Below are 115,343 nucleotides of genomic sequence, written 5' to 3'. Positions count from 1 at the left end.
CACACCGGCGTGAGCCGCCATGCCGGAGGCCAGTACCGCGACCGTGGTGCAGACCAGCACTACGGACTGGAAGAAGGTGCCGCCAACGTAGAGGGCGATCTCCGGCAGTACTGCATCCGGATGCTGGAAGCGGGCGAGGCTCGGGAAGTAGAGCTGCAGGCAGTAAGAGACCACCACGAAGATGATGCCGCCGATAAGGGCAGTCAGCACGATCGCTTTGGGGATCACCTTGCCAGCGTTTGGGGTCTCTTCGGAGAGGGAGCTCAGACCGTCAAAGCCCAGGAACGAGAAGCAGAGGATGGTGGCACCGGTAAAGAGCGGTACCAGCTGTGCTGACTCGAAGTGGAACGGACGGCTGCTCATCAGGGTGCCAGCCCCTTCACCGTGGTAGATGCCCCACGCCATCAGGCCGATAAAGAGGGTGATGATGGCCAGCTGGATCACCACGATCAGACCGTTGAAGTTGGCCACCAGATTGATGCCGCGCAGGTTCAGGAAGGTCATCACGGTCACCAGACCGAAGATGAACACCCAGGGCTCGACGCCCGGGAACATGGCGGTCAGGTAGATCTTGGCCAGCAGAATGTTGATCATCGGCATGAACATGTAGTCGAGCAGGGATGACCAGCCGACCATGAAACCGACGTAGGGGTTGAACACCTTCTGGGCATAGGTATAGGCAGAGCCCGCAGAGGGGAACTTGCGTACCAGATGACCGTAGCTGAAAGCGGTGAGCAGGATGCCACCCAGAGCCAGCAGATAGGCGGTGGCGACCCGGCCATCGGTGATGTCACCGACGATGGCGAAGGTGTCGAAGACAGCCATGGGGGTCAGATAGGCCAGACCCATCACAATCACTTGTGTCAGGGTAAGGGTCTTGAGCAGCTTGGCGTTTTGCGATGCCATTACGCTTTCTCCTCAATCAGTGCCGCAGCACGTGCTTGCAACGAGCGCAGGGATACGATGGATTCGCAAGCCTGTACATCAAGGGCGCCGGGGAGGCGCATACCGGGCTGTACCGGCAGGAAAGCATTAAAACGCCCCATTGTTATCCTCTCAACGTCGGGAGATTGTTTGGCAATCTCGGATATCACTTCCGGAAATGTTCCGGCCTCTTGTGGTGGGTTTGTACTGCACTTCAAAATAGAAAAACCGATGTCGCAGTGAACATCGGTCCTTTATTGGCGGCGTATTGTGCATTCGGTCCGCCCCCTTGACAAGCAAAAAAGGACCGATTAACGCATTTTTTTGCATACGCGCGAGACAGGTAAGTGGTCACTCTCCCCCTGCCGCTCTCCCCAAGCCACTCCCCCTTTTACGAGGGGAAAGAGAACCCTTCCATGGCGTATGAAAAAACGGCAAATCGGGGCTGCAGGGTGCATAGCGCCTCAACATTGATCCTGATCATATTTGGCGGCGTTCCCCCGGGCTCGAGTCCAGCGAACTTATCGGCTGGTGGGGGATGGGAGGGGGTGAAGTGGAAAAAGATCTATTGCATATTCATTCACATTAATGATTGAGAATAGGGGGCAATACGGCTCGGGTCATGGCACGGCGAGCGGCCCGGCTGGGTAGTTATTTGAAATCAGTCACACTTCCTGCAGAAACCGCGTTTCTGGCAACCAGCTCGCCGCAAAAACAACAAGGAGCCCGCAGGCTCCTTGTTTTGTATGGCGGTATGGTTGAGCCGCGATTACTGGGCGATCTCCACCTTGTCAGCAGGTTGTAGCGGGATGCGGAACACGGTGAGGCGCAGGAACAGGTAGATGGCACCCAGCGCCGCCCAGATCAGCCCCAGCTCGAAGGAGGCGGGTTCCAGATTGAGCCACAACACCCCGATGCAGGCGGCGCCACAGAGCGGCAGCAGCAGGTACATCAGGTGATCCTTGAGACACTTGTTGCGGCCTAGCTTCACATAGAAGTGGGCAATCACCGCCAGATTGACGAAGGTGAAGGCCACCAGGGCGCCAAAGTTGATCAGTGCCAGTGCCATCTCGAGATCGAACGATACTGCGGAGAGGGCCAGCAGACCGACCAGCAGCACATTGCATGCCGGGGTCTGCCACTTCGGATGCACATAGGAGAAGAAGCGACTCGGCAGAGCGCGATCACGACCCATTACATAAAGCAGGCGCGACACCCCGGCGTGAGAGGCGAGTCCCGAGGCCAGCACCGCCACCGTAGTGCAGACCAGTACCACCGCCTGGAACAGTTTGCCACCGACATAGAGAGCGATCTCCGGCAGGACTGCATCCGGTTGCTTGAAGCGGGAGATGTCCGGGAAGTAGAGCTGCAGGAAGTAGGACGTGCTGACAAACAGCACACCGCCGATCAGCGCCGTCAGCACGATGGCGCGGGGGATCACCCGATCCGCGTCCGGTGTCTCTTCCGACAGGGTGCTGATGGCATCAAAGCCGAGGAACGACAGACAGAGGATGGAGGCACCCATCAACAACGGCGAGATGTTGATCTGCTCGGAGAAGAAGGGACGGCTGCTGGCCACGGTCCCCAACCCTTCACCGTTGTGGACGCCCCAGGCGATCAGGCCGATGAAGACAGCGATAATACTGAACTGCATGATGACGATCAGGCTGTTGAAGTTGGCCACCAGCTTGATACCGCGCAGGTTGAGTATGGTCATCACCGCGGCCAGTCCGAAGATATAGGTCCAGGGCTCCACCTCGGGGAAGAGAGCCTGCAGATAGATCTTGGCCAGCAGCATGTTGATCATCGGCATGAACATATAGTCGAGCAGGGAGGTCCAGCCCACCATAAAGCCGACATAGGGGTGAAACACCTTCTGGGCATAGGTATAGGCGGAGCCTGCCGACGGGAACTTGCGTACCAGATGGCCGTAGCTCAGGGCTGTGAACAACATGCCGATGAGGGCAAAGAGGTAGGCGGTCGGCACATGGCCTTCGGTAATTTCGGTGACGATGCCGAAGGTATCGAATACCGCCATGGGAGTGAGGTAGGCAAGACCCATGACCACGACCTGCCACAGTTTCAGGGTCTTTTTCAGACCAACCGGTTGGGCGTTCATCATGCCTGTTCCTCACGCGGTGCCAGGGCGGCACACTCCATCAACGAAACCGGGAGAGAGGCCCGGAAATCAAGGGCGCCGGGGTGGCGCGCGCCGGTCAGAGCCGGCAGGAAAGCATAGAGATGCCCCATGTTGTTCCTCACAGAATGTGGTGTCGGGAGATTGCTGCCAATCTCGCTATCTTTTCCGGGGGTTATCCGGCCTCGTTTATGGGTTTGTTCGCTGCACAAAAAAGGACCGGTGAGATGTGGTGATACCGGTCCTTGCAGTGGCGGCGCATTGTGCATTTGCAGGGCCCCCTTGACAAGTAAAAAAGGGGGGCGAAACTGCATTTTTTTGCACAGGTTAGCGATTGCTTTCCTGCTGGTCAGTCCAGCACGGCCTCCAGCGATTTTTCAAGGAGTCGCAACCCTTCGTCAATCACTGCCGCAGGGGCGGTCAGGGGGGCTAGAAAACGGATGACATTTGCGCGCACCCCGCATGAGAGCAGGATCAGACCGCGCTTGCCCGCCTCGGTCACCAGACGTTTGGTGAGGTCGGGATCGGGCCGGCTGGCATCACGTTGTTTCACCAGTTCCATGGCCACCATGGCTCCGGGTCCACGAATTTGACCTATGCAGTCAAAACGCTCGGCTATGCGTTCCAGTCCCGCCTTGATCTGCTCACCTTGCGCCTGGGCCTTCTGGTTGAGCTGCTCCTCTTCGATCACCTGCAACACCGCCAGCGCGGCGGCGCAGGCAATGGGGGAACCGGCATAGGTGCCACCCAGGCCCCCCGGCTTGGCGGCATTCATGATCTCTGCCTTGCCGACTACTGCAGAGAGCGGGAAGCCCCCCGCCAGACTCTTGGCCAGGGTCATGATGTCCGGCTCGATGCCGGCATACTCGGTGGCGAAGGTCTTGCCGGTGCGGCAGAAGCCGCTCTGGATCTCGTCACAGATGAGCAGAATGCCGTGCTGATCGCAGATGCTGCGCAGCTTTTGCATAAAGCTCGCGGAGGCAGGATAGAAGCCCCCTTCTCCCTGTACCGGCTCGATGATGATGGCGGCAACGCGGGAGGGTTCGATGTCGGCGCTGAAGCAGAGATCGAGGGCGTGCAGGGCATCCTCTTCACTTACCCCCAGATAGTCGGCGGGGAAGGGGATGTGGTAGACCTCACCCGGGAAGGGGCCAAAGCCGGTCTTGTAGGGGACCACCTTGCCGGTGAGCGCCATCCCCATCATGGTGCGGCCGTGAAAGCCCCCCTTGAAAGCGATGGTGCCGCTGCGACCGGTATGGGCGCGGGCGATCTTGATGGCGTTCTCGACTGCCTCGGCACCGGTGGAGAGAAACAGGGTGCGTTTCGGGGTCGGGCCGGGCACCAGGGCGTTGAGCTTTTCGGCAAGCTCGATATAGCCCGGGTAAGGGGTGACCTGAAAGCAGGTGTGGCTGAATTTTTCCAGCTGCTCGCGCACCGCCGCCACCACCTTCGGGTGGTTGTGGCCGGTGTTGAGCACGGCGATGCCGGAGGCAAAGTCGATGTAGCGGTTGCCCTCCACATCCCACAGCTCGGCATTTTGCGCACGGTCGATAAAGACCGGCAGCAGGGTGCCGACGCCGTTGACCACGGCCGCTTCACGGCGTGCTTGCCACGCCTTGTTTGATTCTGACTGACTCATCTTTCCTCCCTGAGGGGCCGCAGCCCCGGATATTCCCTGAAAATGTGGTGGGCGATCTGGCGCCCATTACCGCCGAACAGCCCATCGGGCCAGATCGGCGGCCTGTCGTCTCTGTTTTACTGCCCTAGCGAATGGCGCCAAAGCAGAGATATTTGGTCTCCAGATACTCCTCCAGCCCCTCGGCGGCCCCTTCCCGGCCCAGACCTGACTCCTTGATGCCGCCGAAGGGAGCCAGCTCAGTTGAAATGATCCCCTCGTTGATGCCGACCATGCCGTATTCAAGCTGCTCGGCGACGCGCCAGACACGGGCGATATCGCGGCCATAGAAGTAGGCGGCGAGCCCATAAGGGGTATCGTTAGCCAGCGCGATGGCTTCAGCTTCCGTCTCGAAGCGCACCAGCGGGGCGACCGGGCCGAAGATCTCCTCCTGCAGGATGGGGTTGGTTTTATCCACCTTGCCCAAAATGGTGGGTTGGTAGAAGAGGGGGCCGGCGGGGTGGGCTTCGCCCCCCAGCAGTACTTCGGCACCGGCGGCGACTGATTGCTGCACCAACTCGGCTACCTTGCTGGCGGCGGCGGGGTTGATGAGCGGGCCGATCTGGGTGCCTTCCGCCATGCCATCTCCCACCTTGAAGGCTCTGACGGCAGCGGTCAGCTTCTCGGCGAAGGCGTCATAGATACTGGCCTGCACCAGAATGCGGTTGGCGCAGACGCAGGTTTGCCCGGCGTTGCGGTATTTGGAGGCGAGTGCCCCGGCCACGGCGGCGTCGAGGTCGGCGTCGTCAAAGACGATAAAGGGGGCGTTACCGCCCAGCTCCAGCGACAGCTTCTTCATGGTGTCGGCGCACTGGCGCATCAGCAGCTTGCCGATGCGGGTGGAGCCGGTGAAGGAGAGCTTGCGCACCACCGGATTGCTGCACAGCTCGTTGCCCACAGCGCTCGCCTGATGGCTGGTGACGATATTGATGACACCGGCGGGGATGCCCGCCTGCTCGGCCAACACCGCCAGCGCCAGCGCGCAGAGCGGCGTTTCTGCGGCGGGTTTGATGACGATGGTGCAACCCGCTGCCAGCGCAGGGCCCGCCTTGCGGGTGATCATGGCAATGGGGAAGTTCCACGGAGTGATGGCGGCGACTACCCCGACCGGCTGCTTGATGGTGGCCAGCCGGCGATCGCCGCTAAAACCCGGGATGGTGCGGCCATAGGCGCGCTTGCCCTCCTCGGCGAACCACTGGATAAAGCTGGCGCCATAGGCCACCTCGCCCTTGGCTTCTGCCAGCGGCTTGCCCTGCTCGCAGGTCATGATGCGCGCCAGCTCGTCGCTATGGGTTGTGATGGCGGCAAACCAGGCGTAGAGCTTGTTGCTGCGCTCCTTGGCGGTCAGCGCAGCCCAGGCGGGTTGCGCCGCGTGGGCGGCCGCGATGGCGCGGCGGGTATCCTCGGCATCCATGTCGGGCACCTGGGTAATGACGGCCCCGCTGGCAGGATTGGTCACCTCGAAGGTGCGGCCGCTGGCGGCCTCGCACCAGTGACCAGCTATATAGGCACGGGATTTGATCAAGCTTTGATTGGAACTGGTAGCGGACATGGCAAGCCTCGATGATGAAACCTGGCAGCAAGGTGGCGATGATGCGGCTCATCCTGTACTGCTGCCGTATAAAATAATAAGCACAGAGAGACCATAAATTGAGCGCAAATGTTTTTCAAGTGTTAAATATATTTGAATTGTTGGTGTGTCGCATGCTAGAAATTGGGCTGTGTAGCGCAGTTTAACCAGATGAACAGGGTGTCGCATGATAAGTGGTGTGCAAAATAATGAACGCCAGGCTGTGTAAGATAGCAAACAGTGATGCCATGGCTGGTCCGCTATTTTAACCAGTGGCAACAGGGAGGTGGCCAATGTACCAACGTGACAAGGGAATCGATGGCGGAGGCCTGCCATGAGCGGCGCGCCAACCCAGAGCAGCAGTACCCGCTCCGGTCAGGGGGCTGCACGGCAGGCGAGCATGGGGGAGCGGCTGGCAGCGGTGCGTCATCAACTGGGGCTCTCCCAGCGGAGGGCGGCCGAGCTGAGCGGCCTGACCCACGGTGCTATCTGCATGATCGAGCAGGATAAGGTGAGCCCCTCGGTCGCCTCGCTGCAAAAGCTGCTCACCGTATATGGCTTGCCACTGTCACGCTTTTTTGCCGAAGAGGAGCTGAGTCGCCCGCCGCAGGTGGTGATCAAGGGTGATCAGTTGATCGAGCTGGGCAGTCAGGGGGTCTCGATGAAGCTGGTGCACAACGGCAACAACCGCCGCCAGCTCGGCTTTATGCTGGAGACCTACCCCCCGGGCACCGACACCGGTGGTCAGGTGACCCACCAAGGAGAAGAGGTGGGCACTGTGCTGGAGGGTTCGGTGATCCTGACCGTGGCAGGAGAGAGTTATCAGCTGGAGGCGGGTGACAGCTATGTGATCGACACTGGCGAACCCCACAGCTTCAGCAATCCGTCGGGGGAGACCTGTCGCATCGTCAGTGCCCATACCCCGGCCAGTTTTTAATCTTGGAATAGGGTTTGCCAACCAAACCGGTAAGGAAACAGGATCATGACCGAACATGTAAACAGTTACTACGCAGCCAGCGCCAATAAACACGCGCCCTACCCGACACTGACCGAGCAGCTGGAGTGCGATGTCTGCGTCATCGGGGCGGGGTATACCGGCCTCTCCAGTGCCCTGCATCTGGTGGAGAAGGGCTACAAGGTGGTGGTACTGGAGGCAGCCCGGGTCGGTTTTGGCGCCAGCGGCCGCAACGGCGGCCAAATAGTCAACTCCTACAGCCGCGACATTGACACCATAGAAGCGAACTGCCCGCCGGATCAGGCCAGGCTGCTCGGTTCCATGCTGTTTGAGGGGGGGCAGATCATCCGCGAGCGGATCAAACGCTACAACATCCAGTGCGATCTGCAGGAGGGGGGCGTCTTTGCCGCCGAGACCGAAAAACAGTTCCACGAGCTCAAGGCGCAGCAGGCGCGCTGGCAGAAGTGGGGCAACGACAAGCTGGAGCTGCTCGATGCCAGAGGCGTGCGCGAAGTGGTGGCGAGCGATCGCTACGTCGGCGCCCTGCTCGACAAGAGCGGCGGCCATATTCACCCCCTCAATCTGGCTCTCGGCGAGGCTGAAGCGATCCGCATGCAGGGTGGGCAGATCTTCGAGCAGTCTGCCGTTACCAGCATCACCCCGGGCCAGCCTGCTCTGGTCAAGACCGCCAAAGGAGCGGTGAAGGCGCGCTACATAGTGGTGGCCGGTAACGCCTACCTCGGCAATCTGGTGCCCGAGCTCGCCGGCAAGAGCATGCCTTGCGGCACCCAGGTGATCGCCACCGAGGTGCTGGGGGAGGAGCGGGCCCGCGAGCTGCTGCCGCAGAATTACTGCCTGGAGGATTGCAACTACCTGCTCGACTACTACCGCACCAGCGCCGATCACCGGCTGATCTATGGCGGCGGCGTGGTCTATGGCGCACGGGATCCGGCAGATATCGAGCGGCTGATCATCCCCAAGATGCTCAAGACCTTCCCCCAGCTTAAAGACGTCAAGGTGGAGTACACCTGGACTGGCAACTTCCTGCTCACCCTGTCGAGGCTGCCACAGTTTGGTCGCATCGGCCCCAATATCTACTACATGCAGGGCTACAGCGGCCACGGTGTCACCTGCACCCATCTGGCGGGCAAGCTGCTCTCCGAGGTGCTGAGCGGTCAGGCGGAGCGTTTCGATGCCTTTGCCAAGCTGCCGCACTACCCCTTCCCGGGCGGTCGGCTGTTCCGTATTCCCTTCACCGCCGCGGGTGCCGCCTGGTATACCTTGCGCGATCGGCTGGGGGTATAAGGGCTGCCCAGCGAGAAATATGGTCTGGTGCTGGCGACGATGCCAGCACAAATGCCGAAAAACAGAAGGCCACCGCGAGGGTGGCCTTCTGTTTTACCCGAAGCGGGTGGCTGCGATTAGCTGTAATAGGCTTCGACGGTGCCCTTGAGCTTGATCAGAATGGGCTGACCACGGCGATCCAGCGCCTTGGGGGAGGGGATCTTCACCCAGCCTTCACTGATGCAGTACTCCTCGACATCGGTGCGCTCTTTGCCGTTCAGGCGAATACCGATCGGGTGCTCGAAGCAGGCTGCCACATAGTGAGGGCTGCGGGGATTGCAGGAGAGGTGATCCGGCAGAGCCGGTTTGGTACTGGTATCGCTCATCGATATAACCCGAAATGAATAAAAAGTGGGTCATTGTAGAGAATGCCGCCATGGCATTCAAGGCGACCACAATACCGGCCAAGGCGGGCGGCCATCTATGTTGGTGACTTGATTATCCCCGTTGCCAATCCATCCCCTGCTCGGGGCGACCGCTATGCCCGATCCGGATTGCGTTATCGGGCATAGCGTCTATTACAGGCTGACTTCTATTTGCGGGTCAGCTTGTCGAGGTAGCCCATGGCGAAGGCCGAGAGGACAAAGGTGATGTGGATCAGCAGGTACCACTTGATCTTGTCGTTGGGGAGGTTTTCGGCATTCATAAACACCTTGAGCAGGTGAATGGAGGAGATGGCGACAATGGAGGCGGCGACCTTGTTTTTCAGGGAGCCGGCATCGAGCTTGCCGAGCCACACCAGTTTGTCGCTCTCATCCCCTACATCGAGGCGCGAGACGAAGTTCTCATAGCCGGAAAACATCACCATCACGATAAGTCCCCCCACCAGGGTGATATCGATCAGCGACAGTGTGACCAGCACCAGATCCACCTCTTTCATCTCCAGTATGTTGGGCAGGATATGGAGGATCTCCTGAAAGAATTTCACCCCCAGTGCCAGCAGTATGAGGCTGAGCCCAAGATAGATGGGGGCCATGATCCAGCGGGATGCGTACATCAATCTTTCAAACATGTTTTCCATAGTGCGATTAAAGATCCATCAAATGGTTAACAAACGAGTCGGCCATAGCTTAACCGAGATGCCTCACATCTCAAGCATCTCGATAGCATATTGCTGAATTGGGTGGTGCCAGGCAGGATTTTTTAACCCCGGGGAGGGCGATGGAGCGGTTGGCAGGGCTCGTGGCCTTGCCCATCCGGTGTCAGGGAAGATCCAGGGTAAAGCGGGCACCGCCGAGGGGAGATTCATCGACCCGGATCTGGCCGCCGTAGCTGTGAACGATCTCGGTCACGACAGCCAGACCGATGCCCTGGCCGGGCGAGCTGTCAGCGCGCACGCCACGCTGAAAGATCTGCTCCGATTTGGCCGGATCGATGCCCGGGCCATCATCTTCTACCTCGATGCGTAACCGATCGAGATGGCGGCGTACTGTCACCTTCACTTCGCTGATGGCAAATTTGCAGGCGTTGTCGAGCAGGTTGCCCATCAGTTCCATCAGATCGCCCTGTTCGCCGTGGAAGAGGGCATCATCATCGAACTGGAAGTGGCTCTGCAGCTTCTTGTGGCGATAGACCTTGGCCAGACTGGCCAGCAGCTTCTCGATGAGCGGTACCGGCTCGGTGCCCTTGCTGGCGAGGCGCTGGCGACCGGTGACGGCTCGTCTGAGTTGGTACTGGATCATCTGATCCATGGTGAGGATCTGTTCATTGATGTTGTCGTGGATCTCCCTCCCCAGCTTCATTTCGCGGGTGGTGATCTGGATCAGCGCCAGCCGTGTTTTCAGGCTGTGAGCGAGATCGTTGAGGGCATGCTGGTAGCGCTGGGTCTGCTGGCGTTCGTTCTCCAGCAACTGGTTGATGGAGTCGGTCAGCGGGGCCAACTCCCGTTCAAAATCATGGGCGATAGCATCCCGCTTGCCTGCCCGGATGTCGTCGAGCTGATTGGCGATAGTGCGCAGGGAGCGGAGGCTCCAGAAGGTGGTGAGCAGCAGCAGCCCGGCCAGCAGCAGATAGGCGAGCAACGCCTGTTTGGCCGTCTGGTAGAGGTAGGCGCGGGACTCTTCGTGATAGCGTTTGGCCGAGTCAATCATCACCACGTAGTAGGCTGTGGTGCCGCTGCCGGGATTGCGGGTAAAACGCAGGCTGTAGACGAAGTAGCTCTCGCCGTTCTTGATGGTGTGCTTCTTGAAGAAGTAGTCGAGATCCATTCCTCCCAGATACTTCATCAGGTCCCGACAGATGGTCTGTTTGGCCTTGATCACCTCTGGCATATGGAGGCTCGACCAAATCAGCTCGCCATCGGCACGACAGATCAGCGTATCGAGATTGCTGTTACTGACCTGGCGGGAAATGCGTCCGATCTCGGTGGCTTCGCTGTTGACTGGCTTGGTAGAGGAGAACATCTTGGCCAGGTTCTCCTGCATGCCGGCGCTCGCCTTCTGGCTCTGCTCCTCCATGTGGCCGAGGTAGAGAGCATAGACGGCGAACCCCATGCTCAGTGCGATGACCAGCAGCGAACTGAGCAGCAGTTTGATGTGCAGAGAGCTGCGGAGCATCCTGATGGGACGTGGCAGATGAAACTGCATCAGCTACAGGAGAGGTTGAAGATGTAGCCCTGACGACGGATGGTCGAGATGGGTTGAATCGTCCCTTCCGGATCCAGCTTTTTGCGCAGGCGGCTCACCATCACCTCTATGGTGTTGGGATCCCCCTCTCCATCGCCGTAGAGCTGGTCGAGTAACTGCTGCTTGGAGACCACCTGACGGGCGTTGCGCATCAGGTACTCCAGAATCAGGTATTCAAAGCTGGTGAGCACTGCCACTTCACCGTCGATGGTCAGCTCCTTGCGGGAGAGATCCAGCTCGTAATCACCGGCCTTCACTCTGGGGGAGATAAAGCCGGCGCTGCGGCGCATCAAGGCATTGAGGCGGGCCAGCAACTCATCTTTCTGGAACGGTTTGACCAGATAGTCATCAGCCCCCGCCTCCAGTCCTTCGACCTTGTCCTGCCAGTTGCCACGGGCGGTCAGCACAATGATGGGGAAGGGGATCTGCCGTTCGCGCAGTTGGCGGATCAACTGCAAGCCATCCATATCGGGCAGACCGAGATCGATGATCGCCACATCAATGGGGTAGTCGGCGGCATAGTGCAACGCAATTCCGGCCTGATCGGTGCTGTATACCTGATTGTTGGCTTCGGTCAGCAGAGAGGAGAGGTGGTGATTGAGCAGCTTGTCGTCTTCGACCAACAGAATTTTCATGATGTGAACGGTCATAGGGGTCCAGACTGTCAATTAGAAAGTGTATGTCGCTTTGAGTCAATTCGAATCCTATCGTGCAGCTCCTGTATCGGGACTGAATCATAAGGCGTTCTGCTTGTAGAGACCTGTCAGAGGCCTGAGCAGTGGGCCGCTTCAGAGACACCGGTCTTGTCGCGTTCAAAAAACAGAAGGGGCAATGTGTGCCCCTTCTGTTTTTGTTCTGCTGCTTGTTAGCTGCGGCGCGGCGGCAGCATATTGGTGAGGGTGTTGTCTTTGAGAATATGGTGGTGATAGAGGGCGGCCACCGTGTGCAGGCCGATCAGGGCGTAACCGATATTACCCAGCGTCTCATGTACCTCCTTGATCAGCCCCTTGAGATCCGGACTGGGGGAGAGCAGGGCAGGCAGCTCAAGCCCGAAGAAGGGGATGGGCTTGCCCGCGGCGCTCAGCAGCAGCCAGCCAAACAGCGGGGTGAGAATCAGAAAACCGTAGAGGGCGAGGTGGGCCAGTTTTGCCAGCGTATGCATGATCGGGGAGAGCTCGGGCACGATACGCGGTGTCGGGCTCATCCAGCGCAGGGCCAGTCTGACAAACACCAGGGCGAAGATAAGCAGCCCCAGCATAAAGTGCCACTCCTTCATCAGATCCCGACCCGGGTCCCCTTTGGGGAAGATATCGCGAAATTCGATCAGGGCGTAGACGGCAATCATGGCCCACAGGGTTAGCCAGTGCAGCCCGATATTCAGGGTGCCATAACGTTGTTCACTGTTCATCAGCATAGGTTTGTTCCTTCGAAGTGCTGTCACATCCGTGTGGTATCCCCGCACTCAAGCGTGTCGGGGCGAGGCCAGATCCTTTGGCGGCAACTGCCGGGCAGTCATGCTTGCCATACATCGATAGCCTGCTTCTGGCATCAGTCAGAGAGGAGATGCCCTCTACTGTCTGCATGGTATCACTGGCAACCGGGTGGATAGTCTGATCAATGCCACACAATTTACAGGCTCATTAAGCCCCTTGTGACGTGAAGAAGGCGTGAAATAGCATCCGTGATGTCGGCCTGCCAAGGTTCAGGCAGGCTCGATGGCCAGCACCACGCAATCCGGTTCGTTGATGCGAAAACGGACGTTGCAGTCAAACAGCCGCACCCCGTACTCCTTCTCATCGGGTTTGCCCTTCTTGTAGGCGGGGCGCGGATCTTGCGCCAGCACTTCGCTCACCAGCTGGCGCAGCTCGGGATGGGCCTTGAGCCAGGGTTGCAGTTGCTGCTCGGCCTCGGCACTGAAGCTCACCGCCAGTGGCGGGGTGGGGGCGTCGGGGGCAAAGCCGCCACGGGCACCCGGCAGGCTGTCGGCATAGGGGATGTAGGGTTTGATATCAACGATGGGGGTGCCATCGAGCAGATCCACCGCCCCCAGCTCCAGCCACAGTTTGCCCCGCTCGCGGCCGACCCCTTGCAGTTCGACCACCGAGAGGCCGAGTGGATTGGGGCGGAAGGTGGAGCGAGTGGCAAAGACGCCGACCCGTTCGTTGCCGCCAAGGCGCGGCGGGCGCACCGTCGGGTGCCAGCCCTGCGCCATGGTCTGGTGAAAGACGAAGCTTAGCCACAGATGGGAGAACTGCTCGATGCCGCGCAGCACATCCGGCTGATCGTAAGGGGGGAGCAGCTCGAGGCGGGCGCGGGCCGATTTGACCAGTCCGGGCTGGCGGGGGATGGCGAACTTCTCCTTGTAGGGAGAGCGGATGATCCCGAGGGTGTCGATTTCGAACTTCATGGCGGATCCTGACTGAAAACCCCGGCAATTTAGCACAGGCGGCCCCAAAACGCAGGCTTGGCCTCGCTACGCCCTTTTCTGCGGCGCTGCCGTGATCCCTGTCCCATCCCGGCCAGTCGGGGGCTGTGCCCGCGCGCCGAGTTGCGTAGGGTGGAGGCATTGGCGTGTCAGGATGAAATATGCGCACTCGCGTCCAAGGGGGAGGGAGAGGGATGAAACTGCTGATTATCGGTGGCACCGGTTTTTTGGGGCGCCACCTCACCGCGCTGGCGCTGAATTGGGGCCATGAAGTGACGCTGTTCAACCGTGGCCTGCACCAGCATCCGGACTGGCGCGATCTGGTGCAGCTCACCGGCGACAGGGACAAGAGCCTGAGCGCCCTGCAAGGGGCCGGGTTGCAGTGGGATCTCGTCATCGATACCTGCTGCTATCGCCCCGAGCAGGCGGCGAGCCTCTCGACGGCCTTGCTCGGGCGCTGCGCGCGGCTGATCTTTATCTCCACCATCAGCGTCTATCGCGATTTCTCAATCCCCGGAATGGATGAGTCGGCGCCGCTGCATGCTATCCCCGAAGGGGAAATGCCCACTGACTATGGCCCGCTCAAAGTGTTGTGCGAGCAGGAGTATCGCGCCCGCTGGGGCGAGCGGCTTTGCATCCTGCGCCCGGGCGTGCTGTGCGGCCCCCATGATCCCACCGGTCGCATGGCCTGGTGGATTAAGCGGGTGCAGCAGGGCGGGCCCTGGTTGCTGCCGGGCAGTGGCGAGGATCGCTTGCAGTATCTCGATGTGCGCGATTGCGCCGAGTTTGTGTTGCGCGCGGCCGAGCAGCAGTTGGGGGGCACATTCAACTTGCTCAAGCCCGGCATTACCCTCTGCGACTGGCTGGAGCGGCTGAGCGCCCGGTTGCAGCCCGCTCGCCCCATCCAGCCCGAGTGGTTGCCTTGGTCGACCCTGATGGCGGCCGGAATCGAGCCCTGGAAGAGCTATCCCACCCTGCTGCCCTGCGCGCAGGTGGAGTTTACCGGTTACGGCTCTATAAGCGCCGAGGCGGCCATCGTGAAGGGATTGAACTTCCGGCCGCTGGAGGAGACCGCCGCCGACCTTGCCCACTGGCTGGCCATCGAGCCTGTCGCCGGGGTGGCGGAACATGCCATGACTCAGGCCGAGGAGACTTCGCTGCGGCAGCAGTTGCTGGAGCCCAGTCTGCAATAAGAGAGGGGGCATCGAGCCGCTGCTACCGAGCGTGGCGCGGCAGGTGTGAATACAACGAGAGAGGGCATCCCGCGGGATGCCCTCTCTGTCTATCCATGCCTGATGGTTGCCGAATACAGGCTGACGCGATTCTCCATCACATCGCTGTCGCTCACCGAGTTAGCGAATGGCGGCCCCCGCGGCTACCAGCAGCTCTTTCAAAATGGTGCGATGGCAGCGGGACTCCTGTTCGCAGTAACAGCCCACCGATAGGTTGGTGGTGTGGGAGAGGGCGGCCAGCAGCGCCAGATCATGCCTGGCGGCAGGTTGCGCCATCTCGGCCTTGTACTGTTTGCCAAACGCCGCCCACTGGGCGGGTGTCTCGGCTGCCTGCCCCAGCTTCATGGTCTCGCTGCTGGGGGCCAGGTTGGGAAACCAGACATCGTACCAATGCTGGCTGGCAAATTCGCTCTTGGGTACGCCGCGGGGCGGGCGGCGCACCGTGCCGATCCGCAGCCCCTCATCGGGCTGGCGCGGGCTGCCAAGGCGAACGATAGCGAGGGCCATGACAGCGGGTTACTTCTCTTCGGCCACTTTCAGCGCCTGCCCGTAGCAGATCACCTGTTTCAGGCAGCCCGGGGTGTCGCTGAACTCGGCGCATTTGTCGATGGTGACGCCGTTGCCACCCATGTCGGCTGCGCGGCGGCGGGCCAGGGTGCGCGCTTCACCGGCGTTGGGCACCGGCTGGTTGGCATCGGCCTGGCAGGATTCACCCTCGATGGTGCCAAGGTAGAGGTAGTTGAGGTCAGCCAGCTCATCCTGTTCATAGATGCGCACGCTACCGGGTTTGAAGTATTCGTCGAAGTTCTCTTTATCCAGATTGCTGTTGAAGGCGTAGTTGGCACAGCCGGAGGCAATCAGGGGCATCATCAGGATCAGGCGTTTCATCGTCTCGTATCTTGTGTCGGTGATGAGGACAGTAGAAATGCGCAGGCGCTCCATGTCGGCATCTTGTTGAATAATGAGGGGGACATTATAGGGGCCAGCCGCCTGCGGCGACCAGCCCCGTTTTGCGCCCGGTTGTCAGGGTGTGACCCCCATCAGCCTGATATCAAACCGGAGCCAGCCGCTGATAGAGGCTGCGGTAGTAATCATCCGCCAGCAGCTCGTTGTGAGGGGCGCAGAGGCGGATCTGCCCCTCTTCCATCAGGGCAATCCGGTCCATCTGCTCCATCCCCAGCAGGCGGTGGGAGATAAGCAGCAAGGTGCGATCTGCCCCAAGCTTGAACAGCAGATCCATGATCTCCCGCTCGGTCTGGCTATCGAGCCCTTCGGTCGGTTCGTCCAGCAGCCAGAGCGGCGCATCGTGCAGCAGGGCGCGGGCGATGCCGATACGGCGACGCTCGCCACCGGAGAGGGGGCGGCCGCCGTCACCGAGCCAGGCGTCGAGGCCCGCCTCATCTTCCAGCAGATTGGCCAGTCCGACCTGAGTCAGTACCGCAATCAGCTGCTCGTCAGTGGCGGTCGGGGCGGCCAGTTTGAGGTTGCCCCGCAGGGTATCGGCAAACAGATGCACCCGCTGGCTCACCACCGAGATGGAGGCGCGCAGCGCCCCTTCGCTATAGTCTGTGAGCGGCTTGCCACCCAGCAGGATCTTGCCAGCCTGCGGGCTCCACTCCCGGGTCAGCAGCCCCATCAGGGTCGATTTGCCGCAGCCGGTCTGGCCCAGCAGCGCCAGCTTCTCACCGGCGTGCAGTTGCAGGGTGCAGCCGCGCAGCACCGGTTGGGGGTTGCCAGGGTAGCCAAAATAGAGGTCATTGATCTGCAGGGCGCCAGCGGTGGCATGGGTCTGTTCGTCGCCCCACACAGGGGCTTTTGCTTCTTGCAGGATCTCGTTCAAACGACGTGCCGAGGTGAGGCTGGTGGAGAGGTGCTGGAAAGCCCCCGCCAGTGGCATCAGTGCCTCGAAGCTTGCCAGGGTGGCAAAGACCATCAGTGCGGTTATGGGGTCGGGCGCCGCACCCGCTACCCCATGACCGGCCAGCCAGAGCATCAGAGTCAGGGTCCAGCCGCTCAGCAGTTGCACCGAGAAGTTGGCCAGCCCGCTTACCTTGGCCATCCGGGCCTGCGCGACGAGCAGCGCCTGTTCGGCTTGTTGCAGCTCAACCAGCGCCTTGGGGGCGGCGGCAAACATCTGCAGTTCGGCCTGACCATCCAGATAGTCCACCATCCGGGTACGCAGGGTCGATTTTTCGGCAATCAGCGCCTGACCGGGGCGACGGCCGAGGAAGTAGAACACCAGCGGCAGGGCGATCATGCCAAACAGCAGAATGGCACCCAGGGTGAGGGCGAGGCGACTGTCAAAAAACGACAGGAAGAAGACCAGTCCGGCGGTGCTGAGCAGGGCCGCGCCTATGGGGGTGATCAGCCGCAGATAGACGTGATCCATTGCATCGATGTCGGCCACCAGTCGGTTGAGCAGATCCGCCTGACGGAAACCGGCCAAGGTACCGGTGGAGAGCGGCGAGAGTTTCTGCCAGAACCAGACCCGCAGTCTGGTCAGTACCCGGAAGGTGGCGTCGTGGCTCACGACCCGCTCACCCCAGCGACCGGCGGTGCGGACGATGGAGAAGAAGCGCACCCCGCCCGCAGGGGTCATGTAGTTAAAGGCATGGGTCGTCGCAACTGTCATCCCCGCCACGGCGGCGGCGGAGAGGAACCAGCCGGAGAGGGAGAGCAGCCCCATGCCGGCGGCCAGGGTCACCAGCGCCAGCAGCAAACCAATGGTGAGGCTGAGCCAGTGTTGGCGATAGAGGCGCAGAAACGGCAACAGATCACTCATCGAGAGAACCTCCGGAACGTTGGGAGAGCAGGCGGGCAAAAAGCCCCTGCCCAGAACTAAGTTGCTGGAAGCTGCCTTGCTCCACCAGCTGGCCGCGGGCCAGCACCATTATCTTGTCCATCTTGGTGAGCTGGTCGAGGCGGTGGGTGATCATCAGCAGGGTCTGGCCAGCCATCGCCTGCTCGAGGGTGGTCATGATGGCGCGTTCGGAGTGGCGATCCAGACTGGCGGTCGGCTCATCGAGCACCATCAGCTGGGTCGATTTGAGCAGGGTGCGCGCCAGGGCGAGACGCTGGGCCTGACCGACCGAGAGGCCGCCGGCCTGATCGCCGACCGGATAGTCGAGCCCCTTCTCCATGGCAAATTCCCACGCCTGCGCCCGTTTCAGGGCATCTTCCAGCTCGGCATCGCTGGCCGTTGGTTTGGCCAGCAGCAGGTTGTCGCGCAAGGAGGCGTGGAACAGCTGCGGGTTTTGCGAGAGCCAGCCCAGTTGCAGGCGCCACTGGCTCATGTCGAGGGTGGCAAGCTCCTGCCCGTTGACCTTGAGCTCACCACGATAGGGGGCAAAGCCGAGCAGGGCATTGACCAGCGAGCTCTTGCCTGCGCCGCTGACGCCGATGAGGGCGGTGCGCGAACCGGCTTCCAGGGTGAAATCGATAGGGCCGACCAGCACCTTGCCTTCGGCGCTCAGCACTTCAAGGGCTTTGGCTTCTACCTTGACCGGGCTGTCGGCATGGAACGGCGCCGTGCCTGCGGCCGGTTCGCTCACCTCGGCTTCGAGGAATTCAAGCAGCTGCTCGGCAGCGCCGATGGCCTGCGCCTTGGCGTGGTAGTGGGCACCCAGTTCCCGCAGCGGGGCGTAGAACTCGGGGGCGAGAAACAGCACGAACAGGCCGGTAAAGAGGGTGACTTTGACCCCATAGCTACCAAAGTTCAGATGGTCGATATAAGAGAAGCCGAAGTAGACGGCGACCAGCGCCACTGAAATAGCGGCGAAGAACTCCAGCACGGCGGTGCTCAAAAACGCCAGGCGCAGCACTTCCATGGTGCGCTCGCGAAAATCTTCCGAGGCGTCGCGAATGGCTTCACCTTCCGCCTGGGTACGCATAAAGAGTTGCAGCGTGCGCAGCCCCTTCAGCCGATCGAGGAAGTGACCGGAGAGACGAGCCAGCGCCTGAAAATTGCGGCGGTTGGCATCGGCGGCGCCCACACCTACCAGGATCATAAAGATGGGGATGAGGGGCGCAGTGCCCAGCAGGATCAGACCCGCCGCCCAGTTGACCGGGAACACGGCCACCAGAATGACCACCGGAATAAAGACGGCGATGGCCATCTGCGGCAGATAGCGGGAGAAGAAATCCTGCATGTTTTCAATCTGTTCCAGCAACAGGCTGGCCCAGCTACCGGCCGGGCGGCGCTGGATATAGGCAGGGCCGAGACGACTCAAGCGTGTGAGCACCAGTTGGCGGATGGTCTGGCGCACTGCGCTGCCCGCCTTGAAACTGGCCACTTCGCGGCCATAGGCCAGCGCCGCTTTGCCAAGCGTCACCAGCAGCAGGGTAATAAAGAGCGTGATGGATTGCTCAGGCGTTGAGTCTTCGATGATAAAGCCGTGCAACAGGGTCGCCAGCAGCCAGGCTTGCGCCACCATCAGAATGCCCTGGCCAAGGCCAAAAGCGATGGATATCGTGATCCAGCGGCGACCGTGACTCGATTGCTTGCGCAACCAGCCATAGAGACGTTTTTGCGTTTTTTTATCCATTACCACCATCCTCGCGTCGAGTGGCGCAAGACTATCCTTGCCGTTTGGCCTTGGCAACCTTGTAAATTATCTGTGTTGAAAATGTTTGATTGAAAAAGCAACCGTCTGTTCAATCCTTGTCCGAACAGATTGATTTATTGAAAAAAGTGGCAAAGGCGCCATTGCGCTCGGCGGCAAAATGCATATAGTAGGAGCCCTGACGCGGGTGTAGTTCAATGGTAGAACGGTAGCTTCCCAAGCTGCATACGTGGGTTCGATTCCCATCACCCGCTCCAAATTTCAGATGCCAGGCGGGCATCGTATAATGGCTATTACCTCAGCCTTCCAAGCTGATGATGCGGGTTCGATTCCCGCTGCCCGCTCCAGCTTCAAAGCGAAAAGCCCACTCCTGCGAGTGGGCTTTTCGTTTTTCATCTATCCTGTGCGCCGTTCGACGTCACGCTCACGGTTTCTCAGCTTTTAAGGCAAACCGCAGAGACAGAAAAGGCGCCCAAGGCGCCTTTTCAGATCAACAGCGTCGCGGGAGCTTATTCCTGCTCGAGCTCACCACAGAAACGGTAGCCTTCACCGTGGATGGTGGCGATGATCTCCGGAGTATCGTTGACGCTTTCGAAGTGTTTGCGAATGCGACGGATGGTCACATCGACGGTACGGTCGTGGGGCTTGAGCTCGCGGCCTGTCATCTTCTTCAGCAGCTCGGCACGGGTCTGGATCTGGCCCGGGTTTTCGCAGAAGTGCAGCATGGCGCGGAACTCGGAGCGCGGCAGCTTGAACATGTCGCCAGTCGGGCTGACCAGTGCGCGGCTGTTGATATCCAGCGCCCAGCCGTTGAACAGGTAGCGCTCAACCAGCTTCTTCTCTTCGCCACCGGCAGCCACGTTCATGGTGCGGCTCAGCAGGTTGCGGGCACGGATGGTCAGCTCGCGCGGGTTGAACGGCTTGGTGATGTAATCATCGGCGCCGATCTCCAGACCCAGGATCTTGTCCACTTCGTTGTCACGGCCGGTCAGGAACATCAGGGCGATGTTGTCGTTCTCACGCAGCTCACGGGCCAGCAGCAGGCCGTTCTTGCCCGGCAGGTTGATGTCCATGATCACCAGATTGATGGTGTGGGAAGTGAGGGCCTGATGCATCTCGTCGCCGTTGTTGGCTTCGAGCACGATGTAGCCTTCGGCTTCAAAAATGCTTTTCAGGGTATTGCGTGTGACCAGCTCGTCTTCGACGATCAGAATGTGTGGTGTTTGCATGAGTATTCCCAGATTCTTATCAGTTAATTATCTTAAATTTAACACTCTTTGGCGTTTCAAACCGATTTCCTGACTGATCCTGAAAATTTATTACGTCATCCTGGGTATGAGAGTCAGGTCGGAATATCGCGAATTAGGCATCAGTACCGGCAAGTATCCCTGTGCCACTTATAGGTTCCCGACAAGTCTGGTCGAGCAGAGCCTGGAAAGGTCGTCCATTACGAAAGTGGCCGCATTTTATCAGTTAACAGGAGCATAACAACACTCTTTGCCGTCAGATAGCAACTTTTTAACTCTGTTTTGATATAGGTCAAACCCTGGTACAGCTGCATCATACTTGGCCTGAACCGGGTTTTCGCCCCTACAAAATGTAATGGAATGTAACATGTGATTGACATGAATTTGTGGGAAAACTACAAGAAAATCTGCTTTATCGCGCCATTTGAGCCACCAGACTGGTCTGCCTTTGCCATCATCACAGCCTGGAATCCGGCCAGCCAGTGGGTCACAGAACGACGCAATATGCGGCGGGAACGGGCGATGTGGCGCCATCTGACAATGGATTTGCAGGTGCCCGTGGTGGGGCCGTTTTGGGGATCTGACCCGGACGAACGCTGGCAGGAGTCATCGCTGGCGGTGGCGCTATCTCTGCCACAAGCCCGTCAGCTGGCTGCTCGTTTTGGCCAGAACGCCATCTACTGGGTGGAGGATGGCCAGCTCTGGCTGACACCAGTATTGACGGATAAATCAGCAGTTTGTCTGGGCAATATTGAATCCTTCTGGATTGCCAGAAAACTTGCCTGATGAAAGAATGAACATCTTCATGCATCTGAAAGGAATCAAATCATGTTGGATCTCCTGCCCGACCTCTGCGATCAACACGGCGACTTGCTGCAAGTAGCCGACCCGGTGTTTCAGGATTTTGGCGGCAAGGCCCTCTTTTATGGTCGCGCCGTAACGCTCTCCTGTTATGAAGACAACAGTCTGGTGCGGGATCTGGTGACCCGCCCCGGTCACGGCAAGGTGATGGTGATCGACGGCGGCGGCTCGCTGCGCCGTGCGCTGCTTGGCGATCAACTGGCGATCAAGGCGGTGGAGCAGGGGTGGGAGGGTATCCTTATCCACGGCGCGGCGCGGGATGTGGGCACCCTGGCGACACTGGCGCTCGGGGTCAAGGCGCTGGCGGCCTGTCCGGTCAAGACCGAGAAGCGAGGATTGGGAGAGCTGGGGGCCGTGGTCAGCTTTGCCGGGGTGACCATCCACGAAGGGGATTACGTCTATGCGGATCGCAACGGCGTGGTGGTGAGTGCCACGCCGCTGATCTGATTCAGAAGTTGAAGCCGACCCCCAGACTCAGTGCCTGATCGGCAGTGATGGCGCTGACGCCGTAGTTGGCGGTGAGGGAGAGTCTGGGGGTCAGCAGCAGGCTGGAGTTGAGCTCCAGCAGGGTGCTGGCCTTGTTGAGATCGAGATGCTTGATCTGGCTGCCGATATTGAATGCCGGAGAGAGCTGGTAGCGTACCCCCGAACTCATATTGAAACCGGATGTGCGATTCTGATCCGCCACCGCCGGGCCCGCTTCCATAAAGAGGGTAACATCATCCACCACCGGATATTGATAGCCGCTATTGACCAGCCAGAGATCAAAACTGTCGCTGTGATGGCTATGGCCATTGAGCAGCACACCCGAGTAACTTTTGACATAGAGAGACGGGTTGGATTGCGGCTGAACCACTGCCCAGTCAGCGGCCTGTGCGGCCATGCTGGCGCAGGTTGCAAGCAGTGTGATGATGAGTGATTTGACCATTCGTTTCCCCTCCCTGGGTCCGGAACTGAGCCTAAGCATGGCACATGCCAGCTGGTAGTAAAGTGAAGGGAGATCACAATAAAATCCTTTGGCATGGGCGCCAGCCATGATAAACAGGCTGCCGTATTGATGGCTCTAATCATTAAGAGGTGAATCCATGAACAAGAAACTGACTCTGCTGGCCGCGCTGGCACTGGGAGGCTGCGCAATGGCAACAGGTTCCAGCATGGCTCAACTGCAAGCATCCAGCTGGCAGCTGCAAGGCGCCACCGGCGATACCTTCACCCTGCAAGTGGTCGACGGCAAGGTGGCGGGCAAGGGTGGCTGCAACCGCTATTTTGGCGGTATCACCAAGCAGGGTGACGGTGTCTTGACGCTGGGCGCCATGGGCTCCACTCGCATGATGTGCATCGGCGACGCCATGAACAAAGAGACCGAGTTCCTGCAAAAGCTGGGGAAGGTGGCAACCTACTCCATCAACGGCAACCAGCTGACTCTGAGCGATGCCAACAAGGCGGCCCTGCTCACCTTTAACGCAGTGCCTGCTGCCAAATAAGGCACGCGTTCGTCTGATTGCCCCGACAGCGCTGACTGTGCTGGCGGGTCAAACGCTCTGATACGCCCTCCCTCTGGAGGGCGTCTGTTTATCTGCGACGAGCCCTGTGTGCTCGTCCGCAACGGTTGTTCACTCGTCGATTCCCCTTTTTGCTCGGTTTGATGTCAGAACCTCGTATCTTCGCTTCGGTACGTATCTTGATCATTTCAATAATTCTTGTATAGTTGAAATGAAAGGTCACACCAAGGGGAGTGAAGATGAACAAAGAGATGGCCTCCAAGGTCTTTGAATCGCTGGCATCCGGCATCCGGCTCGATGTATGGCGGCTGCTGGTGAAGGCCGGGCTGGAGGGGCGGGTCGCCGGTGAACTGGCCAGCGAGCTCGATATTGCCCCCAATACCCTCTCGTTTCACCTCAAGGCGATGCTCAACACCGGTCTGCTGTCGGTGGAGCAGGAGGGGCGCTTTCTGCGCTACCGCGCCAATATTCCCCTGATGCTGGATGTGATCGCCTACCTCACCGAGGAGTGCTGTGCCGGTCATCCCGAGGCGTGCGGCGTGATGCGTGCCGAGTCAGCCTGCTCCCCCCATGTTCTGCCTGCGCAGCCCTGCTGCAACAAGGAGTAATGCCATGTCCTCCATTCAGATTTTTGATCCCGCCCTCTGCTGCTCCAGCGGTGTCTGCGGTACCGAGGTTGATCAGGCACTGGTCACCTTCGCAGCCGACCTTGCCTGGGCCAAGGAGCAGGGAGTAGCCATCGAGCGTTTCAATCTGGCCCAGCAGCCGATGCAATTTGCCGAGACACCTGCCGTCAGCGCTTTTCTGACCCACGCCGGGGAGGAGGGGTTGCCGCTGGTGCTGGTGGAGGGGCAGGTGGTGTTGACCGGTCGTTATCCGAGCCGCAGTGAGCTGGCCCGTTATGCCGGGCTGCCTGCGCCGCAAGCGGCCATCAAGGGGATCGTCAAGGGCGGCTGCTGCTCCGGCAGCGGTTGCTGCTGAGTCGTGACGCACCATTCGGGAGAGGCTATGTACCATTTTCTGACCAATCCACCGCCGTTTCTCTTTTTCACCGGCAAGGGCGGGGTGGGCAAGACCTCGCTGGCTTGCGCCAGTGCGGTAGCGCTGTGTGATATTGGCAAGCGGGTGCTGCTGGTGAGCACAGATCCTGCCTCCAACGTGGGGCAGGTGTTTGCCACCGAGATCGGTAATCGCGTCACCGCCATCGCCGCTGTGCCTGGTTTGTCGGCGCTGGAGATTGATCCCCCCGCGGCGGCCAAAGCCTATCGGGAGCGGATCGTCGGGCCGGTGCGCGGCAAGTTGCCCGAGAGCGTGGTGCGCAGCATCGAGGAGCAGCTCTCCGGCGCCTGCACCACCGAGATCGCCGCCTTTGACGAGTTCACCGCGCTGCTGACCGACCCGGCGCTGCTGGCCGAGTATGACCATATCGTCTTTGATACGGCCCCAACCGGCCACACCATCCGGCTGCTGCAACTGCCGGGAGCCTGGAGCGAATTTCTGGAGCAGGGCAAGGGGGATGCCTCCTGCCTTGGCCCGCTGGCGGGGCTGGAGAAACAGCGCAGCCAGTATGGCGAGGCGGTCGCCGCCCTGGCTGATGCTGCCCGCACCCGTCTGGTGCTGGTGGCGCGCGCCCAGCAATCCACTCTGCGGGAAGTGGCTCGCACCCACGAGGAGCTGGCCGCCATCGATTTGTTGAATCAGCAACTGGTGATCAATGGCCTCTTCCCCGAAGGCGCTATTGCCGGAGACCCGCTGGCAATGGCGCTCTGGCAGCGCGAGCAACGGGCTCTCGCCCAGATGCCGCAGGGAATAAAGGGGCTGGCGCAGGATCATATCCCGCTGCTGGCCACCAATCTGGTGGGGGTCGACAGTTTGCGTATGTTGCTGCAATCAGAGGGAACAGCCGCTCAATCCCCGACAGAACAGCCCACTGTCAAGCAAGCCCAGCCCGAGTTGAGTTCGCTGGTGGACGAGCTGGCCGCCGACGGTCATGGCCTCATCATGCTGATGGGCAAGGGCGGGGTGGGCAAAACCACCCTGGCGGCCGCCGTGGCGGTGGAGCTGGCGAGCCACGGTTTGCCGGTGCACCTCACCACCTCGGATCCCGCCGCGCATCTGAGCGAGACGCTGGCAGCTAGTTTGCCCCATCTGGAGGTTAGTCGCATCGACCCCCACGCCGAGACCGAGCGTTACCGCGCCCAGGTGCTGGCCACCAAGGGGGCTGCGCTGGACGAGCAGGGGAGGGCACTGCTGGAGGAGGACTTGCGCTCCCCCTGTACCGAGGAGATCGCCGTGTTTCAGGCCTTCTCGCGCATCATTCGCGAGGCGGGCAAGCGCTTCGTGGTGATGGATACTGCCCCCACCGGCCACACCCTGCTGCTGCTCGACGCTACCGGCGCCTACCACAGGGAGATCGCTCGCCAGATGGGAAACAAGGGGCTGCACTTCACCACCCCCATGATGCAGTTGCAGGATCCCAAGCAGACCAAGGTGTTGATTGTGACGCTGCCCGAGCCGACGCCAGTGCAGGAGGCGGCGAATCTGCAGGCCGATCTGCGCCGGGCTGGCATCGAGCCCTGGGGCTGGCTCATCAACCACAGCTTGCAGCAAGCTGCGGTCAGCTCACCGCTGCTGCAACTGCGGGCCGAGCGCCAGTTGCCCCATATCGAGGCGGTCGAGCAGCAACATGCCAGCCGCTACGCCGTGGTGCCGCTGCTCGCCGAGGAGCCGGTGGGGCCCGATGCCCTGCGCCGTCTCTGCCAGCACCATTGAGTCGCCGCCCCGGCCTGCTGCCGGGGCGGCTTGAATATGCCGTTACTTGTTATAACCCTTTGTTTTGAACCAATAGAAGATGCGGTCTTGCGCCGCATCGGGAGCTGTGATGTCTGCAACATGTGATGCCAAGGCCGTGCCTGCCATCGGCTTTTTTGAACGTTATCTGACCGCCTGGGTCGCCCTCTGCATTCTGGTGGGGATTGGGCTTGGGCAGGGGTTGCCGGATCTCTTCAAGGCGATCGGCGCCATGGAGGTGGCCAAGGTCAACCTGCCTGTGGGGCTGCTGATCTGGGTGATGATCATCCCCATGCTGCTCAAGATCGACTTCGGCGCCCTGCATCAGGTGAAGGGACACCTCAAGGGGATTGGCGTCACCCTCTTTATCAACTGGCTGGTCAAGCCCTTCTCCATGGCCTTCCTCGGCTGGCTCTTTATCCGCGTGCTGTTTGCTGACTGGCTGCCAGCGGATCAGCTCGACAGTTACGTAGCGGGGCTGATCCTGCTGGCGGCGGCCCCCTGCACCGCCATGGTGTTTGTCTGGAGTCGCCTCACCAACGGCGATCCCTACTTCACCCTGTCGCAGGTGGCGGTGAACGACCTCATCATGGTGTTTGCCTTCGCCCCGCTGGTGGCGCTGCTGCTCGGGGTCTCCAGCATCATAGTGCCGTGGGATACCCTGCTCACCTCTGTGGTGCTCTATATCGTCATTCCGGTCATCATCGCCCAACTGCTGCGCAAGGCCTTGCTGAAAAAGGGTGAGGCCCACTTTGACGGCGTCATGACCCGCATCCAGCCCTGGTCGGTGGCGGCCTTGCTGCTCACTCTGGTGCTGCTGTTTGCCTTTCAGGGCAACGCCATCATTGAGCAGCCGCTGGTTATCGCCCTGTTGGCGGTGCCGATCCTGATCCAGGTGCTGTTCAACTCTGGCTTGGCTTACTGGCTCAACCGCAAGGTGGGGGAGAAGCACTCGGTTGCCTGTCCTTCCGCCCTGATCGGCGCCTCCAACTTCTTCGAGCTGGCGGTGGCCGCCGCCATCAGCCTGTTCGGCTTTCACTCCGGCGCGGCGCTCGCCACCGTGGTTGGCGTGTTGATCGAGGTACCGGTCATGCTGCTGGTGGTGCGGGTGGTTAACGCCAGCAAACCCTGGTACGAAGCGGGGCTGGGCCGTTAACTGATGGCCGCTAACAGCTGGCCGCGAACTGATGCTATCCATTTTCTATTCACTTGATTAATGAGAGACACGCAAATGAGTGCAATCACTATCTATCACAACCCGGAATGTGGTACCTCCCGCAACACCCTGGAGCTGATCCGCAACAGCGGCGTGGAACCCACAGTCATCCACTATCTGGAGACGCCCCCCTCCCGTGACCAGCTGGTGGCGCTGATCGCCGCCATGGGTATGCCGGTGCGCGATCTGCTGCGCAAGAACGTGCCCCCCTACGAGGCGCTCGGGCTGGCGGAAGATCGCTTTAGCGATGATGAACTGATCTATGCCATGCTGGCTCACCCCATCCTCATCAACCGCCCCATCGTGGTCACGCCCCTCGGCACCAAGCTGTGCCGTCCGTCGGAACTGGTGCTCGATATATTGCCCGATCAGCAAAAAGGGGCCTTCGCCAAGGAGGATGGCGAGCAGGTGGTGGATGCGAGCGGCAAGCGCCTCAAGTAATCATCTGAGTACTCAAGTACGGATTGAAACAGGGCCAGCATCACGCTGGCCCTGTTTCGTTGTGTGAACAAGTTGAAAAAGTTACCCCAGCCAATCGTTTTACCGCTTTTTCTGTGACGATGATCACTGTACCATCGCCGCCCGACCTGCCACCCGGCCGCATCTCCCCCTGCGACGGCGCTGGCGTCACCCGATACATGCTGTCACCCGGAACGTGAATGACCCCAGGATGGGACCCGCCACTAACCTGTAGGTTTGTGGTCTGCGTGTCGCGTGGGTCGGCACCTCTCCCGCCGGATCGCCCGCGACGCCTGTCTGCAGACTTGCCATATGAAACTCCTCTCTTCATAGGTGCAAGATGACACTGTTATTGAGTCTGGTCGGTATGCTGGCCCTGATGTTTATCGCCTGGCTGGCCAGTGAAAACCGCCGAGCCATCCGCTGGCGAACCGTGCTGGGTGCGCTCGCCCTGCAAACCGGTTTTGCTGCGCTGGTGCTCTATTTCCCCCCCGGACAAATCATGCTCGGTGCCATGAGCAATGGCGTCTCCGCCCTGCTCGGCTTTGCCGACAGCGGCATCCGTTTCGTGTTTGGCGATCTCGCCAGCAACGGTTTTATCTTCGCCGTGCGGGTGCTGCCGCTGGTGATCTTTATCAGCGCGCTGATCGCCGTGCTCTACCACTTCGGCATCATGCAGTGGGTGATCCGGGTATTGGGCGGCGCCATCCATCGCCTGCTCGGCACCAGCCGCGCCGAGTCACTGGTGGCCACCGGCAATATCTTCCTGTCGCAAGGGGAGTCGCCGCTGCTTATTCGCCCCTTCCTTGCCGGCATGACCCGCTCTGAACTCTTTGCGGTGATGACCTGCGGCATGGCCTCGGTGGCGGGCTCGGTGCTGGGCGGTTACGCCGGTCTGGGGGTGGATCTTAAATACCTCATCGCCGCCTCCTTTATGGCGGCGCCCGGTGGCCTGCTGATGGCCAAACTGCTGGTGCCGGAGCAGCAGCAGGTGAGCGATCAGACCGAGATCACCCTCGACAAGAGCGACTACAGCAACGCCATCGACGCGCTGGCGGGCGGCGCCATGGGCGGCATGAAGATCGCCGTGGCCATCGGCACCATCCTGCTCGCCTTTGTCAGCGTCATCACCATGATCAACGCCGGTCTCACCACGGTCGGCGAGTGGTTCGGCTGGGCCGATCTCTCCCTGCAACAGCTGCTGGGTTATCTGTTTGCCCCGGTGGCCTGGCTGATCGGCGTGCCCGCCAGCGAGATGATGGCGGCCGGTTCCCTCATCGGCCAGAAGGTGATCATGAACGAGTTCGTCGCCTATCTGGACTTTGCCAATATCAAGGAAGGCCTCAGCGCCCATACCCAGATCATCATCACCTTCGCGCTGTGCGGTTTTGCCAACCTGGGCTCCATTGCGGTGCAGCTTGGCTCCATCGGCACCATGGCGCCGGAGCGCCGTCACGATGTGGCCAATATGGGCTTCAAGGCTGTGTTGGCCGCGACCCTGGCGAACCTGATGAGCGCCACCCTGGCCGGGATCTTTGTCTCGCTGGCCTGATAGCGTGAGGCAATAGCCGGCTAGCCGGCGGCTCAAACAAAAGACCCCCTCTTACCGCTGGGCAATAGGGGGTCTTTTTATTGGTTTCGCCGGTTGGGCAACTGCGCTGCCTGCCTTTGAAAATGGTAGTAGCACTGCTTAACGCCATTTCGGCGCAGTGCCAGATAATCCGGTTCGGCGATGAGATCTGCTCCAGCATGGGACTACGCCAAACCGGGTTACTGCGTATGCCTTTATCACCTTTTTGGCGGGGGACGTGGGCCTCGTTGCGTTTCGCGTAACGGGGCGGCAGCCGCTGCTACAGCGTGTCACCGTGCAGAATGAATAGTTTTTTAGATTGAATGTTGCATATTCAATCGATTATTTAGTTGGGCGTTTGGGGGATGAGTGGTGTCTGAATAGGGGAGCAGGTTGGCCAATGCGCCGTCAGCCAGTCTTTAAGCGGTCATACAAAGGAGACACTCTGATGGAAACACTTGACCTTAACATCGACACCATGCGCGAAGAGTTCCAGCTTCAGGAGCGCAAAAAAGCCCAAGAGAAGTGGCAAGCCCGAGTCGATGAGCTGCAACAGTTGCGGGGTGGGGAGAGACAACCGGAGGAGCAGGAAGAGTAGTGCTCGTTCCCGGGCGAAAGTTGAGGTAGCGAACCCTTTGTATCGGCTACCCGTTATCTACCACCGATAAAAAAACCACCGACCTTTTGCAGGCCGGTGGTTTTTTTATGGATTGCGGCCGATTGGATGGCCTGACTTCCGGGCCGAGCAATGGGGTCACATCCAGGGGCGTAGGGACGCGCCTACTTCGAATCGGTGACGGGCTCTTCGGAGAGCAACTCGTTAACGAGTCCTGCAGCCAGATGAATATTCGACTCCATCTTGTCACCGCCCACCGCGTTCGCTTTCCACGATTCGGGGGCTTCGGGGTGTGGCCCGGAAACGGCCACCTTGCCTGTGCCGTATGAGCTGATCAGCGCGGCAATATGATGGTTTTGAAAATGGGCGATGACCTTGACCTGCTCGGGGCTTGGCACCGGCGTAAATTGCGGGCCGGCCTGGTAATACATCTGGCGCGCTTCACCAAGCCAGGTGATCGGGAAGATCCTGGCGCTAAAGTCGCCGTCATAATCATCGGATGTGGCAGGGACGAGGCCCAGCGCCGGCACAAAGCCCTCATCTTCAGGCCAGCCGGTGGATGCCACAAATGCCCCCCCACAGATCCCGAGGTAGCGGCCACCATTCTGCAAATAGGTTTTTAACGCCGAACGCGCTTCTGCTGTGAAGGCATTGAGGAGCGGCTCAACATCGTCCTCAGTGCCGCCAACGATAAACACCCTGGCATTATCGAGCTCTGCAGGCAGCGCCTCGATATTGGAGAGATACCTGACCGGCAAGCCCAGCTGCCTGACCACATCCGCAATCGCTCTGGTGCTATCCCCATCAGAAACAGGCCCGTTATAGATCAGCGCGTACGGCTCTTGCTGCGGCTGCGCAGAGGCGGCCTCTGCCATGCATCCTGTCATTAACCAAAGGCTGATAACGCTCGCAATCCGCACGACGCTTTTTGGTACATTCATCGTTGCCACTATCCCTGTGATGTGAACCGAAGAGACTACTTATCACGATCCCGTTCTGCATGTCAGCCGCTGTTAAATGAACATTTCAAGTTAACGCGCCAACGCTGATTGGCGTTGCATTTAGCTAACAGCGAACCAATACAGTGGGTTCACTTCACCTTCACTTCACCGAGCGGGGGTAGGGTAGGCTCACGTTTCAGTTGGAGCTTTATCCTATGCCCACCATAGTCACTCACGCCGCTGTCCCTCTCTGTCTTGGACTGGGGCTTGGCAGCCGGATGATTCCGCCGCGCCTGCTGCTGGCCGGGGTTGCCATCGCCATGTTGCCCGATGCCGATGTGCTCGCCTTCAAACTGGGGGTCGCCTACGGCCATGTCTTTGGCCACCGCGGTTTTACCCACTCCCTGCTGTTCGCCTTTGCCCTGCCTACCCTGGCCATGCTGTTTCACCGCCAATTTCGGGCCAGCGCCGCCACCGTCTGGTCGTTTCTGTTGATCTCTCTGCTCTCCCACAGCCTGCTCGATTCCCTCACCACCGGCGGCAAGGGGGTTGGCTGGCTCTGGCCGTGGCGTGACGAGCGCTTCTTCGCTCCCTGGCAGGTGATCCGGGTTGCCCCCTTCAAGCTAGAGGCCTATCTCACCGCCCGAGGTGAGGCGGTGATCCTCTCCGAGCTCTACTGGGTCTGGCTGCCGGGGGTTGTAGTGATGCTGGTATTGATGGGATGGCGGGTGTGGGGCAAGGGGCGGTAGGGGTGGAATTGGAAGAGGGGATATATTCTACTTTAGTAAATATCGAGAATATTTAAATATTGGCCCCCCATCCTTTATGTTCTGGCGATAAAAATTTGTTCAGAAAGATGGGGGTTCTGATTACCCACCTCTATTAGATCACCTAACGCACACAGCAATGGCTGGTAGGGATTACATTTTTTTGCTGTCCGATTGCCTGTGCTTATTAGATTTTTGATGTGAATAAAACATCGATAAACGCCCCATATTTTTTGTCAACTTCTTGAATGTATTCTTCCCCGCTATGAGGTTCTAGGAGATTAATTTTGGCTTGTTCTTGCCAGCGAGTTACGAGAGCGGTAAATATCTCATTTATTTTGTGCGCTTGACGCCATAAATTTACTGTAAACCGCTTTGCAACGTCTCTACCTTCTTCTGTATCTAAATCCCACCCATGTATTTGTCCATGATTATGTATGAAGTCATTTCTATTTTTTAGATAGTCAGAAAGTAGATTCTCGAGGGGTGGAAATAAAGTAGCTCTTTCTTTGACTTTTCCAATGAAGTAGCCAAGGGCTTTTTTTCGTTCCTTTGCCTCGATAGAATTTAGTTTATCTAATGTTAATGGGGCGTCATCTTGTAATACGAAAGTAGTAACAAATTTAATGTTTCTTTCCACAGACTGAATGTAGGTGAGTGCGAACCCTATAAGAGAGTATATATCTTCACAGTTTGGTGATTTCATATTAAAACCTAATGATTAAGTTAAGGAACGAATTTTCGCGTATCCCAGCGAGAGATGTTAGCAATTTAAAAATATTTTTATACCTATTATGCAGGAGAGTTGAGAGCTTTGTTTAGTTTAATTCGCTCGTGAATGAAGCTCGCAATTACTGATGCTCCAATACCTAAAATAAAGCCAAAGAAGTAATCTAGGGGCTTAACCCACCATGGAGGGCTTGAGGCGCCAATTGCGGCTCTAAAGGCTGCTTGCTGATCATTTGTCAGTTGTTTTAGTTCTTGGGATTTTTCATACTCTCTCTTAATATTTTCAGATTCACGCTGGGTTTTTTGCATATCTGATTTTATTTCAGTCAGATATTTTTCAAGATTCTTTATACTCTCAAGGGCATTTGCTACGTTGTCTATACGAGTATCTAAATTTTTACCTTCCTCTACAAAGTAGGGAATTGTATTTGAAGTGAGAGCTATTAGTACTGCGATAATTGACAAGATGCTGTAAGCAAGACTTTTCATTTTAGTTCTTCTTGCTCTTATTATGTCTTCAGCGGCTTTTTGATTGCTCGTTTTTGTTAGGGCTTCAAATGTTATATCTTGGTATATTTTTGTTATGGTATATCCTGAACTTTTAATGAGTTTTTCTAAAAGCTGTTGTTCTTCCTTATTTAGTTTTGCAGAGGTTATAAGTATGAAGCCATCAAAGTTAGATTTAATTCGATCTGCATTTTCGGCTATTCTATACAGGTCTTGCTTTGAGAGTTTTCTTCTGTGCTTGGCTTCAATTGCAATTTTTTGAGTTTTTTCTTGGTCTTTAGTTGTAGCGCTGAAGTCGTAACCAGCGTCAGATCTTCTAGATGTAAGGTTCTCCAGTGTTGTGAAATCGCCTTGCTCTTGAAGAAAGTTGAATGCTAATTCTTCAAATTTTTGTGCGGAGATGTCGTAGATATCTATTTTTGTCATATTGGTGGATGCTTAATTGGTTTTTGATTTAAGTATAATTTTTTTATCTCGTGATTTTGGGCGAGAAATCGTAGGTTGGTGCTGAACGAAGTGAAGCCCAACGTTTACCGCGAAATATATCTGTAAATCTATTTTGTGGATCTGCCACATCCATATTTATCCCGCTCTGGATAGAGGGTGGAGTAATAATGCTCGCCTGTTGGGCTTTGCTACACGCTGCGTCAACCTAAAAAAACCACGCTACCGCCCCTGAGTGACAGCCCCCAGTCCGCTGCTTTTAACCTGCGAGATAGCAACAATCGCAACCATGGTGCGCTCCCGAGAGAGGGATTGTCGTTTGGCTATCTTAAGGGGGAGGGTGGCGCGTTGAGAAGCGTGTTTTGGCGGGAATCTGTGTTGGATCAGCAAATTAGTCATTAGCAGTGTTAAATGTGAGCAAATTTGGTTGCCGTAGCTTCCCCTCACCCTAGCCCTCTCCCAAGGGGAGAGGGGACAAAGATGCTGGGAGCGGCAACAAGCAGGAAATAGAAAGGGAGCCTATCAGGCTCCCTTTTCGCAGACATGGCCAATGGCATGTGACCCATGCCGCCCCTTATCGATTGGTCGCCGCCTTCATCCCTTCCACAAACTCTTTCAGACGAGTGAGCATATGTTTCGGGTTCTGGTGGTGGGTCTCGATGATCTTTACCACGGCGGAGCCGGAGATGGCGCCGGCAGCGCCGGCGGCGATGGCTTCACGTACCTGGGCCGGTTCGCTGATGCCAAAGCCGAGCAGGGCGGGGGGGGCATTGAACTCGCGCAGGGTATTGATCAGCCCCTCCACCGGCATACCGGCCTTGGTCTCGGCACCGGTGACGCCAGCGCGGCTCACCAGATAGGTGTAACCATTGCCAAGCTCAGCCACCTGTTTCAGGGTCTCGGCGTCGCCATTGGGCGGGGCGATAAAGATGCTGTCGATGCCGAACTTGTCAGCCGCCGCCTTGTAGGGGGCGCACATCTGCACCGGCACGTCGGCGACCAGCACCGAATCGACGCCTGCCTGCTGGCACTTCTCGTAGAAACCGTCGATTTTGCGCACATAGACCAGGTTGGCGTAGACCAGCAGGCCAATGGGCAGCTGCGGGTACTTGGCGCGGATGCGGCCGAGCAGCTCGAAGCAGTCATCCGGGGTGGTGTGGCTGGCAAAGGCGCGCAGGGCGGCGCCCTGAATGGTGGGGCCATCCGCGACCGGATCGGAGAAGGGAATGCCGAGCTCGAGGGCATCGGCGCCCCCTGCGACCAGCGCATCGACGATTGCCAGCGAGAGTTCAGGGGTGGGGTCACCCAGCATCACGAACGGCACAAAGGCGCCCTGATTGGCCGCGTCCAGACGGGAGAAGAGTTGTGCGTAACGGTTCATGACAAGGTTCCTTCTTTCTCGAAAATGTCGGCAACGGTGAAGATATCTTTGTCGCCACGGCCGGAGAGGTTGACGATGAGCACCTGCTCTTTTTCCGGTTCACTGCGGGCCATTTTGAGGGCGTGGGCCAGCGCGTGGGAGGACTCCAGCGCCGGTATGATGCCTTCGGATTTGGCCAGCTCCTGGAAGGCGTCCAGCGCCTCCTTGTCGGTCACCGAGGGGTACTCGGCGCGGCCGATGGCGGCCAGGTGGGCGTGCTGCGGGCCGACGGAGGGGAAATCCAGCCCCGCCGAAACGGAGTAGGACTCCTGAATTTGCCCCTGATTGTCCTGCATCAGATAGGAGTGCATGCCAAAGAAGACTCCCTTGCTGCCGTGACCCAGCGGCGCACCGTGCTCGCCACTCTCGATACCGTGACCGCCCGGCTCGACGCCGATAAGGCGCACTGAAGGTTCATCGATAAAGTCGGCAAACATGCCGATGGCGTTCGAGCCGCCACCGACGCAGGCGATCACCGCATCGGGCAGTCGCTCCTCCTTCTCGAAGCACTGGGCCTTGGCCTCTTCGCCGATCATCTTCTGGAACTCCCGCACGATGGTGGGGAAGGGGTGTGGGCCCGCGGCGGTGCCGAGCAGGTAGTGGGCCGACTCGTAGTTGGCAGCCCAGTCGCGCAGCGCCTCGTTGCAGGCATCTTTCAGGGTGCTGGAGCCTGAGTGCACCGGAATGACGGTGGCACCCATCAGCTTCATGCGAAATACGTTGGGCTTCTGGCGTTCGCAATCCTTGGCACCCATATAGACCCGGCACTTGAGGCCGAGCAGAGCGCAGGCCAGCGCAGTGGCCACGCCATGCTGACCGGCGCCGGTCTCGGCGATGATCTCGCTCTTGCCCATCCGCTTGGCCAGCAGCGCCTGACCCAGCACCTGGTTGGTCTTGTGGGCGCCGCCGTGCAGCAGATCTTCACGCTTCAGATAGAGGCGGGTCTTGGTGCCTTTGGTCAGATTGCGAGTCAGGGTGAGCGGGGTCGGGCGACCGGCATACTCGGTCAGCAGGGACTGAAACTCGGCGATAAAGGCCGGATCATCCTTGGCATCGACAAAGGCTTTCTCCAGCTGGAGCAGGGCCGGGATAAGGATTTGGGGTACATACATACCGCCAAATTCACCGAAAAACGGGTTGAGCAGGGTCATGGCTTCTTCCTTGTATTAGCTAAATCGAAACATCAAAAAGGGTTGCGTTACAGGTTGCGCAGTGCGCCGAAGGCGGCTGCAATCTTGTGCGCATCCTTCTGGCCCGGGGCACTCTCCACCCCGGAGTTGAAATCAAGGCCGAGGCAGCCCACTTGTGCCGCTTGCAGGGCGTTGTCGGGATTAAGGCCCCCCGCCAGCATCAGCTTGGCTTTATCGAGCGTGGCCAGCAGGGCCCAGTCGAACGCCTGACCGGTGCCACCGCTCTGGCTGCCGACTTTCGTATCCAGCAGCAGGCGATCGGCCGGGTAGTCGAGGGCGGGCAGCGGCTCGCCGCTTGTGATGCCAATTGCTTTCCAGATCTGGCAGCCAGCGGGCAGCAGCGGCCGCAGTTCCTCGATATAGGCGGCATCTTCATCCCCATGCAGTTGCACGGCGGCGAGCCCCAGCGCATCCACCGTCTTGGCGATGGTGGCGGGCTGGGCGTTGCGAAATACCCCGACATAGGCGAGCGGCGCGCCCGCCATCACGGCGCGGGCGGCGGGGATGTCCACATAGCGCGGACTCTTTGCCACAAAGATAAGGCCGCCAAATACCGCACCCGCCTGATGGGCGGCGGCGGCATCCTCGGCGCGGGTCAGGCCGCACACCTTGTTCTGACCCAGTACCAGCTTGCGCACAGCCGCTTCCAGATCCGGCTCGGCCATCAATGACGAGCCCACCAGAAAGCCTTTGGCGTGGTGGCGCAGATCCGCCACCTGAGCGCGGTGGTTGATGCCGGACTCGCTGATCACTACCCGATCGCTTGGAATGTCTTTGGCCAGCTGTTTGGTGCGGTTGAGATCGACGCTCAAGTCGCGCAGATCCCGGTTGTTGATACCAATCACCGGTGCGCCAAGGGCGATGGCACGGGTCAGCTCTTCTTCGTTGCTCACCTCGGTGAGCACGCCCAGACCCAGCTCCTTGGCCACCGCGAACAGGGCGCGATAGCCCTCGTCGGTAAGCACCGAGAGCATCAAAAGGATGGCGTCCGCCTGATAGTGGCGGGCCAGATAGACCTGATAGGGGTCAATCATGAAATCCTTGCAGAGCACCGGCTGGATGACGCGGCTGCGCACCCGCGGCAAAAAGGCGAAATCCCCCTGAAAGAACTTCTCGTCGGTCAGCACCGAGATGGCGGTGGCGTATTTGCCATAGATGTCGGCGATCGCCTCCGGGCTGAAGTCGTCGCGGATCAAGCCCTTGGAGGGGGAGGCCTTCTTGCACTCCAGAATAAAGCGGGTGGAGCCCGCCTTGAGGGCGCCTACGAAATCCCGATCGCTTGGGGTCAGCGCGCTCTGGAAGCTCTCCAGCGGCTGGGCCAGCTTGCGGGCTGCGACCCACTCCTGTTTGGCCGCCACGATCTTGCCGAGAATGGTCTGGCTGATGGAGGCCATGTTCAGAAAAGCATGGGGGGCAATAAGGTCTGACATCTCGTTATCCTTGCGAAACTGGCTCTTGCCCTGTGGGCGTTCTGAATGACTGCTGTGCAACGTGGTGGCTGACATCATGCCTCCTGATGGCCCGCTTCCTGATGGCTCAGAGTAGCCAGCTGAGCGGCCAGATCCGCTGCCTTGCCACTGGCCAGCACTGCCAGCACCTCGGCGGCCGCGCTCTTGAGATCGGTCGCCTTGCCCGCCATCAGCAGCAGCGGTGCCACGTTGGCGGCGATGGCGGCGTTGTGGGCCGGGGTGCCACGCCCTTCCAGAATGGCGGCGGTGATGGCGCGGTTCTCTTCCGGTTCCCCGCCCTGAATGGCGCTGACCGGATAGGTCTCCAGGCCAAAGTCAGCCGGGGTGATCATAAATTCGCGGATCTCGCCGTCACGGATCTGGGCCACCTGGGTCGGGCCGTGGATGGCAATTTCATCCAGCCCGGCACCGTGCACCACCATACCGGTTTTCAGCCCCAGTGCCAGCAGGGTTTCTGCGATGGGGCGTACCAGCTCGGGGGCATAGACCCCCATCAGCTGATAGGTGGGGCGAGCGGGGTTGATAAGCGGCCCCAGCACATTGAACAGGGTGCGGGTCTTGAGGGCTTGGCGTACCGGCATGGCATGGCGCACCCCGGCGTGGTACTGGGGGGCGAACAGGAAGCAGATGCCGAGCTCGTCCAGACAGCGGCGCGCCTGTGACGGGCTCATGTCGAGCTTGATGCCCATCTTGTCGAGCAGATCGCTCGAGCCCGACTTGCTCGAGACCGAGCGGTTGCCGTGCTTGGCCACTTTCAGGCCGCAGGCGGCGGCGACCAGCGCCGAGGTGGTGGAGACGTTGATGGTGTTGAGGCCATCGCCACCGGTGCCGACGATGTCACAAAACTCGTAATCCGGACGCGGGAAGTCGCGCGCTTCCGCCAAGAGCGCCTCGGCGGCGCCGGCGATCTCCTCCGGTGTTTCCCCCTTGATCTTGAGGGCGGTCAATAAACTGGCGAGAACGATGGGATCCACTTCGCCACGTACCACCTGGCCGAAGGCGTCACGGGTACTTTCACGGCTCAGAGACTGACCCTGATAGAGGGTGTTGAGATGATGATGCATGTTGGTCTCCTTACCTTAACGCACGCTGCTTTCTGGACGGGTGATATGGGCGAGCGCCTGGGTCAGCAGGCGGGCCCCTTCCGAAGTCATGATGGATTCCGGGTGGAACTGGAAGCCCAGCACCCGCTCATCCTGCTGCTCGATGGCCATGGGCATGCCCTGATAGTGGGCAATCACCGTCAGCTCTTCCGGTACATAGGTGGCGACCAGTGAGTGGTAGCGGGCCACCGGCAGCGGGCTCGGCAGACCGGCGAAGGCACCATGGCCGTTGTGCTCAATCAGGGACCGCTTGCCGTGGACAATCTCGCCTGCCGCACCGACGGTGCCGCCGTAGGCTTCGCACAGGGCCTGATGGCCGAGACAGATACCGAGGATGGGCACCTGACCACGGGCCAGCTTGATGAGGTCAATCAGGCAACCCGCCTCGTGGGGGGCGCCCGGGCCCGGCGAGAGCACCAGCACGGCGTCCCCTTCGCAGGCGGCGATCTCGCTCATGATGCGGCTCGCCGGCAGGCTGTTGCGGTAGATCCGCACCGGATAACCGAGGGAGCGGAACTGATCGACGAGGTTGTAGGTAAATGAATCGAAGTTGTCGAGCAGGAAGATATTAGTCATGGCTCACGTCCTTATGTTGCTCCTGCTGGGCGCTCAGGGCTTGCAGGGAGGTGCCATGGCTGGCGGCGATGGCGGCCAGCACGGCGGCCGCCTTGGCGCGGGTTTCGTCCGCTTCGGCTTGGGGTTTGGAGTCATAGACCACCCCGGCACCGGCCTGCACATGGGCCACGCCATCTTTCACGAAAGCAGAGCGAATGACGATGCAGGTATCCATCTCACCAGCGCCGTTGATGTAGCCGACCGCGCCGCCGTAGCTGCCGCGGCGCTTGCCTTCCACCATGCGAATAAGCTCGCTGGCGCGGATCTTCGGCGCGCCTGTGAGGGTGCCCATGTTCATGCAGGCCTGATAGGCGTGCAGGGCGTCAAGATCAGAGCGCAAGGTGCCGACAACCTTTGAGACCAGGTGCATCACGTGGCTGTAGCGATCCACTTTCAGCAGCTCCTTGACGTAACGGGTACCCGGTTCCGAGATGCGGGCGATGTCGTTGCGGCCCAGATCCACCAGCATCAGGTGCTCGGCCACCTCTTTCTCGTCCTGACGCAGCTCCAGCTCGATGCGGCCGTCGAGATCCCGGTTGATGCTGCCATCCGGGTTGAAACCGCGGCGGCGGGTACCGGCGATGGGGTACATCTCCACATCGCGGCTGGCGGCGCAGAATTTCACCGCGCTCTCGGGGGAGGCGCCAAACAGGGTGAAGCCCTCATCCTGCACGTAGAACATGTAGGGGCTGGGGTTGGTCTGCTTGAGGCGGCGATAGGCGGCCAGGGGGCTTGGGCAGGGCAGGGAGAAGCAGCGGGACGGCACCACCTGGAAGATGTCGCCACGGCGGATAAAGCCCTTGAGTTTCTCCACCTCGGCGCAGAACTGTTTGTCGCTCTTGTCCACGCTCATGCCACCGGTCAGGGGCTGGGTGGTCAGCTCGGCGCTTAGAGGTTGCTGGCAAATCTGTTTGAAGTCGGTGAGCCGTTCGGTCAGGCGGGTGTATCTGTCTTCCACCTGGCTTTCGTCGCTGTCGCCGCCAAAGATGCAGGCCAGCAGTTGAGTGGTGCGTTCGATATGATCGATGGTGATCAGGGTTTCGGCCACATAGAAGCAGTAGTCGGGGCAGTCGTTGCTCCCCTGTGGCACTTCGGGCAGATCTTCAAAAGAGGCGATCAGGTCGTAGGCAAAGCTGCCCGCCATAAACAGTGCCTCTTTGCCGAGCTGGCAATCAAGCTCCCGCTGCAGGGTGCGCAGCACGTCCAGCACGCTGCTCCCCTTGAGGCGGCTGTCTTCATCCTGCTCCCGATCGGAGGCCGGGAAGTCGAGTTGTAGCTCGCCATCTACCAGCGAACGAGCCACCACCGCAGGCAGCCGCTCGGCCAGCAGGCTCTGCAACTGGGCGCCGTTGTCGTTCAGGCTGCGAACCCGCACGGTGCGGCCACGGCACTCGATGCGCAGGCAGGCATCCACCAGCAGCAGGCTCTGTTTGCCTGCCTTGGAGTCGATCTCCACCGATTCCAGCAGCAGGTTGTTGGGGCGGCCCTGACAGAGGCGGGTATAGAGCGCCAGCGGATCGGCCACATAGGGGGCGTTGAGCTTGAGGGTATCGAATTCACCCAGAGGAAGGCGATGTGTGGCTGTCATAGTGCGTTCCCTTGCGTGTGATGCGTGTTACCGATGTTCATGACATTGAATTCCTTGAAAATTTAATTGGTCCGGGGTGGCTGGTTCAGGGGCGCCATCGCCAGGTTAGCTTGCTTGTCTGAATTCTCGGTTTCATCACAGGTCCATTTGCCGGATAATAAAAAAGCCCGCTGGGGTCAGCGGGCTTTTTCTTTGGGTTCTTAATTTGCTGTCAGATTACAGGTACAGCAACGACCACACGCCCGCATGTCAGGGAGTGTGCCACCACCAGATGGTCAGGATGGAAGTCGTTTGCATGATAAAGTCCTGTAAAAAGATGTTTGCAATGAAGTGCCTACAGAAAACGATAAAGCCGCGGCCAAGTCAAGTCGCTTTTTAGCCTTCTTTCACCGATTTGCCATGAATGGTGACCTGACCACGAGAGCGGAATAACCTGATGAGATTCGATCTTCACTGCCATACCACTGCCTCCGACGGGGTGCTGAGCCCAGCCGAACTGGTGCGCCGCGCCGCCGAAAAACAGGTCGAGGTGTTAGCAGTTACTGACCACGACACCCTTGCCGGGCTTGATGAGGTGCGCCGCACCATCGACGCCGAGCAACTGCCGCTGCGACTGGTGAGCGGGGTCGAGATCTCCACCGGCTGGGAGCATCACGAGATCCATATCGTGGCGCTAGGGGTGGATGAAAAAAATCCGCAGCTGTTGGATTTTCTGGCCGGTCAGCTGGCCCGTCGCGAAGCGCGTGCGCTGGAAATCGGGCGTCGTCTGGAGAAGTGCCTCATCCCCGGCACCTATGAAGAGGCCAAGGCGCTCGCCGGTGACGCCGCCGTGACCCGCGCCCACTTTGCCCGGGTGCTGGTGGCGCGCGGAGTGGCCGACAATATGCAGAAGGTATTCAAAAAGTACCTGAGCCGTGGCAATAAAGGGTATGCCCCGGCCGAGTGGCCCGAGATGAGTGAAGCCATCGCCGCCATTCACGCCGCCGGTGGGCTGGCGGTGCTGGCCCACCCCAGCCGTTACGATCTCACCGCCAAGTGGATCAAGCGGCTGTTGGTGGCCTTCAAGGCGGCCGGTGGGGATGCCATGGAGGTGTCATTGCCCCAGCAGAGCCCGCAGGAGCGGGCCAATCTGGGCCAGTGGGCCAAGGATCACGACCTCTATATCTCGGTGGGATCGGATTTTCACTTCCCCTCCAACTGGACCGAGCTGGGCCGCCACCTCTGGCTGCCCAAAGAGGGGATGCCCGTCTGGTTGGCCTATCCCGGTCACTTTGGGCTCACCACTGAGCAACATGCAGAGCTGCTGGCGAGCCGGTAACGGCGCCAGCGAAATAGGGAACAAGCCGGGCAAGAGGGGATTCCCATAGTGTGGCTTGCCTATCCCGGTCACTTTGGGCTCACCACCGAGCAACACGCCGAGCAGCTGGCGAGTCGGCAACGGCGCCAGCGAAGCAGCCACAAACAGGTTAAGGTAGTGTCATGGGTCTTTGGCCCGTGACCATACGAGCGGGCAGGTATTGCTGCCCCCATTGCGAGAACAAGCTATGAGTCAGCATTTTTACGTACATCCGGAAAACCCCCAGGCCCGACTGATCGGTCAGGCGGTACAGATCATCCAGAACGGCGGCGTTATCGTCTATCCGACCGACTCAGGCTATGCGCTGGGTTGCCAGATGGGTGACAAGGGCGCGCTGGAGCGCATCTGCCGCATCCGTCGCCTCGACGCCAACCACGACTTCACCCTGGTGTGCCGCGATCTCTCCGAGATCTCCACCTACGCCAAGGTCGACAACAGCGCGTTTCGCCTGATCAAGAACAACACCCCGGGCGCCTACACCTTCATCTTCAAGGCGACCAAAGAGGTGCCGCGCCGCCTGATGAACGAGAAGAAGAAAAGCATCGGCATCCGGGTGCCGGACAACAAGATTGCCCAGGCGCTCTTGGAAGCACTCGGCGAGCCGCTGCTCTCCACCACATTGATCCTGCCGTACTCCGAGATGGCCGAGTTCGATCCGGAAGAGATCTTCGACAAGCTGGGCAAGCAGATCGATCTGGTGGTCAACGGCGGTTATCTGGGCGAGCAGCCCACCACAGTGGTCGATTTCTCTGACGACGAGCCGGTATTGCGTCGTCGCGGTGCCGGAGACCCGACTCCGTTTGAGTGATGTCGCTGAACCGGTGACAGTCCCTTCCGCCGAGACGGGATCTGGCGCCGCGCTACCCATCGCGAAAGTCCTGGGGCAGCCCTATCACGAGCTGCCCCAGGATCTGTTCATCCCGCCCGATGCGCTGGAGGTGTTCCTCGATACCTTCGAGGGGCCGCTGGATCTGCTGCTCTATCTGATCCGGCGTCAGCAGCTCGATATTCTCAACCTGCCGATCCTGCAGATCACCGCCCAGTACATGGAGTACGTGGAGCTGATGCAGGGACTCAACCTTGAGCTGGCGGCCGAATATCTGCTGATGGCGGCCTGGCTGGCGGAGATAAAATCCCGCCTGCTGCTGCCCAAGGCGCCGGAGCTGGAGGATGAAGAGGAGGGGGAAGACCCGCGGGTGACCCTGATCCGCCGCCTGCAGGAGTACGAGCGTTACAAGGTAGGTGCAGAGAGGGTCAATGAGCTGCCACGGGTGGAGCGGGAGATTTATATCGCCACCGCCTTGCCCCCCGATTTTGGCGATCTCAAGCCGCTGGCGCCCGATGTTTCGCTGGTTGAGCTCGCCCTTTACATGCAAAGTGTGGTAAAACGCGCGACTCATTTCGAACATCACCAGATCCGCCGCGAACAGATCCCGACCCGGGTGCGCATGGCGGAGATCCTTGCCATGCTCACGTTGGGGCAGACCCTGCGCCTTGAGCAGGTGCTGCGCGCCGAAGAGGGGCGCATGGGGGTACTGGTGACGTTTCTGGCCCTGCTGGAGCTGTGCAAGGAGCAACTGATCTGGATCCTGCAGGCAGAACCCCTTGGCCCAATCCATTTCGCATTGGCCGAGCAGAGCGAGGAGGGCAACCGTGGCGCTGCCCACTGAACGACTCAAGACCCTGATCGAAGCAGCGCTGTTTGTGGCCGGTCGCCCGCTCAATGTCAGCGAACTGAAAAGCAGCGTGCTGGCGGATTATCCGGTGACCAGTCGCTATGTTCAGCTGCTGTTGGCCGAGATCAGGCAAGATTACAGTACGCGGGGCGTCGAGCTCAAAGAGGTCGCCTCCGGCTGGCGCTTTCAGGCGCGTCAGGAGTATGCCGAGGAGCTCTCGCGGCTCTGGAGCGAGCGGGCGCCCCGTTATTCGCGCGCCGTGATGGAGACGCTGACCCTGATCGCCTATCGCCAGCCCATCACCCGGGCCGAGATCGAAGCGATCCGCGGGGTGGCGGTGTCGAGCCAGATAGTGAATACCCTGAAAGAGCGTGGCTGGGTGCGCAGCATCGGCCACAAAGAGGTGGCGGGTCGCCCCGAGCTGCTCGCCACCACCAGAGAGTTTCTGGATTACTTTAATCTGCAGAGTCTGGAGCAGCTCCCCGAGCTGGATCCTGAGCTGCAACCCCTGTTGCCCTCTGCGGTGGACGGGGAGAACGATGCCCGGTGAATGGCGCCCAAGCGTGCCGATGTCACCGAGATATACATTTTTCAACTGTGGCGAGTGCTCCTACCGGCGTTTGTTACAGTTAACCCCGTTGCCCCTTTTACCAGTGGGCAGCGATCAACAATCAGGTAACCCCGATGAGTGAAAAACTGCAAAAAGTGTTGGCCCGCGCGGGTCACGGCTCCCGTCGTGAGATGGAGGCCCTGATCACCGCAGGTCGGGTCAGTGTGGATGGCAAGGTCGCCACGCTGGGGGATCGCGTCGAAGTGAACGCCGTGATCCGGGTGGATGGTCACCAGGTCAAGACCCGTGCCGCAGAGGAAGTGATCTGCCGCGTACTGGCTTACCACAAGCCGGAAGGGGAGATGTGTACCCGTCACGATCCGGAAGGTCGTCCCACCGTGTTTGATCGTCTGCCCAAGATGGAAGGTGCCCGCTGGATCGCGGTCGGCCGCCTCGACGTCAACACCTCCGGTCTGCTGCTGTTCACCACCGACGGTGAGCTGGCCAACCGTCTGATGCACCCGAGCCACGAAGTGGAGCGGGAATACGCGGTGCGTGTCTTTGGCGAGATCACCGAAGCCATGCTGCAGCGTCTGCGCAAGGGCGTGCAGCTGGAAGATGGCACCGCCAAGTTCAACAAGATCAAACCGGCTGGCGGTGAGGGTCTGAACCAGTGGTTCAACGTCACCCTGACTGAAGGTCGCAACCGTGAAGTGCGCCGCCTGTGGGAATCCCAGGAAGTGCAGGTGAGCCGCCTGATGCGGATCCGTTACGGCGACGTCAAGCTGGACCGCGGCATCCCGCGCGGCGGCTGGCAAGAGCTGAAACTGCCGGAAGTGAACTACCTGCGCGGTCTGGTCAACCTGCCGCCGGAGACCGAATCCAAGGTCGATCTGCAGCAAGATGGCAAAACCAGCCGCCACAAGCAGGCCGCCCAGATCCGTCGCGCCGTGCAGCGTCACAAAGAGATGCAGGGCAAAGAGCCCCGCGCTCGCGCCACCACCGCCCGTCGCAAGCCGCAAGCCTCTACCCGCAACTCCGGTACCGGCAGCAAGTAAGCCGACAACCCGTTGCGTACTGCACGCTGTTCAAGTGCGCAGTCGGCCAAGCAAAGGCCCGCACCAGATGGTGCGGGCCTTTTTTGTCAGCGCGTTGCCTGGCGGCAATATTATTGGACCTGTGCCACTGCTTCACGAGTGAGTCGGCCGATCTCTTCCCACTGTTTCTCTGCGATCAGTTTCTTGTCGACCATCCAGGAACCACCACACGCAATGACCCGCGGGATCGCCAGATATTCATTGATATTGTGAGTCGAGATCCCGCCGGTGGGCATCAGCGTGATCTGGGTATAAGGTGCCAGCAGCGCCTTGATCATCGCGCTACCACCTGATGCTTCGGCCGGGAAGAACTTCAGCGTCGTCAGCCCCATCTCCAGCGCCGCTTCAATGGTGCTGGGATTATTGACTCCAGGGATGATCGGGATGTTCAGCTCCTGACAGGCCTTGACGGTGTTCGGGTTAAAGCCGGGGGAGACGATAAAGGTGGCCCCTGCCTCTTTGGCTGCGATCACCTGCTCGCGGTTGAGCACGGTGCCTGCGCCAATCAGCATCTCTGGATATGCCTTGCGCAGCAACCGGATAGCTTCGACCGCGGCAGCGGAGCGGAAGGTGATCTCGGCAACCGGCAGACCGTTATTGGCCAGCGCCGCCCCCAGTGGAATGATATCTTCAGCCTGCTCGATGGCGATCACCGGGATCACTTTCAGGGCTTGCAGTTGTTCAGTAATGGATGACATTTGGTTGACCTCGTTTAGTGTGATGCCGGTTTGATGAAGCTGTCGGTGACACTGCGGGTGGCACTTTCCGGAATAATTGCCCCCTTGTGCTGAATGACGATCCCCGCCAGTCGGTGGCCCATGCGGGCGCACTCGTCGATCGCCCGTCCTTGCAGGTAGCCAGCCAGAAAACCGGCATTGAAGGAGTCACCGGCCGAGGTGGTATCCACCACCTTGCTGACCGCTTGGGTAGGGATAGTGATGGCAGGTTCCCCGGTTTGCAGGGCCTGGTAACAGCAGCCAGCCGCCCCCTGTTTGACCACCGCCTGCTGCACCCCGGCCGCCTTGAGGCGCTGCAGGGTCCGGGTCACATCCTCGTCCCCCCACAGGGCCTGCTCATCGTCGTCGGTGACCAGGGCCAGCGCGGTGATGGCCAGCAGTTGCTGGTAACAGGCCCGGGCGTCGGCCGGACTCTGCCACAGGGCGGGGCGATAGTTGCTGTCAAAGATGATCGCCACGTCCGCCCGGTGCAGTTCAGCCAGCCACAGCAGCAGCGCCTGCCGATCTGCCGCGGGCAGGATCGCCAGCGAAATACCGCTGAGATAGAGCGCATCCACGTCGCTGACGGCCTGCTTGAGCTGTGGCAACTGCGGATGCTGCATCAGGTAACGGGCAGCCGAATCGTTGCGCCAGTAGAGGAAGGTGCGCTCGCCGTGCTCATCAAGCTGGATAAGATAGAGGCCGGGATGGCGCTGTTGGTCGATGAGCACCGCGCTGGTGTCGATCCCGGCCTGTTGCCAGCGCGCGATGATTTGCTGGCTGAGAGGATCCTGGCCCATGGCGGTCAGATAACTCACCTGAATATCGGTGCGTTGGGAGGCACGCGCGAGATAGATGGCGGTATTGAGGGTATCGCCCCCGAATGATTGCTGCATGTCGCCAAAAGGCGTGCCATTGAACTCAATCATGCACTCCCCGAGCAGGGCAATCCGTTTCATCCTCGGGCTCCTGGCAGTTGAAAGTAGCGGGCTGCATTGTGATAGCAGATATCCTGGATCATTTTCCCGGACAGCTGCAGATCACTGGGGATTTCGCCCTGCTCAATCCAGCGCCCCACCATGTCGCACAAAATGCGGCGGAAATATTCGTGGCGAGTGTAGGAGAGGAAGCTGCGGGAGTCGGTCAACATGCCGACAAACTGGCTGAGCAGGCCGAGTTGAGAGAGCTGCTCCAGCTGGCGCTGCATACCATCTTTCTGATCGTTGAACCACCAGCCTGAGCCGAACTGGATCTTGCCTGCAATGCCTCCCCCCTGGAAGTTGCCCGCCATGGTTGCCAGCACCTCGTTATCACGAGGGTTAAGGCAATAGAGGATGGTCTTGGGCAGCTCATCGGTTTGATCCATCTCATCCAGCAGATGAGCAAGCTCCCAGGCAAACGGCTTGTCTCCGATAGAATCAAAGCCACAGTCTGCGCCAAGCAGAGTGAACATGCGGCTGTTGTTATTACGTTGAGCGCCCAGATGCAACTGCATCACCCAGCCTCGCTTGGCGTATTGACGGCCGAGCCATACCTGAACGGCAGTGGAGAAGGCTGCAGTCTGCGATTCGTCCAGCACCTCTCCGGCCAGTCGGCGCTGGAGCAGTTGAGTCAGGGTCGCATCGGAGGGAACTGGTGCATAACGCACCACTTCGATACCGTGATCCGCTGCCCGGCAACCATGTCGGGCGAAGTGTTCAAGGCGCCGTTCCAGCGCAGTTAGCAAGTCGGCAAAGGTAGTAATGTCGACATCGGCGGCGGCACCCAATGTCCCAATGTAGTCAGCAAAACCGGCTTGCTCGATCTTGAATACCTTGTCGGGGCGCCAGCTGGGGAGCACCTCGATAGCAAAACCGGGGTCCTCGGCAATCTGGCGATGATAGATAAGTGAATCCACCGGATCATCTGTGGTACCGACCATGCGGACATTCATCTGCTGCATCAACCCGCGGGCGGAGAAGGCCGGGGTGGCGAGCAGTTCGTTGCAGTGATCCCATACCTTGTCGGCGGTGTTTGGCGCCAGGGTGATACCCTCCAGACCGAAGGGGCGGCGCAGTTCTAGATGGGTCCAGTGATAGAGAGGGTTACCCAGCGTTTGCGGGACTGTCTGTGCCCACGCATTGAACTTGTCACGACTGCTGCTGTTTTTTCCGGTGATCAGAGCCTCCGGGATACCGGCGCTGCGCATGGCTCGCCATTTGTAATGGTCCCCCTCCAGCCAGATCTGGCCCAGATCATCGAATCGGCGATCTTCCGCTATCTCTTGTGGATTGAGATGGCAGTGGTAGTCATAGATAGGCATATCAGCGGCATAGTCATGGTAGAGATGACGTGCCGCATCGCTGTTCAACAGAAAATCCTTACACAGGAAAGACTTCATATTCATTTCTCCCTTGGCCCTGTCATTGCCAGATATGGTGATTAGAGCGCAGCGACGCAGTGACGGGCACCGTGGTCAAGCAGTCCTTGATAGGTCCGAGTGACCGCATCGACAAAAGCACCCTGTTGCGGCAGTTCCGGGCCAAAGATGGCCTCAATGGCCAGCAACGGTTTGACCACGTTGCAACTGAGGCCGTGCTCTGCATAGATCGCCTGGAAGTGAGGTAGCAGGGGATCCCTGACATCGATCACCTCACCGTTTTCTCCCTCACCGCTGACATAACGCATCCATCCGGCGATGCCCAATGCCAGATGTCGGTAATCACTGCCGTTCTTCAGATGGAAGAGGACGGAGTCGACCATGCGTTGTGGCAGCTTTTGACTGCCATCCATGGCGATTTGCCAGGTCTGGTGTTTGAGCGAGGGGTTGGTGAAACGGGCGATCAGTTGTTGGGCATAGTCCTCGAGATCAGTTCCAACAGGCATGTTCAGGGTTGGCGCCTGTTCATTGAGCATCAGGGCAAGTGCAGCCTGGCGATAGGCCGGGTTCGTCATGGTGTCTGCGATATGGGCATAACCGCCGAGGTAGCCGAGATAGGCGAGAAATGAGTGGCTGCCGTTCAGCATGCGCAATTTCATCTCTTCAAAGGGCACGACATTGCTGACAAATTCGGCACCAGCCAGAGCCCAGTCGGGGCGGCCGTTGACGAAATTATCTTCAATTACCCATTGCCGGAATGGCTCGCAGGCGATGCCACAGGGGTCATAAACACCGATGGCTTGCTCAATCTCTGCCAGCGTCTCCTGGGTAGCTGCAGGTACGATGCGGTCGACCATGGTGCAAGGGAAGGTGACCTGCTCACGGATCCAGGATGCCAGCTCTCCATCGAGCAGTTCGGCAAATCCCAGAATGGACTGACGTGCAACGTGACCATTTTCCTGCACGTTGTCGCAAGACATGACTGTAAAGGGAGGGAGGCCACGATCTTTGCGCAGGCGCAGGGCGGCAACGATGCAGCCGATGGCGGAAGTGGGGGCATCAGGGTGCTGCAAGTCGTGCTGGATCAACGGATTCTGCGGGTTGAACTGCCCGGTGGCAGGGTCTGCGCAATAGCCTTTTTCAGTGATCGTCATCGATACAATGGCGACTTGCGGTTCTGCCATCTTCTCGAGAATGGCGGACATGCCGTCAAAGGTGGGGTGCAGTGACTCCACCACAGAACCAATCACTTTGGGCTGTACGCTCTCGGCACCCTTCTCCAGCACGGTGTAGAGGTGGTCTTGTGCTCTGAGCGATCGGATCAGCTCCTCACCACCGAACAGGTTGACCTCACAGATCCCCCAGTCACCTCCGCCAGCTGCGAGCGTCTCATGGGTAATCAAGGCTTGGTGGGCTCGATGAAACGCGCCGAAGCCGATATGAACTATCCGGTTTCGCAGTGCTGCTCGCGGATAGGGGCTCAACATCAATTCACTCAGCTTGTTCTTCATCTTTTCTTGCCTCGATTTATAAATTTTTGCACATCACCAGAGTCGCTGGTTGGCGCCACAGGCGTCAGCCAACCGTTGCGTGTCGTGACATGACTTGTATGGGTAACTGGGATATCAGCCTCTGCATGCTATCTCCAGGTCAGCCATAAGTCTATTTTGGTTGACCAAATAGATCTTTTTTTGAGATCGAGATCAACCAAATGAGTTAAGTTGGTTGATCTATGGCTGTTACCTCAAGATGATGGCCGCACATCGCAGTAGTCAATATGCCTTGATGTGGCCTGACTCATTTAAATTGGTGGTTGAAGGATTCATTATGAGCATCAAAGTTAAAAACTTGAGGTGGTATATCATCGCCTTGGTTTGTCTTGGCACAATAGTTAACTATTTATCCCGCAGCTCATTGAGTGTTGCCGCACCTCAAGTAATGAGTGAGCTGAATTTTACAGAAAAAGAATATTCATGGATCGTAAGTGCATTTCAGATATGTTACACAATTGCACAGCCGATTGCTGGTTATATAATCGATATGATTGGTTTGAAAGTAGGCTTTTTTATTTTTGCAGTCGCTTGGTCTCTATTTAATATGGCGCATGCATTTGCTGGCGGCTGGATTAGTTTGGCGGTATTGCGTGGCGGCATGGGGTTGACGGAGGCTGCGGCTATTCCAGCAGGGATGAAGGCTAGTGCCGAATGGTTTCCAGCCAAGGAGCGTGGCATTGCCGGTGGATTGTTTAACGCTGGTACCTCAGTCGGAGCCATGCTTGCTCCTCCGTTGGTAGTCTGGGCAATGCTAACCTTTGAAAGCAGTGGGTTAGGCACTGAAATGGCATTCATAATCACCGGAGGTGTGGGGATCCTCTTTGCGATCACCTGGTTTCTTGTATATCGCTCCCCCAGAAAACATAAATGGATTTCCCAGAACGAGCTGACATATATAGAAGAGGGGCAAGAGAAACATCTCACAGCCAATGAGGGTAAGCCTGAAATAAAAGAAATTATCAAACAGCGTAATTTTTGGGGCTTGGCAATAGCAAGGTTTCTAGCAGATCCAGCTTGGGGAACGCTCAGTTTTTGGATGCCTCTATACTTGACTTCGGTTATGCATCTTCCTCTTAAAGAAATTGCCATGTTTGCCTGGTTACCATTTCTTGCTGCTGATTTCGGATGTATTGCGGGTGGATTTATTGCAAAGTTTTTCATGGAAAAACTTAATATGACAACACTGAATGCGCGGCGAGCTACTTTCACCATTGGTGCGATACTTATGTTGGCAATTGGCTTTGTCAGTATTATTAAGGATCCCTACGTGGCGATTGCCTTGATGAGTATCGGTGGATTTGCTCACCAGACGTTGTCAACCGTGGTTATTACCATGTCGGCAGACCTTTTCAAAAAGAATGAAGTGGCGACAGTCGTTGGCCTTGCGGGTTCGGCAGCCTGGATTGGCCAGCTATCGTTCACTCTGGTGATGGGGGCCTTGGTGGCAATTATTGGTTATGGGCCTTTCTTCATTAGCCTCAGTGTCTTTGACTTGGTGGGTGCCGTTGTGCTGTGGGTATTGCTAAAAGAGCCGGCAGCCCAGAGGTTGACTCATCTTCACATGGAGAAGGCTGCAACAACGCTCTCATAAGCATGTCAGAGGGTCACCAAGGTGTTGATACTGGATATCATGATTACTTTGGTTGACCAATTGTTGTTGGTTGCTTACCATTTTGGAAAACTACGCTACCAATTTGAGAGCAAGCCATGAGTGTTGAAGTAAAGCGTCAATATCGTGAAGTTGGTGAGTTTATCAAGGAAGAGTTGGCTTCAGGCAAGTACGCCTTGGGCTCCCGTCTTCCTCCTGAGCGCGACATTGCTGAACAGGTGGGAGTGGGGCGCTCTGTGGTGAGAGAGGCTCTCATCATGCTCGAGATTGAAGGTTTTGTAGAAGTGAAGAAGGGGTCCGGTATTTATGTCATTGCGATCCCTTCCGAGCCAAATTTCAGCCCGAATGATACCGTGATGGGACCTTTTGAACTGCTGCAAGCCCGGCAATTGCTGGAGAGCAATATCGCAGAGTTTGCCGCCATTCAGGTGACTCCGTCAGATATACAAAAAATGCGCGCAGCCCTGGAGGCTGAGCGTCGTGATGTCGAGAGTGGTGAGGGTGAAGAGGGTGATATGAATTTTCACCTGGCAATAGCCGAAGCGACTCATAACAACATGCTGGTGGCATTGTGGCGCCAGTCTTGGGTTAGTCGAGAAAATAACCCGATGTGGCAGCATTTGCATGACCGGATTGCCACTACTGAATATCGCAAAGAGTGGTTGAATGACCATGTTGCAATCTTGTCTGCAATGCAAAAAAAAGATCCTGCGGCAGCCAAACTGGCGATGTGGACCCATTTAGAGAATGTCAAACAGCGATTGATGGAGTTGTCAGATGTTGATGCTCCCGAGTTTGACGGATTTTTGTTTGGCTCTTATCCAGTCAGATTTTCAAGTTAGCGAACGAATTTAAACCAAGAGGTAGTAATGGAACAAACATGGCGCTGGTATGGGCCTAATGACCCGGTAACCTTGAATGATATCAAACAGGCGGGGGCAACTGGTATTGTGACTGCCCTGCATCATATACCAAATGGTCAGATCTGGAATAAAGACGAGATACTCGCTCGCAAAGCATTAATTGAAGAAAAAGGTTTAACCTGGTCGGTAGTTGAAAGTGTACCTGTACATGAAGAGATCAAGACACATTCTGGCCAGTATCAGCAATGGATAGACAACTATAAAGAGTCGATCCGTAATCTGGCTGCATGTGGCATCGACACGATTTGCTATAACTTCATGCCCGTACTGGACTGGACCCGAACCGATCTGGAATACGAGATGCCGGACGGTTCCCGAGCCCTGCGTTTTGACCATATTGCGTTTGCCGCCTTTGAGCTCTACATCCTCAAGCGCCCGGGTGCCTTGCACGAATACTCACCGGAAGAGCAGCAACAGGCATTCAGCTACTTTAATGAAATGAGCCCGGAGCAAATAGAGACACTGACCCGGAATATCATTGCCGGCTTACCTGGTGCTGAAGAGGGTTATACTCTGGAAGCATTCCAGGCTCAGCTGGATAAATACAAGGATATCGACAAAGAGCGTTTGCGAGAGCACCTGGCCTATTTTCTCGATGAAATAATCCCTGTTTGTGAAGAGTCTGGCGTCCGTTTGGCTGTCCATCCGGATGATCCTCCCCGCCCGATCCTGGGGTTACCGCGAATTGTCTCTACCATTGATGATATCGCTTGGTTGGTTAACCGGATTCCCAGTCAGGCCAATGGTATTACCATGTGTACCGGCTCTTATGGTGTGCGTGGGGATAATGACCTGGTTGATATGATAAAACGTTACGGGAATCGTATTTACTTCACCCATTTGCGTTCAACCAAGCGGGAAGATAATCCGAAGACATTCCATGAAGCGGCTCACCTTGATGGTGATGTCGACATGTATAATGTAGTGTTGGAAATTGTACGTGAAGAGCAACGGCGACTGAAAGATGGTGATAATAGACTTATCCCCATGCGACCTGATCATGGTCATCAGATGATTGATGATCTGAATAAGAAAACAAATCCCGGATACTCATGTATTGGTCGTCTTAAAGGGCTGGCTGAAGTGAGGGGATTGGAAATGGGTATAACCAAGGCATTTTTCTCAAATAACTGACCATTATCGTGTCTGGTTGAATAGAAGACTGGAGGCTATCGAGCCTCCTTTCTTCTATCCGGAAATCCTTGATTGCCAGCCAAAAGATTGCGCCCCGGATCAGCTATTGTTAGCCTGTGCGGCTCTGATATAGGAGTGAACAATGAGCAAGGTACTTGATGAGCTGCTGGCGTTGCTGGCGCTGGAAAAAATCGAGGAGGGCCTGTTTCGGGGCCAGAGCCAGGATCTCGGTCTGCGGGCCGTGTTTGGCGGACAGGTAATGGGGCAGGCCTTGTCAGCCGCCAAGCAGACGGTCGAGACCGGCCGTCAGGTTCACAGTTTTCACTCCTACTTCCTGCGTCCGGGGGATGTGACCCGTCCCATCGTCTATGACGTGGAGAATATCCGTGACGGTCAGACCGTCTCCACTCGCCGGGTCAAGGCGATTCAGGGCGGCAAGCCCATCTTCTATCTCAACGCCTCGTTTCAGGTGCCGGCCGATGGCTTCGAGCATCAGGCGCAGATGCCGACCGGCATCACCCCGCCGGAAGAGCTCAAGAGCGAGCTGGAGCTGGTGCGCCCCTACGAGAACCTGATCCCGGCCTCCCTGCGGGACAAGATCCTCTGCGAGCAGCCCATCGAGATGCGCCCGGTGACCCTAGTCGACCCTATTCGGCCGACGGTGCAGGATCCGGTGCGCCACGTCTGGTTCAAGGCCAACGGCCAGATGCCGGACGATCTGCGGGTGCACAAATACCTGCTGGCCTACGCCTCCGACTTCAACTTCCTGCTCACCTCGCTGCAGCCGCACGGGGTGTCGTACTGGGAGCCGGACATGCAGGTGGCCACCATCGACCACTCCATGTGGTTCCACCGGGATTTCCGCTTCGACGACTGGCTGCTCTACGTGGTAGACAGCCCGAGCGCCAGCAGTGGTCGCGGTCTGGTGCGCGGCCAGTTCTTCACCCGTGACGGGGTGCTGGTGGCGAGCACCATGCAGGAGGGGGTGATCCGCCGTCGCGGCAGTTAAGACGCAAAGCGGATAGCAAAACGGGGTGGCTTGGGCCACCCCGTTTTCGTTGCTGCCATTTGCGCTGGGCCAGCGGGATCAGCCGCCGCGCTGGTATTTGAAGCGCTTCTTGCGCCGGTAGGGATAGACATCCTCGAACACCCCCACCTTGATGTTGCTCTGCAGCATCTTCCAGTAGTTGGCGTCGAACATCTCCTTGTGCAGTTGCAACATGATCTCCCGCACCTGCGGCTTTTGCAGCAGGAAGGTGGCGAATTCCTCGGGGAAGATGTCGTTGGGGGCCACCGAGTACCAGGGCTCGGCGCTCCACTCATCCTCGGGGTAGCGCGGCGGCGGGATCTGGCGGAAGTTGCACTCCGTCATGTAGCAGATCTCGTCGTAGTCGTAGAAGACCACCCGGCCGTGACGGGTGACGCCGAAGTTCTTGAACAGCATGTCCCCCGGGAAAATGTTGGCCGCCGCCAGCTGCTTGATGGCGTTGCCGTACTCCTCCAGCGCGAGCCGGGTCTGCTGCTCGTCTGCCTTGTCCAGATAGAGGTTGAGGGGGATCATCTTGCGCTCGGTGTAGAGGTGCTTGATCACCAGCTTGTCGTCGCTGATGGTGAGCGCCGAGGGTGCCACCGTCTTGAGCTCGGCAAGGAGCTCCGGCGAGATGCGATCCAGCGGAAACTCGAAGTTGGTGAACTCCTGGGTATCGGCCATCCGGCCAACCCGGTCGTGCTGTTTAACCAGTCGGTATTTTGCCTTCACCTGCTCGTGGCTCACATCCTTCGGGGGAGTGAACTCGTCTTTTATCACCTTGAACACCACATCGTAGGAGGGGAGGGTGAACACGCTCATCACCATCCCCTTGATGCCGGGGGCGATGATGAACTGATCCCGACTCTGTGCCAGATGGTGGCGGTAGTGGCGATAGAGCTCGGTCTTGCCATGTTTTTGGCAGCCGATGGCGTTGTAGATCTCGTAATCGGGCTTGTGGGGCATGATCTGGCGCAGGAAGGCGACAAACAGTGCCGGTTCGCGGGCATAAACCATGAAGTAGGCACGGGCGAAGCCAAAGACGATGGAGGCGAGATCTGGCTCGAAGATGACGGTATCCACATAGATGCTGTGGCCGGTGCTGAGCAGGGGCAGGATAAAGGGGAAGACCTGATCCCGGGCCCGGATCAGCCCCACCAGATAGGCCCCCTTGTTGCGGTAGAACACCTCTTTGAGCAGCTCGATGGCAAACGGCTCATCATGGAGGATTTGCGGGCCGTTCTCCGCAAGATGGCGGTGGATGTCGACAATATCTCGCTGCTTGTCCTCGTAGGGGAGGGTGAAGCTGTAATCCCCCAAAAGCTGGCTCAGGGTCTGCGGCAAGTGGGCGAGATCGGTGCGATAGACCCGCAGCAGGGCGCTCAAGTCCGGTTTTTCGCCACGGCTGACAAAGGGGTGGATATAGAGGTTTTCGTCGCGGATATTGCGATGGCGAAAGATCCGCCGATAGACGGAGTTGAAGAAGGACTCCGCCACCTCGAAGTTGTCACAACGGGGCAGCAGATCGCTGAAAGCGCTTTTGACCCGTTTGAGCAGCTCCTGAGTGGCGTGGTGCTCCCCCATCATCTGGCGGATGGAGCTGGCGGTGGCCCCCACATGGTGGTCATAGAGGCGAATACGCTCCCGTCCGGCGAGCTGCACCCCCAGCCAGTCACTGTTCTCGAAGCGGCTCTTGCTGCCCTGGGTTATCTCGAGAAACCGGCTGTAAAACGACTCGAAGCGTTGCAAGATAGTCTCGGCGACGGCCTGTTCCAATGGCTGCTGCATCTCTCTCTTCCTTGTGATCTGTCGGGCCGATAGCGCGAAGGATTGGGTGTAATTTGTTCACACGTCAGGCCACTATCGCAACATTCAAACGTCTGTTCAAGTGGCAATTTTCGGGGATAAACGGTAGATTGCGCCCCTGTTTTGGTGATGGTTTAGCGACTGTTTGCTGTCTGTTTGAGAGGCCGTCCGGCCTGTGAGGAAACCCGATGAAGCTCTATTTTGTCCTGGTGGCACCTGCCCGACCTGCGAACGTGGGGGCGGCTGCCCGCGCCATGAAAACCATGGGATTCGATGCCATGCGACTGGTGGCTAGTCGGGTACACGAAGAGGAGGAGGCGAGCTGGGTGGCCCACGGCGCCCAGGAGATCCTGACTCAGGCCGAGGCGTTCGATACCCTGCCCGAGGCGCTGGCCGACATGGATCTGGTGATTGCCACCACCGCCCGTGAGCGCGGTCGCTACCAGCACTACCTCACCCCGGGGGAGATCCGCGAGCAGATCCGCAGCAAGCCTTCACTCAACAAGGTGGCCATCGTCTTTGGCTGCGAGGAGTCGGGGCTCTCCAACGAGCAGCTGGCCGAGGTCGATCTCATCAGCTATCTGCCCCTCAAGGTGAGCTACCCGTCTCTCAATCTGGGGCAGGCGATCATGCTCTACGCCTACGAGATGAGTCAGCTTATGGATGAGCTGAACGCCGACGGCGCCACTGCGGTAGCAGAAAATTTTGATAACGCCGGGCAGGTTCGTGTGTTGAAAAGCAAAACAGCAGAATTGCTGGGTGAACTCGGAGTTTCGCAGGATGAAAAACTACATCAATGGGTGATGGACCGGGTACCCATGCTGCCGCAGCGGGATCTGAACATGCTCCACCTGCTCTGCAAAGACCTTGCGCGCAAACTTGGCAAAGAGGTTTAAGTTGACAGCCCATCGCCCGCCGCGGTATTGCTAAAAGCCAGCTTCGTCAACGAGTGTTCGTCATGCAGTTATTCACCAACGTCATCACCACCACCATTATTACCGGTACCACCACAGGTGGCACTGGGGCCGGTTGATGCGCTGACGAACAAGCACAGAAATCAAAAAAGGCCCGTACCCACCCAGTACGGGCCTTTTTGTTGGACTGGTTTTTAGATTGAATTTCATAGATTTACAGGGAGAGAAAGCGATGAGAGTGTTGAAATTTGGCGGGTCTTCACTGGCCGATGCAGAGCGTTTTTTACGGGTGGCCGATATCGCGGTCAACACCCACGGCCAATCTCAGGTAGCCCTGGTGCTCTCTGCACCTGCCAAGGTGACCAATCATCTGGTGGCGCTGGTGGAGCAGACCAGTCGCGGCATGGATGCCAGTTCCACCCTGTTTGAAGTCAACGGCATCTTCTCCCGCCTGCTGGCCGGGTTGAAGGCGGCCTATCCGGCGCTCGATGACAAGGCGCTGCTGGCCCGTCTCACCGCCGAGCTGGATCAGGTGGAGCGGCTGATGCAAGGCATCCGTCTGCTGGGCCTCTGCCCGGACAACGTGCAGGCGCGCATTCTGAGCCGTGGCGAGAACCTCTCCATCGCCTTTATGCACGAGCTGCTGCGGGTACGCGGTCTGGATCTGGAGCTGATCGTACCGGAAGAGCTGCTGGTCACCGACGGCGGCTATCTGGAAGCCCACGTCGATATCGAAGCCTCCCGCCTGCGCTTTGCCGCCAAGGGGCTGCGTAGCGACTGTCTTTACCTGATGCCGGGCTTTACCGGTGGCAGCGACAAGGGCGAGACCGTGCTGCTGGGCCGTAACGGCTCCGACTACTCCGCTGCCGTGCTGGCCGCCTGTGTCGATGCCGAGTGCTGCGAGATCTGGACTGACGTCGAGGGCTGCTACAGCTGCGACCCCCGTCTGGTGCCGGATGCCTACCTGCTGAAAACCCTCTCCTACAAGGAGGCGATGGAGCTCTCCTACTTCGGCGCCAAGGTGCTGCACCCGAAAACCATCGCGCCGGTGGCCCAGTTCCATATTCCCTGCCTCATCAAGAACAGCTTCAACCCGCAAGGGCCGGGCACCCTGATCGGCCCCGAGAGCGGCGACGATGACCTGAAAGTGAAGGCCATCTCGGATCTCTCCGGCATGTGCATGTTCAACGTCTCCGGCCCCGGCATGAAGGGGATGGTCGGCATGGCCGGTCGCATCTTCTCAGCCGTCTCCCGCGCCGGGGTCAGTATCGTGCTGATCACCCAGTCATCTTCCGAGTACAGCGTCAGCTTCTGTATCCACAGCTACGACAGCGAGAAGACCCGCAAGGTGCTGGAGCGCGAGTTCGAGCTCGAATTCAAAAACCAGCTGCTGGAGCCGCTGGATATCATCAGCGATCTGGCGATCATCTCCCTGATCGGTGACGGCATGCGCACCAGCAAGGGGATGGCAGCCCGCTTCTTCACCTCGCTGGCGCAAGCCTCCATCAACATCGTCGCCATTGCACAGGGGTCGAGCGAGCGCTCCATCTCGGCGGTGGTGCGGGATCGCAAGGTGGCGGAAGCCATCAAGGCGTGTCACCAGAACTTCTTTGGCAGTCAGCAGTTTATCGATCTCTTTGTGGTCGGGGTCGGTGGCGTCGGCGCCGCGCTGGTGGATCAGATTGCCCGCCAGCAGCCGGTACTGGCCGAGCAGGGCACTGGCCTTCGCGTGGTCGGCATCGCCAACAGCCGCCAGATGGCGGTCAACAAGGATGGTCTGAACCTCGCCAACTGGCGTGAACAGCTGGTGGAAGCCCGCGACAGCTTCTCGCTGGAAGGGGTGAAAAAGCTGGTGGAAGATAGCCACATCATCAACCCGGTGATCGTTGACTGCACCTCCTCCGAGGCGGTGGCCGTCCAGTATGCCGACTTCCTCGCCGCCGGTTTCCATGTGGTCACCCCGAACAAGAAGGCCAACACCGGTTCGCTCGATTACTACAAGGCGCTGCGCCGCACCGCCCGCCAGACTCGCCGCAAGTTCCTCTATGAAACCAACGTGGGGGCTGGTCTGCCGGTTATCGAGAACCTGCAGAACCTCATCAAGGCCGGTGACAAGCTGCGTGCCTTCGACGGCATTCTGTCCGGCTCCCTCTCCTTTATCTTCGGCAAGCTGGACGAGGGGATGGCCTTCTCTGAAGCCACCAAGATTGCTCGCAGCAACGGCTTTACCGAGCCGGATCCCCGCGACGATCTCAACGGCATGGATGTGGCGCGCAAGCTGCTCATTCTGGCTCGTGAGGCTGGCATGGCGCTGGAGCTCTCCGATGTGGAAGTCGAGCAGGCGCTGCCACCCGGCTTTGATGTGAGCGGCGATGTAGAAGCCTTTATGGCCCGTCTGCCCGAAGCGGACGGCTGGTTCCGCGACCAGTTCGCCGCGGCCCAGCGTGAAGGCAAGGTGCTGCGCTATGTGGGCTCTATCGAGGGTGGCAAGTGCAAGGTGGCCATCAAGGCGGTCGGTGGCGACGAGCCGCTGTTCAAGGTCAAAGACGGGGAGAACGCGCTCGCCTTCTTCTCCACCTACTACCAGCCGATCCCGCTGGTGCTGCGCGGCTATGGCGCCGGTACCGAAGTGACTGCGGCGGGCGTCTTTGCCGACGTGCTGCGCACCCAGAACTGGAAGCAGGAGCTATAAGCATGAGTTCAGACATGTACCCCTCTTATATAACGGAAGGCGCCATGGGTAATGACAGAAGTGTGGTCGCCTACGCACCCGCCTCCAGCGCCAACCTGAGCGTGGGATTCGATGTACTGGGGGCGGCGCTCGCCCCCGTGGATGGCTCTCTGCTCGGCGATCGGGTGCAGGTAAAAGCGGCTGACGTGCCGTTCGCCCTCTCCGCCGTGGGCCGCTACGCCCACAAGCTGCCGGACGATCCGAAAAAGAATATCCTGTTCGACTGCTGGGTGGCCTATGGCGAGGCGCTGGAGAAGCGCGGCCTTGGCCTCAAGCCGCTCGAGATGGTGCTGGAGAAGAACCTGCCGGTCGGCTCGGGTCTGGGTTCCAGCGCCTGTAGCGTGGTGGCGGCGCTGGAAGGGCTCAACGCCTTTCACGGCGAGCCGCTCGACGAGCACGCCCTGCTGCTGCTGATGGGGGAGATGGAGGGGCGCATCTCCGGCTCCGTTCACTACGACAACGTGGCCCCCTGTTATCTCGGTGGCATGCAGCTGGTGGTGGAGGAGGCGGGGGTTATCAGCCAGGGCATTCCGGTGTTTGACGAGTGGTACTGGGTGGTCTGCTACCCGGGCACTGTGGTCTCCACCGCCGCGGCCCGAGCCATTCTGCCGGCCCAATATCGCCGTCAGGATTGCCTCACCTATGGCCGCCGTCTGGCTGCCTTTGTCCACGCCAGCTACACCAGGCAGGAGCCGCTGGCGGCGAGCGTGCTAAAAGACGTGATTGCCGAGCCCTACCGCGCGGCGCTGATCGAGGGCTTTGCCGAGGTGCGGGCGCAGGCGGCCCAGAACGGGGCGCTGGCCACCGGCATCTCCGGCTCCGGCCCCACCGTGTTTGTGGTGATGAAGGAGCTGGCGCAGGCCGAGCGGATGAAGGATTGGATGGAAGCACATTTCGTGCAGAACGAAGATGGATTTGCCCGGGTCTGCAAACTGGACATGGCCGGGGCACGGGTAACAGGAAGCGAGCTATGAATCTCTACAACATCAAGGACAACAGCGAACAGGTGAGCTTCGCGCAGGCGGTGCGTCAGGGCTTGGGTCGCGAACAGGGGCTCTTCTTCCCCGAACAACTCGAACCGCTCGCCGATGTGGATGCCCTGCTGGATCTGCCGCTGGCCGAACGCTCTGCCCGCATCCTGAGCCACCTGCTGGGGGATGAAGTGCCCGCAGCCAAGGTGAGCGAGCTGATTAACGCCGCCTTCACCTTCCCGGCGCCGCTGGTGAAATTGAAAGATGGCACCTATGCCCTTGAGCTGTTCCACGGCCCGACTCTGGCGTTCAAGGACTTCGGCGGTCGCTTTATGGCCCAGTGCCTCGCCGCCTTTAGAACCAACGACAAAATTACTATCCTCACCGCCACCTCCGGCGACACTGGTGCCGCCGTGGCCCACGCCTTCTACGGGCTGGAGGGGATCGAGGTGGTGATCCTCTATCCCAAGGGCAAGATAAGCCCGCTGCAGGAGAAGCTCTTCTGCACCCTCGGCGGCAATATTCGCACCATCGCCATCGACGGCGACTTCGATGCCTGTCAGGCGCTGGTAAAACAGGCCTTTGATGACGAAGCGCTGAAAAAGGCCATTGGCCTCAACTCCGCCAACTCCATCAATATCAGCCGTCTGCTGGCGCAGGTTTGCTACTACTTCGAGGCGGTGGCCCAGTTGCCGAAAGCCGATCGCGCCAAGGCGGTCATCAGCGTGCCGTCCGGCAACTTTGGCAATCTCACCGCAGGTCTTATCGCCAAGGCGCTGGGGCTGCCGGTGAAGCGCTTTATCGCCGCCACCAACGCCAACGACACCGTGCCGCGCTATCTGAAAACCGGTCAATGGGAGCCGCACCAGACAGTGGCAACCCTGTCGAATGCCATGGATGTCAGCCGCCCCAACAACTGGCCGCGAGTAGAAGAGCTCTGCCGTCGCAAGGGCTGGGCGCTGGAGACCCTGGGCTCCGGCATGCGTGACGATACCCAGACTCGTGATGCGCTGAAACGGCTGCATCAGCTGGATTATCTGTGCGAACCCCACGGCGCCATTGCCTGGGATCTGCTGGGGGAACAGCTGGCCGAGGACGAGGTAGGGGTCTTCCTCTGCACCGCCCATCCCGCCAAGTTCAAGGAGTCGGTAGACGAGATCCTCAATCTCGATGTGCCGCTGCCCGGCCCGCTGGCCAAACACGCCGAGCTGCCGCTGCTCTCCGTTAATTTGCCAGCAGAGTTTGCCCGGTTAAGGGCGTTTTTGGTGGGCTAACTGCTGTGTCGAGATAACCGATAGAAATAAAAATCCCCCGGTAATGGGGGATTTTTGCTGATATCAGGTGATCACAGTATTTACATTGATAGTTTATTGAATTGATAGATGCGCTTTTAATGCATGATGAACAAAACATTGTTGCTCTAATAAAATTTCATCATCACCTCGAAATGAGAACCTAAACTGTTTTTCCTTGTAATTACCGATTACGCCAACACGGTATAGATCAGATAAAACTTCTTGTACTTTTCTTTGTTTTAGGAAGTCAGATACTTCCATGTACAATTCTGACTGTGTTTCTGCCCTCTCTCGTAGCTCAACAAAACTGAAGTACTGTTTGAATCCATATAAAAGTCTTTTTATTGCCTCTATCTCATTGTCTTTATATTTCGTCTTAAGTTCTTCAGTTATTTCAATCCAGCTTTGTTCAGAATATTTTTTCCTGATAGAGTCAAAAACATGATGTTTAAATGATTCTTCCTCAGGATGTTGATCTTGAGCTATTTTGAGAAGTCTAACGATATCCCTTGGTCTATACCATGAATTGTGCAATATATATTCCCTTATATCCCTACCTTGAATGCTAGTTGTGAAGAATTTATTCCACACTTCCTCTGCATGAGATTCTTTATATTCAGTAGGTGGTATTATATTACTATGTAGTCTCTTGGTTATTACATTAAGTAGTGGTTGTTTGTTTAGATCGATACCGGCACGACTCCAAACAATCTCAGTGCCAAAATCCCCGAGGGATTTATTTATTTCTTTACCTAATGCTCTTACAGAATTTTGCACTTCTGAACGGATTGCTGCATATAAGGTAATGCTAATGCCACGTTTTTTAAAGCTAGCATTTATTTTTTCTATAGTAACAATAAGATCTCTAATTAGTTTAGAGTCTCTCTCGTACTGTTTTTTTGTATTATTATTTAGTTCCAGTTCATCAAAAAAAAGGTTTACTCTATCGTGTCCTGGTAGTAATGCTTCAAACGCATCATCTGCTTTTTCAACTAATTTATTAAATTGTAATTGTGTCTTACCACTGCTATCCCATTCGAAGTCGAACAATATTTTAGGATCTTTGCTTATCTCTATATTTCCCTTTTTTAATTTGGGGATTAAGTTTTTTATGCTTCTTGATTGTTCTTCAATAGGACTAAGAATTAGAGATGAAAAAATCTCATACTCATGGTTTTTTTGAAACAATTCAAAATCACCACTCCCGCATATAGATAATATCTTTCTATAAATAAACCAGCGCCACACAGACTCATAATCATCGCTAGGGAAATCATTTGTGTTCGTTTCAACAGTAGACTCTCTACCTGCCCGAGTAAAATCTTTACGCATATCTTCATTTAATTGAGACTTAAATAATATAAAATGAGCTCCAATTTGAGTATTTTCCTCGATGCAAATAGAAATGTATCTTAGTAATGCAGTTTTACCAGTTCCTTTTAATCCCGTGACGAAGTACCTAGAGCCGGATATATATTTGTTAATATCCAAACTAGGTGGGACAACAAACGCTGATATAAAACGCTCTCTTTCTTCTGGGGTGTCAGTTAGAAGTTCATTTTTAGCATCTATAGAGCCAAGATTCAATTCTTTTAGTTTCATGCGATAGCCTTGTTATTATTAAAGTTGTAATAAACCTTGTTTCATTAATTATTAGGGGGGTACTGTCTAAATTTATTGTGCTGAAGTTTGGGGGCCACCTCATTATTGCTAGGTGAGCCTGCTGGATCTCTTTTAATACCACTCTATCATTACGGTTTTATCTAAATCTCTCGATACTTATCTCGTATATTGGACTTCGTTGCGTTCATCCCGTATGTTGGGCTAAATCTCGTAGGTTGGTGCTAAACGAAGTGAAGCCCAACGTTTACCGAGAAAGCTAAATTCGTTTTTTGATTTTATATGGTCAAAATTCATCTTATTTGGGAAGTCATATATCCCGTTTGTTGGGCTTCGCTGCGCTCAGCGCCAACCTACAAAACATTCCAAGCCGATTATTCCCGATCCGAATCACTATCAATGGCCCAATCTGACCCTATCCATCCTGCGGCGATATGGCGATGAATGGAGGAGTAAGGCCAATCGACAGGTTTGGCACAATAACCATGTTTAACTGGATTGAAATGGATGTAATCGACATGGGCTTGCAGATCCTTGCCATCCCGGATCAGATGCTCCCAATAACGGCGTTGCCAGATACCTCGTTCCCGTTTTCTGAGTCGGCTCTCCCGTATCCGCTCTGTTTTGGCAATGCCCCGTGAAAAGCCTGCCTTGAGCAGAGACCAGCGCATGGGATAGTCACTGTCATCTGGTGGTAGTTGCCAGATGGCATGGATATGATCCGGCATCACCACCATGGCAATGATCTCGAAGGGGTGTTGCTGTTTGACGTGGCGGAGCACTTCGCGCAGCAGGTCGATATGACGTACCAGCAGATCCTGCTTTCGGTCAGCCAAGTTGACGGTGAAGAACCAACATGCCCCACTGGTTGTTGCTCGGCGATAGCGCATGGTTCTCCTTTCCGGAAAAATCCAGTCTGTTCGGTTGCTCCGAATGGCCACCAACTGACCGAGGGCTCGCATGTTTGGCTTCACTGCGCCCAGCGCCAACCTACGAACTTCATCAATCACTGTTCAAAACCCACGCTACCGCCCGTGGATTAGAGCTTCCAATATGCTCCATTAACCAGCGAGGGCAGCAGCCCATTACTGATGAATAGGCACCGGATGGCTATGTTAAGCCAATCGAATCTGGTCGTGCCAGTCAAAAAATGACGCAACTATCAGTAATGTAAGAAATTTTGCGCTGGCTCAAGAAATCGCGGAGGCAGGGAAAGGATTCCCATGGCCCTTGATTTTATTGGGGTTGGCGGGTGTGGTGGGGAAGAGGGTGGCAGGCTTGCCGCTGAGAAGGGGCTGGCGGAGGTTAATCCCGCGCGGGCAATCGGCGCTATAGTGCGGGCGATGGTTGCCCTGTGCTCCGCTCCCAAGCTGGCGAGGTGGGGGATCTGCGGTAACAATCAGCTGTTGCAATCACAGCCATTTGCAACACATCGTCATGCAAATATGACCATGCAAACACATCACCAGATAGAGAGGAGATCTCCCATGAAGCGTACCATCCTGTTCGGCCTGCTCTGCGGCAGCGTGCTGCTGGCCAATCCGGTCTTTGCCAACGACTCAGCCCAGTTGCAGTGCGAAGCGCAGGCCGCAGCCAAAAAGTTAAACGGCGCCGCCAAAACCAGCTTTGTCGGCAAGTGTGTGAAAGATGCTGCTGGCGCCGCGACCGGCGAGTGCGAGAAGGCGGCAGCCGACAAGAAGCTGGCCGGTGCGGCCAAGAACAGCTTTATCCAGAAGTGCGTGAAGACGGGCGCGGCGGTGGATCCGGCGGCCAAGTGCGAGAAGGCGGCGGCCGACAAGAAGCTGGCTGGCGCGGCCAAGAACAGCTTTGTCCAGAAATGCGTGAAGGATAGCGCCGCCAAGTAAGGCATTTTCTCATCCGGTGTGTTTGCGGGGGGCCATCAGGCCCCCGTGCTTTTTATGCGTAGTGAACGCCGTGAAGCCCAAGCGTTGTCGGGAACATTAAACTCGGTTGCTGATCTTCTATGACCGGGCTCCCTATCTGGTTTTGGACATATTATCTCCCGCTTGCTGGGCTTTGCCTTGTTCAGCGTCAACCCATGAATGGTATCCATCACGGTTCACCGCCCACGCGATCGCCGATGGATTACCACTTCCGATTTGAGCCATTAACCCGCGAGGGGGCCACCCATCACTGATAAATAGGCATCGGATGGCTGGCGATAAGCCCCTCTTCAGCGGGAAGAGGGGCCGCAATAGTGCTCCCTGGCGGGCCGAGTTAGCCGAGGCTGGCCCAGGCCAACCGCAGTTTCAGTCCCGGGCCCGAGCTCCAGCCAGTGGTGGAGCTCACCACTTTACCCTGCTTGATGATGAGGAAGCTGGGGGTGACGCTCACCTGCCAGCGGGCGGCAAGGTCGCCATGCTCATCATTGTGGGTCGGGAAGGTCAGCCCCTTCCTGGCCATCCCCTGCTGCAACTTGGCTTGGTCGCCGGAGCGCAGCGCCACTGTCAGCACGTTTTCGCCGTCTCGCCATAGCTGCTCCACTGTCGGTGTGGTAACACGGCAGACTGCGCACCAGCTGGCCCAGTAATAGATCAGCAGTGGTCTGTCCCGACTCATTGTCTGCAGGTCGGCCAGAGTGCCATCTTGCAGCAGCAGTTGAGGCAGCGGGCTTTCCTCTGGCAGCGCCGGACTGCGCCAGAGGTCCAGCGCTGTCGAGATAATCACCGCCAACAGCAGCAGCCAGAGGGCCTCCTTGCTCCAGCGGTGCAGACGGAGGATCCGGGATGATGTTGCTGTCATGACTCCCCCTTGATGACCAGTGCGTTTTTGACGTTGCCCCCGAGCGCTATATGAGGGAGATCAGCCGATTGCTGATAATTTCCCCCTTGCGCTGCGGGTATGCCCCGCTCTCCCGGCAGGGTCTGTATGAGCAGGATATATCTCATCTTGTTTCTCCTTGAACAGGGGCGTTCGCAGCGTGCTCCAGAGTGGCCAGCAGAGTTGCACGATCCAGCAGGGGAGAGAGGATCTCGCCACCCGGTAGCCCGGGGCCATAGATTTGGTTGAAAGGAATGGCCACACTGCCGCGTTGGCGCAAGAAGCCGGCGATGCTGTCTGAGGGGCGGCTCCAATCCCCGCGCAAGGCCACCACATCGGGGGCACTCAGTGCTCGTTGCACATCATCGCGCAGCAGCACGTTGAATTTGTTGGCTTTGCAGGTGATGCACCAGTCGGCGGTCACATCGACGAAGACCCGCTTGTGTTGTGCCAGGGCGTCCTGGATGGCCTGCTCCGAGAGTGGCTGCCAGTGGACGGTATCCTGTTGTGGTTTGCCCTCCATGGTGAAGGCGCCGCCGAGCAGCAGGGCGGCGACCAGCAAGCAGCCCAGCGCCAGCCCCAGGGTTACACCGCGAATACCGTGGCGCCATACGACCGCCAGCAGCAGGGCCACCAATATCAGCACCATCAGGATCACAACCCTGTTATGGCCGATATGGTTGCCAAGCAGGCTGAGCAGCCAGAGGCTGGAGCCCAGCATCATCAGGCCGAGCAGGATGCGCAGGCGCCCCATCCAGCGTCCCGGTTTTGGCAGCCAAAGCGCGAGACGGGGCAGGGCGGCGATGAGCAGCCATGGCAGGCTCATGCCAATCCCCAGTGCGGTAAAGACAAGCCAGAGTTGACCGGATGGTGCCCCGAGCGCAAAGGCGACTGCGGTGCCAAGGAAAGGGGCGGAGCAGGGTGTTGCCAGCAGAGTGGCAAAGCAGCCCTGCAGAAAGTGACCGGCCATGCCGTTGCCACCCGCGGTTGCCAGGCGGGTGTTGACATTGCTCGATAACCTGATCTCGAACAGCCCCAGCAGGTTGGCACAGAACAGCAAGGTCACCACGACCATGAAGCCGATAAACCAGACGCTCTGGAACTGGATACCCCAGCCGACGGCCCCCTGGGTGGCGCGCAGCAGGGTGCTCATCAGTGCCAGCGCCCAAAAGGAGACCAGGATACCAGCGCTTGCCGCCAGGAACTGCAAGCGAACCGGGCGACGCTCACGGGTCTCCAGCTGCAGTACTGATCCCAGCTTGAGGGCCAGCACCGGCAACACACAGGGCATCAGGTTGAGAATAAGCCCCCCAAGCAGTGCAGCCCCCAGGATCCAGCGCAGCGAGTGGCCACCAGCGGGTAGTGGCAGGGGATCACCTATGGTGACCTGGCTCTGCCAGGCTTCGTCACCGTTGACCAGTACCACGCCCAGTTGCTGATGACGGATATCCGGTGCATCCCCTTGCCAGCCATCGCTGACCGGAATGCGGGCAATCAGGGTATTGCCCTGCACCTCCAGGCTGGGCTCGCCAAACTCGACCCCTTCCAGCTGCTGGAGGAAAATCTGCGGAGCCCGCCACCCCTCTTGCTGCTTAGCGCTCAGCTGTAGCCGGTTTTGCTGGTAGCCGGCCTGGAGGTTGACGCTCTTGGGCATGGCTTGAGGCAGCTTGCTCATCGCCTGTGCATAGGCAAGGTCGAATCCGTCCGGTGCCGTACCATCCAGAGCAAGGGCAAAAGGGTAGTCGGTCAGGATGCAGACGTTGCTGCAGGTTGAAAGGCGTAACGTGCCGGTCAGCGCCTTGCGGTTGCCATGGCCAAGGCTGATGGGAAAGGTAACGGCCTGCTGATACCCCTGGGTCGACATGCCGCTGACCGCGAATCGCTCTGGCACTGGCCAGTGCCATTGTTGAGTGAGTTGGGGATCATCCCAGAGAATTTCAGGGGCAATTCCCCCTTCACCCGGGTTTTGCCAATAGGTTTTCCAGCCGGACTCGAGTGCCAGACTGAGCAGCATCCGGGGCTGTGCCGGATCCCGGCTATCTGCTTGCAGCCGGATTTGTGCGTGATCGTTGCGGGGGCTGGTGAGCCAGCCGGTATCGCTGGCCAATCCGATGGATTGCCACAGCAGGCTGCCCAGCAAGAGGGCAGTCTTGAAGATGTTTGACATGGTGTTGTCTCTTGAAAATGAAAGTCAGGGTTGTTTAAGCCGCGACTGACTCATTCTCGCCAGACACAAAGGGTGAGATGAAGCCGCCGTTCTGGCGGGGAGATATTTCTGGGTGGGGGGAGGGGGGGCGAGCAACGGGGCAGTGGTGCCAGCAGGGCGATCAGGAATGCGATGGCAAAGAAGATCTGTTCGGCGCATTGCAGGCTGGCGGCACTGAGCCACTTGCCGTTGAGCTGGCAACTGCCGGGTTGCGGCGTTGCGGCGCGGCCATCCTCATCGACATCGATGGCGGAGGATGGGGCGGTCAGCATATGGCAGCCCGCGGCTATCTCCAGCTGAGCCAGCCTGGTCAGTGGCTGTAGTGCACAATTGAGCAGCAGAATGCAGACCAGCAGCAGGAGTCTTGTCGCCACGCGTTGTCGCAAAATCATGTTGCTCCTGCCTTCTTGGAATGGGGCACATCCTATCGATCAATGACAGCCCGGGCAAGCCGGTCGGATGGAACCCCGTTTCTTGCAACCGGTGAGTTGCCACGCAGCCCTCGTAACTTGCCGAGAACCGAGCGTGCTGGCCAGATCAGTCTGCCAATGCTCCGGACAAGGGCAATCGCTCAGCTACCAACAGTCAGTGATGTTCCGCGCATGCAGGCAGTCAGTGTAAAGAGAACCCGTCGAGTACTGAATGGACATTGGGATATGGGGATCCATGCCGAGACGAGAGAAAGGCCAGGCTGAAGATGGTTCATTTGGCGCAAAATAATCTCTTTTGGTCGCCAAATATTGAAAGCGTTTTCAGAAATCATTTTCAATTGTGATCCGCTTCAAAGCTTTTTAATACGTCAACCTCTAGCATTGGCCCCACGAATTAGGGGCTAGCGCTCCCGATTTTCCCGCTGTGGGAGGTAACCGGATGATCCGGCTATTTCCTTCGTTACTTTCGACGGTCATCACGGATGGCCGTTTTTTTTTGAGTTATTTCACGGTAAAGGGTCGAGTGGCTGACGCTTTCCCGTTAAAATTCCGCTTTTGCATCTGCCCGTGAGTCTTGATGTCTGCCTCCACCCTCTCCCCGGATAGTTATCTGCTGCTCAGTGCCTTGCAACTGCAGCGTGTCGCCAGTACCCGTCTGTTACAAGATACGCTGGGGGCGGGCCATGAGCTCGCCAGCCACCTGACCCGGCTCCATGACGCCGGCCTTGTCAGATTGCGCGGGGAGCAGCAGTGGAGCCTGACTGCAGAGGGGACGCTGGCGCTGATCCTGGGGGTGCGGGCTGGGCTTTGTGCTGCCCCTGACTGGAGCCGGGTCTCCTCGGTGACCGGCCAGGATCTGGTGCACGGGCTGGTGCGCGAGCTTTGCAGGGGCAAGGCGGGCGAGATCCCGGCTTTCTTCTCTCCCGGTGATCTGCTCACACTGCTCGATACCGCAGATGCCCATCTGCTGCTGGCGGGTTCCAGCCCCGCCTGGCAGCAACTGTTGCTGGAGCACTTCTCGCTGCAGCTGCTGCTCGATGCCCCTTATGAAGAGCGCTGGCCGCTGGCCAATGCGCTAGTGCGCTGTGCCCCCGAGGTGCAGGCGCAAGGTAAGGCGTTTGAGGCGGAGTGGCGCTGGCTCTGTGGGGATGGCGAAAGCACCGATTCCAGCCTGTTGTGGCCTGCCCTGCAGGCGGTTGCCTCGCAGGGGGAGTGTGGCCCGCTGGGTGAGCGGTTGCTCACGGCTCTGGGCCAGTGGCAGGCCGAGGGTCATGAGGGGCAGTGGCCGCGTGCCTTCAGTGCTTTGCTCTGGCTCGGCTGGTTGCAGCAGGCAGACCCCGTCATTGCCAGCGAGCAGCGCAAGAAGTGGCAGCGCAGCCTTGGCGGACAATTTCCGCTGCTGGCCGATCTGCTCAGCCAGTGGGCCGGTGAGCGGCATGGGCAGGCGGTCGGGCTGTTCGATACCCTGCAACTGCCTGTGGAGGAGCTCCACTGGGGCTATCTCTGGCTCGATCTCTGTGCGCTGGCCCGTCACGGTGCCCAGAGCCCGCAGGTGGCCATGTTGCACAAGTGGGACCTCTCCCATCTGCTCGATGCCGAGCCTCATCATCGCTTGATGGCGTTTTGTCAGGATCTGCTGCGCATCTTGTTGGGCGAGGCGGCCAAAGGGGCGCCCTTGTGCCAACTACGCGGCAGTGAGGAGAGTGCGCAAGAGGGCAGTGACGAGCAGGATGATGACGGGGACGTGGATAAAACCGCGGCCTCTGCCAGCTGGCTCAACTGGTTGCAGGGGCTGGGCCGCGCCAGTGGCTTACGCAAGCCGCAGGAGCGGCTGGTGTGGCTGCTCCATGCCGAGGGCCCCGAGCTGGAGTGCAAGATCCAGAAGCTGAGTACCAAGGGGGAGTGGACCGCCGGTCGCCGGGTCGATCCGACCCTGCTCTCTACCCAGTATGCCGCCATGCTCGACGAGCATGACTGGGCACTGGTTCGCACCCTGCCACGGGTGATGGGACGGCTGCCGCGGGATGTCTGGGCGCCGCTGGCCGATCACCCCCGCTTGTTCAACGCCAAGGGGCAGAAGCTGCAACTGGCCATCAGCGCCCCCCTGCTGCAGGTGGTGGCCACCGAACAGGGGATGAGTGCGCAGCTCTGCCCCGATGCGGCCGCTCGCGGGGCCCATATCATGCCGCTGGCGCAGGATCTGTGGCAGCTGATCCTCACCCCGCAGCCGCTGCTCGACCGCTTGCCTGCGCTCGAATCCATCCCGCTGCTGCCCGCCGAGGGGATGAGCGAGTTGCAGCGCACTCTGGACGGGATCGCCGATCTGCCTTGGCACAGCCAGGTTGAGGGATTGCACGGCAATGCCGAACTGGCCCCCTGGCCGGGCATTCCTTCGGTGCAGCTCGATTGGCAGGATGGCCAGCTGGCGGTCAAGCTGGTGACTCGTTTTGACGAGTTGCCTCCCCAGCCTCTGGGCAAGGGGGAGAGCATCATCCGTCAAGGGATCAAGGGTAACCACTATTGGCAGCGCGATCTCGCCGCCGAGAAGGGGCAGGCCCAACTGCTGCGCAATCAGCTTCCCATCGATCTGCCCGGCAGCGAGTGGCGCCTTGAAGGAGAGCAGGCACTGGCATTGGTCAATGCCCTGCCGGAGCTGGTGGATGCCGGTGTGGTCATTCACTGGCATCAGGACAGCGCCCGCCTCAAGAGCCTTGATGAAGCGGCACTAAGCCTGCGCATTGAGCGGCGGCAGGACTGGTTCCAGGTCGAAGGGGTACTGGCGCTCGATGAGCACCAGATCCTCGACCTGCGCCTTATTCTGCGCCAGATGACCCCGGGGCAGCGCACCGTTCAGCTCGACGAGAAGACCAGTCTGATGCTGAGCGACAAGCTGGTGGAACGACTCACCATGCTGGGGGCCATGCTCGATGAAGAGCAGCGGATCAACAACAAGCTGGCCTATCCGCTCACTCGCCTGCTCTCGGTCATTACCACCGAAGGGGATGCGGCGTGGCAATCCCTGCAGCAGGAGTGGCAGCAGGAGGTCGATTGCCCGGACGAGCTGCTCACCGCGCTGCGGGATTACCAGAAGGAGGGGGTTCGCTGGATGGCGACCCTTGCCCATCACGGTTTTGGTGCCTGTCTGGCCGATGACATGGGTCTGGGCAAGACGCTGCAGGCGCTTATCGTGCTGCGGATGCGCCAGCACCTTGGCCCTGCGCTGGTGGTGGTGCCCAAGTCAGTGGTCACCAACTGGCAGGAGGAGGTGGTCCGTTTCGCCCCCGAGCTGGATGTGGTGGTGTTCGAGAACCCGGCCGAGCGGGAGGGGATCATTCGTGAGGCCAAAGCGGGGCAGGTGATCCTCATCAACTACGGCATGCTCGGCAGCCTGGCGGAGGCGCTCAAGGCGCGCCGCTGGTCCTCCATGGTGCTCGATGAGGCGCAGCAGATCAAAAACGCCGGTACCCAGCGCGCCAAGCTGTTGTTCCAGCTCGACGGCGATTTTCGCCTCGCCCTCTCCGGCACCCCCATCGAGAACCATCTGGGGGAGCTGTGGAGCCTCTTCACCTTTATCAACCCGGGGCTGCTCGGCAGCCTTGGTGAGTTCAAGCGTCGCTTTGGCAAGGCGGTCAAGGATCCCCAGCACATGGCCTTGCTGCGGGCGGTGATCAGCCCCTTTATCCTGCGCCGTCTCAAGCAGCAGGTGCTGACCGAGCTGCCGGACAAGACCGAGATCATCCACCACATCAGCCTCTCCCCCGAAGAGCGTCAGCTCTACGAGGCGACCCGGCGGGAAGTGGTGCAGCAGGTGCAAAGCGCAGATGGTCGCGCCCTGATGCACGTGCTGAGTGGCCTGACCCGGCTGCGCCGTCTCTGCTGCTCGCCGGAGCTGGTGATGCCCGAGTGGTCGCAAACCAGCAGCAAGCTTGATGAGGCGATGGCCCTGCTGGAAGAGGCGATCGACGGTGGTCATCGGGTGCTGGTGTTCAGCCAGTTCGTCGACCTGCTGAGTCTGTTGCGGGCCCGCATCGAGCAGAAATCTTGGGATTATTGTTATCTGGATGGCGGCTGTTCGGCCAAGGCGCGGCAGGACTCCATCCTGCGTTTTCGCCACGAGGAGGTGCCGCTGTTCCTCATCAGCCTCAAGGCGGGGGGCACCGGCCTCAACCTCACCCAAGCCGATACCGTGCTGCACCTCGATCCCTGGTGGAACCCGGCGGTGGAAGATCAGGCGAGCGATCGGGCGCACCGGATGGGCCAGACCCAGCCGGTGACCGTGTATCGGCTGGTGTGCGAGCAGACGGTGGAGGAGAAGATCGTCGCCCTGCACGACGAGAAGCGGGCGCTGGCCGATGGCCTGCTGAGCGGCCAGTCCGAGGTGCGCGGGCTAGATGTGGAGAGCTTGCGGGCCCTGCTGATGGGCTGATTGGCGACGCCACCTTTCATACCTCCTATCGATACAGAAAAGGGAGAACATCCAGAGATGTTCTCCCTTTTCTTATTTGGGATACAGATGCGGGATACTCGTTTATCGCGGAAAGGCGGCCCGGTTATCCCAGATCCAGCTATCCCAGATCCAGTCACCCCTGATAGAGATAGAGGTGCAGCCGCTCGATGATGGGCTCGCCGCCAATTTTGCGATCTCGCCGCGCCTGCCGGCTCTTGGGAGGATAGTTGCCCAGATGGGTGACTGCAGGCGGGGTATCGGAGCAGAGCAGCAGAGGCAGGCTCGCCTTGATCTGCTGCTTGCGCGGGGTGCGCTCCAGCCAGAGCAGGTTGATCATCGGGTGAGTCTTGACCGGGCGGCGGATCCGCAGCTCGGCATCGGCGGGCAGACGGCGAATGTCGTACACCTCCTGATCCACCATCTTGCTCCACTCCTCGTTGTTGGAGAGGGCCGGTATGTAGCGGCGGCTGCGCTCCAGCATCTCAAGCACCTGCTCGCGACTGAGGCGATTGATGGTCTGCTTGTCAGCCCAGGTAAAGCCAAGGGATTGCAGCTCCCCCGCCAACAGGGTCAGTTTGCGGTAGACCTGCAGAGTGATCACGCCGGGCAGGGCGGTATGTACCAGCTCGAACTTCTCGTCCCGTCCCCCCGCCTGTTGCACCAGCCCCTTGAAATCGAGCTTGCGCTGATTGATCTCCTCAACCAGAGGCTGGATCAGCGGAGCGGCGGCGGCAGGAAAGCGCAACCAGCCGGGCAGCCGATGAGTTGCCTTGGTGGAGCAGCCGGGGCGGGCGCTGTGGTCCCGATAAGCGGCGAGGGTGGCCGCCAGCGCGGCTTCACCGTTGAGATAGCCCACCTCAATTTGCTCGATCGGGTCGTGTTCTTCCCCCTGTGGCACCGGGGGGAGGGGATAGACATGGGCCTCCTGCAGCTCGAGTTGGCCAAGCAGATCGGCCAGCTGGTTGAGAGAGGCTTCAATGGCGGCCATCTGTTGACGCAGGGCGGCGGTCGGGGTAAAGGTATCCATCGATGATCCTGTGGTCTGACCCGCTGTTGACGACACCAGGTATGACATCGCTGCGGGTAGCAAAACTACTGTATAAATAAACATACCAGCATGCGGTTAGAGTGCCAAGAGGCACTTTGAGGAGGGGGCAATGTGCGCCTCTGAATGGGGATGCGGTGCTGGTTTTATTTATGTTTCATTGTGTTAAATAAGGGTCATCACAAGATCATTAAATTAACAATTTCGTGTAACTCCGCTGTTGCCAGTTGTTCACACCTTGTCCATCCCTGCATATGTAAAGCAGTAAAATGCATATATAGATGGGTGCCATGCAGCACAATATGCTGCGGGCCGTTGATGGTCGAATGGTGATTTAATTATTCTTTATAAATCAAACAATTAAAATTGTATCAGTCAGCTTTTTACTATTAGTTTTCCTAATGTAACGTATCAAAATTCGTCAATTGAGTCGGCCCTGCTCCCTGACTAAGCTTTGCGCATCAAATAAAGCCCAGTGCGTAAACAAATATTCAGAGGAGCCACATCATGGCCAACATGACTTATACCGAAACCGGTTACCAGCCTTCCAGCCAATTGAATCTGGTTGCTCGCGTTAAAATGACCGCTCTGACCTGGCTGGAGCGCAGCCGCAGCCGTCGCCAGCTCTCCGAGCTGCCCGAGTACCTGCTCAAAGACATCGGCCTGAACGAAGCTGACCGTTATCAAGAGACCACCAAGCCGTTCTGGCGTGGTTAATCAACCGGGCATGGATGCCTTGTTTTTCTGCTGAGTCGTTTGCTGTTCTGCCCCGTGGCGCCCAGCCGCCAGGTCTGTTGTCTGTTTTATCTCCCCCCCGCTTTACGTTGATCCTTTTTCCTCTCCTCTTTATTCCACATCGCTACTGTCATTGCTGTCATCGTTAGATTGTTATCACACTTGTATCGTTAATGTTTGAATTTGTTTAAAAAACGATTTTAAGCCGCGATGCCTTGCGTATAATCCGGCCATAGTATTCCAGAGCGAGAGGGTGAGACGGATGATTCCCCAGCACGATTTTTTGGCCTTGACCCGCAGCCATGAGTGGCAGCTTGAGCCCTTTGAATTTGCCCTGCCCGATGGTGCGCGGGTCAGTGTCTGGGATACCGGCGTGCTCTGTCTGGAGCCTGCCAGTGGCGCGGGCGGCCAGCCGGGAGGGCGCAAGGATATCGTCCTCTCCTGCGGTATTCACGGCAACGAGACCGCTCCCATCGAGATCTGCAACCAGCTGCTGAGTCGTCTGCTCTCTGGCGAGCTGAGCGCCCGCCATCGGGTGCTGTTCCTGTTTGGCAATCCGGCGGCGATGAATCTGGGGCTGCGGGAGGTGGAGGAGAACATGAACCGGCTCTTCTCCGGTGCTCACAGCAAGGGGGAGGGGCTCTGCAATCGGGAGCGGATCCGTGCCATGCGTCTCGAGCAGTATGTGAGCCGCTTCTTTGCCGATCCGGCTCGTCCCCGTTACCACTACGATCTGCACACCGCCATTCGCGGTTCGCGCCACGAGAAGTTTGCCGTCTACCCCTTCCCCCACGAGCGGCCTCACTGCCGCGAGCAGGTGCAGTTCCTCGGCGCCTGCGGGGTGCGTACTATTCTGCTCTCCGCCAGCCCGACCACGACCTTCAGCTACTACAGCTCCCGCCAGCATGGTGCCCACGCCTTTACGGTGGAGCTGGGCAAGGTGCGCCCGTTTGGCGAGAACGACATGACCCGCTTTATCGAAACCCGGCAGGCGCTGCAGGAGCTGGTCACTCAGGATGAGGTGGCACTGGAGCCGTGGCGGGCGGATGATTTCACCCTGTTTGCCATCGATCGGGTGATCACCAAAAAATCGGCGGACTTTCGCTTCCTGTTCGCCAGCGATGTCGACAACTTCACCGAATTCCCCCAAGGGTTCGTGCTGGCCGAGGATGGCGAGCTGCGCTACACGGTCGAGAAGCCGCGTGAGGCGGTGGTCTTCCCCAATGCCAATGTGGCGATCGGTCAGCGCACCGTGCTGATGGTGGTGCCGACAAGGCTCTGGGAATAGCTGTGATAGTTTTGCCTGCAGAGCGGTGATGCATCCGCAGGCGGCGCCAAGCCATTGTTTTAGTCGGCGGCTTAGACACAGCAGCGGTTAGCCGCAGTAATAAAAAACGGGGCCAGTCAGATGACTGGCCCCGTTTTTTATCGGGTTCACGCGGTGAGGCTTAGCTGTTGTTCTTCACAAACAGGGTCAGCTCCTGACCGGGTTTGAGGTAATCCCCTTTATCCAGCTGGTTCCAACGCATCACATCGTTGATAGCCACCTGGAAGCGAGCCGCGATGGAGGAGATGGAGTCGCCACGGCGAACCTGATACACCATCGATTTGTCGCTCTTCTTCCCTTGCTTGGGATAGACCACCAGCTTCATGCCTGGCTTGAGCGCCGACTTGGCATTCAGACCGTTCCACTTGGCGAGCTCTTCGTGGGAGACGCCGTGCGCCTGGCTGATGCTCCACAGGTTGTCACCCGAGCGCACCTTGTAACTGACCTTGGCCTTCTGGCTGCTGCCACGGCTTGCCAGCTGCTGCGGTTTGCTGGCGGAGCTGGCCTTGCTGCTGACCTGACCATGGGTCGGGATCACCAGTTGTTGACCGCGACGCAGGTTGTTGCTGCGCAGATTGTTGGCCAGTTTCAGCTCGCTCACGCTGACGCCGTGATTCTGGGCGATGCGCGACAGAGTATCGCCACTGGTGACCTGATAGGAGCGGGTACGAATACGCTCGCTCTTGGGCAGATCGGCCAGTGCCAGCTCCAGGGTATCGGCATACTCCACCGGTACCAGCAGGCGGTAAGGGCCACGGGGCGACATCACGCCACGGCTCAGGGCCGGATTGACCTCCTTGAGCTGTGACGTGCGCAGACCGGCCAGTTGGGCGGCCACATTCAGATCGATCTGGCTGCCAGTCTCAACCACACGCAGCTTCGGCTCGTTGGCGAGCACCGGCAACTGGATATTGTACTTGTCCGCATTGCTGATCATGTCAGCCATGGCGAGGATCTTGGGCACATACATCCGGGTTTCGCGCGGCAGATCGAGCGACCAGTAGTCGGTCGGCTTGCCTGCGCGCTGATTACGCTGGATGGCGTTGCGCACCCGGCCTTCACCGGCATTGTAGGCGGCCAGCGTTTGCAGCCAGTCACCGTCAAAGAAGCGGTTCAGGTACTCCAGATAGTCGAGCGCCGCATTGGTGGAGGCCAGCACATCGCGCCGTCCATCATACCAGTTGTCGTGGCGCAGACCGAAGTTTCTGCCTGTCGCTGGCACAAACTGCCAGAGTCCGACGGCATTGCTGCGGGATCGGGCATGAGGATCAAACATGCTCTCGATCATCGGGACAGTAATAAGCTCCATTGGCAGCTCACGCCGTTCAATCTCCTCTACCATCAGATAGAGGTAGGGTTCAGCCCGGCTGGCAATGGTCGCCAGATGCTTATCATTGCGCAACAGCCACTCACGTTGCTGGCGGATGCGCGGGTTGTCCGGAGTTTCCAGTTGCATATCATCGCTGATACGCACCCACAGATTGTCCGTCTCTTCCATTTCATCTAGTTGTTCATCGCCAAACAGGAAATGGGAAGAGTGTTTTTTATGCGCTTTTTTCTTGACCTGGGGGGACTTGATCGGCTCGATTGCCGTTAGCGCCCGGTCATCCTGATGGCTCAGGTTTTGGCAGCCGCTGAGCAACAGCGCTGCCAATAAGGCCGTTCGTACCTTCATCTCGTTCCGGTCATTTTTGGGAAAAACAGCCCGCATCATAAGGGGCAATGGCCCCCTGATCAAGGTTTGTTCAAAAAACGTCCTTCCACTGACGCAAGATGGTGAAGGTATCTACCGGATTTTCCACGCATTTTAGCCCCTTCTTTTCAGCAGAAAATTTTACCGAATCGAGCTCGCAGCGCAGAAAAACATTAAACTTGCGTTCATCCTCCAGCCGGGTGGGCAGGCTTGGCAGCCCTTGTTGCCGCAGTTTGCTGATCAGTCCGATCTGATCACGGATCGCCGGATTGTCCGGTTCAACTGCATAGGCAAAGCGCAGGTTGGAGAGTGTGTACTCATGGGCGCAGTAGATCAGGGTCTCGTCGGGCAGGGCGGCAAGGCGCTGTAACGAGTGGTACATCTGTTCCGGCGTCCCTTCAAACAGGCGGCCACAACCGGCCGAGAAGAGGGTATCGCCACAAAACAGCATGCCGTTACCATAGTAAGCGATATGGCCACGGGTGTGCCCGGGCACATGGATTACCTCGAGGGCGAGGCCGTGCCAGTTGATCTGATCACCATCTTCGAGCCACTGGCCATGATGATCCGGCATAGGGTCAAGTTTGGGGCCATAGAGCCGGGCGTGGGGGAAGTGGGCAAGCAGGTCGGTGACGCCCCCGACATGGTCGTGATGGTGATGGGTCAGCAGGATGGCATCGAGCACCAGCCCCAATGCCTCGAGCCGCTCCAGCACGGGTGCGGCATCGCCCGGATCGACCACCAGACAGTGATTTTCGTGGCGGATCAACCAGATGTAGTTGTCATTAAAGGCTGGAACTGTGATCACTGGATACATGAGTCTGCTTCTCTTTAGGGAGGGTATCTTATATAACAGGATGGCGTTCGAAACCCCGAGTTGAGCCCTATTATGCAGGTGGCACGTACCGAACAACAAATCGAGATCCCGACCAGCTGGTCTGCATTGCCTATGGGGGACTGGGTGGCGGCCGAGATCCAGGATCGGCTCGACAACTGGTGCCCCAATCTGTTTGGGTATCATCTGCTGAAAATTGGCGCCCTGAGCGCTGAACTCTCCTGCAAACGCTCCTCCATTCGCCACCAGATCGGGGTTGCCCCCGGTGGGCGGCTGCTCGACATGTATGGCGACCCCCTCGATCTACCGGTACGGACCGGCAGCGTCGATGCCTGCCTGCTGGCCCACTGCCTTGATTTCTCCGCCGATCCCCACCAAGTGTTGCGCGAAGCCGAAAGAGTGTTGACCGACGATGGCTGGCTGATCATCAGTGGCTATAACCCCATGAGTCTGGTCGGGATCGGTCACTGTGTGCCGTTCTTGCGGCGCAGAATGCCCTGGTCGGCACGGATGTTCACCCCTGGGCGGGTGACGGACTGGTTGCATCTATTGGGATGCGAGGTGATGTTCGACGAGCGCTTTGGTTATTCGTTTATGGGAAAACAGAGTTGGCACAGTTGGTGGCGAGAGAGTATCGGGCGGGATTATTGCAGGGCATTTGCATCGGTATACGTGATTGCGGCCCGTAAACGGCGCTTTCCACTGATCCCGGTGCGGCGGCGCTGGCAACTGCCAAAGTCCCTCGCCACACCGGGAATGGCCCGTCAGGGCTGGTAGCCGGTATCCTCGGCCAGATCCTTGCCGCAGGCGGCCTCTCTGGCCAGCTCGTCACACCGTTCGTTCTCCGGGTGGCCGGAGTGACCCTTCACCCAGAGCCACTCAATCTGGTGGCGACCCACTTCTGCATCCAGCTCCTTCCAGAGATCGACGTTTTTGACCGGTTGCCGGTTGGCTGTCATCCACCCTTTCTTCTTCCAGCCGATGATCCACTGGGTGATCCCCTGGCGGACATACTGGCTGTCGGTGGTGAGGCGCACCTTGCACGGTTCGTTGAGGGTGCGCAGCCCCATGATGGCGGCCATCAGCTCCATCCGGTTATTAGTGGTCAACTTGAATCCGGCGGAAATCTCTTTGCGGTGCTTGCCGTAGACCATCACGGCCCCGTAACCACCCGGGCCCGGATTGCCGAGGCAGGAGCCGTCGGTATAGACATCAATCTGTTTTAACATGAGCAATCAATCTGTTTTAACATGAGGCTTGGGGTAAACTAGCGAGTAAGTAAAGCCGAAGTTTGACATAGATTGGATCATGAACACACCCCAACTGAATCGCCAGATCATTCTGGATACTGAAACCACAGGTATGAATACGGCGGGCGGCCCTGTCTATCTGGGGCACCGCATTATCGAAATCGGCTGTGTGGAGGTGATCAACCGCAAGCTGACCGGTAACCACTATCACGTCTATATCAAGCCTGATCGTCTGGTTGACCCGGAAGCGATCCAGGTACACGGTATCACCGACGAGTTCCTGCGTGACAAACCGTCGTTCAGCCAGATTGCCGATGAATTCCTCGACTTCATCCGCGGCGCCGAACTGATTGCCCACAACGCACCGTTTGACGTGAGCTTCATGGACTACGAGTTCAGCAAGCTCGGACTCAACTTCAAGACGGCGGATATCTGCACCATCACAGATACCCTGGCGATGGCGCGGGATCTCTTCCCCGGCAAGCGCAACAACCTAGATGTGCTGTGCGATCGTTACGGTATCGACAACTCCCACCGTACCCTGCACGGGGCTCTGCTCGATGCGGAGATCCTGGCGGACGTCTACCTGCTGATGACCGGCGGCCAGACCAAACTCAATCTGGCCACCGAGAGCAACGAAAACGAAAGCAATCAGGACACCAGTATTCGCCGGTTGGAGAGCAACCGACCCGCCCTCAAGGTGGTGCGTGCCAGTGCCGAGGTTCAGGCCCTGCACGAAGCGAGACTGGATCTGGTACAGAAGAAGGGAGGAAGTTGTCTGTGGCGGCAATGAGGAAGTGGTGTGCCGGTCTGCTGTTGTTGTTCTCGCTAGGGGCGACGGCGACCGAGGTATTTGCCCCTTCCGATATTCCGCTGCTGGATAACCGCTTTCGCATCGATTACGGCGTGAAGGAGATCACCTTCATCATCAAGCGCAAGCCGGGCACCCCGTCCGTGATCCTAGTTCGCCCCGATGGCAGCAAGCTTTACGTGGGCAAGGTCAAACCTGCCGATGTGGGTTGGCTGGCGCTGCCAGAGCATGATCTCATTACCCTGCGCAATCCCATGCCGGGCCCCTGGCAGGCGATTGGCGAGGTGGATCCCGACAACCGGGTGCGCATTCTCTCCGATATCCGGCTCGATATCGCCGCCCTGCCGATGCAGCTCTATCAGGGGGAGGTGGTCAAGCTCAAGGCGTGGTTGCTGATCAATGGCCAGCCGCCGCAAGATAAATACTACCTCTCTGATCTGGGGATGACGGTCAAGCTGCAATCTTTTAGTGACGCAGATAAGAAAGAAGTCGTCCTAGATCAGGTGCTTGGCCACTATCGCGACGATGGCAAGGGGCTGGACGAAGTGCCGGGTGACGGCATCATGACGGCGGAAGTGACACTACAGGATATTCCCGCCGGCAAATACCGCGCCATGTTCAGCACAGGTAATCAGGTGTTTGTCCGAGCCCGCTATCAGGATGTGCTGCTCTATCCTTATCCGTTCAGCTATAACCTGACACCCCCTTCGGAAGAGCTGGGCGCCAAATTGTCGCTGCTGATCGATCGTGATGAACTGGATCCGGCCTCTGTCGCGATCAAGGGGAGTGTCACCAGCAATGTGGGTGGCCTCTACGAGTTTAGCGAGACGGCCAGTGAGCCCAAGCTTGATATCGATCTCTCTGCCATCAAGGAGGTCGGTCAGCATGAGGTGAAAGCGACCCTTTATGGCACCACTCGTCTGGGGCGCGAGCTGAAGATCGAGTTGCCGGTGAAAACCTTCAATATCTTTCCGCCCCCTCCGCCTCCCGCAGAGGTGGCATCAGCAGCCGCTCAGGCCTCCAGCGCCGAGTCTACCGAAGAGCAGCCTGAAGAGGGAATGGGGTGGCTACTTTGGGTTCTGGTTGGGGGTGGGGTACTACTGGTGTTGCTGGGAGGCGCAGGTTTTGTGGTGATGCAAAAACGGCGTGCTTTTAAACGTGCGCTAGCAGCAGCTCAGGCTGAAAATCAACAAAACGGCCAACCGGCAGCCAAGCTGGATCTCAATTTGCCAGAGCAGTAGCCCAGACTCGGGAAAAACGATACACCAGAGAGAAGAAACCGCCCTCGATAAGCAGGGCGGTTTTTTAGCTCGAACCCTTAGGATAAGGGATTGGCAGCAATCAGTGATCGCCAATATAGACATCCTTGTTCTGCTCGCGGATTTCGAGGAACTTGTCCAGATTGGCCATCATCAGCTCGACCAGCTGGGGGTCGAAATGCTGCCCCTTCTCCTCTTCAATCAGGGCCAGCACCTTGTCCAGCGGCCATGCTTTCTTGTAGCAGCGATCCGAACCCAGGGCATCGAACACATCGGCCAGTGCCACGATCCGTCCTTCCAGTGGGATATCGGCCCCCTTCAAACCGCGGGGATAACCGCTGCCATTCCACTTCTCATGGTGATTGCCTGCTATGGTGGCGCCAATCTGGAACAACGCCAGATCGCTGCCGGAGAGCATATCCTGACCGAGTTGGGCATGAGTTTTCATGATCTCCCACTCTTCCGGGGTCAGCTTGCCCGGTTTGTGCAAAATGGCATCGGGAATCCCCACCTTGCCAATGTCGTGCAGTGGTGAGGCCCGTTTAACCAGCTCGCTCTGCTCTTCGCTCATGCCCATCAGGTGGCAGAAAAGCTCGGTGTAGAGCGCGACCCGTTTGACGTGTAACCCTGACTCCTTGGAGCGTGTTTCGACCAGTTCGCCGATGCGATAGATGATCTCCCGCTGGTTGTCGGCGATCACCTCGTTGAGCCGGATATTTTCAAGTGCCACTATGATGTTTTCGGTAAACAGGGTCAGCAGGCTGGTATCGATCTGACTGAGCTGGCGAGTGGTCTCGATATGAAACAACAGGTGGTGGCGCGGGTTTTGGCAGTAGAGCACCATCTGGTTGGTGTTGTAGATATTGCAGCCCCGGGTCATGGCCTGACGCAGTATCTCGGGTGCCTCTGTCAACCGCACCGGGGGATGACCTGGCAGCAGGGGCTCCAGCAGTTGATCCTTCACTTCGTAGGCATATTGTTTTACATCGTAAATCTGGGTCTCTCCCAGATGGAGCAGGGCGCTCAGCTGCTCCTGGGCGCCTTCGACAAACTGACGCAGCGCCCGTTTCTCAAAGATCCCCTTGGAGGCTTCGATGACTTTTTCCAGCCCTTGCCGGTTGCTTTCCAGGGTGCGGATATCCCGATAGGAGCGCAGGCTGGCACGCAGCAGGGTGCGCAGCTTCTGGGAGGTGAGCTCGGTTTTATCCTTGTAGTCGTTGATGTCGTAGTTGGTCACCACGTCATCTTCCGGCGCCTGGCCGGGTTGGCCGGTACGCAGCACGATGCGTACCATCTTGTTTTGCAGCTCTTCACGGACATATTTGACGACATCAAGACCGGCGTGATCGACCTCCATCACCACGTCCAGCAGCAGCAGTGCAACATCCGGGGTGGTGGCCAGCAATTTTTTTGCCTCTGCTGCCGAATAGGCATGCAGAAACTCGATGGGACGATTGTCAAACTCGAATTTGTTTAAAGTGATCTTGGTGATGCGATGCACTTCCGGTTCATCGTCAACAATCATCACCCTCCAGCCTGCTTGCTGCGCGTCGGGGAGGGAGAGCTCGTCATCATCAATAATCAGGATCTGGTCATCCATCATACAATCCTGTTTGGCATCCTGTGCTTACATTAACTGCTTCACTAAGGATAGGAAACTTATTGAGAAATAAAATTTGATCTCGAAAAACTATGGTCGAAATAGGCAAATGGAACCCTGCGTGACAGTGTTGTTGTCCGGCTGCTTTCTTCGTCCAATCATGGGACTAGCGTGCATAAGCCCGTTTCTCTGTTCGGGGGCTGATGGTAGTGATTAGTGATGTTTGAGCCGGATAGACGAGAAATAATCGCATTTGATAGTGATTCCCATTTATGTGTAGCATAGGCAACACACTCAACGAGGAGCCTCATTGTGTCCCCATCTCTGCCTCCCAATCGTCCCCGTCTGCTGACTGTCAAAGCCATTACCCAGATCACCCCCCATTTGCGTCGTATCACCTTTGGTGGCAGCGAACTGGCTGACTATCCCTTCACCTGCGGTGGTGCCCATATCAAGGTGATGCTGGCCCAGCCCCATCAGGTAGAGCCGGTGCTGCCTGCAATGACCCCGAGCGGCCCGCGCTGGAGTGACCCGGCGGACAAGCCGGTTATCCGCACCTACACCATCCGCGCGTTTCGCCGTGATGAGCAGGAAATTGATATCGACTTCGTGCTGCACGGTGACGGTGGGCCCGCCAGCGCCTTTGCTACCCATGCCAAGCCGGGAGAGAAGGTAATCCTCTCCGGGCCGGGTGGTCCCAACCCCATGCTGCAACCGGCCGATCACTACTGTCTGGTAGGGGATCTCACCGCCTTGCCCGCCATCATGGCGATGTGCGAGGTGATGCCTGCCGATGCCAGAGGGGAAATTGCGATTCTGGTGCCGGATCAGGCCGATGCTCAGCCGTTGACGCTGCCGGTCGGGTTGCGCTGTCACTGGTTTGTCGGCGAGCCCGAGTCCAGTGGCCTGCTGGAGCATGTGATTGCTCTGCCGCTGGTGCGCGATGGTGGCTTCTTCTGGCTGGGTGGGGAGGAGGCGCTGGTGCTGCCGCTGCGCCGCCATTTTCGTTCAGTGCTTGAGGTGGATCGCCAGTCGCTCTACGCCGTGCCGTACTGGCGTCGGGGCAAGAGTGAAGAGGCCTATCACCAGACCCGTCACGATGTGATGGATAATTAAGCGGATGCGAAAGAATACCTGATTCACGCTTGCAAATAAAAATGATTTGCATTTAGTATTGCGCCGTCCCGATGTCAGTCGGTACGGCGCTTTTGTTATTGATGGCTGCGAGTGGCATAGCACAACGCATGGCCTGCCGTAATGCACTGATGTTCGGGGTGATGGGGCATGGACGACTGTTCATGCCAATGAACTCCATCACTTTGCACCGGGTCTGGCGAGGTCAGACAGGGATGTCGGTGGTGTTGGCCCTGATTGTTTTATGTGGAGTGTTGATGATGCGTACATCATCCCGACGATTTGCAGTGCATCCGCTGGTGTTATCCCTTTTTGCCCTGCCAGTTCTGGCCCAAGGGACTGCGCCTGTCACCGCTCATGAAACTATGGTGGTGACGGCGAGTAAAACCCGGCACAGCGAGCTGACCGCCCCGGCCAGCGTCTCTGTGGTGACTCGGGCCGAGCTCGACAAGCTCAATGTCAATGATCTGACCGGCGCTCTGAAACAGTTGCCGGGGGTCAATATCAGCCCTGCTACCAGCTACGGCCGCAGCGAGATCAAGTTGCGCGGGCTGGAGGGGGATTACACCCTGTTGCTGGTGAATGGCCGGCGTATCAGCTCCCGCGATGCTCTTACCTCCGGTTATGGCAATGATTTCGATCTCTCCGCCATCCCCATGGCGGCCATCGAGCGTATCGAAGTGATCCGTGGCCCCATCTCCTCCCTCTACGGTGCCGATGCGCTGGGTGGGGTGGTCAATGTCATCTTGCGCCAACCCGGGGAGAAGACTGAAGCGGCGGCCACCTATACCTTCAGTGACCCCACCGACGGTCACGGAGGGGATATCAACAAGGCGAGTGCCTATGTGGGCGGGGCGCTGATCGACAACCAGCTGCTGGCCAACCTGGTGGTGGAAGGGAACCACAGGGATGCCTGGCAGAGCGAGCAGAGCATCAACCCCAAGGCCGATGCCATCGAGCAGCGTGAAAAGCTGGGGATCCTCTCCAACGTCAAATGGTTGATCGATGATCGTCAGGATCTGGATGTAGGGATGAACTACGCCAAAGACGATCGCGAGGCCCACTGGAACAACTACGGCCAGACGCCGCGCAACATCCAGCAGATGGAACGACTGGGACTCAACGCCACCCACGTCGGCCGTTGGGATCAGTTCGACAGCCGGGCCGGCTATGCCTTCGAGCAGGTTGACCTGTTTGACGACTCCGAACTGATGACGGCGCTGAGCAAGACCAGCGGCGATGTGAGCCAGACCAACCACACCTTCGATGGCCAGCTGAGCGGTAATCTGGGCAGCCACCTGCTGACCAGCGGTGCCGAGTACCGCATCACCGAACTCAAGCATAACGTCAACCTCAAGGGGGGCGATGTCAGCGTCAACCAGAGCGCGCTCTATCTGCAGGATGAGTTTGGCTTTGGCGATCTGGCGTTGACCCTGAGTGGCCGGGTCGATCACCACGAGACCTATGGCACCGAGTTCAGCCCCCGTGGTTATGCCCTCTACAGCCTGACGGACAACTGGGTGGTCAAGGGCGGGATTGGCAAGGCGTTCAAGGCGCCGACTATTGCCCAGTCCAACCCGGATTATGCGGTAACCGCCTGTCGCGGTCGCTGCGCCGTGGTGGGCAACCCGGATCTGAAACCGGAAACCGCCGTCAGCTACGAGCTGGGTACCGCCTATGATGGTTCGTTCTGGGGCGCCGGGGTTACCGCCTTCCACAACGATATCAAGGACAAGATCCAGAGCGAGGCATGGACCTCCACCTGGCGTCCGGCGGTGATGACCTATCAGAACGTCAGCAAGGCCCGCATCAAGGGGGTGGAGCTGAGTGGTTGGTTTGATATTACCGATGCCCTGACCCTCTCCAGCAACGTCACCCTGATCGACGGGGAAGACAAGACCAGCGGCAAGGATCTCTATCGGACGCCGGAGCATACCGCCAACGCCAAGCTGGAGTGGCAGGTCATCGAGAGCCTGAGTACCCAGCTCGGCTGGAACTACACCGGCAGCCAGATCCTTCCGGTTCCGCGCATGAGCGGCACCACCTATGAGACCACCGCCGCATTCCACACCCTGGATGTCGGGGCAGTCTGGAACGCCACTCGGGCACTGGATCTGAAGTTCGGACTCAACAACCTGACCAATACCAAGCGTGACTGGGTTGCCACCGAGGCCGATCAAATTCTCGACGGGCGTACTGTCTATGCCGGTGTGGCCTACAAGCTGTAACGGTTGAACGGGAGCCCGCATTGGCGGGCTTCCGTTGTTGCCACGGTATCACCTCGGGTGACGGCTTTTATTTCAATTACATGTATGTCAACAACATGCGCATTGCCACCATAAGGAGTTAAAGGGTGTTTAGAGACCAGACCTCGCTGTTCTGGCTGGGATTGTTCCTCCTGTTCGTACTGCTTTCTCTTTCGCTCGCCACCGGTGCGGGTGTCTATGGTGCTCGCGAGGTGCTCGGCTACCTGATGGGGGATGCCCGCTGGGCTGGCGACCAGAAGCTCGCCATGGTGCTCAATACCTTGCGACTGCCGCGCACCCTCTGTGCCATGGTGGTCGGCGCCTCTTTATCTCTGGCTGCCTCCTTGTTGCAGAGCGCGACCCGCAATCCGCTGGCGGAGCCCGGCCTGCTCGGCGTCAACGCCGGGGCCGTCTTTGCGCTGGTGGTGGGGCTCACCTGGTTCGGGGTGGAGTCCGCCTATGGCTATCTGCTCTGGGCCGGACTCGGCGCACTGCTCGGCAACGTGATTGTGCTGGGGCTAGGCATGATGATTGGCCGCTCCAACCCCCTCAAGCTCATTCTGGTCGGGGTGGCGCTCTCCGCCACCTTCGGCGGTCTCTCCAGCTTTCTGCTGCTCTCCAACAAGATGGTGCTGGAGCAGTACCGCTTCTGGAACCTCGGCTCCCTGTCGGCGGCCAATCTCGATGCCATCATAGCCGTACTGCCCTTCGTGCTGGCGGCGTTTGTCATCACCTTGCTGCTCTGTCGCCAGCTGACCCTGATGCAGATGGGGGACAGTCAGGCCCAGGCGCTGGGGATCCGTCCAAACCGGGTGCGAATTGGCGTGCTGCTGGCCGCCACCCTGTTTACCGCCAGTGCCATCGCCATCGCCGGCCCCATCGGTTTTGTCGGCTTTCTGGCCGCCTACTGTGGCCGATTGGTGGAGCCGGTGAAGCTGTCGGTGCAGGTCTGTTTCTCCGCCCTGTTCGGCATGCTGTTTCTGCTGTTGGCCGACATTCTGGCGCGCTGGCTGATCCAGCCGTTCGAGCTGCCCAACGGGGTCATTCTGGCCCTGATCGGTGCGCCTGTGCTGATCGCCATCGTTCATCGCGGGGGCTTTCGTACCCTGCTGACCGTCAAGTGAGGGGCTGATGCGTACACCTACCGATATGCTCTGCCTGCGGGCCGGCAACCGCTCTTTGCTGATCCATCTGCCCAGCTGGCGTTGGCTGGCTCTGCTGGCCATGGCGCTGCTGGTGCTTGCTCTGCTGGCCCTGAGCGTTGGCGGCGGCAAGCTCGGCTTTGCCGGGGTGGTCAACACCTTGCAGGGGGAGGGGACGCGGCTTGAGCAGCTCACCCTGTTCAAGATCCGGCTGCCGCGCATTCTTGGGGTGGTGGTGGCGGGGGCGGCCATGGGGCTCTCCGGCTGTCTGGTGCAGACTCTGGTGCGCAACCGGCTGGCCACACCCGACATGGTGGGGGTCAACAACGGCGCCTCTCTGGCCATCATCGTCTTCTCCCTCTACCTGACCGTGGGCAGCTGGCCCTGGTGGGCGGCCCCCATCGGCGCCATCTTCGCGGCGCTGGTGCTCTATGCCCTCTGCCGCAAACCGGGTGAGCAGGGCTATCTGTTCGTGGTGATCGGCATCGGCCTCTCCGAGCTGTTCGAGGCGCTCGGTCAGTTTGTGATGTCCACCCAGGCCCTGCTGCACCTGAGCTCCCTCTATCTGTGGAATATGGGCAGCTTTATCGCCGTGGGTTACAGCACCATCACCCCTATCGCCATCCTGTTGCTGGTGCTCTGCCCGTGGATCGTCTATCTCTCCCGCGCGCTGGCGGTGCTGCGCTTTGGTCCCGAGATGGCCAGAGGGCTTGGCGTCAACGGCGATCGGGTACAACTGGGTATTCTGGCCCAGGCCATTCTGGTGGCGGCGCTCGGCACCGCCATCGGCGGCCCCGTGGTCTTTATCGCCATGGCGGCCCCCATTCTTGCCTCCTGGCTGGTGAAAGACCGGGTGGTGCCGCTCTGGCTGGCGGCGCTTAGCGGCGCCCTGCTGCTGCTTGCCAGCGATACCCTGGTCCGGGTGCTGGCCAGCCCTCACGAGGTGGCGACCGGTATCATGACCCGCATTCTCGGCGGCCTGTTGCTGCTGTTTCTTCTTGTTAACGATCGCCAGAGGGCTGACTGATGACGCTCACCGTAAATCGCCTCCACTTCGCCTATCAGCAGACCCCCATTTTGCGGGACATCTCTTTCAGTGTGCCGAGGGGCAAGCTGGTGGGGATCGTCGGCCCAAACGGCTGCGGCAAATCGACACTGCTCAAGCTGCTATCCGGCCAGATGAAAGCCCAACGCGGCGAGATCCTGCTCAAGGGCAAGCCGCTCGCCAGCTACCCCATGAAGGGGCTGGCGCGGGAGCTCGCCTATCTGCCCCAGCGGCCGACCCTGCCTGCCGGCATTCTGGTGGAGCAGTTGGTGCAGTATGGCCGTCACCCTCATCAGGGCTGGTTCAATCAGTGGGGTGAGGAAGATGCCCGCATGGTGCGTATTGCCTGCGAGCGGATGCAGCTTGAAAACATCTGGCAGCAGAGCGCAGCGTCCCTCTCCGGCGGGCAGGCACAGCGTGCGTGGCTGGCGATGATCCTGGCGCAGGACAGCGACATGGTGCTGCTCGACGAGCCCACCAGTGCCCTCGATATCGGTCACCAGACCGAGGTGATGGAGGCAATCCACCGCATCACTGCCGAAGGCAAAACCGTGCTGCTGGTGATCCACGATCTGGCGATGGCGGCCCGCTACTGTGACGAGTTGATCGCCATCGGCGAGGGGACCATTGCTGCCATGGGCCCGGCCCGGGAGGTGGTGACCAAGGATCTAATCGACCGGCTCTACCAGACCAGTGTCGACATTCTGCATGCCCCCGGCGACGGGGCGCCCATTATCGTGCCCCGTCGCCACGAACATGGCCGCACCCTGCGTTCGGCGAGTTGAGTCATATGGGCCTGCTCTGTGGGCCCACCGAGTGTATTCACGCGGCCGATTATCCGGGCCGTGCAACGATGAAGGAGTGAGATGATGAAGCGTTTTGCAGCCCTGGCAGCAGCCATCCTGATGCTGGCCGCGCCGCTGGTTCAGGCGCAGGAGATGCGTGAAGTGACTGATGCGTTTGGCCAGAAGGTGCAGGTGCCAGCCCAGCCAATGCGGGTGGTGGTGCTGAGCGAGCTCGAACTCGACAGCACCCTGACCCTGGGGCTGACCCCCATCGGCGCCGTCAATGGCCGTGGTCAACCCACTTTGCCTCGCTATTTGCTGAACAAGGCGGGCATGGGGATCCAGGTGATCGGCGATCTCGACAGCCCCAATCTGGAGTCGCTGATTGCGCTGGATCCCGACCTTATCCTGACCGGCCAGACCCGTCCCGAGCTGCTGACCTTGCTGGGGGAGATCGCGCCGACCGTGGTGACCAGCAAGTGGGGGGAGCCGTGGCAGGATAGCTTCCGCCGCACCGCCCACACCCTCAACCGCGACCAGCAAGCAGCTACTTTCTTGCTGCAGTATGCCGAGCGGTTGACTCAGGCCCGCAGCAAGCTGGCCAAACATCAGGGGGAGAGCATCAGCATAGTGCGCTGGAACCCCAAGGGGCCGAGCTTTATGTATCAGGGCACCTTTGCCAGCAGCGTGGTTGAATCGATGGGGCTGGTGCGTCCGGGCAAACAACAGGGGACTGGCGCGCCCCATTCACCGGCGCTGAGTCTCGAGTCCCTCAACTTGTTGGATGCCGACTGGCTGGTGGTCGGTACCCTGAGCGCCAGCGGCGATGCGGTGGATGCCATGCGTCAGGCGGAGCAGACCCCGGCGTTCCAGCAGTTGCCGGTGATCAAGGCCAAGCGCTTTGGCGCCGTGGACGGGTCGCTCTGGACCTCCAGCGGCGGCCCACAGGCGGCTCTCAAGGTGATCGAGGATGTGGAGCAGTTGCTGGCAACCCGCAGCTGAACGAGCGCGTTATCTGAGGGATGAAATCTGTGCGAATGAACCACAGATAGAGTATCTATCAGTGGTTCATTAATGTGGATGTTAATTTCTTTTATTGGCTCATTCGCAAAAGAGTGCTTTCGTTTATTGATTAATGTGTGAATTGCTGCACGTTCTGGGTACGAGCCTCGCGGTATGGCTTTTGTCGCCCCCGTTTTTCCGTATGGTATGAGCGTTTATTGGGTCAAGGGTTAATTGCTGCTTGTTCCCGTTAAGTGCTTGCTACCAAAGAGGAATCTAAATGAACGAGAGTCGACGTAGAGTCACCCTGGGGCTGTTGAGTACCCCCCTGGTCGCCACCCTCACCGGCTGCAACAGCAGCAATGACAGCCAGGGGAGTGCGGCGGATTTTCGCACCACCCTGACCGACCGGCTGAGCGCCGAGCTGCACGACGAGCAGACGGCCCGCCAGCTGGCCCCCTTCATCGAGGAGGCCTGCTTCAACATGACCCCGTCCCGGGTCGCCATCGACCAGGCCCACTGCGTCATCGCCTTTGCCTTCGGCAACCGCCCCAACGCCTCGGGCAACCCGGATGAACTGGCCGAGCCCGGCCCCATGAACGAGGCTCTGGCTGCCTGCTGTGCGGCCCTCTATCGGCAAAAGCCGGTGCCCATGTACGTGCAATGGGAGATTGCCCGCTTCCTCGACTCGGCCCGCTATCCGGACATTCCAGCCCGGGATGTCATCTCCATCGAGCCTTACTGGGATAATGAAGGCAAGCTGGTCTACCTCAGCACGGACGGCGTGGTGGAGGCCATTGTCAGGGATTATGCCGGCGGAGATGCCGCCGCCCTTGGCACGGCGGCCGTTATCGGTCACCGCGACCACGTCAAGCGCTGCATCATCACCTGCCGTGCCCGCAAGGTGGCGAGCCATGCCCCGGAGGGGATCGAACTGCCCGTCTGGTACGACGAGCAATCCGATCAACCCTGGACCCGTCGCCGCGACCTCTATGTGCTGCAGGATATCTCGGTTCAGTTGATGGGGGTGGCGCAGGCCAACATAGCCCAAGCCTATCCGAACGGCTGAGGAGACCGCTCGGCGGATGGTGCAATAACAGAAAACGGCGGGATGATCCCGCCGTTTTTTTTTTTGAAATGACTCTGATTACTGTTTCTGGATAGTGGTTACGGTTAGCTTGCCGTCCGGGTTCTCGGCGTGAAAACGCACCGCATCCCCCACCTTCAGATCCTGGAGCTGGGCCGGGTTAGCTACTCGAAAGACCATGGTCATGGGGGGCATCTTGAGGTTCTCGATCGCCTCGTGCTTGATGCCGACTTTGCCGCGCCCCTCATCGAGGCGGGTAATGACCCCCTTGGTCATCACCATTGCGGCCTGTTCGCTCATCTCACCCGTCTGACTCATATCGTGCCCTTCATGGTGCATCATCTCTTCGGCTTGCAGGTTGGTCTGGGTGGCAAGGCCAAGCAGCAGGGTCAGGGTCAGCGTTTTGTAGTTCATGATGGTTTCCTTATCGTTCAGTCAATATGGATCGTGAAATCGGGTTACTCGGATTGCGGGTACGCGCTCTTGCCAAGGCTGCGACTGCGCCACAGGTAGTAGGCGGCGGGCAGCACCAAGAGGGTCAGCACCAGCGCGCTCACCATGCCGCCGATCATGGGGGCGGCGATGCGCTGCATCACCTCGGATCCGGTGCCGTGGCTCCACATGATGGGCAAGAGGCCAGCGATGATGGTGACCACCGTCATCATCTTGGGGCGTAGGCGCAGGGCGGCGCCGTGGATCACCGCCCGGTGTAGACCCGCCTTGTCCGGCTTGCCACTGGCCACCAGGTCATCCCAGGCATGGTTGAGGTAGACCAGCATCAAGACGCCGGTCTCTACCGCCACCCCCGCCAGAGCGATAAAGCCCACCCCGACCGCCACCGAGAGGTTGAAGTCGAGCAGCCAGAGGGTCCAGATCCCCCCCACCACCGCCAGCGGCAAGGTGGTGAGAATGAGCAGCACCTCCTGAACGCGGCGAAACGCCAGATAGAGCAGCAGCACGATAATGGCGACCGTCAGCGGCACCACGTAGGCGAGGCGCGCCTTGGCCCGTTCCATGTACTCGTATTGGCCAGACCAGGTGAGGGCGTAGCCCGCCGGCAGCACCAGCTGCTTGCCCACCTCGGCTTTGGCCTCATCGACGAAGGAGCCGATATCGCGGCCGCGAATATCGACGTAGACCCAGCCGTTGAGCCGCGCGTTTTCACTGCGCAGCATGGGGGCTTCATCGCTGATGTAGACCTGGGCTACATCCGCCAGCGCGATGCGAGCGCCACTTGGCGTGACCACCGGCAGCAGCTCCAAGCTGGCTACAGAATCGCGATAGCTCTGGGGGTAGCGCAGGTTGATGGGATAGCGTTCGCGCCCCTCGATGGTTTGGCCCACCTCCATGCCGCCCACTGCGGTGGCGAGCACCGCCTGTACATCGGCGATGTTGAGGCCATAGCGGGCCGCTTTGAGCCGGTCGATATCTACCTTGACGTAGCGGCCACCCGCCACCCGCTCGGCGTAGACCGATGAGGCGCCCTCCACCTTGCCAACGATCTGTTCGAGCTGTTGGCCGAGTTGCTGGATCACCTTGAGATCCGGCCCCGCTATCTTGATGCCGACCGGGGTCTTGATACCGGTGGCAAGCATGTCGATGCGGGTCTTGATGGGGGGCACCCAGGCGTTGGTGAGGCCGGGGAAGCGGATGAGGGAGTCGAGCTCCTCTTTCAGCTTCTCCGGGGTCATGCCGGGGCGCCACTGATCCCGGGGCTTGAGCTGGATGCTGGTCTCCATCATCACCAGATCGGCAGGGTCGGTGGCGGTTTCGGCGCGCCCCGCCTTGCCGAACACGTTCTGCACCTCGGGTACGGTACGAATGAGCTTGTCGGTCTGCTGCAAAATCTCCCGCGCCTTGCCCACCGAGATATTGGCTGCGGTGGTGGGCATATACATGATGTCCCCCTCGTCCAGCGGCGGAATGAACTCGGAGCCCAGGTACTTGAGCGGCCAGAAGCCCGCCACCGTGACCACGGCGGCGATGGCCAGGGTGGTTTTCGGGCGGGCCAAGACGGCTTTGAGCAGCGGCACATAGCCCTGGCTTAGCCAGCGGTTCAGCGGGTTGGCTTGCTCCGCCAGCACCTTGCCACGGATGAAGTAACCCATGATCACCGGCACCAGCGTGATGGCGAGCGCGGCAGCCGCCGCCATGGCATAGGTCTTGGTGAAGGCGAGGGGGTGGAACATCCGCCCCTCCTGCGCCTCCAGCGCAAACACCGGCAGGAAGCTGATGGTGATGATCAGCAGGGAGAAGAAGATGGCAGGCCCCACTTCGATGCTCGCCTCTGTGATGATGCGCCAGCGGTTCTTGTCGGTGAGCGCCTCCCGCTCCATGTGTTTGTGGACGTTCTCGATCATCACGATGGCGCCATCCACCATGGCGCCGATGGCGATGGCGATGCCCCCCAGCGACATGATGTTGGCGTTGATCCCCTGCAGGTGCATCACGATAAAGGCCACCAGAATGGCGATGGGCAGGGTAATGACCACCACCAGTGACGAGCGCAGGTGGAACAGGAAGGCGAGGCAGACCAGCACCACCACGGCGAACTCCTCCAGCAGCTTGCCGGAGAGGTTATCGATGGCGCGCTGGATAAGGTCGGAGCGATCGTAGACGGTGACCACCTCCACCCCCTCCGGCAGGCTGCTCTTCAGCTGAGCGAGCCGCGCCTTGACCCCGTCGATGGTGTGCTGAGCATTCTCGCCATAGCGCATGACGATAATGCCGCCCACCACTTCCCCTTCGCCATTGAGCTCGGCCAGGCCGCGCCGGCTCTGGGGCCCGGTGACCACATCCGCCACGTCGCCCAGCAGCAGCGGGGCGCCGCGCACATTGGTGCCGAGCGGGATCTGCTTCAGATCCTCGACGCTCTTGAGATAGCCGTTGGAGCGCACCATGTACTCCGCTTCCGCCATCTCGATGACGGAGGCGCCGGTCTCCTGATTGCCCTGCTTGATGGCGGTCTCGATAAGGGAGAGCGGGATGCCGTAGGCGCGCAGTTTGTCCGGGTCGACCCGCACCTGATACTGGCGCACCATGCCGCCCACGGTGGCAACTTCGGAGACCCCGTCCACCGTCTGCAACTCGTACTTGAGGAACCAGTTCTGCAGCGAGGTGAGCTGGCTGAGGTCATGCTTGCCGGTTCTGTCCACCAACGCGTACTGATAGACCCAGCCCACCCCGGTGGCATCGGGGCCGAGCTGGGGACGGGCGGAGGCGGGCAGGTTGGGGGCGACCTGGCTCAAATACTCCAGCACCCGGGCACGGGCCCAGTAGAGGTCGGTGTTGTCGTCAAACAGCACATAGACGAAGGAGTCGCCGAAGAAGGAGTAGCCGCGCACCGTGGTGGCCCCCGGCACCGCCAGCATGGCGGTGGTGAGCGGGTAGGTCACCTGATCCTCCACCACCTGGGGCGCCTGGCCTGGATAGGAGGTCTTGATGATCACCTGCACGTCGGAGAGATCCGGCAGGGCGTCCACCGGGGTTTGCTTGACCGACCAGAGCCCCCAGGCGGTGAGCATGAGGGTCAATAGCAGCACCAGAAAGCGGTTGCCCACGGACCAGCGAATAATCGAGGGGATCATGGTTGGGCTCCTTGCTCATTGGGTGCAGAGAGCGGAGAGCGGTTGCCTGTCAGGCAGCGAATGATGGAAGGGATCATGATTTCTTCTCCACCTCGGGCATCGCCATCTGATGCTGGCTATGGTCCATGTCTTCCATCTTCTCCATCTCATCTGCCGCAGGCTTGGCGGTGTCACCGCTTGCCGGCGTTTGCTGCTGATGGATGGTGGTGATGCGGTACTCATCCCCCTCCTGCATCACCTGCAGATGGAGGGGCTGTCCCTCGACCAGCTTGCTGATGTCGACTCCTTCGGCGACGGTGAATTCCATCTCCATGGCGGGCCACTGCCACTCGGGGATGGGTTGGTGGGAGACCATCAGGGTACGGTTGGACAGATCGATGCTTTCAACCTCGCCCTGGGTCCATACCTGGGCAGGGCGCACTGCCGTCATACGCTGGAAGTCTGAATCGATGGCCGACTCGGAGTCGAGCAGGAACTGGGCCGAGCTGACGATGTTATCCCCCGCCTCTACCCCTTCCTTGATGGCCACCTTGTCGCCAAACTGGGGACCCAGAGTGACGGCCACCGACTTGAAGCTGCCATCCCCCAGCGCCAGCACCAGCCGGTCCTGGCTGCCGGTACGGATCACCGCTTCGCTCGGCACCACCGGTTGCGGCTCTCCCTTGCCCGCCTGAATCGTCACCTTGGCGAACATATTGGGTTTCAAAAACTCGTCCGGGTTGGCGAAGCGCAGGCGCACCTTGAGGGTACGGGTGGTGGCATCCAGAGTCGGGTAGAGGTAATCGACCCGGCCCTGCCAGTGGCGGCCGGGGGCGTAGTCGAGGGTCATGGTGACCGGATCCCCCACCTTCAGCTGGGCGGCCTGGCGCTCGAACACCTCGGCACTCACCCACACCTGCTTGAGGGTGCTGATGTTAAAGAGGGCCGCGGCGGGCTCCACATACTGGCCTTCGCGCACCTTCAGCTCGGAGACATAACCGCTGCTGGGGGCATAGATACGCACCGTCTCCTGCACCTGACGGGTGCGCTTGAGGGCCGCTATCTGATCTGCCGGTACCTGCAGGGACTTGAGCTTGCCTTCGGCGGCGCGCAGCAGCAGCGGGTTGGCAGTGTTGAGGGCCAGCAGGTATTCGTGCTGGGCGTTGACCAGATCCGGGGCGTAGAGCTCGTAAATAAGGCTCCCCTTGCTCACCTGCTGCCCTTCGCTCTTGATGGCGAGGGTGCGGATCCAGCCCGCCATGCGGGCGTTGACCGCCTCCAGCTTGTCCTCGTCATAGCCGACGTAGCCCACCGTCTCGATCTGCTGGTGGATAGGGAGCTTCTCCACCTTGGCAAGCCGCACCCCCAGGTTCTGCTGGATCTCGGGGCTGATGGTGACGGTGCCCGGTGAGCCGCCCTGTTTTTCCTCATAGACGGGGATAAAGTCCATCCCCATGTTGTCCTTGGCCGGGGCATTGCGCTTGTCGCGCGGATCCATGGGGTTGACCCAGTAGAGCGGCGTCTTCTCCTTGGCCACGGTGCTAGCAGTGGTCTGTTTGGCAGCCCAGTAGCCGCCACCGGCGCCGAGGGCCAGCAGCAGGGCTGATACCAGCAGTTTCTGGCTCATCGCACACCCCCACTTAGTGGCAGGGTGGCAAAGTTCTTGGCGGCGATAAGGCCGGTAACAGGGACAAGTGACATCATATCTCTTCTCTTGTGCAGGCCGCCGGATCGGAGATGGACAAGGCATCACCTAAGGGATTGGCGGCAAACGGGGCGCAGCTGTATCAGCGCGCACGGCTCCCAGTGAGCGGGCCGGTTTGGCCGGGGCACAGGGTCAGGCAAGGCGGCAGGAGACGGGCAAGCCGAGGCTTGCCGCTGCCGCAAGAGAAGATCTTTCTAGTGTCGCAGCACCGACAACATCAGGTGTCGGCGCGGCCAGGAGGGGGGATGGGTACCGCGTGATCGCAGGAAGGGATCCCGCAACCAGTTATCAAGCAGTGCAGTTGCGAAGTTACTGCCAAGTAGCAGGGGGAAGATCAGCAGGGCGACCAATACACCCAGCAGAGCTATCGCGCCGAAGGAGAGGGCATTGACGCCGGTCTGCATCTGGCACTCATCGCCCATGGCCGACCCCTCGTCTCCCTGATGGCAGGAGAGGGCCATGGTATCGCTCGGGTGAGACATTGCGGGCATCGCATGAGAGCTCTCGCCATCCGCCATCGCCATGGATGAATCGAACATCACCATCGACTGAGTGTTGTTTGGGGTCGGCTTGGAGGAGAGGGGAGAACCATGCCAGCTGATGCAGAGAGTCAGATTGCACACGAGCAGCAGCGCCAGCAATAGCCGGGCTAGCAGGGCAGAGGGCAATCTTGTCGCAAGCTGGGTGAGTGACAATCCGGTCATCCTTCAGGATCTGGTATCCAGACTCTAAACCTTGCTTCTGGGAGAAGGTCAAGGCGAGGGCTGGCGCTGTTGTTGCAGATAGATGTCGCTGTATTTCTCCAGCAGCTGATCTATCCACTGCCTCATGCCCGGCGCTTGCAGCATGGGTTCCAGCTGTTCGAGGGTGCCAAGATGGGGAGATTGTAGTGAAACAGAAATATAGAGCTCACCGCGCTGCAGTGGCCACTGCAGATCAACCATTCCGCTGCTCGGGTAATTTTCGCTCAAAAACAGGCGACCGGAAGAGCGGCCATAGGGAACGAAGTCGACCCGGTCACTGGCCAGCAGGCCAAATACCTGCTTGAGGGAGTTGACCCTGTAGATGCGGGTATTTGCTTGCAAAAAATCATCCATTTCGCTGCCAAGGCTGACGCCTATCATCATGGCTCCCCGCAGTCCGGTCAGATCCTCCCGTCGCTGCAGCAAGCGGCTGCCGGGTTGGCGCACGAACACCGCCATGTCATTGATGGCCATGGGCGTTCGGGTAAAGCGGGAGTAGTGTGCTCTCTCTTCGTTGCGCAGCGCACAGATATTGATGTCGACCTCTCCTTTCGCCACTTTCTGCTGACAGCGGGCCCAGGGGCCCACATAGGAGAGATCCACATTGAAACCCAACCGTTGATAGAGGGTACTGACTACTTCGGCACAAACGCCGATGATCTTGCCATCGCTCAGCCAGTTCCAGGGGGGATAATCGTGATGACCACAGGCGGAGAGGGTAGTGGTCGTCAAGGTCGTCGCGAGCCAGAGCTGAGCCAGCATATCCGGATCCTGTGCAAAAAAGTCTCGATGTGTGTCATTGAAGCACACCGCAGACAAAAAAATACCCCCGCACGGGCGGGGGTAGTTTGTTATCGGTGGAACGCCCGTGGAGAGCGTTACGGCTTGGCGCGCTTTTCCGACCCTTTCATGATGAGGCGGAAGAAGAGCGGGATAAAGAAGATGGCGATAAAGGTGGCCGCCAGCATGCCGCCGATCACCGGCCAGCCGAGAGCGTGACGGCTTGCGGCACCAGCGCCGCTGGAGGTGACCAGCGGCACACAGCCGAGGATGAAGGCCAGCGAGGTCATCACGATGGGACGGAAACGCAGGCGCGCCGCCTCCAGTGCCGACTCGATGAGGCTCATCCCCTCTTCGTGCTTCATCACCGCGAACTCCACAATCAGTATGGCGTTCTTGGCGGCAAGACCCACCAGGGTCACCAGCCCGATCTGGAAGTAGACGTTGTTGGTGAGTCCTACCAGCCAGGTGGCCAGCAGGGCGCCGAACAGGGCAAACGGTACGGCTGTGATCACCGCAAACGGCAGGCTCCAGCGTTCGTACTGGGCTGCCAGGATGAGGAAGATCATCACAATACCGAAGCCGAACGCCATGCCTGCGCTACCGGCAGAGGCCTTCTCCTGATAGGCGGAACCGGTCCACTCCAGCTTGGCATCGTTGCCAAGGGTACTGTTGGCCACCTCTTCCAGTGCGGCGATCGCCTGACCCGAACTGTAGCCGGGTGCCGGCTGTGCCATGATCTTGGCTGCCTGGAAGATGTTGAAACGCTCTACCAGCTCGGGGCCAGTGGCATCACGGACCGTCACCAGGCTGCTGAGCGGGATCATCTCGCCGGTGTTGGAGCGCACGTAGACGTTGCGGATATCGCTCTTCTTGGCGCGGTAGTCCGCTTCGGACTGCAACTGTACCCGGTAGGTTCGGCCAAACTGGTTGAAGTCGTTGACATAGACCTGACCGAAGGTGGCCTGCATGGTGTCGAACACCGCATTGATCGGCAGCCCCAGCGCCTTGGCTTTCTCGCGATCCAGGTCGAGATAGACCTGCGGCACATTGGCACGGAATGTGGTTGTGACACTGGCAAACTCGGGGCGCTCCTTGGCGGCGGCGAGGAAGCGCTGTACTTCGCCCGAAAACTCCTGGGCACTGCCGGAACCCCGGTTTTGCAGGTAGCCTTCCAGTCCGCCGGTGGTGGACATTCCCTGGATGGGGGGCGGGTTGAAGGAGGCAACAAAGCCGTCAGCCAGCCCCATCAGGCTCATCCCCTGCAGAGTTTTGGCCAGCTCGAAGGAGTCCTGGCCTGTCCCCTTGCGCTCGCTCCAGTCCTTCAGGGTAATGAAGGTGAGACCGCTGTTGCTGATGATGGCGTTGGAGAGGATGTCGAAGCCCGAGAAAGTGATCACATCCTTCACATTGGGATTGGCCATGGCGAGCTTGTCGAACTGATCCGCCACTGCCTGTGTCCGGCTCATGGCGGCGGCATCCGGCAGCATGACGGCGGAGATGAGGTAGCCCTGATCTTCGTTCGGTACCAGCTCGCCCGGCACTTTCAGGAAGAGACCGTAGATGGAGAGCAGCAGTACGGCGATGATGGCAAAAGCGACTCCCACCCGACGGTTCAGGAAGGCCACACCCCGTACATAGCCGCGGGTCAGCTGGTCAAATTTATCGTTGAACCAGACGAAGAAACGGGCCGGTTTGTGATGTCCCTCTTTCAGCAACACGGCGCACAAGGCCGGAGAGAGAGTCAGAGCCACCAGACCGGAGATGGCCACCGAGACCGCGACCGTGATGGCGAACTGCTTGTACATCACCCCAGTCATGCCACCCATAAAGGCGACCGGCAGGAACACGGCGCAAAGCACCAGCACGATGGCGACCACCGGACCTGAGACCTCCTGCATGGCGAGGATGGCAGCCTCTTTGGGCGAACATTTCTTCTCGCTCATGATCCGCTCGACGTTCTCGAGCACCACGATGGCGTCATCCACCACGATACCGATGGCGAGCACCATGCCGAACAGGGTCAGCAGGTTGATGGAGAAACCGAGCACCAGCATGCCGGCGAAGGTCCCGATGAGCGACACTGGCACCGCGATACAGGGGATCAGGGTGGCGCGGAAGTTCTGCAGGAACAGGTAGACTACCACGAACACCAGCACGATCGCCTCGAACAGGGTGTGTACCACCTCTTCGATGGAGATCTTCACAAACTCGGTGGTGTCGTAGGGGATCTGGTACTCGATATCCTGCGGAAAGCGCTCCTTGAGCCGCTCCATGGTGGTGTGCACCGCATCGGCGACTGCTACGGCGTTGGCACCGGGCTGCAGATAGGTAGCGATACCGATGGCCGGTTTGCCGTTGGCGCGGGCCACCAGATCATAATCCTTGCCCCCCAGCTCGACCCGGGCGACATCGCGGACCCGGATCTTGGAGCCATCGGGCATGGAGCGAACTATGATGTTCTGGAACTCTTTCACATCTTCAAGGCGACCCTTGGTCTGCACCGTGTAGGTGAAGTCGATGGGGGTCGAGGTGGGCTGAGCGCCGATCTTGCCTGCCGCAAACTGGGTGTTCTGCTCGCGGATGGCGCTAATCACATCACTCGGGGTGAGTTCGAGCTGGGCCAGTCGATCCGGCCGCAACCAGATGCGCATCGCATAGTCGGTACCGCCAAACAGAGTGGTATCACCGATGCCGGGAATCCGCTTGAGCTCGTCGATGATGTTGAGCAGGGCATAGTTTGACAGATAGGTGGTATCAAACGAGCCGTTCGGCGACTGGAGGGTGACCACCTGCAGGATGGAGGTCGATTTCTTCTTGACCGTTACCCCCTGCTTTTTCACCTCTTCCGGCAGCTGGGCCATGGCGGCCGATACCCGGTTGTTGACGTTGATGGTGGCCTGATCCGGATCTGTGCCGATCTCGAAGTAGACGTTGAGGTTCATCTGGCCGTTGGAGGCCGAACCCGATTGCATATAGATCATCCGCTCGACGCCGTTGATCTGCTGCTCCAGCGGTGCGGCGACAGTCTGGGAGATCACCTCCGGAGTGGCCCCCGGATAGAAAGCGGTCACCGAGACCACCGGCGGGGTGATCTGGGGGTACTGCTCGATGGGAAGCGAGCGCATTGCCGCCAATCCGCCCAGCACGATAATGATGGAAATCACGCTGGCGAAGATGGGACGCTCGATAAAAAACCTGGAAAACATACGAGCTCCTTACTTGGCCGCTGAGTGGCTGACCATCTTGGCGGTGATGGCTTTCATCTCGTCGGCAGAGACAGGTTTCACCACGCTGCCGGGGCGAGCCTTCATCAAGCCTTCGACGATGTAACGGTCACCGGCATTGAGGCCGCTGTCGATCAGCACCCCCTCGGAGACCACCGGGCCCAGTTTGACCGGACGGGGGATCACCTTGTTCTCGGCATCGACCACCATCACCATGCGGTCAGCCTGGGACTGGACGATAGCGCGGGGCGGCACCACTATGGCATTCTTGCGGGTGCCCAGATCGATGGTCATACGGACAAACTGGCCGGGCAGCAGCACGCCGTCCTTGTTATCGAAGATGGCGCGGGCACGGATGGTGCCGGTCTGGGGATCGACCCGGTTGTCGGAGAAGTTGAGCTTGCCCGCTTGTGGGTAGACAGAACCATCGGCCAGGCGGATATGGGTGCGCCAGTTGGTGGCGTCCTTGGCTTCAATGGTCCCTCTCTTGACCGAGTTCTCGAAATCGAGGCGATCCTGCTCCGAGTAGGAGAAGTTGACGTAGAGCGGATCAAACTGGGTGATGGTAGTGAGCAGGCCGTTGTCGCCACTGGTGGAGATAAGGCTCCCCTCGGACTGGGAGCTCTTGCTCGCCATGCCGTTGATGGGGGCAGTGACCTTGGTATAGCTGAGGTTGAGCTCGGCCTCCTTCACCTTGGCCTGAGCGGCCTGATGGCTGGCGATGGCCGCTTCATAGTTGGCGATGGTGTCGTCATAGTCCTTGCGGCTTACCACCTGGCGCTTGAAGAGGGGAATGATGCGATCCCGATCGGCGCGAGCCTTGTTGAGTCTGGCCTGCTCCTGGGCCAGGGTGCCTTTGGCCTGCTCCAGCGCCACCTTGTAGGGCTCGGGGTCGATCAGGAACAGTTGCTGGCCGGCGGTAACCGGTTGGCCTTCTACATAAGTGCGCTTGAGCAGGATGCCACTGACCCGGGAGCGGACATCGATCTCGCGAAAACCGGCGGTTTCGCCCACCATCTCGGTGGTGAGCGGCACATCGGTCAGGGTCGCCTCGTTGACTACCACGGGCACGGCCGGCATGGTTTGCACCGTCTGGTTTGTTTCCCCGCCACAGCCGGCCAGTGCACCGGCCAGCGTCAGAGCGAGCATCCCCTGTTTGAATAATCCTGCTCTGGTGTTTGGCTCCATCATCATTTCACTCCTGTTGGCCCGATTGCGGCCATCATGCACACCTTTTTTTTCGGCTGACGTGATTAACTTCATGATTACAAATTAACTCATTGGATTATTGAAGTTTTTCAATCATAGAGCATGAACATTGAACCCAAGCTGCTTGATCGAAAAAGTTCTCTCTGTTCTTCACAACAGAAGCCGTTCTGCTACTGGAAAATGGAGTAAAGAGTATCATATGAGAACTGGATTGCCGACAGGATAGTGCGTGCGATGACAATAGTCAGGAGGAAAAAGGGGGATAATTGTAGCGGGCGAGAGGAGCCCTCGCCCGCACTCAATCAGGCGAAGCAGGCCCAGATGGGAGCGTGGTCGGAGGGTTTCTCGATGCCGCGCAGCTCGTAGTCGATACCGGTCTCGGTCACGCTGTCCTTGAGGGCGTCGGAGGCCATGATGAGGTCGATGCGCAGGCCGCGATTCTCGTCAAAGCCCTTGGATCGGTAGTCAAACCAGGAGAAACGCTCGCACTCGGTAGGGTTGGCGGCGCGGAAGGTGTCGGTGAGACCGAACCCTTTCAGCCGCTCCATCCATTCGCGCTCGATGGGCAGGAAGGAGCACTTGCCATCCCGCAGCCAGCGCTTGCGGTTCGCTTCGCCGATACCGATGTCGAGATCGGTGGGGGAGATATTCATATCCCCGATCAGCACCAGCTGGTCGTCCGGCGTGTGATGAGTTTCGAGATAGTGCTGCAGATCCTCGTAGAACTTCTGCTTGGCCGGGAACTTGGTCTCGTGATCCTGGCTTTCACCCTGCGGGAAGTAGCCGTTCATCACCTTGATGAGAGAGCCGTCTTCGCGCTCGAAGGTCGCCATGATCATCCGGCGCTGGGCCTCTTCGTCATCGGTGGGGAAGCCTTTCTCCACCTTGACCGGCTTCTGCTTGCTCATGATGGCGACCCCATAGTGGGCCTTCTGGCCGTGAAACTCCACGTGATAGCCCATGGCCTCCACATCGGCCAGCGGGAAAGCCTCGTCGTGTACCTTGATCTCCTGCAGGCCGATCACATCGGGTTGGTGCTTGTCGATGATGGCTTGCAGCTGGTGCAGGCGGGCGCGCAGGCCGTTGATATTGAAAGAGATGATCTTCATGTCCGGGATGCTCATGTCATTTTTATAAGTGGCTATTGGACTAGGAATCGGCGGTGGATGCAAGTTCGGGGCGCGGGTCAGCACCAGTGGCCGACCCGCTTGGCAGGGAGAGGCGTCAGCGGGTCATCTTTTTGACGAATACCACCACAAACAGCGCCAGCGTGAAGCTGCCGGTAAAGGCTTCGAAGGCGGCAAAGATCCTGGAGAGCCCGACCGGAGTGAAGTCGCCGTACCCCAACGTGGTGAAGGTGACCACGCTGTAGTAGAGGCATTCGAGCAGGAAGATGGCGTTCTCTTCAAGGGGCGCCTCTGGTCGATAGATAAGGTAGTTACCCGCGAAGTTGAGGCCGCAGAAGAAGTAAAAAATGCTGCAGATAAAGATGAGCAGCAGAGAGAAGAGCACCACCCTCATCGGGGCCTCGCCATAGCCGCAGAAGAGATCGACCACCCAGGAGGTAAAACGCTGGGTCGACCAGAACGGCAGTTGCAGGCGGCGCATGGTGAGCTCCTGCTGGATATAGTTGCCGGACATGGTGAAGATCCCCTGCGCCTCGGAGGCTTTGCGCAGATCCCGGTAGGTCTCTTCCGCCTCCTTGAACCAGATGCGCGCCTGTTTGGGATCCCGTTCGCGGCGCCCCTTGCGATCCTGCATCACCCGTTTGCCGGTCTGCATGTTGTCGAGCCGGGTGTTGTGCCAGCGGATGCCGAGCAGGTTGACGTCATCGAGGGTGGCGCACTGGAGGTTGGCGTCACTGAGATCGGCTTTCATCAGGCTGCCGCCCTTCATGCGCAGGCCGTAGAGGTGACCACCGCGCAGGTTGGCGCGATAGAGGTTGCACTGCTCCAGCAAAAATCCCTGATCGGACTCCTTGTTGACCAGATTGAGGCCCGCCAGATTGGCCCGTGACAGCTGCAGGCCGTGGCAGAGTCCGCCAGCGCGGACGTACTGTTCAAGCGCCTCGGCGGTGTGGGCTTCCTGATGGGTATGGTGGGGATCATGCCAGTGGCAGAGATCGTGCTCGCCAGCCTCTTCACTGCAGTGGCGGCCATCGGCCACCAGATAACGACACATCGCCATCTTCGTTTCCCTCGCATTGCCGAACTGGTTTCAGCATAGGCGGGGAAAAGGGGGCACGGCGGCGTCTTAGCTGAACTGGTTGAACTCCTGGCGCAGCTTGCGAAAACGCTCCTGCTGGGCCGGGTTGAGGGGGATGCCGTCGAGCACCTCCAGGGTCTCCTTGCATTCGGCACCAAACTCCGGGCTCTTGCGGTTTTTCTGCATCAGTTGCAGCAACACCTGGATCTTGTTGAGGGCGGCACCGGTATTGGCGGGCGCGCGGCGCAGGGCCTCGCGGAAGTGACCGAGTGCCTGTTCAAGCTCCCCGGCCTGATAGGCTTTGATCCCCAGATCGTTGAGCTGCTGGTAGCGCTGACGCCGCTCCAGTACCGTCTTGTCATCCCGGGTTGCCTGAATACAGGTGGTGAGCAGCCGGTCTTCGTCCTCCGCCAGCAGCCCTTGCAGGCTTTCGGCATATTCAAACTCGCCGAGCTGGTAGAGGGCAAGGATGGTCTCGCCAAGCAGGGCGGGGGGCATGGTGGCCGGTTCATCAAGCCAGTTCTGATTGGCGCGATAGAGCATCTTCTTGCCCTTGAGCAGCTCGCCCAGCGCAATCTGCACCCGGGCCTGACAGATCTGCTCGAACACCGGGTAGTTGAACTCCGACATCATCAGCGAATCGCGGATGCGCGACAGGGCAGAATTGACCTGCTTTTGCAGGTTGGCGATGTGGTAGCTGTCGTTGCTGTTGAGGGCGTAGAGGGTCAGGGTCTGGATATAGGCCCCCAGATAGTGGGGGGTGCGGTGAATGGAGTTGCGGGACAGGTCGATCAGCGACAGCAACACATCCTTGGCCTGGGCATAGTCGTGGCGCAGCAGGCACACCTCCGCCAGTCGGCGGGAGAGTTGCACCGACTGGGGGGAGATGTCCACCGCCCGCCTGAGCTCCTGCTGCGCCTGCTCGTCATTGCCGAGGGCGAGTTGGGATTCCGCCAGCCAGAGGTGAGCTTCCACCATCAGCGGGGTATTTTTGAGGGTCGCCTGCAGATGGCTGACCGCCTCTTCATGGAGCCCCAGAGTGTTGCACGCCTTGCCCAGCGTCAGGCGGGCCCAGCTGTTCTCCTGGCCGGCCAGCAGCTGGCGCATCAAGGCGCGAGCCTCCTGTGCTTCACCCAACTTGAGGTGGGTATCGGCCTGCAAGCAGCGGCAGTAGTTGGCAAAACGGGGCACCGCATCGGCTCGCTCGGCACAGGCGGTAATGAGAGCCTGGAAGTTGTTGTCGGCCAGGGCGGTGAATACCGGTGCCAGGGCATGACGCCGGGCGAGGGCGCGTCTGAGGCGAAACGAGAACTGCTCCTGGGAGAAGGGCTTCATCAGGTACTCGTCGGGCTCGGCCTCCAGCGCACTCAGCACCATGGCGCGGGAGCTGTCGCTGCTCACCATTATCACCACGCTCTGGGGCGGGATCAGGCTCTGGTCACGCAGACTCTCCAGCAACTGGCGGCCATTTTCGCCGACCCCGAGATCGTAATCGATGAGATAGATGTCGAAGCTGCCCTTCTGGCAGCGACGCCGTGCATCCTCGGCGGTATTGGAGTAGGTGATGTTGCTGATACCCAGATTGATCAGCATCGCCTTCATCATCACCTGAAACGAGCGCTGCTCATTGACCATCAGAATGCGTTGGGGCTTGGCAGGGCTCTTCTTTTCTGACGCGTTTTCCGGTGTCTGCATTGTTCTGGGTCGAGGCGCTACGGGTTGATGGGAGAAAGTGTGCCACCAAAGCGTGTCAAGTGGCAATCAATGTGCTTTTGTCACGCAACTTTCAGTTTCCATGTCACGCTCTGTGCCTGGTGGCCAGGGCGATGTGGTTGATCCATATCAAATAAAGCTCAGATGGGGTGGCAGCACGCGGCACACTTTTTAGACTGATAGAGGGGGCAAAGACAAGCCTCGGTCACATATAGGCCCCATCAGGCAGGTATCAGGGCCTGCCTCTGTCAGTCCATGAATCACGGAGGGATCAGAGATGAGTTTGCTACCAAGCCGTACCAGTCTGTTCGATGACCTGTTTCGCGATATGGCGTCCGGCTTCTATATTCGCCCCTTGCACGGGGACCCCTTGCCGAGCCAGATCAGGCTGGATTTGAAGGAGAGTGATGGCAACTATGTGCTGCAAGCCGAGTTGCCGGGGGTTGCCAAAGAGGACATCCATGTGGATATCCATGGTAAACAGGTGACGCTGAAAGCGGAGATCCGCCAGTTTGACAGCCAGAACAAGGATGAGCGAACACTGCGCAGTGAACGCTATTTTGGCAGTGTTTCACGCACTCTGGAGTTGCCGGTCGAGGTGGCGCTGGACAAGGTCAGCGCCAGGTTCGAGAACGGTATCCTCACGTTGCAACTGCCCAAGCAGGTGGAAACGCCAGCCCCTCACCGGGTGACCATCGAATAGCCCGTGACAAGTTCATCATCAACCGTAATGAGAAGGCCCCGTTATCGGGGCCTTCTGTTTATCAGTGCTTTTCTGTCGGTTGCTTCGCCAGATAGTGGGCGAATTGGGGCGTGTACTTGGCCTTGAACCCCTGTTCGGTCTTGATGATGAGATAGACCGCCAGCTTGTGCTGTTTGGCAAATGCCATACCCGCTTCGGGCCCCATCACCATCAGCGCGGTATCGAGGGCGTCAGCCTCAAGCGCGGTCGGGGTGATCACGCTGGCGGAGACTAGCTTGTGGGTGACCGGCTGGCCGGTGGCAGGATCGATGATATGGGAGTAACGCTGGCCATCCAGCTCGTAGTAGTTGCGATAGCTGCCTGCGGTGCTGAGCGCCATACCGTTGGGGATGACGATATCGGAAAACGCCCCCGGCTGATCGGAGGGTTCGACGATGGCCACTTTCCATGGCGAGCCCTTGCTGTTGTTGCCCTTGCTGCGCACCGCACCGGCCACTTCGATCAGGTAGTTGTGTACCCCCTTGCCCTCGAGCAGGGTGGCGATTTCATCCGATGCCGCCCCTTCGCCGAGAGTGGAGAGGTCGAGATAGAGATCCGGGATCGTTTTTTCGAGCAGGAAGTGATCCCCTTGCGGGGTCAGGGTCAGCTTGTCGATGCCCACCTTGTGGCGGGCGGCGGCGATGGCTGCCTCATCGGGCCGCTTGACTGGCCGTTTGTCCGGGCCAAAGCCCCACAGATTGACCAGAGGCCCCACGGTCACATCCAGCTTGCCGTTGGTCAGCTTACCGGCATCAATCCCCTGCTGGACTATGATGGCCATGGCGGGCGGGATGGCAAACGGGGTATTGGCGGGCCCCTGATTGAAACGGGAGATGAGCGAGCCCGGATCGTAGGTGGAGATCTCCTTGTTCATCCGGGCCAGCAGGCTCTCTACGTCGCTTTTGAGGGCGGGCTCCCCACCGGGGTAGCTATCGCTCAGGGTCACCACATAGTAGGTACCCATGGTCTTGCCCTGAATACGGGTCTGGGCAGGCGGGGTGGGCTGGCAGCCGGCCAGCGCCAGCAGCAGGGTCAGCAGCAGGCCGCGCAGGGCCGCCACGGGGGTTATCGCAATCATCCGGCGCTCTCATCTGGAGAAGGTTCATATCGGGGCGCTAGCTTAGCCAAGGGGCGCCCGCCGGGCGAGCCCTGATGGGGGCAATCGGAGGGAAAAGGGCAGAAAAAATTAAACATTTTTGAACCTGTGGCTGGAGCGGGTCGTATCGTCCATCCGTGAGGGAGATAGTGGCGAGTAGAGCACCGTCTGGTGACCTAGCCCGCAGCTTTGGCCAAAACCCATCGCCGATTGAAAACAATTGAGTAAAATGAAGGTCGATTTAGACGGCATCTTTGCGAAGCGTTCACCGCATCCGCCAAGTCGTTGCCATCCATTGCCAATCAAAGGAGAAGATGATGAAAAAGGCGATTACCCTGCTGTTTCTGAGTACTCTGGCTGCCCCGGTTCTGGCGGATGAGTGTGCACTGGTCATCGAAGGCAATGATGCCATGCAGTACAACCTCAAAGAGATGAGCGTTCCGGCCACCTGCAAAGAGGTGACGGTCACTCTGAACCATACCGGCAAGCTGCCTGTGACCGCCATGGGCCATAACTGGGTGCTGTCCAGCACCGCAGACTATCAGACTGTGGCGACGGCGGGGATGAGCGCCGGGGCCGAGAACGGCTATCTGCCCAAGGATGATCCCCGCGTGCTGGCGCATACCAAGCTGATCGGCGGTGGCGAGAGCAGCAGCGTCACCTTCAAGACCGACGGTCTGGCGGGCAAGGATCTCACCTTCTTCTGCTCCTTCCCCGGCCACTTCGCCATGATGAAGGGCTCCTTCAAGGTCAACTAAGGTGCTGAGCGGCATCGAGCCGGTTGCCTCAATAGAAAAAGCCGGGATTTCCCGGCTTTTTCATATCTGTCGCTTGTTGTGGCGTGGCATGACTGCGCACAGCCGACTTTCGCGTTATTTGGCCTGCAGGGTAAAGAAGGCGATGGTGGTCTTCTTCTGGCATTCGAAGTGAATGCTCTCTTCACCGGTCACCACCAGCGTCTCGTTGATGGCCACCTCTTTGCCCTGCACGGTCAGCTGGCCGCTCAGCAGGTGACAGAGGTAGGTCTTCCCTGGCTCGAGGGTCAGGGTCAGCGGGAAGGGGAGGTTCAGCACCCGCACGTTGGCGCTGATGCGAGCCGGATGGTAGATAAGCCCCAGATCGGTCACCTCTTTTTTCAGCAACTCGCAGTGGGTTTCCTCGTCGCCGCTAAAATGCGCCGCCTCGAAGGTGGCGTAGGGGTGGCCGTTGAGCACAAAGCCAGCCCCGCTTACCGGCAGCAAAATGCGCTGATAGCCGGGAAAGGGGGAGAAGGGGCCCGCGCTCTTGATGGGTGCCGAGCTCAGTCGATAGTCAAAGTCGAGTTTGGCAAGGCTGCTCCCCTTGGGGGAGATGAGGATCTGGCTGGTTGTGCCCTGCTGGTTTTTCCAGGGCATCTTCTGGTGGTCAGACTCTTTAATCAGGGTGATCACGGGCACTTCCTCACGATAAAAAACACAGGGAGCCGGGGACATCAACCCCGGCTCCCTGATAGAGATTGGCGATGGTAAAGGCGATCAGCCCTGACCATCCAGTGCGGCCAGCCGCGCTTCCATGGCGGTGAGACGACTCTTGAGCTCGCTCACCTCCTGCTCCAGCTCGCTCAGGCGGTCGGCGGTAGGGGAGGCATAGGCAGCCGCAGGAGCGGCATTCATCATCGCCTGAATATCCACCTCACCGCTGAACAGGTGGGCGTAGCGGGATTCGCGCTTGCCCGGCTCGCGCGGCAGCTTGACCACGTAGGGGCCACGCTCGATGAGTTGGGTCAGCACTGCATCCACCTCGGTGACATCATCGAAACTGCAGAGGCGGTTGGTGCGCGAGCGCAGCTCCCCCGGTGTTTGCGGGCCGCGCAGCAGCAGCTCGCAGATGATGCCGAGCTCCTGGGCATCGAATTTCAGTTCACCAAACTCGGTGTTGCAGAATCTGTGCTGGTAGCGGGGGACCCGGGCATTGAAACCGGCAGTGTTGACTACCAGGCGTCGGCGGATCAGCTCGTCCACCACGGCGCGGATATCGAGCTCGGAGAGCTCCAGTACCGGCTCGCGGTTGCTCTTCTGGTTGCAGGCGTTGACCAGCGCATTGAGGGAGAGGGGATATTGATCCGGGGTGCAGATCTCTTTTTCAATCAGACACCCGATGACACGGGCCTCCAGTGGGCCAAGTACTAACTCCATTTCCTACTCCCTAGCAAATCGCGATATCAAGAGCCCCCTATCTTAGTCATGCCCCGCACCGCGTCCAGTTTTGCGCGCCATTTTTGCGAGCTAATCAGAGGGTTGGCGAAAGGCTCGCCAACGCCGGAGGTCTCTGTTTTTAGCGCTGCCCCTGATAGAAGCGCGCCTTGTCGGCATACATGGCGTCATCCGCCACCCGGCTCAGCTCCGCCAGCGGGGTCTGGTCGCTGCTGCTCCAGCCGATGGCAAAACGCAGCGGGAAGCTATGCTCCCCATGTTGCACGATGGCGTGCTGCTGGCTTGCTTCCAACCTGCCTGCCAGCTGCTGGCAGGCGAGGTGATCCGCCTCTGCCAGCAGCACGAATTCGTCTCCTCCCATTCTGAATATGCTCTCATTCTGTCGGCACAGCGTGCGCAGTAGTCGTGCCATCTGGATCAGCAGGGCGTCGCCCGCCTCGTGCCCATACTGGTCGTTGGTGCGCTTGAGGCCGTTGAGGTCGAGCATGAAGAGGGCGAGGTGACGCTCCGGATGGCGCGCCAGCACAGCCTGATAGTGATGGAACATCTCTTCGAACGCCTGGCGGTTGGGCAGGCCGGTGAGGTTGTCGGTGCGGGCGACCCGTGCCAGTTCATCGGTAAAGAGTCGCCCCTCGATGCCCACTGCCAGTTGCTTGGCAAACAGCCGCAAGATAGCCCTGTCCTCCGACTCCAGCCCTTCGGCGCTCACCATCAGATAGCCAAACAGCACGCCACTCTGGCTGCCGGGCAGGGTCATGATCTTCCAGAGTGCGTTATCCCACTGGCATTCGGAGTGTTTGACCTCCTCATCCATCAGTTGGGTCAGCGTCTCCTGCAGGGCATCCCGCAAGGGAGCATCGACCCCCTGGGTCAGGGAGTAGTGGGGCTGGCCATCGCGGCGGATCACCAGCCCCCAGCGGTGACCGGGATAGAGCTGGGAGAGCTGCAACAGGGCGGAGCTAGCCAGCTCGGCGATATCCACATCCAGCTGCTGGTGCAGACCGAACTGCAGCCAGGATTGCAGCACATGGCGGCTGCGCTCCTCCCGGCTCAGGGCCGAACGCAGGGCGGTCGTTTGGGATGCCACCTCTTGCTCCAGCTCGTCATTGAAGCCGAGCAGCCGCTGGTTGAAGGCCTCTTTCTCGCTGTTGGCCTGCTGCAGTTGTTCGTTCTGTTGATAGAGTGCCCGCACCTGGGCCGAGATGGTGTAGGCCATCTCCTGCAGCAGTTGGCGTACCTCGTCGTACTCCACAAAGCGCAGCGGTGCCTGCCGTTGCTGGTAGTTGCCCTTGCCATAGCTGCGCACCAGCGCGGCCAGCGAGCGCAGCGGTCGGGTGAGCCAGCGGGTAAGCCAGACACAGCCGATGGCCACCAGCAGCAACATGACGGCGATGCTGATGGTGAGCAGCTGCTGGGATTTGTTCAGCTCGCTAACCCTGTCATCGCTGTAGCTGTAGAGGGTGATGGTGGGGGTAATCATCTCTGCAAGTTGTGGCCAACCGATGGTCAAGAGCTGCGCCATCTGGCTGGGGACCCGGTCATCCATGTCTCTGGTGTTGTCATGTGAGCCCTCGTAGAGAGGGGTATCTCCTTGTGAAATGACCAGATACTCGCTCCCCTTGAGATAGGGTTCCAGCAGCTGGGCCATCTGTCGCCAGGGGAGGATAGCCATCACGAAGCCGGAAGGGGTCTGCATCACCCCAGCGCGCTGGTGGTTGCGATAGATGGGGGCCACCAGCGCCAGCCCGCCGCTGCGGTTTTGCTCCATGTCGTCGACTAGCACGGGATCATCGACGGGCAGCAGCAGATGCTTGCCCTGTTTCGCCTCGCGGGTCTTGCTCCAGGCCATCAGCTGTGGCATCAGGTTGCTCGATTCAAGGTGGGAGGCCCGGCCGTTGATGTACTCCACTACCCGACCCTGATCATCGATCAGGTAGGCCGAGGTCAGTAAACTGTTGGACTTGATGAAGGTAGCCAGCACCAGCCGGGCATGACTGGAGAAGAGAAAATTCTCGAGTGCCTGATTGAGCACCCGGTCGTTGCTGAGTTGCTGAAGTTGGGTGCCGATCAGCTCGCTGCGAAAGCGTGCCTCACGGGTCATGCTGGTGAGGGCCCGTTCCAGCTGGGATTGTTCGCTCTGGGCAATGATCTGGTGCTGACGAGCCAGCAATATGCCGCTCACCAGCAGCGCAGGCAGCAGGGCAACGGTGAACAGGATGACGATGAGCGTCGGGCCGAGACGAAAGGTACGGTGGCTCATTTTGACTTGACCTGCCGGTATTGCTGATCAGCCAGTTGCTGCATGTAACGGGCCGCATCAGCAGCACTGCTTCCCTCCTTGAAACGCTCGAACCCCTTGTCCATCGCCTGCCAGGCAATGGACATGGCACTGTCGGAAGGCATGGGAGTACTGAGGGTAAACTGTTCCAGCAGCACCTTTTCGTGCGGGGCGGGGTGTTGGTTGATGGCGGCAAAAGCCCGCTGATTGATTGGCAACAGCGCTCCCTGCCGATAGATCAATTGCTGATTATCGTCCCGCTGGATGAAGGCCATCAGGGCTTTGATGACGGCCTGCCGCTCTTCATCTGCCATTGCCCAACGAGAAACACTGAGAACGTAGGCTCCGCTCATGGAGTGCATCGGGCGCTCTTCCCAGTGAGGCAGCAGGGCCACCCCAAGCCGTTCACCCATGTTTTTCAGCAGGTCATTGAAAGCCCAGTCCCCATTGACCAGATAGGCACTCCTGCCCTCGTTGAAACGGGCCAGGGCGGTATCATAGTCGCAGTCGGGATCGCCCCACTGCTCTCTGGCGACAGTACGGTATGCTTCCAGGGCCTGAACCATGGCCGGGGTGTCGAGAGTGATGCGCCCTTCGGTCACCGGCGAGCCACCAAAGGTAAGCAGAAACGCCGCAAAGTAGTACATGTCGTGATAGGGCCAGCTGACGGGGGAGACCCCTTGTGCAAGCAAGGGGGGAGTAATGGCGTTCAGCTCTTGCCAGCGGGTGATTGGGGTTGAGACCAGTGTCTTGTTGTAAAACAGCATCAGATGGTTGCCCTGCATCATGGGCATGCCCCAGCGCTGCCGGTCGAGGGTGACATAACGCAGGGCGCTGGCCATCAGCGCGGGGGAAAACCACTCGGCCGGGATGGGGGCGAGGGTCATCTGGCGATAGAGGCCGATAAAATCGGAGGGGATCAGCATCAGGTCGGGCAGCCCCCTTGCCTGAGCCGCCAGCAGGATATCTGCCTTGATCTTGCCCGGCTCGATCTGGGTGACGTGAACCTTGTGATTGCCTTCCTGATTGAAGCGGGTGATCACGTCGTCGATCACATACCCGGCCTGCTGTGAGTGCCACAGCTCCAGTACTGGCTCCTGGGCCCGCAGTGGCTGAATGCCAGAGAAGATGCAAAGCAGCAAAAGATGATAAAAAACGCGATCTATGGTCATGTTACCATCACATCTGTACCTTGGATCAGAAATG

General features: G+C 59.0%; 99 protein-coding genes and 2 tRNA genes (1 of these 101 cut by a window edge). 45 read left to right on the top strand and 56 right to left on the bottom strand.

Annotation, left to right across the window (positions count from 1 at the left end):
- The 5 genes from G5221_RS04630 to G5221_RS04610 all read right to left on the bottom strand — a co-directional run.
- A protein-coding gene (locus tag G5221_RS04630; protein ID WP_021230506.1) for an APC family permease crosses the window boundary here: on the bottom strand, positions 1-906 show its 5' portion. 441 nt of this gene lie to the left of the window's left edge; the window shows 906 of its 1,347 coding nt (coding positions 1-906); it begins with the start codon at positions 904-906; the stop codon falls past the left edge of the window.
- On the bottom strand, positions 906-1,046 hold the full coding sequence (locus G5221_RS04625) for a hypothetical protein (RefSeq protein WP_005338239.1): 141 nt from the start codon (positions 1,044-1,046) through the stop codon (positions 906-908). The genes G5221_RS04630 and G5221_RS04625 overlap by 1 nt, the downstream gene beginning before the upstream one ends.
- 647 nt (positions 1,047-1,693) lie before the next feature.
- Complete coding sequence (locus tag G5221_RS04620) at positions 1,694-3,043, bottom strand: APC family permease (RefSeq protein WP_216954322.1); 1,350 nt, start codon at positions 3,041-3,043, stop codon at positions 1,694-1,696.
- Between the two features lie 367 nt (positions 3,044-3,410).
- Positions 3,411-4,700, bottom strand: a complete 1,290-nt coding sequence (gene gabT / locus G5221_RS04615; protein ID WP_421208590.1) for a 4-aminobutyrate--2-oxoglutarate transaminase — start codon at positions 4,698-4,700, stop codon at positions 3,411-3,413.
- Between the two features lie 124 nt (positions 4,701-4,824).
- A complete protein-coding gene (locus tag G5221_RS04610) occupies positions 4,825-6,288 on the bottom strand; it encodes an NAD-dependent succinate-semialdehyde dehydrogenase (RefSeq protein ID WP_216953177.1) in 1,464 nt (487 codons plus the stop codon).
- Between the two features lie 418 nt (positions 6,289-6,706).
- On the opposite strand from G5221_RS04610, the gene puuR reads away from it, so the two are divergent.
- Positions 6,707-7,243, top strand: coding sequence for an HTH-type transcriptional regulator PuuR (gene puuR, locus G5221_RS04605; protein ID WP_337072501.1), 537 nt, complete (start codon positions 6,707-6,709; stop codon positions 7,241-7,243).
- Between the two features lie 45 nt (positions 7,244-7,288).
- The gene (locus G5221_RS04600) at positions 7,289-8,566 is read left to right on the top strand and encodes an NAD(P)/FAD-dependent oxidoreductase (RefSeq protein WP_216953179.1); all 1,278 of its coding nucleotides are present in this window, start codon (positions 7,289-7,291) and stop codon (positions 8,564-8,566) included.
- 116 nt (positions 8,567-8,682) lie between these two features.
- Here the strand turns inward: G5221_RS04600 and G5221_RS04595 are convergent, their stop codons facing one another.
- From G5221_RS04595 to tsaA, 6 genes are all read right to left on the bottom strand, one after another.
- Positions 8,683-8,931 (bottom strand): DUF3297 family protein, encoded by a 249-nt coding sequence (locus tag G5221_RS04595; RefSeq protein WP_005347440.1) that lies wholly within the window; start codon positions 8,929-8,931, stop codon positions 8,683-8,685.
- Positions 8,932-9,137: 206 nt separating this feature from the next.
- Complete coding sequence (locus G5221_RS04590; protein ID WP_040065876.1) at positions 9,138-9,626, bottom strand: TIGR00645 family protein; 489 nt, start codon at positions 9,624-9,626, stop codon at positions 9,138-9,140.
- 181 nt (positions 9,627-9,807) lie between these two features.
- On the bottom strand, positions 9,808-11,190 hold the full coding sequence (locus tag G5221_RS04585) for an ATP-binding protein (RefSeq protein ID WP_266134219.1): 1,383 nt from the start codon (positions 11,188-11,190) through the stop codon (positions 9,808-9,810).
- Positions 11,190-11,864: a response regulator gene (locus G5221_RS04580; RefSeq protein ID WP_216953181.1), complete on the bottom strand. Its 675-nt coding sequence runs from the start codon at positions 11,862-11,864 to the stop codon at positions 11,190-11,192. Before G5221_RS04580 ends, G5221_RS04585 begins: the two co-directional genes overlap by 1 nt.
- Before the next feature lie 230 nt (positions 11,865-12,094).
- Positions 12,095-12,643, bottom strand: coding sequence for a cytochrome b (locus G5221_RS04575; protein ID WP_266134218.1), 549 nt, complete (start codon positions 12,641-12,643; stop codon positions 12,095-12,097).
- Positions 12,644-12,931: 288 nt separating this feature from the next.
- Positions 12,932-13,636: a tRNA (N6-threonylcarbamoyladenosine(37)-N6)-methyltransferase TrmO gene (gene tsaA / locus G5221_RS04570; protein WP_421262901.1), complete on the bottom strand. Its 705-nt coding sequence runs from the start codon at positions 13,634-13,636 to the stop codon at positions 12,932-12,934.
- A 212-nt stretch (positions 13,637-13,848) separates the two neighbouring features.
- On the opposite strand from tsaA, the gene G5221_RS04565 reads away from it, so the two are divergent.
- Positions 13,849-14,847 carry an NAD-dependent epimerase/dehydratase family protein gene (locus G5221_RS04565; RefSeq protein WP_266134216.1) on the top strand — a complete coding sequence of 333 codons (999 nt, stop codon included), beginning with the start codon at positions 13,849-13,851 and terminating at the stop codon, positions 14,845-14,847.
- A gap of 159 nt (positions 14,848-15,006) precedes the next feature.
- Here G5221_RS04565 and G5221_RS04560 read toward each other — a convergent pair whose 3' ends face one another.
- From G5221_RS04560 to cydD, 4 genes are all read right to left on the bottom strand, one after another.
- Positions 15,007-15,393, bottom strand: coding sequence for a DUF488 domain-containing protein (locus G5221_RS04560; protein WP_216948227.1), 387 nt, complete (start codon positions 15,391-15,393; stop codon positions 15,007-15,009).
- 9 nt (positions 15,394-15,402) lie between these two features.
- Positions 15,403-15,774 (bottom strand): Rcs stress response system protein RcsF, encoded by a 372-nt coding sequence (rcsF, locus tag G5221_RS04555; protein WP_013723982.1) that lies wholly within the window; start codon positions 15,772-15,774, stop codon positions 15,403-15,405.
- Positions 15,775-15,937: 163 nt separating this feature from the next.
- A complete protein-coding gene (cydC, locus tag G5221_RS04550) occupies positions 15,938-17,668 on the bottom strand; it encodes a heme ABC transporter ATP-binding protein/permease CydC (RefSeq protein WP_236320324.1) in 1,731 nt (576 codons plus the stop codon).
- Positions 17,661-19,430, bottom strand: coding sequence for a heme ABC transporter permease/ATP-binding protein CydD (gene cydD / locus G5221_RS04545; protein ID WP_266134215.1), 1,770 nt, complete (start codon positions 19,428-19,430; stop codon positions 17,661-17,663). Before cydD ends, cydC begins: the two co-directional genes overlap by 8 nt.
- A 201-nt stretch (positions 19,431-19,631) precedes the next feature.
- Between cydD and G5221_RS04540 the strand changes: the two genes are divergently transcribed.
- Positions 19,632-19,705: transfer RNA gene (locus G5221_RS04540), tRNA-Gly, on the top strand.
- Positions 19,706-19,720: 15 nt separating this feature from the next.
- A tRNA-Gly gene (locus G5221_RS04535) sits at positions 19,721-19,795 on the top strand.
- Between the two features lie 162 nt (positions 19,796-19,957).
- Here the strand turns inward: G5221_RS04535 and arcA are convergent.
- On the bottom strand, positions 19,958-20,677 hold the full coding sequence (arcA, locus tag G5221_RS04530) for a two-component system response regulator ArcA (RefSeq protein WP_005338193.1): 720 nt from the start codon (positions 20,675-20,677) through the stop codon (positions 19,958-19,960).
- A gap of 396 nt (positions 20,678-21,073) precedes the next feature.
- Here arcA and G5221_RS04525 point away from each other — a divergent pair, with 396 nt between their 5' ends.
- Together G5221_RS04525 and G5221_RS04520 are read left to right on the top strand one after the other, a co-directional pair.
- Positions 21,074-21,481 carry a DUF3293 domain-containing protein gene (locus G5221_RS04525; RefSeq protein WP_266134214.1) on the top strand — a complete coding sequence of 136 codons (408 nt, stop codon included), beginning with the start codon at positions 21,074-21,076 and terminating at the stop codon, positions 21,479-21,481.
- A 42-nt stretch (positions 21,482-21,523) separates the two neighbouring features.
- Positions 21,524-22,003 carry a putative 4-hydroxy-4-methyl-2-oxoglutarate aldolase gene (locus G5221_RS04520; RefSeq protein ID WP_019445630.1) on the top strand — a complete coding sequence of 160 codons (480 nt, stop codon included), beginning with the start codon at positions 21,524-21,526 and terminating at the stop codon, positions 22,001-22,003.
- 1 nt (position 22,004) lies between these two features.
- On the opposite strand, the gene G5221_RS04515 is transcribed toward G5221_RS04520, so the two are convergent.
- Positions 22,005-22,484, bottom strand: coding sequence for a hypothetical protein (locus G5221_RS04515; RefSeq protein ID WP_064338427.1), 480 nt, complete (start codon positions 22,482-22,484; stop codon positions 22,005-22,007).
- Between the two features lie 157 nt (positions 22,485-22,641).
- On the opposite strand from G5221_RS04515, the gene G5221_RS04510 reads away from it, so the two are divergent.
- The 8 genes from G5221_RS04510 (at position 22,642) to G5221_RS04475 (ending at position 29,691) form a co-directional block, all read left to right on the top strand.
- Positions 22,642-23,040 (top strand): META domain-containing protein, encoded by a 399-nt coding sequence (locus tag G5221_RS04510; RefSeq protein WP_421262900.1) that lies wholly within the window; start codon positions 22,642-22,644, stop codon positions 23,038-23,040.
- Positions 23,041-23,297: 257 nt separating this feature from the next.
- Complete coding sequence (locus G5221_RS04505) at positions 23,298-23,666, top strand: ArsR/SmtB family transcription factor (protein WP_216953190.1); 369 nt, start codon at positions 23,298-23,300, stop codon at positions 23,664-23,666.
- 4 nt (positions 23,667-23,670) lie between these two features.
- Positions 23,671-24,039, top strand: a complete 369-nt coding sequence (gene arsD, locus G5221_RS04500) for an arsenite efflux transporter metallochaperone ArsD (protein WP_005347398.1) — start codon at positions 23,671-23,673, stop codon at positions 24,037-24,039.
- A 27-nt stretch (positions 24,040-24,066) separates the two neighbouring features.
- Entirely contained in the window at positions 24,067-25,830 is a 1,764-nt protein-coding gene (gene arsA, locus G5221_RS04495; protein WP_266134212.1) for an arsenical pump-driving ATPase, read from the top strand.
- Positions 25,831-25,939: 109 nt separating this feature from the next.
- Positions 25,940-27,004: an ACR3 family arsenite efflux transporter gene (gene arsB, locus G5221_RS04490; RefSeq protein ID WP_064341225.1), complete on the top strand. Its 1,065-nt coding sequence runs from the start codon at positions 25,940-25,942 to the stop codon at positions 27,002-27,004.
- A gap of 75 nt (positions 27,005-27,079) precedes the next feature.
- Positions 27,080-27,505, top strand: a complete 426-nt coding sequence (gene arsC, locus G5221_RS04485) for a glutaredoxin-dependent arsenate reductase (protein WP_266134211.1) — start codon at positions 27,080-27,082, stop codon at positions 27,503-27,505.
- A gap of 358 nt (positions 27,506-27,863) precedes the next feature.
- On the top strand, positions 27,864-29,075 hold the full coding sequence (locus G5221_RS04480) for a NupC/NupG family nucleoside CNT transporter (RefSeq protein ID WP_266134210.1): 1,212 nt from the start codon (positions 27,864-27,866) through the stop codon (positions 29,073-29,075).
- 466 nt (positions 29,076-29,541) lie between these two features.
- Positions 29,542-29,691 (top strand): hypothetical protein, encoded by a 150-nt coding sequence (locus G5221_RS04475; protein ID WP_005347375.1) that lies wholly within the window; start codon positions 29,542-29,544, stop codon positions 29,689-29,691.
- A 182-nt stretch (positions 29,692-29,873) separates the two neighbouring features.
- Here G5221_RS04475 and G5221_RS04470 read toward each other — a convergent pair whose 3' ends face one another.
- Positions 29,874-30,650, bottom strand: a complete 777-nt coding sequence (locus G5221_RS04470) for a BPL-N domain-containing protein (RefSeq protein ID WP_421262899.1) — start codon at positions 30,648-30,650, stop codon at positions 29,874-29,876.
- A gap of 215 nt (positions 30,651-30,865) precedes the next feature.
- On the opposite strand from G5221_RS04470, the gene G5221_RS04465 reads away from it, so the two are divergent.
- Complete coding sequence (locus G5221_RS04465) at positions 30,866-31,399, top strand: metal-dependent hydrolase (RefSeq protein ID WP_421262898.1); 534 nt, start codon at positions 30,866-30,868, stop codon at positions 31,397-31,399.
- A gap of 205 nt (positions 31,400-31,604) precedes the next feature.
- On the opposite strand, the gene G5221_RS04460 is transcribed toward G5221_RS04465, so the two are convergent.
- The 8 genes from G5221_RS04460 to G5221_RS04425 form a co-directional block, all read right to left on the bottom strand.
- Positions 31,605-32,123, bottom strand: a complete 519-nt coding sequence (locus G5221_RS04460; protein ID WP_421262897.1) for a hypothetical protein — start codon at positions 32,121-32,123, stop codon at positions 31,605-31,607.
- An 86-nt stretch (positions 32,124-32,209) separates the two neighbouring features.
- Positions 32,210-33,079, bottom strand: a complete 870-nt coding sequence (locus G5221_RS04455) for a restriction endonuclease (RefSeq protein WP_421262896.1) — start codon at positions 33,077-33,079, stop codon at positions 32,210-32,212.
- A 592-nt stretch (positions 33,080-33,671) separates the two neighbouring features.
- Complete coding sequence (gene trpA, locus G5221_RS04450; protein WP_368177660.1) at positions 33,672-34,478, bottom strand: tryptophan synthase subunit alpha; 807 nt, start codon at positions 34,476-34,478, stop codon at positions 33,672-33,674.
- Positions 34,475-35,668, bottom strand: a complete 1,194-nt coding sequence (gene trpB, locus G5221_RS04445; RefSeq protein WP_005347359.1) for a tryptophan synthase subunit beta — start codon at positions 35,666-35,668, stop codon at positions 34,475-34,477. Before trpB ends, trpA begins: the two co-directional genes overlap by 4 nt.
- 47 nt (positions 35,669-35,715) lie before the next feature.
- Positions 35,716-37,212 (bottom strand): bifunctional indole-3-glycerol-phosphate synthase TrpC/phosphoribosylanthranilate isomerase TrpF, encoded by a 1,497-nt coding sequence (gene trpCF, locus G5221_RS04440; RefSeq protein ID WP_421262895.1) that lies wholly within the window; start codon positions 37,210-37,212, stop codon positions 35,716-35,718.
- Entirely contained in the window at positions 37,212-38,240 is a 1,029-nt protein-coding gene (trpD, locus tag G5221_RS04435; RefSeq protein WP_123173487.1) for an anthranilate phosphoribosyltransferase, read from the bottom strand. The genes trpCF and trpD overlap by 1 nt, the downstream gene beginning before the upstream one ends.
- Positions 38,241-38,255: 15 nt before the next feature.
- The gene (locus tag G5221_RS04430; protein WP_005359135.1) at positions 38,256-38,855 is read right to left on the bottom strand and encodes an aminodeoxychorismate/anthranilate synthase component II; all 600 of its coding nucleotides are present in this window, start codon (positions 38,853-38,855) and stop codon (positions 38,256-38,258) included.
- Positions 38,848-40,482: an anthranilate synthase component 1 gene (locus G5221_RS04425; protein WP_421262894.1), complete on the bottom strand. Its 1,635-nt coding sequence runs from the start codon at positions 40,480-40,482 to the stop codon at positions 38,848-38,850. Before G5221_RS04425 ends, G5221_RS04430 begins: the two co-directional genes overlap by 8 nt.
- A 436-nt stretch (positions 40,483-40,918) precedes the next feature.
- On the opposite strand from G5221_RS04425, the gene rnm reads away from it, so the two are divergent.
- The 5 genes from rnm to rluB all read left to right on the top strand — a co-directional run bounded on the left by rnm (position 40,919) and on the right by rluB (position 45,123).
- Positions 40,919-41,800 (top strand): RNase RNM, encoded by an 882-nt coding sequence (rnm, locus tag G5221_RS04420; RefSeq protein ID WP_160880717.1) that lies wholly within the window; start codon positions 40,919-40,921, stop codon positions 41,798-41,800.
- A gap of 226 nt (positions 41,801-42,026) precedes the next feature.
- Entirely contained in the window at positions 42,027-42,647 is a 621-nt protein-coding gene (locus tag G5221_RS04415; RefSeq protein ID WP_421262893.1) for an L-threonylcarbamoyladenylate synthase, read from the top strand.
- Complete coding sequence (locus G5221_RS04410) at positions 42,640-43,509, top strand: segregation and condensation protein A (protein WP_421262892.1); 870 nt, start codon at positions 42,640-42,642, stop codon at positions 43,507-43,509. Before G5221_RS04415 ends, G5221_RS04410 begins: the two co-directional genes overlap by 8 nt.
- Complete coding sequence (scpB, locus tag G5221_RS04405) at positions 43,493-44,065, top strand: SMC-Scp complex subunit ScpB (RefSeq protein ID WP_376869669.1); 573 nt, start codon at positions 43,493-43,495, stop codon at positions 44,063-44,065. The genes G5221_RS04410 and scpB overlap by 17 nt, the downstream gene beginning before the upstream one ends.
- A gap of 134 nt (positions 44,066-44,199) precedes the next feature.
- Complete coding sequence (rluB, locus tag G5221_RS04400) at positions 44,200-45,123, top strand: 23S rRNA pseudouridine(2605) synthase RluB (RefSeq protein ID WP_005347347.1); 924 nt, start codon at positions 44,200-44,202, stop codon at positions 45,121-45,123.
- A 110-nt stretch (positions 45,124-45,233) separates the two neighbouring features.
- Here the strand turns inward: rluB and G5221_RS04395 are convergent, their stop codons facing one another.
- From G5221_RS04395 to G5221_RS04380, 4 genes are read right to left on the bottom strand one after another with little or no spacing between them, the layout of a single operon-like run.
- Positions 45,234-45,860 (bottom strand): bifunctional 4-hydroxy-2-oxoglutarate aldolase/2-dehydro-3-deoxy-phosphogluconate aldolase, encoded by a 627-nt coding sequence (locus tag G5221_RS04395; RefSeq protein WP_005347342.1) that lies wholly within the window; start codon positions 45,858-45,860, stop codon positions 45,234-45,236.
- A 14-nt stretch (positions 45,861-45,874) separates the two neighbouring features.
- Complete coding sequence (locus tag G5221_RS04390) at positions 45,875-46,837, bottom strand: sugar kinase (RefSeq protein WP_421262891.1); 963 nt, start codon at positions 46,835-46,837, stop codon at positions 45,875-45,877.
- The gene (gene uxaC, locus G5221_RS04385; protein WP_421262890.1) at positions 46,834-48,258 is read right to left on the bottom strand and encodes a glucuronate isomerase; all 1,425 of its coding nucleotides are present in this window, start codon (positions 48,256-48,258) and stop codon (positions 46,834-46,836) included. Before uxaC ends, G5221_RS04390 begins: the two co-directional genes overlap by 4 nt.
- A 41-nt stretch (positions 48,259-48,299) precedes the next feature.
- Positions 48,300-49,748, bottom strand: a complete 1,449-nt coding sequence (locus G5221_RS04380; protein WP_421262889.1) for a fructuronate reductase — start codon at positions 49,746-49,748, stop codon at positions 48,300-48,302.
- A 316-nt stretch (positions 49,749-50,064) separates the two neighbouring features.
- On the opposite strand from G5221_RS04380, the gene G5221_RS04375 reads away from it, so the two are divergent.
- The 4 genes from G5221_RS04375 to tesB all read left to right on the top strand — a co-directional run bounded on the left by G5221_RS04375 (position 50,065) and on the right by tesB (position 54,465).
- Positions 50,065-51,381 carry an MFS transporter gene (locus G5221_RS04375; protein WP_005347334.1) on the top strand — a complete coding sequence of 439 codons (1,317 nt, stop codon included), beginning with the start codon at positions 50,065-50,067 and terminating at the stop codon, positions 51,379-51,381.
- Between the two features lie 116 nt (positions 51,382-51,497).
- Positions 51,498-52,241, top strand: a complete 744-nt coding sequence (locus tag G5221_RS04370; RefSeq protein WP_005347333.1) for an FCD domain-containing protein — start codon at positions 51,498-51,500, stop codon at positions 52,239-52,241.
- A gap of 27 nt (positions 52,242-52,268) precedes the next feature.
- The gene (gene uxuA / locus G5221_RS04365; RefSeq protein ID WP_216978363.1) at positions 52,269-53,456 is read left to right on the top strand and encodes a mannonate dehydratase; all 1,188 of its coding nucleotides are present in this window, start codon (positions 52,269-52,271) and stop codon (positions 53,454-53,456) included.
- Between the two features lie 142 nt (positions 53,457-53,598).
- Positions 53,599-54,465, top strand: a complete 867-nt coding sequence (tesB, locus tag G5221_RS04360; RefSeq protein WP_005338122.1) for an acyl-CoA thioesterase II — start codon at positions 53,599-53,601, stop codon at positions 54,463-54,465.
- Between the two features lie 78 nt (positions 54,466-54,543).
- On the opposite strand, the gene aceK is transcribed toward tesB, so the two are convergent.
- Positions 54,544-56,271, bottom strand: a complete 1,728-nt coding sequence (gene aceK, locus G5221_RS04355) for a bifunctional isocitrate dehydrogenase kinase/phosphatase (RefSeq protein WP_139495654.1) — start codon at positions 56,269-56,271, stop codon at positions 54,544-54,546.
- Between the two features lie 206 nt (positions 56,272-56,477).
- Here aceK and G5221_RS04350 point away from each other — a divergent pair, with 206 nt between their 5' ends.
- The 4 genes from G5221_RS04350 to thrC all read left to right on the top strand — a co-directional run bounded on the left by G5221_RS04350 (position 56,478) and on the right by thrC (position 62,179).
- Positions 56,478-57,185: a tRNA/rRNA methyltransferase gene (locus G5221_RS04350; protein WP_075115679.1), complete on the top strand. Its 708-nt coding sequence runs from the start codon at positions 56,478-56,480 to the stop codon at positions 57,183-57,185.
- Positions 57,186-57,435: 250 nt separating this feature from the next.
- Positions 57,436-59,895, top strand: coding sequence for a bifunctional aspartate kinase/homoserine dehydrogenase I (gene thrA, locus G5221_RS04345; protein WP_019445660.1), 2,460 nt, complete (start codon positions 57,436-57,438; stop codon positions 59,893-59,895).
- 2 nt (positions 59,896-59,897) lie between these two features.
- A complete protein-coding gene (thrB, locus tag G5221_RS04340) occupies positions 59,898-60,908 on the top strand; it encodes a homoserine kinase (protein ID WP_421262888.1) in 1,011 nt (336 codons plus the stop codon).
- Positions 60,905-62,179: a threonine synthase gene (thrC, locus tag G5221_RS04335; protein WP_421262887.1), complete on the top strand. Its 1,275-nt coding sequence runs from the start codon at positions 60,905-60,907 to the stop codon at positions 62,177-62,179. Before thrB ends, thrC begins: the two co-directional genes overlap by 4 nt.
- 93 nt (positions 62,180-62,272) lie before the next feature.
- Here thrC and G5221_RS04330 read toward each other — a convergent pair whose 3' ends face one another.
- Positions 62,273-63,802 (bottom strand): P-loop ATPase, Sll1717 family, encoded by a 1,530-nt coding sequence (locus G5221_RS04330; RefSeq protein WP_421262886.1) that lies wholly within the window; start codon positions 63,800-63,802, stop codon positions 62,273-62,275.
- Between the two features lie 392 nt (positions 63,803-64,194).
- Complete coding sequence (locus G5221_RS04325) at positions 64,195-64,710, bottom strand: REP-associated tyrosine transposase (protein WP_335830421.1); 516 nt, start codon at positions 64,708-64,710, stop codon at positions 64,195-64,197.
- 597 nt (positions 64,711-65,307) lie between these two features.
- Here G5221_RS04325 and G5221_RS04320 point away from each other — a divergent pair.
- On the top strand, positions 65,308-65,685 hold the full coding sequence (locus G5221_RS04320) for a hypothetical protein (RefSeq protein WP_201912382.1): 378 nt from the start codon (positions 65,308-65,310) through the stop codon (positions 65,683-65,685).
- Between the two features lie 373 nt (positions 65,686-66,058).
- Here G5221_RS04320 and G5221_RS04315 read toward each other — a convergent pair whose 3' ends face one another.
- From G5221_RS04315 to G5221_RS04305, 3 genes are all read right to left on the bottom strand, one after another.
- Positions 66,059-66,583 (bottom strand): protein disulfide oxidoreductase, encoded by a 525-nt coding sequence (locus G5221_RS04315; protein WP_421262885.1) that lies wholly within the window; start codon positions 66,581-66,583, stop codon positions 66,059-66,061.
- A 142-nt stretch (positions 66,584-66,725) separates the two neighbouring features.
- Positions 66,726-68,768 (bottom strand): protein-disulfide reductase DsbD family protein, encoded by a 2,043-nt coding sequence (locus G5221_RS04310; RefSeq protein ID WP_421262884.1) that lies wholly within the window; start codon positions 68,766-68,768, stop codon positions 66,726-66,728.
- Between the two features lie 50 nt (positions 68,769-68,818).
- Entirely contained in the window at positions 68,819-69,199 is a 381-nt protein-coding gene (locus G5221_RS04305; protein ID WP_288728523.1) for a hypothetical protein, read from the bottom strand.
- Positions 69,200-69,815: 616 nt separating this feature from the next.
- Between G5221_RS04305 and G5221_RS04300 the strand changes: the two genes are divergently transcribed.
- Positions 69,816-73,664, top strand: a complete 3,849-nt coding sequence (locus G5221_RS04300) for an SNF2-related protein (protein ID WP_421262883.1) — start codon at positions 69,816-69,818, stop codon at positions 73,662-73,664.
- A gap of 154 nt (positions 73,665-73,818) precedes the next feature.
- Here the strand turns inward: G5221_RS04300 and G5221_RS04295 are convergent, their stop codons facing one another.
- Positions 73,819-74,712: a DNA replication terminus site-binding protein gene (locus tag G5221_RS04295; RefSeq protein WP_216978392.1), complete on the bottom strand. Its 894-nt coding sequence runs from the start codon at positions 74,710-74,712 to the stop codon at positions 73,819-73,821.
- 525 nt (positions 74,713-75,237) lie between these two features.
- Here G5221_RS04295 and G5221_RS04290 point away from each other — a divergent pair.
- The gene (locus tag G5221_RS04290) at positions 75,238-75,447 is read left to right on the top strand and encodes a DUF1127 domain-containing protein (protein ID WP_421262882.1); all 210 of its coding nucleotides are present in this window, start codon (positions 75,238-75,240) and stop codon (positions 75,445-75,447) included.
- Positions 75,448-75,727: 280 nt separating this feature from the next.
- Positions 75,728-76,753, top strand: a complete 1,026-nt coding sequence (gene astE / locus G5221_RS04285; protein WP_069526733.1) for a succinylglutamate desuccinylase — start codon at positions 75,728-75,730, stop codon at positions 76,751-76,753.
- A 160-nt stretch (positions 76,754-76,913) separates the two neighbouring features.
- Here the strand turns inward: astE and G5221_RS04280 are convergent, their stop codons facing one another.
- Together G5221_RS04280 and gloB are read right to left on the bottom strand one after the other, a co-directional pair.
- Positions 76,914-78,467, bottom strand: coding sequence for a lytic transglycosylase (locus G5221_RS04280; protein WP_216978394.1), 1,554 nt, complete (start codon positions 78,465-78,467; stop codon positions 76,914-76,916).
- Positions 78,468-78,537: 70 nt separating this feature from the next.
- Positions 78,538-79,302 (bottom strand): hydroxyacylglutathione hydrolase, encoded by a 765-nt coding sequence (gloB, locus tag G5221_RS04275; protein ID WP_421171792.1) that lies wholly within the window; start codon positions 79,300-79,302, stop codon positions 78,538-78,540.
- Positions 79,303-79,374: 72 nt separating this feature from the next.
- Here gloB and G5221_RS04270 point away from each other — a divergent pair, with 72 nt between their 5' ends.
- Positions 79,375-80,097, top strand: coding sequence for a methyltransferase domain-containing protein (locus G5221_RS04270; protein WP_005361718.1), 723 nt, complete (start codon positions 79,375-79,377; stop codon positions 80,095-80,097).
- On the opposite strand, the gene rnhA is transcribed toward G5221_RS04270, so the two are convergent.
- Positions 80,085-80,549, bottom strand: a complete 465-nt coding sequence (gene rnhA, locus G5221_RS04265; protein ID WP_005353268.1) for a ribonuclease HI — start codon at positions 80,547-80,549, stop codon at positions 80,085-80,087. The two genes, G5221_RS04270 and rnhA, sit on opposite strands and share 13 nt — an antisense overlap.
- Positions 80,550-80,628: 79 nt before the next feature.
- Between rnhA and dnaQ the strand changes: the two genes are divergently transcribed.
- Together dnaQ and G5221_RS04255 are read left to right on the top strand one after the other, a co-directional pair.
- Complete coding sequence (gene dnaQ / locus G5221_RS04260) at positions 80,629-81,363, top strand: DNA polymerase III subunit epsilon (protein ID WP_058055867.1); 735 nt, start codon at positions 80,629-80,631, stop codon at positions 81,361-81,363.
- Positions 81,360-82,622 (top strand): TIGR03503 family protein, encoded by a 1,263-nt coding sequence (locus tag G5221_RS04255; RefSeq protein ID WP_421262943.1) that lies wholly within the window; start codon positions 81,360-81,362, stop codon positions 82,620-82,622. Before dnaQ ends, G5221_RS04255 begins: the two co-directional genes overlap by 4 nt.
- Before the next feature lie 100 nt (positions 82,623-82,722).
- On the opposite strand, the gene G5221_RS04250 is transcribed toward G5221_RS04255, so the two are convergent.
- Complete coding sequence (locus G5221_RS04250) at positions 82,723-84,240, bottom strand: HD domain-containing phosphohydrolase (protein ID WP_421262881.1); 1,518 nt, start codon at positions 84,238-84,240, stop codon at positions 82,723-82,725.
- Positions 84,241-84,552: 312 nt separating this feature from the next.
- Here G5221_RS04250 and G5221_RS04245 point away from each other — a divergent pair, with 312 nt between their 5' ends.
- The 7 genes from G5221_RS04245 to G5221_RS04215 all read left to right on the top strand — a co-directional run bounded on the left by G5221_RS04245 (position 84,553) and on the right by G5221_RS04215 (position 92,663).
- Positions 84,553-85,356 carry a siderophore-interacting protein gene (locus tag G5221_RS04245; RefSeq protein ID WP_421262880.1) on the top strand — a complete coding sequence of 268 codons (804 nt, stop codon included), beginning with the start codon at positions 84,553-84,555 and terminating at the stop codon, positions 85,354-85,356.
- Positions 85,357-85,634: 278 nt separating this feature from the next.
- Positions 85,635-87,602 carry a TonB-dependent receptor domain-containing protein gene (locus G5221_RS04240; protein WP_421262942.1) on the top strand — a complete coding sequence of 656 codons (1,968 nt, stop codon included), beginning with the start codon at positions 85,635-85,637 and terminating at the stop codon, positions 87,600-87,602.
- 125 nt (positions 87,603-87,727) lie between these two features.
- Positions 87,728-88,744 carry a FecCD family ABC transporter permease gene (locus G5221_RS04235; protein ID WP_421221399.1) on the top strand — a complete coding sequence of 339 codons (1,017 nt, stop codon included), beginning with the start codon at positions 87,728-87,730 and terminating at the stop codon, positions 88,742-88,744.
- A gap of 7 nt (positions 88,745-88,751) precedes the next feature.
- Positions 88,752-89,789 (top strand): FecCD family ABC transporter permease, encoded by a 1,038-nt coding sequence (locus G5221_RS04230; protein WP_421262879.1) that lies wholly within the window; start codon positions 88,752-88,754, stop codon positions 89,787-89,789.
- Positions 89,789-90,592 (top strand): ABC transporter ATP-binding protein, encoded by an 804-nt coding sequence (locus tag G5221_RS04225; RefSeq protein WP_005361712.1) that lies wholly within the window; start codon positions 89,789-89,791, stop codon positions 90,590-90,592. Before G5221_RS04230 ends, G5221_RS04225 begins: the two co-directional genes overlap by 1 nt.
- A gap of 84 nt (positions 90,593-90,676) precedes the next feature.
- On the top strand, positions 90,677-91,594 hold the full coding sequence (locus G5221_RS04220) for an ABC transporter substrate-binding protein (RefSeq protein WP_421262941.1): 918 nt from the start codon (positions 90,677-90,679) through the stop codon (positions 91,592-91,594).
- Between the two features lie 280 nt (positions 91,595-91,874).
- On the top strand, positions 91,875-92,663 hold the full coding sequence (locus G5221_RS04215; protein WP_227342325.1) for a hypothetical protein: 789 nt from the start codon (positions 91,875-91,877) through the stop codon (positions 92,661-92,663).
- A 78-nt stretch (positions 92,664-92,741) separates the two neighbouring features.
- Here the strand turns inward: G5221_RS04215 and G5221_RS04210 are convergent, their stop codons facing one another.
- From G5221_RS04210 to G5221_RS04165, 10 genes are all read right to left on the bottom strand, one after another.
- Positions 92,742-93,095, bottom strand: coding sequence for a copper-binding protein (locus G5221_RS04210; RefSeq protein ID WP_227342327.1), 354 nt, complete (start codon positions 93,093-93,095; stop codon positions 92,742-92,744).
- Positions 93,096-93,139: 44 nt separating this feature from the next.
- Positions 93,140-96,268, bottom strand: coding sequence for an efflux RND transporter permease subunit (locus G5221_RS04205; RefSeq protein ID WP_421262878.1), 3,129 nt, complete (start codon positions 96,266-96,268; stop codon positions 93,140-93,142).
- Between the two features lie 73 nt (positions 96,269-96,341).
- Positions 96,342-97,874, bottom strand: coding sequence for an efflux RND transporter periplasmic adaptor subunit (locus tag G5221_RS04200; RefSeq protein WP_421208667.1), 1,533 nt, complete (start codon positions 97,872-97,874; stop codon positions 96,342-96,344).
- Positions 97,875-98,146: 272 nt separating this feature from the next.
- Positions 98,147-98,647, bottom strand: a complete 501-nt coding sequence (locus tag G5221_RS04195; RefSeq protein ID WP_421171804.1) for a hypothetical protein — start codon at positions 98,645-98,647, stop codon at positions 98,147-98,149.
- A 57-nt stretch (positions 98,648-98,704) separates the two neighbouring features.
- Positions 98,705-99,457, bottom strand: a complete 753-nt coding sequence (locus G5221_RS04190; RefSeq protein WP_058055876.1) for a substrate-binding periplasmic protein — start codon at positions 99,455-99,457, stop codon at positions 98,705-98,707.
- A gap of 116 nt (positions 99,458-99,573) precedes the next feature.
- Positions 99,574-102,684: an efflux RND transporter permease subunit gene (locus G5221_RS04185; RefSeq protein WP_421171806.1), complete on the bottom strand. Its 3,111-nt coding sequence runs from the start codon at positions 102,682-102,684 to the stop codon at positions 99,574-99,576.
- A 9-nt stretch (positions 102,685-102,693) separates the two neighbouring features.
- Positions 102,694-103,851 carry an efflux RND transporter periplasmic adaptor subunit gene (locus G5221_RS04180; RefSeq protein ID WP_421171953.1) on the bottom strand — a complete coding sequence of 386 codons (1,158 nt, stop codon included), beginning with the start codon at positions 103,849-103,851 and terminating at the stop codon, positions 102,694-102,696.
- 362 nt (positions 103,852-104,213) lie between these two features.
- Positions 104,214-105,020 (bottom strand): exodeoxyribonuclease III, encoded by an 807-nt coding sequence (gene xthA / locus G5221_RS04175; RefSeq protein ID WP_100653387.1) that lies wholly within the window; start codon positions 105,018-105,020, stop codon positions 104,214-104,216.
- Positions 105,021-105,135: 115 nt separating this feature from the next.
- A complete protein-coding gene (locus tag G5221_RS04170; protein WP_201937181.1) occupies positions 105,136-106,098 on the bottom strand; it encodes an ion channel in 963 nt (320 codons plus the stop codon).
- A gap of 66 nt (positions 106,099-106,164) precedes the next feature.
- Positions 106,165-107,811 carry a response regulator gene (locus tag G5221_RS04165; RefSeq protein WP_421171808.1) on the bottom strand — a complete coding sequence of 549 codons (1,647 nt, stop codon included), beginning with the start codon at positions 107,809-107,811 and terminating at the stop codon, positions 106,165-106,167.
- 295 nt (positions 107,812-108,106) lie between these two features.
- Here G5221_RS04165 and G5221_RS04160 point away from each other — a divergent pair, with 295 nt between their 5' ends.
- Positions 108,107-108,532 carry an Hsp20/alpha crystallin family protein gene (locus tag G5221_RS04160; protein ID WP_103250619.1) on the top strand — a complete coding sequence of 142 codons (426 nt, stop codon included), beginning with the start codon at positions 108,107-108,109 and terminating at the stop codon, positions 108,530-108,532.
- Positions 108,533-108,593: 61 nt separating this feature from the next.
- On the opposite strand, the gene G5221_RS04155 is transcribed toward G5221_RS04160, so the two are convergent.
- On the bottom strand, positions 108,594-109,649 hold the full coding sequence (locus G5221_RS04155; RefSeq protein ID WP_227342336.1) for an FAD:protein FMN transferase: 1,056 nt from the start codon (positions 109,647-109,649) through the stop codon (positions 108,594-108,596).
- Positions 109,650-109,984: 335 nt separating this feature from the next.
- Here G5221_RS04155 and azu point away from each other — a divergent pair, with 335 nt between their 5' ends.
- Entirely contained in the window at positions 109,985-110,425 is a 441-nt protein-coding gene (gene azu / locus G5221_RS04150) for an azurin (RefSeq protein WP_227343020.1), read from the top strand.
- 114 nt (positions 110,426-110,539) lie between these two features.
- On the opposite strand, the gene G5221_RS04145 is transcribed toward azu, so the two are convergent.
- The 4 genes from G5221_RS04145 to G5221_RS04130 all read right to left on the bottom strand — a co-directional run bounded on the left by G5221_RS04145 (position 110,540) and on the right by G5221_RS04130 (position 115,309).
- Positions 110,540-111,097 (bottom strand): HutD family protein, encoded by a 558-nt coding sequence (locus tag G5221_RS04145; protein ID WP_227342338.1) that lies wholly within the window; start codon positions 111,095-111,097, stop codon positions 110,540-110,542.
- Positions 111,098-111,181: 84 nt separating this feature from the next.
- Positions 111,182-111,841 carry a YceH family protein gene (locus tag G5221_RS04140; protein ID WP_421262877.1) on the bottom strand — a complete coding sequence of 220 codons (660 nt, stop codon included), beginning with the start codon at positions 111,839-111,841 and terminating at the stop codon, positions 111,182-111,184.
- A gap of 139 nt (positions 111,842-111,980) precedes the next feature.
- A complete protein-coding gene (locus tag G5221_RS04135; RefSeq protein WP_421262876.1) occupies positions 111,981-114,119 on the bottom strand; it encodes a diguanylate cyclase domain-containing protein in 2,139 nt (712 codons plus the stop codon).
- Positions 114,116-115,309: a sugar ABC transporter substrate-binding protein gene (locus G5221_RS04130; RefSeq protein WP_421262875.1), complete on the bottom strand. Its 1,194-nt coding sequence runs from the start codon at positions 115,307-115,309 to the stop codon at positions 114,116-114,118. The genes G5221_RS04135 and G5221_RS04130 overlap by 4 nt, the downstream gene beginning before the upstream one ends.
- Positions 115,310-115,343 lie beyond the last annotated feature (34 nt).

It is taken from the genome of Aeromonas sp. 602200 (assembly GCF_049173895.1).
Lineage (GTDB): Bacteria > Pseudomonadota > Gammaproteobacteria > Enterobacterales > Aeromonadaceae > Aeromonas > Aeromonas veronii_A.
This window is presented reverse-complemented; position numbering and strand designations above follow the sequence as displayed.

Bases quoted from the DNA above. Each gene is read 5' to 3' on its own strand.
- arsC (WP_266134211.1), top strand. From the start codon at position 27,080: ATGAGTGCAATCACTATCTATCACAACCCGGAATGTGGTACCTCCCGC.
- G5221_RS04250 (WP_421262881.1), bottom strand. From the start codon at position 84,240: ATGGATGACCAGATCCTGATTATTGATGATGACGAGCTCTCCCTCCCC.
- G5221_RS04590 (WP_040065876.1), bottom strand. From the start codon at position 9,626: ATGGAAAACATGTTTGAAAGATTGATGTACGCATCCCGCTGGATCATG.
- G5221_RS04350 (WP_075115679.1), top strand. From the start codon at position 56,478: ATGAAGCTCTATTTTGTCCTGGTGGCACCTGCCCGACCTGCGAACGTG.
- G5221_RS04170 (WP_201937181.1), bottom strand. From the start codon at position 106,098: ATGGCGATGTGTCGTTATCTGGTGGCCGATGGCCGCCACTGCAGTGAA.
- arcA (WP_005338193.1), bottom strand. From the start codon at position 20,677: ATGCAAACACCACACATTCTGATCGTCGAAGACGAGCTGGTCACACGC.
- dnaQ (WP_058055867.1), top strand. From the start codon at position 80,629: ATGAACACACCCCAACTGAATCGCCAGATCATTCTGGATACTGAAACC.
- G5221_RS04470 (WP_421262899.1), bottom strand. From the start codon at position 30,650: ATGAATGTACCAAAAAGCGTCGTGCGGATTGCGAGCGTTATCAGCCTT.
- G5221_RS04585 (WP_266134219.1), bottom strand. From the start codon at position 11,190: ATGCAGTTTCATCTGCCACGTCCCATCAGGATGCTCCGCAGCTCTCTG.
- G5221_RS04370 (WP_005347333.1), top strand. From the start codon at position 51,498: ATGAGTGTTGAAGTAAAGCGTCAATATCGTGAAGTTGGTGAGTTTATC.
- cydC (WP_236320324.1), bottom strand. From the start codon at position 17,668: ATGAGTGATCTGTTGCCGTTTCTGCGCCTCTATCGCCAACACTGGCTC.
- aceK (WP_139495654.1), bottom strand. From the start codon at position 56,271: ATGCAGCAGCCATTGGAACAGGCCGTCGCCGAGACTATCTTGCAACGC.
- G5221_RS04240 (WP_421262942.1), top strand. From the start codon at position 85,635: ATGCGTACATCATCCCGACGATTTGCAGTGCATCCGCTGGTGTTATCC.
- G5221_RS04200 (WP_421208667.1), bottom strand. From the start codon at position 97,874: ATGAGCCAGAAACTGCTGGTATCAGCCCTGCTGCTGGCCCTCGGCGCC.
- G5221_RS04425 (WP_421262894.1), bottom strand. From the start codon at position 40,482: ATGACAGCCACACATCGCCTTCCTCTGGGTGAATTCGATACCCTCAAG.
- astE (WP_069526733.1), top strand. From the start codon at position 75,728: ATGATTCCCCAGCACGATTTTTTGGCCTTGACCCGCAGCCATGAGTGG.
- uxaC (WP_421262890.1), bottom strand. From the start codon at position 48,258: ATGAAGTCTTTCCTGTGTAAGGATTTTCTGTTGAACAGCGATGCGGCA.
- trpD (WP_123173487.1), bottom strand. From the start codon at position 38,240: ATGCATCATCATCTCAACACCCTCTATCAGGGTCAGTCTCTGAGCCGT.
- G5221_RS04220 (WP_421262941.1), top strand. From the start codon at position 90,677: ATGAAGCGTTTTGCAGCCCTGGCAGCAGCCATCCTGATGCTGGCCGCG.
- G5221_RS04225 (WP_005361712.1), top strand. From the start codon at position 89,789: ATGACGCTCACCGTAAATCGCCTCCACTTCGCCTATCAGCAGACCCCC.
- G5221_RS04430 (WP_005359135.1), bottom strand. From the start codon at position 38,855: ATGACTAATATCTTCCTGCTCGACAACTTCGATTCATTTACCTACAAC.
- G5221_RS04255 (WP_421262943.1), top strand. From the start codon at position 81,360: ATGAGGAAGTGGTGTGCCGGTCTGCTGTTGTTGTTCTCGCTAGGGGCG.
- G5221_RS04525 (WP_266134214.1), top strand. From the start codon at position 21,074: ATGAATTTGTGGGAAAACTACAAGAAAATCTGCTTTATCGCGCCATTT.
- rcsF (WP_013723982.1), bottom strand. From the start codon at position 15,774: ATGAAACGCCTGATCCTGATGATGCCCCTGATTGCCTCCGGCTGTGCC.
- puuR (WP_337072501.1), top strand. From the start codon at position 6,707: ATGGGGGAGCGGCTGGCAGCGGTGCGTCATCAACTGGGGCTCTCCCAG.
- G5221_RS04480 (WP_266134210.1), top strand. From the start codon at position 27,864: ATGACACTGTTATTGAGTCTGGTCGGTATGCTGGCCCTGATGTTTATC.
- G5221_RS04270 (WP_005361718.1), top strand. From the start codon at position 79,375: ATGCAGGTGGCACGTACCGAACAACAAATCGAGATCCCGACCAGCTGG.
- G5221_RS04580 (WP_216953181.1), bottom strand. From the start codon at position 11,864: ATGAAAATTCTGTTGGTCGAAGACGACAAGCTGCTCAATCACCACCTC.
- thrB (WP_421262888.1), top strand. From the start codon at position 59,898: ATGAGTTCAGACATGTACCCCTCTTATATAACGGAAGGCGCCATGGGT.
- G5221_RS04140 (WP_421262877.1), bottom strand. From the start codon at position 111,841: ATGGAGTTAGTACTTGGCCCACTGGAGGCCCGTGTCATCGGGTGTCTG.
- G5221_RS04330 (WP_421262886.1), bottom strand. From the start codon at position 63,802: ATGAAACTAAAAGAATTGAATCTTGGCTCTATAGATGCTAAAAATGAA.
- G5221_RS04560 (WP_216948227.1), bottom strand. From the start codon at position 15,393: ATGGCCCTCGCTATCGTTCGCCTTGGCAGCCCGCGCCAGCCCGATGAG.
- xthA (WP_100653387.1), bottom strand. From the start codon at position 105,020: ATGAAGATCATCTCTTTCAATATCAACGGCCTGCGCGCCCGCCTGCAC.
- cydD (WP_266134215.1), bottom strand. From the start codon at position 19,430: ATGGATAAAAAAACGCAAAAACGTCTCTATGGCTGGTTGCGCAAGCAA.
- G5221_RS04565 (WP_266134216.1), top strand. From the start codon at position 13,849: ATGAAACTGCTGATTATCGGTGGCACCGGTTTTTTGGGGCGCCACCTC.
- G5221_RS04595 (WP_005347440.1), bottom strand. From the start codon at position 8,931: ATGAGCGATACCAGTACCAAACCGGCTCTGCCGGATCACCTCTCCTGC.
- G5221_RS04315 (WP_421262885.1), bottom strand. From the start codon at position 66,583: ATGACAGCAACATCATCCCGGATCCTCCGTCTGCACCGCTGGAGCAAG.
- G5221_RS04130 (WP_421262875.1), bottom strand. From the start codon at position 115,309: ATGACCATAGATCGCGTTTTTTATCATCTTTTGCTGCTTTGCATCTTC.
- G5221_RS04600 (WP_216953179.1), top strand. From the start codon at position 7,289: ATGACCGAACATGTAAACAGTTACTACGCAGCCAGCGCCAATAAACAC.
- G5221_RS04395 (WP_005347342.1), bottom strand. From the start codon at position 45,860: ATGTCATCCATTACTGAACAACTGCAAGCCCTGAAAGTGATCCCGGTG.
- gloB (WP_421171792.1), bottom strand. From the start codon at position 79,302: ATGTATCCAGTGATCACAGTTCCAGCCTTTAATGACAACTACATCTGG.
- rnm (WP_160880717.1), top strand. From the start codon at position 40,919: ATGAGATTCGATCTTCACTGCCATACCACTGCCTCCGACGGGGTGCTG.
- rluB (WP_005347347.1), top strand. From the start codon at position 44,200: ATGAGTGAAAAACTGCAAAAAGTGTTGGCCCGCGCGGGTCACGGCTCC.
- G5221_RS04620 (WP_216954322.1), bottom strand. From the start codon at position 3,043: ATGAACGCCCAACCGGTTGGTCTGAAAAAGACCCTGAAACTGTGGCAG.
- gabT (WP_421208590.1), bottom strand. From the start codon at position 4,700: ATGAGTCAGTCAGAATCAAACAAGGCGTGGCAAGCACGCCGTGAAGCG.
- G5221_RS04290 (WP_421262882.1), top strand. From the start codon at position 75,238: ATGGCCAACATGACTTATACCGAAACCGGTTACCAGCCTTCCAGCCAA.
- G5221_RS04210 (WP_227342327.1), bottom strand. From the start codon at position 93,095: ATGAACTACAAAACGCTGACCCTGACCCTGCTGCTTGGCCTTGCCACC.
- G5221_RS04305 (WP_288728523.1), bottom strand. From the start codon at position 69,199: ATGATTTTGCGACAACGCGTGGCGACAAGACTCCTGCTGCTGGTCTGC.
- G5221_RS04165 (WP_421171808.1), bottom strand. From the start codon at position 107,811: ATGCAGACACCGGAAAACGCGTCAGAAAAGAAGAGCCCTGCCAAGCCC.
- G5221_RS04460 (WP_421262897.1), bottom strand. From the start codon at position 32,123: ATGAAATCACCAAACTGTGAAGATATATACTCTCTTATAGGGTTCGCA.
- rnhA (WP_005353268.1), bottom strand. From the start codon at position 80,549: ATGTTAAAACAGATTGATGTCTATACCGACGGCTCCTGCCTCGGCAAT.
- G5221_RS04520 (WP_019445630.1), top strand. From the start codon at position 21,524: ATGTTGGATCTCCTGCCCGACCTCTGCGATCAACACGGCGACTTGCTG.
- G5221_RS04280 (WP_216978394.1), bottom strand. From the start codon at position 78,467: ATGAAGGTACGAACGGCCTTATTGGCAGCGCTGTTGCTCAGCGGCTGC.
- G5221_RS04475 (WP_005347375.1), top strand. From the start codon at position 29,542: ATGGAAACACTTGACCTTAACATCGACACCATGCGCGAAGAGTTCCAG.
- G5221_RS04180 (WP_421171953.1), bottom strand. From the start codon at position 103,851: ATGCTCGCTCTGACGCTGGCCGGTGCACTGGCCGGCTGTGGCGGGGAA.
- G5221_RS04295 (WP_216978392.1), bottom strand. From the start codon at position 74,712: ATGGATACCTTTACCCCGACCGCCGCCCTGCGTCAACAGATGGCCGCC.
- G5221_RS04625 (WP_005338239.1), bottom strand. From the start codon at position 1,046: ATGGGGCGTTTTAATGCTTTCCTGCCGGTACAGCCCGGTATGCGCCTC.
- tsaA (WP_421262901.1), bottom strand. From the start codon at position 13,636: ATGAAGTTCGAAATCGACACCCTCGGGATCATCCGCTCTCCCTACAAG.
- trpB (WP_005347359.1), bottom strand. From the start codon at position 35,668: ATGACCCTGCTCAACCCGTTTTTCGGTGAATTTGGCGGTATGTATGTA.
- trpA (WP_368177660.1), bottom strand. From the start codon at position 34,478: ATGAACCGTTACGCACAACTCTTCTCCCGTCTGGACGCGGCCAATCAG.
- G5221_RS04415 (WP_421262893.1), top strand. From the start codon at position 42,027: ATGAGTCAGCATTTTTACGTACATCCGGAAAACCCCCAGGCCCGACTG.
- G5221_RS04135 (WP_421262876.1), bottom strand. From the start codon at position 114,119: ATGAGCCACCGTACCTTTCGTCTCGGCCCGACGCTCATCGTCATCCTG.
- G5221_RS04455 (WP_421262896.1), bottom strand. From the start codon at position 33,079: ATGACAAAAATAGATATCTACGACATCTCCGCACAAAAATTTGAAGAA.
- G5221_RS04310 (WP_421262884.1), bottom strand. From the start codon at position 68,768: ATGTCAAACATCTTCAAGACTGCCCTCTTGCTGGGCAGCCTGCTGTGG.
- arsA (WP_266134212.1), top strand. From the start codon at position 24,067: ATGTACCATTTTCTGACCAATCCACCGCCGTTTCTCTTTTTCACCGGC.
- G5221_RS04230 (WP_421262879.1), top strand. From the start codon at position 88,752: ATGCGTACACCTACCGATATGCTCTGCCTGCGGGCCGGCAACCGCTCT.
- G5221_RS04320 (WP_201912382.1), top strand. From the start codon at position 65,308: ATGAAGCGTACCATCCTGTTCGGCCTGCTCTGCGGCAGCGTGCTGCTG.
- G5221_RS04300 (WP_421262883.1), top strand. From the start codon at position 69,816: ATGTCTGCCTCCACCCTCTCCCCGGATAGTTATCTGCTGCTCAGTGCC.
- G5221_RS04160 (WP_103250619.1), top strand. From the start codon at position 108,107: ATGAGTTTGCTACCAAGCCGTACCAGTCTGTTCGATGACCTGTTTCGC.
- G5221_RS04155 (WP_227342336.1), bottom strand. From the start codon at position 109,649: ATGATTGCGATAACCCCCGTGGCGGCCCTGCGCGGCCTGCTGCTGACC.
- G5221_RS04610 (WP_216953177.1), bottom strand. From the start codon at position 6,288: ATGTCCGCTACCAGTTCCAATCAAAGCTTGATCAAATCCCGTGCCTAT.
- G5221_RS04510 (WP_421262900.1), top strand. From the start codon at position 22,642: ATGAACAAGAAACTGACTCTGCTGGCCGCGCTGGCACTGGGAGGCTGC.
- G5221_RS04185 (WP_421171806.1), bottom strand. From the start codon at position 102,684: ATGTTTTCCAGGTTTTTTATCGAGCGTCCCATCTTCGCCAGCGTGATT.
- G5221_RS04380 (WP_421262889.1), bottom strand. From the start codon at position 49,748: ATGAAGAACAAGCTGAGTGAATTGATGTTGAGCCCCTATCCGCGAGCA.
- G5221_RS04390 (WP_421262891.1), bottom strand. From the start codon at position 46,837: ATGAAACGGATTGCCCTGCTCGGGGAGTGCATGATTGAGTTCAATGGC.
- G5221_RS04515 (WP_064338427.1), bottom strand. From the start codon at position 22,484: ATGGTCAAATCACTCATCATCACACTGCTTGCAACCTGCGCCAGCATG.
- G5221_RS04205 (WP_421262878.1), bottom strand. From the start codon at position 96,268: ATGATCCCCTCGATTATTCGCTGGTCCGTGGGCAACCGCTTTCTGGTG.
- arsB (WP_064341225.1), top strand. From the start codon at position 25,940: ATGTCTGCAACATGTGATGCCAAGGCCGTGCCTGCCATCGGCTTTTTT.
- azu (WP_227343020.1), top strand. From the start codon at position 109,985: ATGAAAAAGGCGATTACCCTGCTGTTTCTGAGTACTCTGGCTGCCCCG.
- G5221_RS04575 (WP_266134218.1), bottom strand. From the start codon at position 12,643: ATGCTGATGAACAGTGAACAACGTTATGGCACCCTGAATATCGGGCTG.
- G5221_RS04375 (WP_005347334.1), top strand. From the start codon at position 50,065: ATGAGCATCAAAGTTAAAAACTTGAGGTGGTATATCATCGCCTTGGTT.
- G5221_RS04215 (WP_227342325.1), top strand. From the start codon at position 91,875: ATGAACGAGAGTCGACGTAGAGTCACCCTGGGGCTGTTGAGTACCCCC.
- thrC (WP_421262887.1), top strand. From the start codon at position 60,905: ATGAATCTCTACAACATCAAGGACAACAGCGAACAGGTGAGCTTCGCG.
- tesB (WP_005338122.1), top strand. From the start codon at position 53,599: ATGAGCAAGGTACTTGATGAGCTGCTGGCGTTGCTGGCGCTGGAAAAA.
- thrA (WP_019445660.1), top strand. From the start codon at position 57,436: ATGAGAGTGTTGAAATTTGGCGGGTCTTCACTGGCCGATGCAGAGCGT.
- G5221_RS04465 (WP_421262898.1), top strand. From the start codon at position 30,866: ATGCCCACCATAGTCACTCACGCCGCTGTCCCTCTCTGTCTTGGACTG.
- trpCF (WP_421262895.1), bottom strand. From the start codon at position 37,212: ATGTCAGCCACCACGTTGCACAGCAGTCATTCAGAACGCCCACAGGGC.
- G5221_RS04190 (WP_058055876.1), bottom strand. From the start codon at position 99,457: ATGCTGGCTCAGCTCTGGCTCGCGACGACCTTGACGACCACTACCCTC.
- G5221_RS04325 (WP_335830421.1), bottom strand. From the start codon at position 64,710: ATGCGCTATCGCCGAGCAACAACCAGTGGGGCATGTTGGTTCTTCACC.
- arsD (WP_005347398.1), top strand. From the start codon at position 23,671: ATGTCCTCCATTCAGATTTTTGATCCCGCCCTCTGCTGCTCCAGCGGT.
- uxuA (WP_216978363.1), top strand. From the start codon at position 52,269: ATGGAACAAACATGGCGCTGGTATGGGCCTAATGACCCGGTAACCTTG.
- G5221_RS04505 (WP_216953190.1), top strand. From the start codon at position 23,298: ATGAACAAAGAGATGGCCTCCAAGGTCTTTGAATCGCTGGCATCCGGC.